This window comes from Flavobacterium celericrescens (genome assembly GCF_011392075.1).
Classification (GTDB): Bacteria; Bacteroidota; Bacteroidia; order Flavobacteriales; family Flavobacteriaceae; genus Flavobacterium; species Flavobacterium celericrescens.
In genome coordinates, this window is sequence record NZ_JAAJBV010000009.1 from 1 (window position 1) to 88,467 (window position 88,467).

Sequence of the window (88,467 nt, forward strand, 5' to 3'; positions counted from 1 at the left end):
TTACACTTGCATTTCCTGTTGCATCTAATGTTATCGTTTGGTTCGCTCCTGAATCAACCGTATACGTTACAACTGCATTTGCTGTTCCTGTGAAACTAATCACTGCTGTTGAACCTGAACAAATTGTTGTTGAACCTGAAATTGATGCTGTTGGTAATGCCGTTACTGTTACTGTAGCACTAGCTGTTAACGGAGTCGTAGTTGTTCCATCAAAAACACTTACCAATGTATAAGTTGAATTCGCAGTTAATACTGGCGTAGTTAGCACATATTGTCCTGCAGCATCCAAAGTTATCGTTTGATTAGCTCCGCCATCAACCGTATACGTTACAACTGCATTTGGTGTTCCTGTGAAAGTCACAGTTCCTGTATTACCCGAACAAATTGTGTTTGCTGTTACTGAAGCAGTGGGAGAAGCTGTACAATCATATATTAAAGTAACATATTCGTCTGTATTATTACAACTTGGATTTCCTAAATTTTCTACTCTTATATATACATCAGTTGTAACTGTTGGAGAAAAAGCCGTAGGAGTTGCAATAAAGTTTGAGTTTCCATCCCAACAATCAACAATATCTGTATAAAAATAAACCACAAAATCTGCCGGAAGCTCTGGAGCTACCATTGCAGGAATAAGAGATGTTAAATCATATGGTCCACAACCTATATTGATTGGTGATGGAGGTGAATTCAACACAGGTGGAGAATCAAAACGAATTTCAACACTATCTGTTGCAGTATCCGAACATCCGGGACGAACCACTTCAACCGACCATGTACCACTTTGGTTTACCAAGTATGTATTTGTAGTAGTTGTACCTTGTAAAACTCCTCCTAAAAACCATGAATATGTAGGTGTTCCCGCAGCTGTTGGAGCCTGATTAAAAGTAGCTGTTAAAAGATGTGTCGTAATAGTCGTTGAGCAATATAATTGATCTGGACCTAAATCAACCCCACAAACTATATCACAATCCGTATTACCAGCCCCTGCATTACCCAAGTTAGTTTGATTCATTTCGATAAAACCTGGATCATTGGAATAATTTGTTACCAATAACATATATATTTGACCTGCAACAGCTCCGGGAACTGATACTGTTTCCACAGCTGCACCACTAAAACTACAATCTACAATGTTGTTAACAGTAGCTCCAGCATTAAAATCAAATAAATCTGTACAATTTGGTGCATTAAACGGACCCCATAGAATAAAATCAACATCTTGATTATTGTATAATGGTGCATTATCCCCTTGATTTAATGTGAATTCAAGATTTCCAGACAAACCCACTTGAAAATAAAACCATGCAGGATTTGGCGCAGACCCTAAACACCCTGGAGAACCAATACTTGCAACCCCTGTTGTATTTGGAAAAGGAGCAACACTACCTGAACAAATAGCAGAAGCCCCAGCACACGTTGGGGATTGAGAATATGATATTCCAACAATAAGTAATAAAAATAGTTGTATAATTTTTTTCATAGCTTATTTATTTTTGGCTTAAAAATGAAGAATATTTCCAATCTGTTGTTTCAACACATGACGTTTTCTCATTTGTTATAACAACTCGCCATTTAAAACATTTTGACATCAAATCTATATGATTTAAAGACTTAGTTCCTTTAACTGCAAAATTTTCATCTTTGCTTGAAACAACTATAGCATCTTTAAACTTAATTGCATTTAATTCATTAACACAGTCTTTTATAGGGATAATTTCAATAACACAGGTTGTGTTTTTTAAATTTAACTTACTAAAATCCCATTGAATTTCAGCTTTGTAAATTGATCTTACTTCATCTTCTAAAATCATATTAGAAGACACTTTGAAATTAAATTCACAATCTTTTCCTTTATCTTGCGCATTAACAATTGCAAAAGAAATAAATGCAAATAAGAGTAGTATTTTTTTCATTTTATAGTTAAATAAATTATATAATAGAACACAAATTTAACAAAAAATTAAACTTGACAATTATTTTTCTAATAATTAACATATTCAAATTATTTTTAGAAGTTTATTATTTATCTTTGCATTCTTTAAAAATTGCTATTAAACTAATAACTGATAATGATACAAAACGAGGATTTTCAGGACGAAATTGGGAATAATCATATTGCAACAAATGCAGAAACACCTTTGAGAGATGATGCTTTTGCTATTTCTGATGACGAAAAAATTGAATTGATTAAAAAAGATGTTGAACACATTTTAAATACACTTGGATTAGATTTAACCGATGATAGTTTAAAAGGAACTCCCAATCGTGTTGCTAAAATGTTTGTAAAAGAAATTTTTGGTGGATTAAATCCTGTAAAAAAACCAAGTTCTTCAACTTTCGACAATAAATACAAATACAACGAAATGCTTGTTGAGAAAAACATTGTAGTTTATTCTACTTGTGAGCATCATTTACTTCCAATTGTAGGTCGTGCGCATGTTGCATATATTTCAAATGGTACTGTTGTAGGATTGTCTAAAATGAATCGTATTGTAGATTATTTTTCAAAAAGACCTCAAGTTCAAGAACGATTAACGATTCAAATAGTTCAGGAATTACAAAAAGTTTTAGGCACTTCAGATGTTGCTTGTGTTATTGATGCTAAACACTTGTGTGTCAATTCAAGAGGAATTCGCGACATCGAAAGCAGTACTGTAACTGCCGAATTTGGAGGAAAATTCAAAGAAGAAAAAACAAGAAGAGAATTTTTAGATTATATCAAATTAGAAACTCAATTCTAAATTAATTATTGAGCATTACCAACAATGGAATTATATAAAAATCAATCACTTAAAATATACAATACCCTTTCGGGTGAAAAAGAAACCTTCACTCCTATCCATGATGGAAATATAGGAATGTATGTTTGTGGGCCTACAGTATACAGCAATGTTCACCTAGGTAACGTTAGAACTTTTATGAGTTTTGATGTGATTTTTAGATATCTATTACATTTAGACTACAAAGTTAGATATGTAAGAAACATAACAGATGCGGGGCATTTAACTGATGATGGTGATATAGATAATGATCGATTTGTAAAACAATCTCGCTTAGAAAAGCTTGAACCAATGGAAATTGTACAAAAATATTCTGTTGATTTCCACAAGGTTTTAGACAGCTTTAATTTTTTACCTCCCACTATTGAACCAACTGCTACTGGACATATACTTGAACAAATTGAATTAACTCAAAAGTTAATTGATTTAGGTTTTGCATATGAGAGCAATGGTTCTGTATATTTTGACGTATTTGCATACAATCAAAAAGGGTTAAATTATGGTGAATTAAGCAACAGAAATATTGATGAACTATTTGCCAATACAAGAGATTTAGACGGACAAAGCGAGAAAAAGAACCCACAAGATTTTGCTCTTTGGAAAAATGCATCTCCAGCACATATCATGCGATGGAATTCTCCTTGGGGAGAAGGTTTTCCAGGCTGGCACCTAGAGTGTACAGCAATGAGTACAAAATATTTAGGTGAAACATTTGATATACATGGCGGTGGAATGGATTTAAAATTTCCACATCATGAATGTGAAGTTGCACAAGGAAAAGCATGTAACGGACATTCGCCTGTTAATTTTTGGATGCACACCAATATGCTTACAATGAATGGTTTACGAATGAGTAAATCAACTGGAAATTATATCCTACCTATGGAATTGGTTTCTGGAGAAAATTCTTTTTTTGAAAAACCTTTTGAGCCAAATATTGTTCGTTTTTGTTTTTTACAAGCTCATTATCGCAGTGTTTTAGATATTTCTAACGATGCTATGGTTGCTAGCGAAAAAGGATACAATCGTTTGATGGAATCATACAAACTTATACCTTCTTTAAAAGCAAGTGCTACATCTTCATTGGATATTGTATCGTGGAAACAAAGTTGTTATGACGCAATGAATGATGACTTCAACACCCCAATCTTAATTGCACAACTATTTGAAGGAGCACGTTTTATAAATTTAATAAATGATGGAACTGCGACTTTAACCACAGAAGATATCCAATTATTAGCATCAACTCTTTCAAATTTCTTATTTGATGTTTTAGGAATTAATAATTCTGCGGCGGGCAATTCAAATACTTCCGAAAAATTAAAAGGTGTAGTCGAGATGTTAATTGAAATGAGAAACGAAGCCAGAGCAAATAAAAACTGGGCGCTTTCGGATGAAATTAGAGACAAACTTTTAGCTTTAGGAATTATTATTAAAGACGGAAAAGAAGGAACTACATTCTCAGTATAAAATTACTTTATAAAAAATAAAAAAGCACAACTGATATGTTGTGCTTTTTTATTAAAAGAAATAGAGCCGTCTTATTCAGACAGCTCTACTTACTATTTAAACTAACCAATACTCTAACTAAATGTTAGAATAAGAATTTTACCCCTACTCTTAATCCTCCAACTTTTCTGTCACCAGGATTTAAATCAAATGGGTTTGCGTTAAAGCTAAAGCTGTTAGTGCTATCTCCTGAATCTGGTTTAATTGTAGTAGAAGTCATGTTTACTAATGAAAATGAAGTTTCAACTGTCATCCATTTGTTAACTACGAAATCAAAACCTGGAGCTAAATCAACACCAATAGAAGTTGTTTTGTCATCAGTAATTTTATCTTTTCCAAAAGTCATTGGTAAAGATGCTTGTCCGAAGAAGAAAAATTTACCTCCTAATCCCCAGTATTTTCTTACTAATGGCTGAACAATAAAAGTATTTGACTCAGCAACTGTAGTCGAACCAGAATCTGTAGTTGAGTTAATTACACCTATTCCTAAACCTACTGTTGTAGTTGGAGCAATGAAGTACCCAGCGATTGGCACGATAGTGTTTGATTTAGTCTCTGTAGTTCCATTGTCTGTTGAAGAAAATGCAACTTGTCCAGCTACCCACCAAGTTCCTTGTAAACCTTTGTTCTCTTCTTGTGCGTTTGCGTTAAATCCTAATAATGCAATACCTGCTAATAATAATTTTTTCATTTTATGTTTTAGTTTAAAATTATGAGACAAATTTATAGGCTATAAATCATAAAAAAACTGATATAAATCATAGTTTGATTTTTTTTTTAGTTGTAAAATTTCGGGACTAATTTTTTTATATTGTATTTTTACGTCTTAATATATCTGATATGTGCAGCAATCATAGTACTTTGAAAACAAACGGATTAAGAAGAATATTAATTTTTCCATTCATTATATTAGTACGTATTTATCAGGTAGCGATTTCTCCTTTTACACCTGCAACGTGTAGATTTGAACCTACATGTTCAAATTATACCTTACAAGCATTGAGAAAACATGGCTTATTTAAAGGTGGCTGGCTAGCAACAAAAAGAATTTTTAGTTGTCATCCGTGGGGAAAAAGCGGTTATGATCCTGTTCCTTAATTTTTATATTGTTTTCCTACAATTTCTTTGGACAATTTTAACAAGATTCACAATTATAATATTTATTTTTACCTCATAAACTAAGAACAATTATGATTTACGCATTAAACATGATTTGGAATCCAGCAGAAGGAATTGATTTAGGTTTTTTTATGTTACGTTTCTATAGTCTTTCATGGGTATTAGCCTTTGGTTTAGGTTGGTATGTAATGAAACCAATATTCATTAGAGAAAATGAGTCCGTAGATTCTTTAGACAAACTATTTGTTTATACATTAATCGCAACAATGCTTGGCGCAAGATTAGGTCATGTTATTTTTTATCAACCCGAATTATTCAATGATGACCCTTGGAGTATATTATTGCCAATAAGCACAAAACCTTCATTGCATTTTACTGGTTTTGCAGGATTAGCAAGTCATGGTGCAGCTATTGCTATTATAATAACAATGTTTTATATCCAAAAAAGAGTAATCAAACGTTCTTTTTTATGGATTTTAGATCGAATTGTAATTCCAGTTTCACTTGGTGCTATTTTTATTCGTTTAGGGAATTTTATGAATTCAGAAATTGTAGGAACTCAAACAAATTCTGCTTTAGGAATTAAATTTTTAAGAGATAAATATACTGCTAATGAAGCCATGCAGTTAACTCAAATGAATACGCCGAATGAGGCTTATAAAGCAATCGAAACCAATCCACAATTTGCAGAATTATTAGCAAATGTATATCCAAAACATCCAGCGCAATTATATGAAGCAATTTGTTATGTTTTTGTTTTTGCAATTTTGTTATTTTTATATTGGAAAACAAATGCAAGAAATAAATCAGGTTATTTATTTGGGCTATTTTTGATTTTACTATGGTCAATTCGTTTTGTGGTTGAATTTGTAAAAGAAAGTCAAGGTGGCTTTGAAGAGTACACTTTATTCAATGCCTTATCAACTGGGCAATGGCTAAGTATTCCATTTATCATTATAGGATTCTACTTTGTTTTAAAAGCTAAAGAAGTTAAAGCATAAAAAAAGCGGTTAGAAATTCTAACCGCTTTTTTTATGATATTTTTCAAGCTTTTCAACTACTACTCCAACACCCAAAACATTAGGCAAATATGCTCCCGGAAAATTACTTTTAACTTTAATTGTATAAATTCCTTTTTGTAATTTAACATTTGATTTTATTGGGCTATAAACATCACAAATATCACCTGTGCAATCTCCAATGTCTTTTCCTGAAGCATCTTTTAATTTTAAATCTATTAAAAGCACTTCCTTTGTTCCATTTGGAGCAATTAATTCAACTTCTATCGGTATCTCTGCAAAATCAAAATCATAAATATGTGATAACTGCAATTTAATTACATGTAAGCCATCGGATGCTACATTTTCAAACTCGAATACCTTTACATCATTTGAAATCCAACGATTATCCTCAAAATCGCTATTAAATTCATTAAAAACTTGATTTTTATTACATGATTGTAATATTGTAAATAAAAGCAAAAAAGTTAGTTTCAATTTCATAATTAAATATTTAGAAATTATAACGTTAATCTTAAAATTATAGTATAAAAAAAGCTGCTTTCAATGAAAGCAGCTTCAAATTTTATGAACTAACTGAATTATTCAGCGTGTCTTTTTTCAATTTCATCTACATCACTTTTCTTCATTGTGTCAACTAATACTGGAGTTGCAATAAATAATGATGAATAAGTTCCGATAATAATACCAATTAACATTGCAAAGATAAATCCTCTAATAGATTCACCGCCAAAGATGAACATAATTAAAAGTACCATAATCATAGTTAATGAAGTATTTAATGTTCTTGAAAGTGTAGTATTAATAGATGCATTTACTACCTCTTTAAATGTTCCTTTACGTTTACCATCTAAAAATTCTCTAATTCTATCAAATACAATTACTGTATCATTCATAGAATATCCAATTACTGTTAAAATAGCAGCGATGAAATGTTGGTCCATTTCCATATGGAATGGCATAAACTTATAACATAATGAATAAACTCCTAATACAAAGATTACGTCATGCGCAACTGCAGCAACCGCTCCAATTGAATATCCATACTTTCTAAAAGATACTACTAAATATAAAGCCACTACAAGCATAGCTCCAATAACTGCCCAGAAAGAGTTTGTTTTAATATCGGCAGAAATAGTAGGACTCACTTTTGAACCATATAATACTCCGATTTTCTTTCCTTCATATAGATTAATGAATTTTTCATAAGAAACACCTTCATTAAAATATTTTTTAAGAGCGTGGTATAATTTTTCGTTAACTTCTTTATCGATAGCTACACCTTCTTCTTTAATCTTGTATTTTGTAGTAATTTTTAATTGATCAGCATCACCAAAAACTTTTGCCTCAACTGGCATTCCAAATTCTTTAGAAAGCTCTTCTGAAACAACATTTGATTCTACTGGTTTTTCAAATTTAACTTGGTAAGTTCTACCTCCTACAAAATCAACACCTTCATCTAAACCATTCACAAAAAATGAAACACAACTTACAACTACTACAACAGAAGAAAACAAGTAAGACCATTTTTTAATTTTAATAAAATCAAAATGGAATCCTGTGAACCAATTTTTAGTAATTGGAGTAGAGAATGTTAATGCTCTATTATTAGCGATATCTTTATCAATGAAAATTCTAGCAATAAAGATAGAAGTAAATAATGATGTAAAAATACCAATCAATAATGTTAATGCAAATCCTTGAATAGGTCCTGTTCCAAAAACAAATAAGATGATACCAGTTAAGATGTGAGTAACGTTTGCATCTACAATAGAACGCATAGCGCCTTTCCATCCATAAGAAGCTTCAACTACTTCTGCTAAAGACTTACCTTCACGTAATTCTTCTTTTGCTCTTTCATATATAATGATGTTAGCATCAACTGCAGTACCTAATGTTAATACGATACCTGCAATACCTGGCAATGTTAAAACAAAACCAAAACTTGCCATTACACCAAATAAGAATAATACGTTTAATAACAACGCAGCATTTGCGTACCAACCAGCTCTACCATAGTAAAATACCATCCATACACACACTAAGAAGAATCCAACTAATGAAGATAAAATACCTGCATCAATTGCTTTTTGTCCTAATGAAGGTCCAACTTCAGCTGATTGAATAATTTCTGCAGCAGCTGGTAATTTACCTGCTCTTAATACGTTTGCTAAATCCTTAGTTTCTTCGATTGTAAAGCTTCCAGAAATTTCAGATTGACCACCTGTAATTGCTCCTTTACTTACTCCAGGCGCAGAATATACAGTATTATCTAAAACAATTGCAATTGCATTTCCTTGTTGAGAAACTGCACCTGTAATTTTTTCCCATAATCTTGAACCATTAGCATTCATTTGCATAGAAACTGCTGGTTTTCCAAACTGGTCAAATGTATCTTTTGCGTCAACAATTACACCACCGCTTAAAGGAGCAACATTATCTCTTGTTCCTTTTAACACATATAGTTCAGTTGCATCTGGCATTTTAGGATTTACTTTACCCCAAGCAAATCTAATATTTGTTAAATTAGCTGGTAATAAAGCTTTAATATCAGCTCTTTTTAAGTAACCATTAATTACTGCAGTATCTTTAACATTAAAGAAACCTACTCCTTGTTGTCCAGGAGCAACCATTTTACCTAAAAATGGGCTTGATTTAGCAGCAGCTGTTGTATCAGCTTTATCAGTCAATAAAGAATCAATACCAGCCGTTTTAACTGGTGCAGCTTTTACAGCTACTTCTGTTTTCTTCAATGCTTCTTCAGCAGCCATTATAAAACCTGAAACTTCTTCTACTTTAAAAGTTTCCCAAAATTCAAGTTGAGCAGTTCCTTGTAATAAATTTTTAATACGATCAACGTCTTTTGCACCAGGTAATTCTACTAAAATTCTACCTGAATTTCCTAACATTTGAATATTAGGCTGAGTAACTCCAAATTGGTCAATACGTTTTCTTAATACGTTGAATGCACTTTCTACAGATTCTTGTACTTTCTTTTTAACAATTGGTTCAACTTGTTTATTAGTCATCCCATTTTTAATCTCAGCTTCTAAGTTTCTGTTTCCAAAAATATCTGCAGCAGCTAAGTTTATGTTTGCATTATTTGCTTCCACAAAAAACGCATCGATATAATCTTGATTTCCTTGTTGATTAGTTTTAGCATCTGCTAAAGCTTTATTGAAGGCTGCATTTTTAGAATCATTAGCTAATCCTTTTAAAACATCTTTAACAGATATTTGAAGAATTACGTTGATTCCTCCCTCTAAGTCAAGACCTTTATTTAATTGTTTTTGTCTAACTTCGTTGAATGTGTATCCTAATAATGGATATACTTCTACTTTACCTATTGAATCTAAATAAGCTAATTCTTTTTTTGAATCCCCTTTTGCAAAAGCTTTAGCATCTTTTTCGATACCACTTGCAACAAAAGTAAAAGAAAGCTGGTATAAACATACCAAGGCAAAGATAATTGCGAAAAATTTAATTAGTCCTCTATTCTGCATTACTCTAAAATTTATTTATTCTATTTTATAAAAACGGACAAATATATAATTTACAATAGGATTAAGCAATTTTATTTTAGATTAAAATGCTGTTTTTATACAAGTTTCATCATAAAATCATTTTATTCTCTAATAATGAACCACTTGAACAATCAAAAACTTATCCCAATAATAGATTTTATTCTAAAAATTTATGTTTTTTTACTCCTAAAAACATCCAAACTATTTCTTTTTCCATTTTGTATCGAACAAAAAAAACTGCCAATTTCTTGACAGTTTTTTATAATTATTTTGATATTGAATTACAATACTGATTTCAAATCTGCATTCATTGCACGAACTGCATCAGCAGATTTAGCAAAAGCAGCTTTTTCAGCATCATTCAATTGAACATCAACAATTTGTTCTATACCATTTTTTCCGATAATACATGGAACTCCCATACAAATATCCTCTTGTCCATACTCACCTTCTAATAAAACAGAACAAGGAATCATTCGTTTTTGATTGTTCAAAATACTATCTACTAAATAAGCTACAGAAGCACCTGGCGCATACCAAGCAGAAGTTCCTAATAATCCTGTTAATGTTGCTCCTCCAACCATTGTATCAGCCGCAACTTTATCTAAAACTTCTTGAGATAAAAAATTAGAAACTGGTGCTCCGTTATATGAAGCTAAACGTGTTAATGGAATCATAGTTGTATCTCCATGACCTCCAATAACCATCCCTTGTACATCATTAGCTGGTTTATCTAATGCTTTTGACAAGAAATATTTGAAACGAGAACTATCTAAAGCTCCACCCATTCCAATTACTCTGTTTTTTGGCAATCCTGTTGCTTTCAAAGTCAAATAAGTCATTGTATCCATTGGATTAGACACTACCACAATGATTGCATTAGGCGAATGTGTTAAAACATTATCAGCTACCGATTTTACAATTCCTGCATTAATTCCAATTAATTCTTCACGAGTCATTCCTGGCTTTCTTGGAATTCCTGATGTAATTACAACTACATCACTTCCTGCTGTTTTAGAATAATCACCTGTTGTACCACTTAATTGTGTGTTAAAAACTGTTGTTGTAGCACATTGCATAATATCCATTGCTTTACCTTCTGCAAAACCTTCTTTGATATCAACTAGCACTACTTCACTAGCAATTCCTCTGTACGAAATAACATCTGCACATGTTGCACCTACGTTACCCGCACCTACTATAGTTACTTTCATTTTGTTGTGTATATTAAATATTTATAAAATTAAAATTGATATTGAACACCAATATTTCCGTTTACAAATTTACCAAAAGCAATTGAACTTTGCACATAAAATTTGCTTATTTGGTATCTACCAGAAACTTCACCTAAAACATTGGTTTTATCTTTTGAAATTTGAGTCAACAAATCATTTATAACTTGCTGAATTGGAATCACTTCCTCAATTGAACCCGTTTCTCCACTTACGATATATTGAAAAGAACTTCTATTAATAATAAAATTTGTTATTAATTCAAATTTTTTAAATTCCTTAGAAGCACTTAGCTGAAAATGATAAGTATCAACCAACCCATTCAATTGATTGATTCCTAAATTTCCATAAGCAGTATTGATATCTAAAAAATCAAAACTAACATCTTCTTTTGAATAAATAGCACTTGCTGAAAAATAGATATTTTTTGCTTCAATTTTTGGAAAATATTGGCTAAAATTATGTTTTAACCCAAAGCCATAAACTTGATAATCACCTTTTTTTAATTTTGTTTTGGTCGAATATCTGGCTAAAAATTCAAAACCATAAGGTAATTCAATTGCTCCACTTAAATAAGGATAAACAACGGTTTCTTGATCAATTCCTTTTGGTGTTTTTAAACGAATTTGTTCACCTCCCAAATCACCTACTAAATAAACTTGATTGCCATTTCCTAAAGCCGTTGGAACTGTTGCCGAAGTAGCTCCTTCAATTTCAAAAAACTGAAAATCAGAATTTTGAATACTGAATTTTCTATCACTTTTAGGAACAAAAAAAACATTTGTATGCAACCCTAAAGTCACTTCCCATTTACTTTTCTTCTTAGGTGAATTTACCCAAGAAGTTGATGCTTGATACACTGCTGCATCAGTTGCTGGAATTATATATTGCTCAGAATACAAAAGGGCATCTGAAAGCAGATACCCTATTTGTTCTAATTCTGTAGCTGTTTGCGCTTCACTTTTTTGTGTAAAAAAGAAAGTCGCAAACAATCCTATGATTACTCCCGATTTACGCATCAATTTTTGCGTAAGCGGCATTTTTCTCAATAAATTCTCTACGAGGTGGCACCTCATCTCCCATCAACATAGAAAAAACTCTATCTGCCTCTGTTAAACTATCAATTGTTACTTGACGTAATGTTCTGTATTCAGGATTCAGAGTTGTTTCCCATAATTGCTCAGCATTCATCTCTCCAAGACCTTTATAACGTTGAATAGCTGCACTTCCACCCATTCTTTCGTTAGCTAAATCACGTTGATCGTCATTCCAAGCATATTCTTTTTTATTTCCTTTTTTAACCAAATATAAAGGTGGTGTTGCAATATAAACATGCCCACCTTCAATTAATTCTTTCATAAATCTAAAGAAAAATGTAAGAATCAATGTTGAAATGTGAGAACCATCAACATCGGCATCACACATGATTACAACTTTATGATAACGTAATTTTTCTAAGTTCAATGCCTTACTATCTTCGGCGGTTCCAACAGTTACCCCTAAAGCGGTGAAAATATTACGAATTTCCTCGTTTTCAAAGACTTTATGTTGCATTGCTTTTTCCACATTCAAAATCTTACCACGTAAAGGCAAAATAGCTTGAAATGCTCTATCACGACCTTGTTTTGCAGTTCCACCCGCAGAATCTCCCTCTACAAGGAAAATTTCACATCTTGCTGGATCTTGTTCAGAACAATCTGATAATTTACCTGGCAATCCACCGCCACCCATTACGGTTTTGCGTTGCACCATTTCACGGGCCTTTTTAGCTGCATGACGAGCTTGGGCTGCTAAAATAACTTTTTGAACAATGATCTTGGCATCATTTGGATTTTCTTCCAAATAATTTTCTAACATTTCTGAAACGGCTTGAGAAACCGGAGAAACTACTTCTCTATTTCCTAATTTTGTTTTAGTTTGTCCTTCAAACTGAGGCTCTGCAACTTTTACAGAAATAATAGCTGTCAATCCTTCACGAAAATCGTCCCCAGAAATTTCAAATTTTAATTTATCTAATAATCCTGAAGAATCTGCATATTTTTTCAATGTACGAGTTAATCCCATACGGAAACCTTGCAAGTGTGTTCCTCCTTCGTGAGTGTTAATATTATTTACATAAGAAAAAATATTTTCTGAATAACTGTCGTTATAAATCAAAGCAACTTCAACAGGAATTTCTCCTTTTTCATGCTCCATCGAAATTACGTGACCAATAATAGGCACACGATTTCCATCCAAAAACTTAACGAATTCTTTCAAACCTTCTTGAGAATGAAAGGTTTCAACTGGTTGACTTCCGTCTTCAGCTAAGTGTCTTTTATCTGTTAATGTGATTGTAATTCCTTTATTCAAGAATGAAAGCTCACGCAAACGAGAAGCTAATGTATCATAAGAATATTCTAAGGTTTGTGTGAAAATTGAAGCATCTGGTTTAAACGTAACCATTGTACCTCTTTTTTCTGTAGTTCCAATTTGTTTAACTGGATATAACGCTTTTCCTCTTTCATATTCTTGCTCGTAAACTTTACCTTCACGGAATACTGTTGCTTTTAAATGGTCAGAAAGCGCATTAACACATGAAACCCCAACACCATGTAAACCTCCAGATACTTTATACGAATCTTTATCAAATTTACCTCCGGCTCCAATTTTTGTCATTACCACCTCAAGTGCAGAAACACCTTCTTTTTTGTGTAAATCCACTGGAATACCACGCCCATTATCTTCAACTGTAATGGAATTATCTTCGTTTATAGCTACATAAATTGTATCACAATGACCCGCTAGAGCTTCATCGATAGAGTTATCTACTACTTCATACACCAAGTGATGCAAACCTCTTACTCCAGTATCTCCAATATACATGGAAGGGCGCATTCTTACGTGCTCCATCCCTTCTAACGCCTGAATACTGTCTGCCGAATAATTGTTTTTCTTAACTTCTTCGCTCATATAATTATATCTTAAATATTCGATTTTTAATTAACAGACAAATATAACCATTCCGCAAAAAAATCAACTACAAATAAGCATAAAAACCCATTAAGTTATTAACATTTGTTAAAAACAAAAACGCCAGCTATTTCTAACTGACGCTTTCCTAACAACAAACCATATTTATGAAATACTACACTAATTCTTGATTTGACGCAATTGCCACATCTGCTTTTACGTGAGCGGCATTTGCTCTACCACTTGGGTCTTGATTTTCTTGCCATTTTGGTATCCATTTTCGTACTGTTTGTGCAGCACTATCTTGTGGAAAATGTTTATAAAAAATTTGGCGATAAAAAAATGCTTCTTTAGTAGCCGGAGTATTGTATGGAAACAATTCCTTTGCTCTAGAGAACTCTAAATCTGACACTTGACTTGAACAATATTCAATTAAAGTATCTATCCAATTATAACCTACTCCATCAGAAAATTGTTCTTTTTGACGCCATAAAATTTCTTCAGGCAAGTAGGGTTTTTCTGGAGTATCAAAAGCCTTTCTTACAATATATTTTTCAATCCCTTCGTACGTTTTTGGCATTTTCTCATCGGGTTGAATTTTAATTGCTAATTCTAAAAAAGCTTTATCTAAAAACGGAACTCTAGCCTCCAATCCATGTGCCATGGTTGATTTATCGGCACGAAGTAAATCAGCGGTAAATAACTTTTGCACACGTTCTATAGTTTCTTTTTGGAAATCTAATACTGATGGTGCGTTTCGGAAATATAAATAACCTCCAAAAATTTCATCCGCTCCTTCGCCTGACAGCACCATTTTGATTCCTTTTTCGGTAATCGCTTTTGACAAGAAATACATCGGCGTACTAGCACGAATTGATGTTACATCATAGGTTTCCAAATGCCAAATCAACTTATCTAAAATTTCTATTCCTTGTTCGACTGTGAAATGAATTTCGTGATGCGTTGTTCCAATGAAATCCGCAACTTTTCTTGCTGCCACTAAATCCGGAGCTGAAGCATCTAATCCAATAGAAAACGAATGCAATTCTTGACCAGTTTCTTCCAACAACCTTGACGTAATTGATGCAATTAAAGACGAATCCAATCCTCCAGAAAGCAATACTCCAAAAGGCACGTCGCACATTAAACGCTTTTCTACAGCTTGCGTTAAACTTTTATTTAAAGCTTGTAAATCTAATTTTTCAACTGCTTTTTCATACGCTTCCCATTCTGGTTTGTAATATTTTACGAAACCTGTTTTTTCGGTATAATAATGTCCTGGAGGAAAAGTTGAAAATGATTTACATTGATCGGTAATCGCTTTCATTTCGGATGCAAAATATAAGCGGCCTCTTTCGTCCATTCCATAATACAAAGGCTTAACTCCAAGTGGGTCGCGAGCTACAATATAATCATCGCCATCGATAACAACTAGCGCGAAAATTCCGTCTAACATATCGCAGAAATCATAACCAAATTCTTCATACAAATGCACAATGACCTCTGAATCCGATGTAGTTCTAAACGTGTGATGTTTTAAAGTAGTTTCTCTTAATTTTTTGTGATTGTATATTTCGCCATTATGCACCATCCAAGCCGAATCCGTTCCTTGAATGGGTTGTTTTCCGGTGTGTAAATCGACAATTGATAAACGCTCGTGCGCCAAAATATGTCCTTTCTCTGTTATATGAATATCACTTTCATCTGGACCACGATGGCTCATTCTTTTAGACAATTGTTGTACCAATGCTTCTTCTTTTCCTTTTCCTATAATGGCTAATATCCCGCACATAATTTTAAGTTTAATCGTTGAAATGTTAATTGTTTAAGTGAAAGATTAATTCACTTAGTTTGATGAAGCAAAATTGAATATATAAGTTTAAATAATAAACCATAAATTTAATTTTAGTTATAATTTAAAACTAAAAAATGATTTTTTAATTAAATTATAAACATAAAAAGCGAATTTGGATTTACTTTGGTTACAAATCATAAAAAAACCACTCGATTGAGTGGTTTAAATTATTAGTAGTAGCAATTATAGTATTTCATGTATAGTGAATGAATTTCCATTTACAACAACTATATCATGTTGCTTTTTACCTATTAATTGACTTCCTAAAGGCGATTGTGGTGAAACTGATAAAATAGTTACACCATCTACACTAGTCTTAGGTAAAGCAGCGCTAATGAACAACTGCATTGCATTCACTTTTACATAGCTTCCTAAAGTAATAGTTGGAGTTGTTTTTGAAACATCTATTTTTTCAAGAATTTCCTTTAAGACAATCGCTTCTTTGAGTTTATTGGTTAACTTTTCTTGTTCTAAATGCATCATCGATAAAGCGGTTTCATGCTTATCGCCAGCCGAACCTTTGGCATCATTTTGTGCATCATCAGACAAACCCGAAATCATATCTTGATACACATCGATTTTGTCTTGTAATAATTGTAAATGTTGTTGTTTTATTTTTTTTTTGAATGTCATGGTAAAAAAGATTAACCGCAAAGTTCGCAATGAAGGTGCTAAGGGCGCAAGGATTATTGTTTTTCTTTTAAAATTTTATATAACTTACCATAACCTCCACAATCACCAAAAAAACTCGCATCTTTTTTTGCTCCCAAGACATCACTTTTCCCACATTCAAAACAAATTTTCGCAATTCCAACTACCTTTTCTTCTTTGTAGAAAACTAAAATATCTCTGTAAACTGGAGCACATGCAAGACCATAATCATCTTGACAATTTAAAAAACTAAAAAGTTTATTCAATTCATTATAAAATTTATCTTCAATTTGAACTTTTGAAAATTTAAACTTAATCAAGTTGTCAATAAATTTTTCGTCATTAACATCTTTAGGATAATCATAGCCAATCAAATTAAGATAATTATGTTCTTCAGATTTCTTATCTATATTTTCTAATCTTTGCATCTCAACTAAAATATCACCAGCTTCGATATCTTTATAATAATGTTCTACTTTATCAAAATCAAAAAAATTCAAATCATTAGATTTTATCTCAGTTGTATTCACAATTTTAGCTTCTGAATTCTTACAATTCAAAAAACTAAAACAAAAAATAAGAATTAGAAAAATATATTTATTCATAATTAGGTATTTCAAGGATGCTTTAACTTCGTTGAATCTTCAATTTCAGTATGACAAGCGCAGTATAAAACTTTGCGAACCTTGCGAAAAAATTTGCGTCTTTGCGATTAAAAATTAGAAATCAAACTTATAATTCGCTCCTAACAACACCTGAATTCCTTGTACTGGGAAATTTGCCCAACGGTTGTATTGTTGGTTTGCCAAGTTGTTTCCTTTTAAGAAAGCGGTTAATCTTGCGTTGTATTTGTAACCTACGTGTGCATTCAAATCAAAATAGCTATCTAAAGTCACTGTTTCTTGAACAAAAGAAGGTACTGGAAATATTAATTCTTGTTTAGTTATTAAATCTTTTCTTTCACCTACAAAAAACACATTTGCGCCAGCATACCATTTTTCATTGATATCAAAATCTACTGTCGTTCCAACTTTTAATTGTGGTAAATTCCATGCTTCTGCTTGTGTGTCTGAAGAATAGTTATTGTAAGTTCCGTTAATTCCGAATGTTACGTTTTTAGAAAAGTCGGCTTTTAATTCACCAAAAAGGCTCAAAGTTGTAATATTGTCATATACTACACCAAAAGAATTTCCGTAAGCATAACCTTCTGTATTAGCAAATGTTGGATTGTATTCATTGCTTACAAAAAGTGCTTTATCATCTTGGTTCAAATAGGAAGCTCTAACATTAAAAGCAACCGAATTCGCTAATTTACCTTTTAAACCAGCATAAATATCATATTTATTATCCGTTGGAGCAACTAGTAATGTTGGTGATACAAACGCATTTTCTTCTACAAAATCGGCATATGAATTTTGTTGTAAATTACCTTCAGCACCAGCATAAGCTACTAAAATATCGCCTACTAATTTATAAGACGCTTTTACGTTTGGATAAATAAATATCTTACCATCACTTTCACCGTTAATTTTTGCAGTTGCATAAAAAACTCCCGCTCCTATTTGTACTGATAAATCATCTTGTTGGTACAAAATACTTGGTTTCATTCCAGCAATTATTGTACTGTATTTTAATTCCGAATCAATGTTTAACATTCTTTCAAAGCTACCGCCAACATAATCAACTACAAAATCAGCTTTGATTTTTTGATTCATAACCTCAAAGTCAAAATTTGGCTTGATAAAAAAACGATTTTCTCCTGAATTCAATCCGTCAGAAAAACGCTTGAATTGCATACTTGCTTCATTAAAAAGCCCGTCTTTTAATGTCATTTTTCCGCCAAGGGCAATTGTATTATAACTTTGTTTTGAATCGATGCTGTTAATTGTTGCATCATCAAAAACGATTGTTTCAGTAGGCAATCCGTACCAATTATAAATTTGGTTTTTCACACCTAAATCTACATTCCAACTCAAATCGCGCTCACGCACGCCATAAGTTACATCTAAACTGGTGTTGTAATATTTATCATCTAAAACCAAATCTTTAATACCGCCTTGAGAAGACAAATGACGTAACATTCCACCCACATAATTACTTCTGCTTAAGTTTTGTGTAATGAATAATTCCGCATTGATGGTTGGATAATTTCCAAAACCTAATGTTGCGTAATTATTGTATAATTTTTCTTTTTCGGTTTTATCCACTCCAGCTGCTTTTCCTTTTGCTGGTGTGAATGTTGAAGCTACCGGAAACGAAAAAATATTATATTGAATAGGTTCTTTTTTTTGTTCTTCTTCATCTTCTAAAACTGGTGTTTCTTTTACTTTAAAAGCATCAGAAATAGTTGGCGTATATGGTTTTACAATGTTTACCACTTCTGAACCAATGTTTTCATCCTTTACTTGAGAAAATGAAAATTGAATTCCGATTATTACTAAAACGATTGTGATTATATTTGATTTCTTCATATTAAAATTATTTAGATGCTAAACTGAATCAGCATGACAATGAAATAAAATTATTAATTTGTAATTGATGAATTGCGTTTAGCTTCTTCAGCTTTTATAAAATCTAATTCTTTTTGAGCTTCAGCAGTAACATCTTCAAACTCGGTAAAATTATCAATTACACTTTGCAAAATTTCTGTAGCCTGAAAACTATCTTCTAAGCTAAAATAATTTTTCGCCATAATGATTAATGCTTTGGAACCAAAATATTTATATCCCGAATAATCCACCGCAATTTTTTCCACTACTTTGTTTGAAGCATCAAATTTTCCTTCTTTATTTTTGAAATAAGCATCATAATATAACGCTTCTGCTTTTAATTCTCCTTTTGCTATTTTATTTAATTTATCATAAGCTTCTTTTGCTTTTGCTTCGTCGTTTGTTTTTATAGCTGAACGTGCAACAATGATTTGCGCATCACTTTTTATTCTGTCTTCAATCTTATCATTTTTCAAAACCTTATCAGCATAAACCACTGCGTTTGCAAAATCTTCTTTTTCATAATATGATTTCATCAAATTAGACTGTGCATAAGTAGTATTTTGAGGAAACTCTGCTTCTGTTTCTAAACGTTGTAAAACAGGAATGGCACTGTCATAATTTTTAGCTTTTAAATGTACTTGACACAATCGTGCTAAAGCTTGTTCTGTAAATTCATTACGTGGTTTTGAAATTACAAATTCATAGTGTTTTATGGCATTGTTTTCTAAATTATCTGCAAAATACAATTGCGCCAAATAGAAATTAGCTTTTAGTGCGTGTAATCCATTTGGAAACTTACTCACATAACTTGTAAAACCAGAAATAGCTTGTTTGGCATTGTTTTGTAAATATTGTTTTTCGGCTGATTCGTAGGTATCGTTATCCAAATCTGCGTTTGAAACCTCAACAAAAGAAAGAGTTTTTACCCAATCAGCATATTCATCTACTTTTCCATTATCAACATAAATTAAACGAGCTGTTGAAACTGCTTCTAAAGATTCTGGAGAGTTTGGATATTCAGCCACAACTTTTTTAAATTTCACTAACGCTTGTTCTTCTTTATTACCGTTATAATAAATCAATCCTTGCTTTAAAATTGCCTTAGCAACATATGAACTTGATTTATAGTTATTAATCAATTTATCATAGGTTATAATCGCATTACTATCTTGGTTTTGATTCACATAAGTATTTCCTAATTCGTACAAAGCATCATCGGCATATTGTGAAGTTGCGTATGCTTTTGCAAATTTTTCTAAATCTTCAATTTTCTTGTCTGGTTTATTCACAAAACCATAACTAATTCCTTTTTGAAACGCTGCATAATCTGAATCTACGCTTTTCATGTCGATAACTTTATTATAAGCATCCATTGCTGGCCAATATTTTGCAGAAATAAAATTACAATCAGCCAAACGCAAATACGCATCGGTCAGACGAATTCTATCCTCTTTTTGTGAAGTGGTAAAATCTCCAAAATATTTAATTGCATTATCATATTCTTTTAATTTAAAATACGCATACGCTAAGTTGTAATTTGCGTTTTTGTATTCGGGTGTGGTTGCCGCTTCTGTAGCATTTAAAAATTGTAAAAAACTTAATTTTGCTTCTTCAAATTGGTCTAAATTATATTCTGTTTCGCCTTTCCAAAATATAGCTCTTGCTGAAAATTTTGCATCTTTATTTTCAGCGATTGATTTTTTAAATAACGAATATGCTCCTTTAAAATCACCATCGGTGTATAATTCTAAACCTCTGTAAAAAGTTACTTTTTGATACGCTAATTTGTTTTCTGGTGATTTATTTTTTTCTAATAATGATAATGCTTCTTTATAGTTTTTTGATGTGATGTACGAACTAATCAATAACGTATTAATCTCTTGTTTATAAGAACTATTTGGATATTTTGCTAAATAAGCATTCATGATTTCAGGAACCGATTGGTATGGGTTTCCAATTTCATAACTCAATTTTGCATAATTCAAATACGCATCTTCTTGAATTTTTGCATCAAACTCCATTTCTGAAGCTGTTTTAAATGCATTTAAAGCTTGTTGTTTTTTATCAGTTTTTAAATAACTTTCCGCCAAGTGATAATATGCATTTTGAGCTACAGCATCATTTCCTTCAATGATTTTGTTGAATTGAGCTATTGCATTTTCATAATCTTTTTGTTGGTAATACGCATAACCCAATTGGTAAAAATCTGTATTATTCCATTTGCCTTTTTTTCCTTTATAGTCTAATAAATAAGGTAATGCCTTGTCGTATTTTTTTAAATTGAAATAACTTTCTCCAATAATTTTAGACAATTCACTTTTTTCATCTGCTCTTGATTTTGGCATTTGCGCTTCACCTAAATCAATTGCTTTTTGAAAATTACCCAATTTAAAGTTCATATCAGCTTGAAAATAACCCATTTTTTCTTTGTATTTGTCTTGATCTGATACTTGCTCAAAATATTCATTAGCACTTTTATAATCATCGGTTTCATAAGACATATAACCTAAATAGTATTTTGCCTGACTTCCAAAAGTTTTGGAATTTACTACCATATTGAAATATTTGGTAGCTTCTTTATTGTTTTTAGCAGTAAAATAAGCATACCCTTTTTGAAAATTATATTTTTCTTTATCTGCTTGAGACATTGAATTTGAATCGGCTTTATCAAACCATTCTAACGATTTTGGGTAATTTCCTTCGTCAAAATAATAATGTGCCACTTCGATATAAGCTTGATTTGTTTTAGTACTTGTTGGGTAGTCTTCAACAAATGCTTCTACCAAAACGTCGGCTCCCATTTGGTTTAAACGAATAGCGCAATTTGCAATATAATAAGCACAATCAGCTTCCACCTCTTGATTGTGTGTTTTGGTTTTTACTTTATCAAACAATATTTGTGCTGCTTGATATTGTTTATCTTTATACAATTCAATTGCACGATTAAATTCGCTTAAATCATGCGTGTAAACAGAAGATTGCTGTGCTAAAAGTGTTCCTGAAAAGAAAACTACTAGAAAAGAAAGTTTTAAATACTTTATCATTTGATGCGCTATTTATAAGTTTCAAATATAAGGCTTATTACAAGTATAAACGAAGCTTCTTAACATATTATTGTACTATTTTTGAACATAGTTTTTAACCAAACACACTATTTTTTACCGAAAAGCAATTAAAATTTTGAAACCGAACCATAAGTTATTACTTTTACATTTTAAAATCTAAATTAACTATGTCAGAAGCAGTTCTATCTTTAAAAAACGCAACTATTTATCAAGATAAAAATCCAGTATTAACCGATGTAAATATCGAAGTTAAGCATGGTGAATTTCTATATTTAATTGGTAGAACAGGTTCCGGAAAAAGTAGCTTCCTTAAAACACTTTATGCTGATTTAGCCTTGACTGAAGGAGAAGGTAGTGTGGTAGACTATGATTTAGCAACACTTAAAGAAAGTGATATTCCTTATTTAAGAAGAAAATTAGGTGTAGTTTTTCAAGATTTTAAATTATTGCCAGACCGCAGCGTTAAAGACAATCTATTATTTGTTTTGAAAGCAACGGGTTGGTCTGAAAAAGAAGAAATGGATACTAAAATTGAAGAAGTTTTAGATAAAGTGGGTATGAAAGGTTTTGCACCAAAAATGCCACATCAATTATCTGGTGGGGAACAGCAAAGAGTAGGAATTGCTAGAGCACTACTAAACGACCCTGAATTAATTTTAGCTGACGAACCAACAGGAAACCTTGACCCACAAACTAGTGTGGAAGTTATGGAAGTGCTTAGAAAAATTAATGCTAACGGAAAAACCATTTTAATGGCCACACACGATTATGCATTAGTATTGAAATATCCTTCAAAAACATTAAAATTTGAAGGCGGAAAAATGTTTGAAGTAGTCCAAAGAACGGTGTAAATGCTGTCGATTTTAATTCCAATATATGATTATAATGCTTTTCCTTTAGTTGAAGAACTTTATAAACAATGTATTGAATGTAAAATAACCTTCGAAATTCTATGTCAAGATGATGCTTCTAGATCTCCATTAAATAAATTAAATGATGAGATAAATTCTATTCCAAATTGTTCTTTTATTGCTTTAGAAAAAAATCTTGCTCATAGAGAAAATAGAAACTTATTAGCCAAAAGAGCTCAATATCCCTATTTGCTTTTTCTTGATGGAGATTCAGTAATTATAAACCCTAATTACATAAAAACCTATTTATCAAACTTAGGCAATTATGATGTGATATATGGTGGTAGATTGCATCCCGAAAATTGCCCATCAGAACAACAAACTTTGCGATGGAAATACGGAAAATTTATTGAAGACAAATTAGCCGTAGAAAGAAAAAAAGAACCTTTTAAATGTTTACTTTTTAACAATACCATCATTTCAAAAGAATGTTTTAACCAAGTTAAATTTGATTCAGAGATTACGCTTTACGGCCATGATGACACACAATTATCATATCAATTAAGCTTGCTGAAACCATCTGTAAACCATATCGATAACCAAGTTGAGCACGGAGATATCGACACGAATGAAGCTTATGTGGGTAAAACAAAAAACAGTATAAAAAGCTTGATGTTATTAGTAGGCTCGAAAAAAATTGAAGCAAAGTATGTTAGGTTATTACAACTTTACAACTTCTTAAATAAAACAAAGCTTAACACAATTGCCGCATTATTTTATCGCATTTTCAAAACAGTAATGATAAAAAATCTGGTTTCAAAAAATCCATCACTATTAATTTACAACCTATTTCGGGTAACTTATATGTGTTCAATCAAACAATAGTATGCCATTTCTATCAGTAATTATACCACTCTATAACAAAGAGTTATACATTCAAAACACATTAACAAGTGTTTTGAATCAAACTTTTACTGACTTTGAAATTATTATTGTTAATGACGGATCAACAGACAATAGTCTTGAAATTGTTTCCCGTTTCAAAGATGAGCGAATTATTATAATTAATCAGCAAAATTCGGGAGCTTCTTCAACAAGAAACAAAGCCATTCAACATGCTCAAACGGATTATATAGCTTTTTTGGATGCTGATGATTTTTGGTTCCCGAATCATTTAGAAGAATTGGTTAAACTTATCCAAGCTTTTCCAAATTGTGGTATGTATTGCAGTCGATACCAAACTGTTATTGCAAAAAATCACACAATCAATAATAGTTTTTCATACAGTTTTCCAGACTCTTTTAGCGGAATTATACCTGATTTTTTTAAAGCTAGTTTAGTGAATAGAGTTGCTACCTCATCTTCGATAATTGTTCCAAAACATATTATTTTAGAAAACGACGGATTTAATACCGCAATTTCTAGTGGGCAAGATTTAGAACTTTGGACAAAAATTGGTATCAAACATAAAGTAGCTATTAATAACACAATTTCTGCTATTTATCATTTTGAAACACCAAATTCATTAGCAAAGACAGCAATTACAAAAAAAACATTGATGGATTTTTCTCAGTTTTTAACTGCTGAAAAAGAAAATAAAAGCTTGAAAGAATTTTTAGATATTCATCGTTTAGAATATGCCTTACAATATAGAATTGCTGGTGATATTGAAAATTCCAAAAACTTTTTAAAAAATATTACTTCAAATATTCCTCTGAAGACAAAAATTTTACTTTCAATACCAAGTTTTGTTTTGCGTTTACTATTAAAAACAAAACATCTATTAAAAAAATATGGTGTTGATTTTACAGTCTATCACTAAGATTTGGACTCTTGAAATTCTTGAAATTCTCTGATATAATCCTCTTCAGAAAACACATCAGAAGCAATTACCAAACAAACCGCACCTGAAGAAAAGTTTTTTAATTCGCGCCAAATGCCGTTAGTAATCAATAACCCCTGAAAAGGTTTGTTTAACGTAACTACATTTTCTTTTTGACCATCATTCAAAATAACATCAAAACTTCCTGAAAGCGCAATTAAAAATTCTTGTTGCTCAATATGTGAATGCCCACCTCGCTCGGCACCACTAGGTACATCATACAAATAATAAACGCGTTTAATTTCAAAAGGAACTACATTATTTTCAATAACCGAAAGATTGCCTCTTGGATCTTCGATTTTTGGAATGGATAATAATTTACAATTTTGTAGCGTTGACATAAGCTTTTTTACCTTTTTGTGCTTGTTTAAATAAATGAACAACTTCTGTAAAATTAATTTTACTTTGTTTTAAATCAAAAATCAATTTCAAAGCTATCCAAAATAAATACATTTTACCAAAAATTCGATAAAAAACTGCACTTTGAGCAAAATAAATTTTCGAAATAGCGGTTTTATGCCCTGTAGTTACTTGCGAATGTGACAAAATTTGTTCTGGAACAAATCCAACTTTTAAACCACTTTTTATTACATCAGAAACAAAGATTGCTTCCTCGCCCATGTAGAAATTTGTTCCCAACCCAAAATTTTCATCAAATTTTATTGCTACTCTTTTTAAACTATTATTTTTAAAAACTAATTCAACAGAAGAAGTATTCAAAATTTCAAATTGCGATAATTTAGATTGAAATGTCGTAGGATATTTCTTAGCCAAATTACCTTTCCTGTTTAAAAATTGAAATCGAAAACCATCGAAATTTGTATGGGTATTAAACGAATCTAAAATATTAGCCTCAAAATTTTGTTTAAAAATAATATCATCATCTGTAAAAATCAATAAATCTTTTGTTGCATTTTGAAGTGCTAAATTTCGACTTTTCGATAAGCCCTTTTCAAACACATTAAAAACCTTTATCTTCTCATTATCAGAAACTAAAAATTTATTTTCATCCGTTTGATTAACGATTAAAATATTGAATTGTGAAAAATCAGAAAACAAAAACATTGCTTCCAAAAAATCAAAATTGCTTTGATTCATGGTTGCAACTAATATTTCTATGTCTGATTTTTGATACATTTTTAGCAATTATACTATATTTACACAAAGATAGGAAATTAGAAATCAGAATTTAGAATTTAGGACTATTACATGAAAATACTTTTGATAGGCGAATATAGTCGTTTACATAATTCTTTAAAAGAAGGATTGATGGCGCTTGGCCATGAAGTAACAATTGTGGGTTGTGGCGATAAATTCAAACAATTTCCAGTAGATTTTTCTATTTATGCTCGAATTTGTAACGATAATAAAATTGCTAACTTTCTATTTAAAAGCATTCGAAAAGTAATTGGTTTTAACCTTGAAAAAATTGAAAAAGCTATTCGTTTTTATTTGCTTTTATCAAAATTGAACCATTATCAACATGTGCAATTAATCAATTCTGATGCACTAGAAACGTATCCGATTTTATCTCGTTTTTTGTATAAAAAATTATTCCAAAACATACAAAGTAGAAGTTTACTCGTTTGTGGTGATGAAACTCCTATCATAGATTATTTATTTAAAAAAGAGTTTAAATATTCCGTTTTAACACCTTATTTTGAAGACAATTCAATTGAAAAAGAATTTCAATTTCCGCTGAAATATAGGAATAAAAATTACAGAAAAACCTTCAATTGGCTTGTCAAAAATTGTCAAAACTTAATTACTTCTGACTTAGATTATGAAATTCCGATGCAAAAAATGGGGTTTCAAACCACGTTTATTCCCAATCCAATAAATACTGATAAAATTACTTTTCAAAATATTGGAATTACTGATAAAATTGTAATTTTCCTGGGAATAAATCGCTTAAGTTATTCTAAAAAAGGAATTATTTACTTTGAAAAAGCGTTGGAAATTATTCGAGAAAAATATGCCGATAAAATAGAAATTATTGTTTCCGAAAATCTACCGTACAGCGAATATATATCGACATACAATAGAGCACATATTTTATTAGATCAAGTATTTGCTTATGATCAAGGCTATAATGCACTGGAAGCTATGGCAAAAGGAAAAGTGGTTTTTACAGGTGCAGAAACAGAATTCTTGAATCAATATCAGTTACAAGCAGACGATGTTTGCATCAATGCTAAGCCAAATGAAAATGAAATAGCTAAAAAACTTTCGTTCTTAATCGAAGACCCAGAAAAAATCAACAAAATTTCTAAAAACGCTCGAAAATTTATAGAAAAAGAGCACGCTTATAAAATTATTGCTGAAAAGTATTTTACGAGTTGGAATTAAATTCATTTAACATATTGATTAGGTTTATTTAACAATATTCCTCAAAATTTGATGAATAGTAGTGTTAAAAAGAAAAAAAATTTGGTTAATAACCGTTTTTATCATACTTTTAACTTGTTATAAAACTTATAAGCCTATGAAGTTGAATTGTATTGTTGTAGATGATAGTGCTATCCAAAGAATTACTATCACAAAGCTAGTAAACGAATCAACCTTATTGAACTTGATTGGTGATTTCGCAAATGCTTTAGAAGCTAAAAATTGTATTAATAATAATACGATTGATTTGATATTTCTAGACATTGAAATGCCTTTAATCAACGGATTTGACTTATTAGATGGATTAAAAACTAAACCTCAAATTATATTTATTACTTCAAAAGCTGATTATGCTGTTAAAGCTTTCGATTATGAAGCTACAGATTTTCTTCAAAAACCAATTTCAAAAGAACGTTTTACTAAAGCAGTAAAAAAAGCCACTGAATTACACGCACTTCGCTATGAAAATCATGAAGAACAAGGTGAAAGTATTGTAATTAAAAGCAATCTAAAAAAGCTAAAAGTTTATGTTTCAAGAATTAAATGGATTGAAGCTTATGGCGATTATATCAAAGTAGTTACTGATGATGAAAGTCATTTAGTTTTATCAACTATGAAAGGTTTTGAAAAAGAACTTCCACCAGGTAAATTCATTCGAGTACATAAATCATACATTATCAACTTGGATCGAGTTGAAAAATTCAATAGCAAATTTGCTGAAATTGGAACTACAAAAATTCCATTGAGCAGAAATAAGAAAGAAGAAATTGTAAAAGCAATTGAAAATTCTTAATACACATCTACATTTATTGTAACCTTAATAGAACGATACTGCGGAATAGCCTCAAAACTGTTTCGCATTTTGTTTATGATTGTTTTTGTTTGTCCTAAATTTGAATTCACAGGAATTTTCACCATAATTGTTCTTATATATTCATTACGAATTCTATTAATTGCTGGTTCTTCCGGACCTAAAACAGGGATTGGTAAATTTTGGGTCAATACGTTGTAAAACCAAAGCGAACCTTCTTTCAACTTATCAAAATCACGATGTTTTAAAGTCAACTTTATCAAACGATAGAAAGGCGGATATTTAAAATTCTGGCGCTCATAAATTTGCTCTTTATACATTCCTGCATAATCATTACCTAAAACCTGCTGAATGGTGTTATGAAAAGGATTAAATGTTTGAATTAACACTTTTCCTTTCTTTTCTGAACGTCCTGCCCTACCCGAAACTTGTGTCATCATTTGAAAAGCTCTTTCGTAAGCTCTAAAATTAGGCTGATTTAACAAATTATCAGCATTTAGAATTCCAACTAAGGTTACATTGTCAAAATCCAAGCCTTTGGCAAGCATTTGAGTTCCTACCAAAACATCAATTTCACTATTTTTAAACGAATCAATTATTTTTTCAAAACCAAATTTACCTCGAGTGGTATCTTGATCCATTCGTCCAATGTTTTTCTCAGGAAAAAGCGTCTTCAATTCCATTTCGATTTGCTCAGTTCCAAAACCTTTGGTAGTTAAATCAACTGATTGACAACTATGACAATGCGTAGGATTTGCAATTGAATAACCACAATAATGACAACGCAATTGATTTTTGAATTTGTAATACGTCAAACTCACATCGCAACTTGGACAATGTGGCACATGACCACACGTCATACATTCCACATAAGGTGAAAATCCTCTACGGTTTTGAAACAAAATAACTTGCTCACCATTAGACAACGTTTCGGTAATTGCTTCCAGAAGTTCGTCTGAAAAATGCCCGGTCATTCTTTTTCTAAAATACTTATCTTTTATATCAATTAACAAGATTTCAGGCAAAACCACATTTCGAAAACGTACTTTTAATTCGGTTAAACCGTATTTTTTGGATTGTACATTATAAAAAGATTCTAAACTTGGAGTCGCACTTCCTAAAAGCACTTTGGCGTTATGTTGCTTTGCTAAAACGATAGCTGCATCACGTGCATGATAGCGTGGAGCTGGATCGTGTTGTTTATAGGTTTGCTCATGTTCCTCATCTACAATTATACACCCTAAATTTGAAAACGGCAAAAACAAAGCACTTCTAACACCAATAACCACTTTAGCTTTTGGCGAATTTTCTAATACTTGATTCCAAACTTCAATACGTTCATTATTGGAATATTTTGAATGAAAAACAGCAACTTCGTTTCCAAAATAAGCTGTTAATCTTTGGACTAACTGTGTAGTTAAAGCAATTTCAGGCAGCAGAAATAAAACTTGTTTATCTTGTTGCACATATTGTTCTAAAAGTTTGATGTAAATTTCTGTTTTTCCAGAAGCTGTAACGCCTTGTAATAAATTTACATCAAAATTCTTAAAATTAGTTTGAATACTATCAAAAGCTTTTTGCTGTGGTGCACTCAACTTGAAATGACTATCATCTTCTTTATCGAAAGTGACTCTATCTTGTGCGATATAATATTCTTCGAAAATGGTTTTGTCTACTAAAGATTTTACAATTGCAGCTGAGCTTCCAGAAGTTTCGATTAGTTTTTTTACTGAAATGGGTGCTTTCTCTCGTGCTTGTAATTGGAAATAATGTAATACCAATTCGCGTTGCTTTTTTGCTTTGGATAATACTTCTAATAATTCGGCTAATTTATCTTGTTGTAGAAATTCATCCTGTAATTTGATGTAGCGAACTAATTTCGGTTTGTATTGTTCCGAAATTTCTTCTTGCAACACTAAAGCTCCTTTTGCTAACAATCGATTGATGATTGGGAAAACCGTTTTCTTTCCCAAAATTTTAATCACATCTTGAACTGTAATTGATGATTGACTTTTTAAGGCTTCCAAAATCAAATATTCGTCATCTTTTAAGTCATTTGCATCGATTTCAAGGTTTTCTTTAGCCGAAATAATGGTTTCGCTTTCTAAAATATACCCAGAAGGCAACGCACTTCTAAATACTTCTCCCAACGAACACATATAATAAGAAGCAATCCATTTCCAATGTTCTATTTGGAATGAATTAACTACTGGTTTTTCATCTAAAATCTGATGAATTTCTTTGGCTTGATATAATTGTGGTGGCGTATTATTTTTTTCTAGAACTAATGCGGTATAAATCTTAGTTTTTCCAAACGGCACAGCTACTCGCATTCCCACTTGAATGTAGTTAAATTCTGCTTCCGAAACCTGATAAGTAAAGGTTTTTGAAACCGCCAATGGCAAAACGACTTCGATAAAATACAACATAGAACAAATATAGTTTGAAAAAGAGAATAGAGAAAAGAAAATAGAAAAAAGATGCCTAGTTTCATTCAATAAAAAAAGCGCCCTCAATGAGAACGCTTTTACTATTATTTATGTGTATGGAATTATTTTCCTAACATTTCGTTTTTCAAATCTGCATCTGCTGGTTTATCACATAACCAAATTCCGAATAACGCTTTTTTGAAATCGTGTCCTTCGATAGTTCCTTTTTTAACACCATTTTTATACACTACAATTCCTTCATTTGGAACATTAATGATAATAAAAATATCGCCTTTTTTAATTTCTTCTTTAAAGAAACCTTTGAATTTATCAATTTTAGCTTTTAAAGGTGCCGTTTTTTTGTTAGTCGAATTTTCAAAACCTTCATTAATAGCAGAAACCATTTTATCTGAAGTAATCATTCCTGAAATAATATTTAATTTTATTGCTCCAGCTTCTTTACTATCTATGATGTCTTTTGCACTTGAACTCTTTTTTGGTAAATATAAAGAACCGACATACAAATCAATCCACATTTTTTCTCTTGTACCCGCTCCGTTTAAAACCAAATTTTGCCCTTCTAAAGACATTTTACCATCCACTTTAACTCCTGAAACAGTTTCTTGTGCATTAACCGAAAATGTGGTTGCAATAAGAACTAAAAATGTAATAATTTGTTTTCTCATAATAATTTGTTTTAAATTTTGTTAAATATATAAATTTTTTCTTTTTAATTTAGAAATAGTTGCATTTAGTTCGAAACCTAATAATAAAACCATGCAGTTAATCCAGATGTAAAACATTAATACAAGAAGTGTACCAATTGAACCATACAATTCGTTATAACGGGCAAACTTTTCGACATAGACACCAAAAATATAAGAAGAAATAATGATTAAAATGGTCGTAAAAACCGCACCATAACTAATAAATGACATTTTTGAAGTTTCTTTGGTTCCAAATTTATACAAAATGGCTGTCGTTATTAAAATCATTAAAACAACGAAACCATACCTACTCCATTCAACCAAATAAACATCGTTTACATAACCGCTAACATTGATTTTATGAATGATAATTTCAGAAATTACGATAGCAGAAACGGTAATAATTAAAATCAAAGAAAGTGAAAGTGCTATTGCTAATGATATAAAATACTGTCTAAAAAATCCTCGTGTTAATGTAATGTGCTCAGACATTTCAAAACCACCTAAAATAGCATTGATTCCATTAGTCATTAATAATATTGACAACACAAAACCTGACGACAACAATCCTTGATGACTATTATTCATAATATCACTAATAATTTGAGCAATTGCATCATATGTATTAGGCGGAACTCCTTCTTCTACGAATTGTAAAAAATCTTTTTGAAAATTTTCTAACGGAATATAGGGAATTAAATTCAAAATAAATAAAGCGAATGGAAACAAAGCCATAAAGAAACTAAATGCTACCGCACTGGCTCTGTATGAAAATGCTCCTTTAAAAATTCCAATTACATACAATTCCAAAATATCGTACAAAGAAAGTCCTTCAAACGATTTTGGTTTTATAGTTTTCCCAAAAGCAACTAATTGCTTAACAACTGGAATTTTATTGAGTTTATTTTCAATTTCTTCTGACATCTAATCAATTGCTTTTAAACTTAAATCCATATTATACACCGAATGCGTTAAAGCTCCCGAAGAAATATAATCAACACCACACTCCGCATAGTTACGAATAGTTTTTTCGTTAATATTTCCCGAAGATTCTGTCAATGATTGATTTCCAATCATTTCCACTGCTTTTTTAGTAGTTTCGTAATCAAAGTTATCTAATAAAATACGATAAACTCCTCCACTACTTAAAATTTGCGCTACCTCATCTAAATTTCTGGCTTCAACAATAATTTTCAAATCCTTGTTCTGATCAACTAAATATTGTTTTGTTTTAGCAATAGCTTGCGGAATACCACCTGCAAAATCAATATGATTGTCTTTTAACATAATCATATCATATAAAGCAAATCTATGATTTTCGCCACCTCCAATTTTTACTGCCCATTTCTCAATAGCACGAATTCCTGGCGTAGTTTTACGAGTATCTAATATTTTTGTTTGAGTTCCTGCTAATAAATCAACAAACATTTTAGTCTTTGTTGCAATAGCACTCATTCGTTGCATCGAATTTAAAACCAAACGTTCTGCTTTCAGTATAGACTGCGAACTTCCAGAAACGTGAAAAACTACATCTCCATATTTTACTGTTTCGCCATCATTGATAAATGTTTCTACTACCATGCCTTTATCTACATAATCGAATATCATTTTGGCAAATGCTACACCGGCAATAATTCCATTGTCTTTAACTAACAACTTTGCCTTACCTTCTGCTGTTACTGGAATACATGCTAACGAACTATGATCGCCATCGCCAACATCCTCACGAATAGCGTTGCTTATAATGAGTTCTAATTCTTTTTGAAACTGTGCTTCTGAAATCATATGCTATAATTGAACTGCTAATGTAAGAATTCCTTTGTTGTTTTAAAAATTTATAAAATGATAAATCACTCATTATACCAAGATAATTTCAGTTTAGTATATTCAAAAAAAACATATTTTTAAATAAAAACGATTTTACCCCCTAAAAAAATAGGGTATAATTTATTATTTGACTAAATATTATTATATTTGCATAACTTTTCAAGGGTTTAACTTTTAAAAACACAACTTTATGTCAACATTTCGCTTTCAAGCTTTAAGAAAAGCAACAGACAGAAAACCAGTTCATGTAGAAGAATTGGACAGAAAATCAGCTATTTTTGGTAGTAATGTTTTTAACGACAAAGCAATGCGACAATTTTTAACACCAGAAGCTTACAAAGCCGTTAAAGCAGCAGCAGAAGGTGTAAAAATTGATAGAAAAATAGCAGACTATATTGCTTTAGGAATGAAAGAATGGGCTTTATCAAAAGGTGTAACACATTATACACACTGGTTTCAGCCATTAACAGGAACTACTGCTGAAAAACACGATGCTTTTTTTGAAACTTTTCCTGATGGAAGCGATCCTGTTGAAAAATTTGGAGGAAGTCAATTAGTACAACAAGAACCAGATGCATCATCTTTTCCAAATGGAGGAATACGTAACACATTTGAAGCTAGAGGATATACTGCTTGGGATCCAACATCACCAGCTTTTATTTTCGGAACTACATTATGTATTCCAACGGTTTTTGTATCATATACTGGAGAAGCACTAGATAACAAAACACCTTTATTAAGAGCGCTACATGCTATCGATTCTGCAGCTATTGATGTGGCTAAGTATTTTGACAAAAATGTAAAAAGAGTAACACCAACTTTAGGTTGGGAACAAGAATATTTCTTAGTAGACACAGCTCTAGCAAATTCAAGACCTGACTTATTAGCAACTGGAAGAACTTTATTAGGACACACTGCCGCTAAAGGTCAACAATTAGATGACCACTATTTTGGTTCAATTCCTACACGAGTTTTAACGTATATGCGTGATTTAGAAAACGAGTGTATGTTATTAGGAATTCCTGTTAAAACCCGTCACAACGAGGTAGCGCCAAATCAATTTGAATTAGCACCTATCTTTGAAGAAATCAACTTAGCAGTAGACCACAATTCATTATTAATGGATGTAATGCAAAAAGTTGGTGAACGTCATGATTTTAAAGTATTATTCCACGAAAAACCTTTCAAAGGAGTAAATGGTTCGGGTAAACACAATAACTGGTCTTTAGCTACAGACACAGGAATTAACCTATTAAGTCCTGGCAAAACACCAATGAGCAACTTACAATTCTTAACATTCTTCATTAACACAATTAAAGCGGTTCATGATCACGAAGAATTATTAAGAGCTTCAATTGCTTCAGCAAGTAACGACCACCGTTTAGGAGCTAACGAAGCGCCACCAGCAATTATTTCGGTTTTCATCGGACAACAATTGACAAAAGTTTTAGCAGAACTAGAAGGTGTTTCTAAAGGAAAATTATCTCCAGAAGAAAAAACAGATTTAAAATTAAACGTAGTAGGAAAATTACCAGACGTTTTATTAGACAATACAGACAGAAACAGAACATCTCCATTTGCTTTCACAGGAAACAAATTTGAATTCAGAGCGGTTGGTTCTTCTGCAAACTGTGCGGTTTCTATGACGACTTTAAATACAATTGTCGCAAAGCAGTTAAAAGATTTCAAAAAAGAAGTTGATACTTTAATTGAGAAAAAAGATTTAAAGAAAGACGAAGCTATTTTCAATGTCTTAAGAGAATATATCAAACAAACTAAAGCTATTCTTTTTGAAGGAGACGGTTATAGCGAAGCTTGGGAAAAAGAAGCTAAAAAACGTGGTTTAAGCAACCACAAAACAACACCTCAAGCATTAAAAGCAAAAGTTTCTAAAAAAGCAATTGAATTGTTTGGCGAAATGGGCGTAATGAACCATGTTGAAGTGGAAGCGCGTTACGAAATTGAGTTAGAAGAATACGTGAAAAAAATCCAAATTGAAGGAAGAATTTTAGGTGATATAGCTCGTAATCATGTGGTTCCAACAGCTATTCGCTACCAAAACGTATTAATTGAAAACGTAAAAGGTTTAAAAGAAATTTTCGGAAAAGACTTCGAGAAAATTGCTAAAGAACAAATCTCGTTAATCAAAGAAATTTCAGAACATATCGAAGGCATTAACACGAAAGTGGAAAAAATGACCGAAGAACGTAAAAAAGCAAACGCCTTAAACAGCACAGAAAAAATGGCCGATGCATATTGCGATAAAGTAAAACCATACTTCGAAGAAATTCGTTACCATGCTGACAAATTAGAATTGTTAGTAGACGACGAACTTTGGACACTAACAAAATACAGAGAATTGTTATTTACGAAGTAATTTCATTTAAATATTTCTTAAAACCTGTTCTATTGAGCAGGTTTTTTTTATTTTAGATAAAAATTTACAACGATGAGAAATATTGTCTTCCTTTTTATATTAATACACTCAATATCATTTAGCCAAAACAAGTTTACGGTGTATTTTGATACGGATTCACACCAATTACAACTTTCGGAATTAAATAAATTAGATAATTTCTTAAAAAATAAAGATGCAAAAATCCTTAAACTTATTGGCTACTGCGATTATCGTGCATCAAATGGTTACAACGACACTTTGGCGTCCAATAGAGCTAAATTTGTAAAAGGAATTATTGAAAAAGTTACTGACCAAAAACAAATCGAAATCGAAAGTAAAGGTGAAAATTTCAAACAAAATTCCAATTTAACCTTAAACCGAAAAGTTGAAATTTATTACGAAGAAATTCCAAAAAAAGAAATCGAAGCAGCCGCAACAAATGACTTGAACAACCAAGTTATTACTGCAAAAGTGGGTGATAAATTGGTATTAAAAAACTTGTATTTTTATAATCGCTCTGGAGTTTTCAGACCTGAATCTAGACCAGTTCTTGAAGAGTTATTAGCAGTTATGAAAAAACATCCAAAACTAAAAATTGAAATCCAAGGTCATATTTGTTGTCAAGAAGGAACCGATATTGAAAACACATCAGAAGTTAGAGCTCTTGCCGTTTATAATTACCTAAAAGCCAACAATATTGACCCTAACAGACTTAGTTACAAAAGTTTTGGAAGTACAAAACCAATCCATAAAATTCCAGAAAAAAACGAAGAAGAAAGAAATGAAAATCGCAGAGTAGAAATTCAAATTATTGAAAATTAACTTTGGCATACTTTTATATGTATTAAATTTGTTGTTAATTCGTAAAAAAGTTAAAAATGAAGATTGCCTTTTCAATTCTATTTTTCTGCTATGGTTTTTGTGTTTTTGCACAAGAAAAATTTACGGTGTACTTTGATTCCGACAAGTTTGATTTAACCCAAAAAGAAAATAAACGATTGCAAGAGTGGATTACACTAAATCCAACCTCAAAAATACTTACAATGGAAGGCTTTACAGATGAAGTAGGTTCGAATGGATATAACGACACTTTATCTAAAAAAAGAGTAGATTTTATATATAATTTAGTTCAAAACAAAGTTGCTATTCGTGAAGATTTTAAAAGTAGAAGTTTTGGTGAAACACAACAAGTTTCAAAAATAAAAGCAGAAAATAGAAAAGTAATCATTTACTATTTATTGGAAAAAGATTTATCTAAAGAAAATGAAATTTTAGGCATCAAAGAGGAAATCATAGAAGAAGTCATTATTCCGGAAAATGCTACACTTGAAGAAAAAGTAAAACTGGCAAAAGTGGGTACAAAAATTGTCTTAAAAAATATTAATTTTTATCAAAACACCTTTGCAACGGTTCCAGAATCACAAGGCGCTATGTACGATTTATTATATGTGATGCAAAACAATGAAGGACTTAAAATCGAAATTCAAGGGCACATTTGTTGTATTGATAAAGATTACCGAAATTTATCGGCTGATAGAGCCAAACAAATTAAACGTTTTTTAGTATATAATGGCATTCCACAACACCGCATTCAAACTAAAGGTTTTGGTGTTTCGCAACCAATTTACCCTATCCCAGAAGCAAGTGAAGCCCAAGCTGCTGCAAACAGAAGAGTAGAAATTGAAATTTTAAGTAAATAAGAATATGAGAAAATATTTTCCTTTTTTAGTCATTATTATTGCATTTTTAAATACCAATTGTGACAAATGTGTTGAAGGTGATCTTGTAGCGCCTGCTTCCATTTTTGTAGAAATTCTTGATGAAACTTCTTCTGAAAATGTATTTGAAAATGAAACATTTACTGCTACACAAATTTCAATAAAAGATGCAGAAGATGTAGCCGTTCCTTTTAATTTTATTCCGAATACCAATCAAATTCAAATATTTCCAAACACTGAAAATTTAACTGGAAATACATTCATTATCACTTTAAACAACGAAACTACATCAACTATTGAGGAAATTACAATTACTCATGATGTAACAGCTAAAGAGCAAGAATGCTATACCACCTATAAAATTGAAAATGTTCAAGTCCCAAATAATACTTCTGAGTTAATTGATGGTATTTATGTAATAAAAATTTAAGAATTTCTAAATTCAAACTTCTAAATTCTAAATTTTAAAACTATCTTTGCGGCACAACAACAACACACGACATTCATGAGTTCTGATACGAGCAAACGCTACAATTTAAGAGGAGTTTCGGCTTCTAAAGAAGATGTGCACCAAGCTATCAAAAACATCGACAAAGGCTTATTTCCACAAGCATTTTGTAAAATTATCCCTGATTATTTAACAAACGACGACCAATATTGCATCATTATGCACGCTGATGGCGCAGGAACAAAGTCTTCCTTAGCCTATATGTATTGGAAAGAAACAGGCGATATTTCAGTTTGGAAAGGAATTGCTCAAGACGCTTTAATCATGAATATTGATGATTTATTATGTGTTGGAGCAACGGATAATATTTTGCTTTCATCAACTATCGGAAGAAACAAAAATTTAATTCCTGGCGAAGTTATTTCTGCTATCATCAACGGAACGGAAGAATTAATATCGGAATTAAAAAATCACGGAGTTACTATTCATTCAACAGGAGGTGAAACTGCTGATGTAGGTGATTTAGTTCGAACAATTATTGTAGATTCAACAGTAACAGCTCGCATGAAACGTGCAGATGTGATTGATAATGCGAATATTCAAGCTGGTGATGTAATTGTAGGTTTGGCTTCTTTCGGTCAAGCTACTTACGAAAAAGAATATAATGGCGGAATGGGAAGCAACGGCCTAACTTCGGCTCGTCATGATGTTTTTGCCAAATATTTAGCTGAGAAATATCCAGAAAGTTTTGATGCTTCAGTTCCAAATGAATTGGTGTATTCAGGTCAAACTAAATTAACTGATGCTGTTGGAAATAGTCCAATTGACGCTGGAAAATTAGTGCTTTCTCCAACAAGAACATACGCTCCTGTTATCAAAAAGATTTTATCAAAATACAATTCAAATCAAATTCACGGAATGGTACATTGTAGTGGAGGAGCACAAACAAAAGTGCTTCACTTCGTAGACAATGTTCACGTGATTAAAGATAATTTATTTCCAGTGCCACCTTTGTTCCAATTAATTCAAGAACAATCAAAAACTGATTGGAAAGAAATGTATCAAGTGTTCAATTGTGGTCACCGCATGGAATTATACGTTCCTGCAGAAGTAGCACAAGATATCATCGAGATTTCAAAATCATTCAACATCGACACACAGATAGTAGGAAGAGTAGAGAAATCTGATAGCAAGAAATTAACAATTACATCCGAATACGGAACATTTGAATATTAATCTGTAGAGACAAGTCATGACTTGTCTTTCTGCTTTTAATGAAATTAAAATTTACAACACAACAACAATAAAATGCAACACAACGTATTAATTTTAGATTTCGGTTCGCAATACACCCAATTAATTGCCCGAAGAGTAAGAGAATTAAACATTTTCTGCGAGATTTTTCCATTCGATAAAATTCCTTCAGATTTATCATCATACAAAGCTGTAATCTTAGGTGGAAGTCCATGTTCTGTTCGTTCTGAAGAAGCGCTTCACCCAGATTTATCTCAAATTCGAGGTAAAATGCCATTGTTAGCCGTTTGTTACGGAGCACAATATTTAGCGCATTTTTCAGGTGGAGAAGTTGCGGCTTCTAACACAAGAGAATACGGAAGAGCGAATCTTTCTTATATCAAAGAAAACGAAGTGTTTTTAGAAGGTGTTTCTGAAAATAGTCAAGTTTGGATGTCACATTCGGATTCTATCAAGAAATTACCAACTAATGGGGTAATGATTGCAAGTACAAAAGACGTAGCAAACGCAGCTTATAAAATCGAAGGCGAAACGACTTATGCGATTCAATTCCACCCAGAAGTATACCATTCAACAGATGGAAAACAAATGTTGGAAAACTTCTTAGTGAAAATTGCTCAAGTGCCACAAAATTTCACACCAAATGCTTTCGTTGAAGAAGTTGTTGCCGAAATGAAAGCTAAAATCGGAAATGATAAAGTAGTTTTAGGACTTTCTGGTGGTGTAGATTCTACTGTAGCGGCGGTTTTATTAAACAAAGCTATCGGTGAAAACTTATATTGTATTTTCGTAAACAACGGATTATTACGTAAAAACGAATTCCAAAATGTACTAAATCAGTACAAAGGAATGGGATTAAATGTAAAAGGCGTTGATGCTTCGGCACGCTTTTTGGATGCGTTAGCTGGGTTAGATGATCCAGAAGCAAAACGAAAAGCTATTGGAAAAGCGTTCATTGAAGTTTTTGATGATGAAGCACACCAATTAACCGATGTAAAATGGTTAGGTCAAGGTACGATCTATCCAGATGTTATTGAATCTGTTTCAGCTACTGGCGGACCTTCAGCAACTATTAAATCGCATCATAACGTAGGCGGATTACCTGATTTTATGAAATTGCAAGTAGTAGAACCTTTACGAATGTTATTCAAAGATGAAGTTCGTAGAGTTGGAAGAAGTTTAGGAATTGATGAAGAATTATTAGGACGTCATCCATTCCCTGGACCAGGATTAGCGATTCGTATTTTAGGAGATATTACACCAGAAAAAGTAGCTATTTTACAAGAAGTAGATGCAGTTTTTATCAACGGATTGAAAGAGCACGGTTTATACGATAAAGTTTGGCAAGCTGGAGCAATTTTATTGCCAGTGAATAGCGTGGGCGTTATGGGAGATGAACGCACATATGAAAAAGTAGTAGCATTACGTGCTGTAGAATCAACCGATGGAATGACCGCAGATTGGGTACATTTGCCGTATGAGTTTTTAATGAAAATTTCTAACGAAATCATAAACAATGTTAGAGGTGTGAATAGAGTTGTATATGACATCAGCTCAAAACCACCAGCAACTATTGAGTGGGAATAGATTAAAGTTAATAACAATATGATGGCAATTACAAGTTTCGATTCAGATTTTTAGTACATTTGAATTGAATTTTGAAATTGCCATTTTTTATTTTTTTACAATGAAGAAAGTATTTTTTATTTATAGTTTTTTATTTGCTTTTGCAGTACAAGCACAAATCAAACATGTGGTCGCAAAAGGAGAATCTGTATATCAAATCGCAAAAAAATATCAAGTCACACCTTATGATATTTACCGATTGAATCCAGATGCTGAGAATGGAATTCAAGAAAATACCACTTTATTAATTCCAAAGGCAGGCTCAAATTCATCAGGCATTACACATAAAGTAGTTGCAAAAGAGACGCTTTTTAGTATTTCAAAAAAATACAATGTTGCTGTTTCAGATATTGAAAATTGGAACAAAGAAGCTTTAAAAGAAGGATTAAAAATAGACCAAGAAATTTATGTTTCAAAACCTTCTGCTACAAACAAAACTATTGCTAGCAAAGAGATAAAACCAGTTGATGTTGTTAAAGAAGAAAAAGTAAAAACTTCAACTTCAACTTTTTCACATACAGTTGTTGCACAAGAAACCAAATACGGTATAGCTACAAAATACGGACTTTCTGTTGAGGAATTGGAAAAATTAAATCCGCAAATAGTGGAAGGATTGAAAGTAGGCGAAATTTTAAAAATCAAAACTACTCAAGAAAAGAAAGTTTCAATTGTAGGAAAAGGACAATACGAAGTACAACCCAAGGAAACATTGTTTAGCTTGTCTAAAAAACTAAATGTTTCGCAAGAAGATTTATTGGATTTGAATCCAGAATTAAAAGAAGGTCTTAAAGAAGGAATGGTTTTAAATATCCCTTCTAGAAAAATCACAAGAGATTCTATTTTTTCTGCAAAATCAAAAGTTGATTTATTAAAAACAGTTGATAAAACCTCTCAAAAAGAGTTGGTTTTATTTCTTCCTTTCAACATTAATAAAATAGAAAACGATTCATTAAAAACTAAAACAGAGCATTTAAAAACGAATAAATTTTTAAACTTAACTTTAGATTTTTACGCTGGAGCATTAATGGCAATAGACTCTGCAAAAGTATTAGGATTACCCGTTAATATAAAAATCTATGATGTTGAAAGTTCAAAATATTCATCTAATGTAGCTTCGATAATTACAAAAAACGATTTTTCAAAAGTAGATGCTGTTATTGGCCCATTTCAAAATTCACATGTTGAAAATACGGCACAATTACTTTCAAAATATAATATTCCAGTTATTTCTCCTCTTTCAAAAGAAAAAGGATTAGCACTGCCAAATTTATATTATGCAATTCCTTCAGAAGAAAAATTAAAAGCCAACTTATTTACTCATTTCAAAGAAAAAAACGGTAATGTAGTAGCAATTATTAGCACCAAAAAAACCGCTTCTAGAGATTATTTAACTTCTAATTTCCCAGAAACTAAATTGGCAACTTTTAATGACAAAGGTGCTTTAGATATTGCTAATCTTAAAACTCAATTAGTAAAAGGGAAACCAAATTTTGTAATACTAGAAATTGAGAAAGCTGGAACAATTCTGAGTATTACCAATACATTAAAGAACTTACAAAAAGAATATGAAATTCAATTAGTGGTTTTTGAAGTGTATGATGCGCTAAATTTTGAAGAAATTCCAATTAAAAATTTAACCGCTTTAAAAATGATGTATCCTTCGGCAAACAAAGTAATTACAACACCCGAAGAATTTATCTTTGCAAAAGAATTTAAAAAAGACAATAACATTTCACCAAATACTGCTGCAATAAAGGGTTTCGACATAACTTTTGACACTATTTTACGTATTTGTCAAGAAGAAGGTTTTGTGGATTCCGTTTCAAAATACAAAACAGAATATGTTGAAAATAGTTTTGACTATTCGAACGAAAACGGAGCAAACAATAACAATGGATGTTATTTATTATATTATGACAACGATTTAACGATAAAACAAGTACAATAATGGCAACTTCAAAAGTGACATATTTAGGTGATTTACGCACCTCTTCGATACATTTACAATCAGGTTCAGAAATTATTTCAGATGCACCGCTAGACAACAACGGAAAGGGAGAAGCCTTCTCTCCAACCGATACCGTAGCCAACGGATTAGCTAGTTGCATGTTCACTGTTATGGGAATCAAAGCACGAGATTTAGATGTAGATTTTTCAGGTTCCACCGCAGAAGTAACCAAAATCATGGGAACCGAACCAAGAAGAATCACAGAAATTCACGTAACTTTCCACTTCTCCATTAATCCCGATGAAAAAACAAAAACCATCTTGGAAAGAACTGCTATGACTTGCCCTGTTTTTTATAGTTTGCATCCTGAGATTAAAAAGGAAATAGTTTTTAATTGGAAGTAAATAGATAAAAGAACAAAGATGAAAGAGAAAAGAATATAGACCATTTTAAAAGTCTTTCTTCTTTTCTCTTTTTTCTTTCCTCACAAAAACAAAAAATGACCAACCACGAACTCCTCATCAAACTCGCACACACCAAAATGCCTTTTGGTAAATACGAAGGCTATTATTTAATCGACCTTCCGGAGTATTATGTGGTTTGGTATGCCAATAAAGGTTTCCCTAAAGGACAATTAGGCGAACAATTAAAATTGGTACACGAACTCAAGCTAAACGGCTTAGAAGAACTAGTTAGAAATATCCGCAGAAACTTTCCAAGACAAAAATAAATTGTTTACAATTTAATTACAAAATTGATACATCGACTAATTGGCACATTGACTAATTAGTATTATCTTTGCACGTTTTTAAACTACAACAACGCACAAACAACAACAACACAATGAACCAAACTAAGTATATTTTTGTTACCGGAGGTGTGACTTCTTCTTTAGGAAAAGGAATTATCGCAGCTTCGTTAGCTAAATTATTGCAAGCCAGAGGATACCGAACAACCATTCAAAAGTTTGATCCATACATCAACGTAGATCCAGGAACATTAAATCCTTACGAACACGGAGAATGTTATGTAACAGACGATGGAGCCGAAACAGATTTGGATTTAGGTCACTACGAGCGTTTTTTAAATGTTCCTACATCTCAAGCGAACAACGTAACTACAGGAAGAGTCTATCTTTCGGTTATTGAAAAAGAGCGTAGAGGAGAATTTTTAGGAAAAACGGTTCAGGTGGTGCCTCATATCACAAACGAAATTAAGGAACGCATGCAGTTGCTTGGAAAATCGGGTGATTATGACATTGTGATTACAGAGATTGGTGGAACTGTTGGAGATATTGAATCATTACCTTACATAGAGTCAGTTAGACAATTGATTTGGGAATTAGGTGAAAATAACGGAATCGTTGTTCATTTAACGTTAGTGCCTTATTTGGCTGCTGCCGGAGAATTGAAAACGAAACCAACCCAACATTCAGTAAAAACCTTAATGGAAAGCGGAATCAAAGCCGATATTTTAGTGTGTCGTACCGAGCACGAATTGTCGCAAGATTTACGTCAGAAGTTAGCGTTGTTCTGTAATGTGAAAAAAGAAGCGGTAATTCAATCGATTGATGCATCGACTATTTATGAAGTTCCCAATTTAATGTTGGAAGAAGGATTAGATAGAGTTGCGCTAAAGAAATTAGATTTACCAGAAAAAAATACACCAGATTTAAACAACTGGAACGACTTCTTATTTAGATTGAAAAATCCGAAGTACGAAGTAAATATTGGTTTAGTAGGAAAATATGTGGAATTACAAGATTCTTACAAATCAATTTTAGAAGCATTTATTCATGCTGGAGCGGCAAATGAGACAAAAGTGAATGTAATTTCAATTCATTCTGAACATTTAGATGCCAATTCGGCAGAAAGTCAGTTGAAAGATTTAGATGGCATACTAGTTGCTCCTGGATTTGGCGGACGAGGAATTGAAGGTAAAATCGACACCGTTCGTTTTGCAAGAGAGAATAATATTCCGTTTTTCGGAATTTGTTTGGGAATGCAAATGGCGGTTATCGAATATTCGCGTAACATTTTAGGTTATACAGATGCGAATTCAACCGAAATGAATGAAAACACCGCTCATCCAGTAATCAACTTAATGGAAGAGCAAAAAAATATTGAAAACAAAGGAGGAACTATGCGTTTGGGCGCATGGAAATGTAGCATAAAAGAAAACACGTTGGCACAAAAAATCTATGGCAAAACCGAGATTATGGAACGTCACCGTCACCGTTATGAGTTCAATGGTGCGTATTTAAACGAATTAGAGAAAGCAGGATTAGTAGCTTCGGGAGTAAATCCAGATACGAAGTTGGTAGAAATTGTTGAAATTCCTACACATCCTTTCTTTATAGGCGTTCAATACCATCCTGAATATAAAAGTACAGTCGCTAATCCGCATCCACTTTTTGTGAGTTTTGTAGCTGCTGCTGTGCAACATAAAAATAAATAAACTGTTCATTTAATACTGAACACTGAACACTAATAAGTAGATGGAAGAAAAAAAATTAGACATAAATTCGATTATCGGATTTGTATTGATTTCGGGGATTTTATTATGGATGTTATATGCTAACACTCCTACCGCTGAAGAATTAAAGGAAAAAGAGAAAAAAGAACAAGTTGAAAAACAGGCAAAAGAAGCAAAACAAGCTAAAACTGTAACTCCAACTACAGTTACTACACCAACTGATTCTACTCAAAATATTGCTGCACAAGCAAAATTAGGCTCTTTTGGTTATTCTGCAACACTTCCATCAGCAACAGACACTGTAACAGAAATTAAAAATGACGTTTTATCGCTTAAAATTTCTAATAAAGGAGGTTATATCGTAGATGCAACCATTTTAGGATTTGATCAGTTTGAGAAAAACTCAAAAAAAGCAGTTCAAATTATTAAAGACAATAATGCATCTTTAGACATCACGTTAAACACTACTGACAACAGATCATTACATACCAAAGATTTATATTTTGAACCTAAATTAACCACAGAAGGAAAAAATCAAGTTTTAACTTTACAATTAAAAGCAGGTCCTGATCAGTTTTTAGAATATCGTTATGTTTTAAAACCTAACGAGTATATGTTGGATTTTGCAATTCGTTCTCAAGGATTAGAAAAAGTTGTGAATACATCAAAACCTTTAGATTTAGAGTGGCAATTAAAAACATTTAGAAATGAAAAAAGTATAAGTTATGAAAACCGTTATACTGAATTAGTATATGAATATGAAGATGGTAAAGATGATTATTTAAGTGCTGCAAAAGACTCTGAAGGTGAAGCTGCTGATGTTACTTACGTAGCCTTTAAACAACATTTGTTTACATCTATTTTATTGACTGATACAAAGTTTAAAAATGTAAAATTCAAATCAGACAATTTAGTTGATGACGAAGAAAAAGATACTGTTTTTACTAAAAATTTCTCGGCACAAATCCCTTTAGAGTTTAAAAATGGAGCTTTAAACTATAATATGAATTTGTATTATGGTCCAGCAAAATATGAAATCCTAAACAAATATGACAAAAATCTAGATGAAATAATGCCATTAGGTTGGGGAATTTTTGGCTGGATTAACCGCTATGTTTTTATCCCTGTTTTTGGATTTATTTCTGCATTAGGTATTAGTTATGGTATCGGAATTATTTTATTGACAATTTTTGTAAAACTTATTTTATCTCCAGTAACATATAAATCATTTTTATCGCAAGCAAAAATGAGAGTTTTACGTCCTGAAATTACTGAATTAAATGAGAAATTTAAGGATAATCCGATGAAGAAACAGCAAGAAACAATGAAATTGTATTCTAAAGCTGGAGTAAATCCAATGGCGGGTTGTTTACCAGCATTATTGCAAATGCCTGTTTTATATGCCTTAATCTATTTTTTCCCTTCTGTATTTGATTTAAGACAAAAATCATTCTTATGGGCAGATGATTTATCGTCTTATGATAGCATTTACGAATTACCGTTCAGAATTCCTCTTTATGGAAATCACATAAGCTTATTCCCTATTTTGGCTTCTATTGCAATTTTCTTTTATATGAAAATGACAACTGGAGATCAAGCTATGAGCACACCTCCACAAGAAGGTATGCCTGATATGGGGAAAATAATGAAAGTGATGATATACATTTCTCCAATCATGATGCTATTCTTCTTCAATAGTTATGCGTCTGGAATGAGTTTATATTATTTTATTTCTAATTTTATTGCCATTGGAATCATGTATGTAATAAAAAATTACATCGTGGACGAAAATAAAATTCACGCTCAAATCCAGGAGAATAAAACGAAAGAGAAAAAGGAAAGTAAATTCCAGAAAAAAATGCGCGAAATGATGGAGCAAGCAGAAGCTCAAAAAGCCGCACAAAAGAAAAAATAATTTTTATCTTTATATAAACCCTGTCTGCACCGACAGGGTTTCTTTTTTTATATTATGAAAATAACAATCATTGGATATGGTAATATGGGGCAAACCTATGCTAATAGCTTTATTAGTTCGGGATTTGTAAGTAATGCTGATATTTTTGTTTTAAACAGAAGCGAAATCGAAAAAAAGAAAGCTTTTGGAATTAAGAAAGAAAATTTATTTACCAAGTCCTCTCCTATTTTATTTGAAGCAGATATTTTAATTATAGCAGTAAAACCACAAGATTTTAAATCGCTTTCAAGTGAAATAAAATCATTTTTAAAACCTGACCATGTAGTATTATCAGTTATGGCTGGAATTACAATTCAAACTATGCAAGAAACACTGGGAATTAACAAAATTGTGCGTTCTATGCCAAATATTCCAACTCAAATAGGTGAAGGAATGACTGTGTTTTGTGCTTCTCAAGCAGTTGATAGAAAAGAATTATTTATTATCCAAAATTTAATAAACACTACTGGAAAGTCAATTTATATTGAACGTGAAGAAATGCTCAATGCTGCTACAGCTGTTTCAGGAAGTGGTCCTGCTTATGTATTTTATTTTATGCAATCAATGATAGATGCGGCTGTTTCAATAGGTTTTACACCTTCTGAAGCTGAATTTTTAGTAAGTCAAACATTTTCTGGCTCAGTACAATTACAAAATAGAAGTAAATTATCAAATGACGAATGGATTGAAAAAGTTGCATCAAAAGGAGGAACAACTGAAGCAGCATTAAAAATATTTAGTACTTTTAACCTCTCAAAAATCACTAATGATGCAATTTTGGCAGCAAATAATCGTTCTGAAGAACTTGGCAAGTTATTTGATAAAATAAACTAAAAAACACTTATGAAAAAGTATATCATCATATTATTCTTAACTATTTCTGCTTTTGCACAAGACAAAATTAATCAATTAGACGATCAAGGAAATCGCCATGGATTATGGAAAGGAACACACAAAGAAACAAATCGTCCAAGATATGAAGGTACATTTAATCATGGAAAAGAAATAGGTGTATTCAAATATTTTGATGATACTAAAGCTGGAACTGTAATAGCAACCCGAGATTTTTCTAAAGGAGATGGTTCTTGCTATGCAATTTTTTATGATCAAAAAGGGAATAAAGTTAGCGAAGGTAAATTAGTCAATAAAACACCTGATGGCGAATGGAAATATTATCATTTTGAATCTAAAACCATCATGTCTATTGAATTCTATAAAGACGGAAAATTAGAAGGAAATAGAAAAGTATTCTATAAAGATGGTACAATTGCAGAAGATACTAATTACAAAGCCGGAATTAAAGAAGGAACATCCAAAACCTATTCAGATAAAGGAAAATTAATTGATGAACACATTTACAAAAATGGTCAATATGAAGGATTAGCATCTTATTATGATGGCAACGGAAGTAAAATGTATGAAGGAAATTATGTGAATGGAAAACGTGTTGGAAACTGGAAATTTTTTGAAAATAACAAAGTAATCAAAGAAGTAAAAGCCGCAAAATTCAGTAAAGAATTAATCAAATACGAACAACGATACACTGAAAAAGTCACAAAAACATTTGAGCAAGTAAAAAAAGAACAAGAGAAAGGAAAATAATTATGAAACGAGTTGTTGTAGGGCTTTCTGGTGGTGTAGATTCGAGTGTTGCTGCCTATTTATTAAAAGAACAAGGTTATGAAGTCATCGGTCTTTTTATGAAAAATTGGCACGATGATTCAGTAACTATTTCAAACGAATGCCCTTGGTTAGAAGATAGTAATGATGCACTTTTAGTCGCCGAAAAATTAGGAATTCCTTTCCAAACGGTTGATTTATCAGAACAATACAAAGAAAAAATCGTTGATTATATGTTCAACGAATATGAAAAAGGTAGAACTCCAAATCCTGATGTATTATGCAATAGAGAAATCAAATTTGATGTTTTTATGAAAATTGCAATGTCACTAGGTGCAGATTATGTAGCTACAGGGCATTATTGCCGTAAAGGAACTCTTGAAAAAGACGGAAAAGAAATTTTTCAATTATTAGCCGGAAAAGACGATAACAAAGATCAATCCTATTTTTTATGTCAATTATCACAAGAACAATTGGCAAAAGCTTTATTTCCAATTGGCGAATTAACAAAACCCGAAGTTCGAGAAATTGCAACAAAATTAGATTTAATAACAGCTGAGAAGAAAGATTCACAAGGACTTTGCTTCATCGGAAAAGTGCGCTTACCTGAATTTTTACAACAAAAATTACAACCAAAAGACGGAATCATTGTAGAAATTCCAGCTGATGCTACCATATACTCAGAAGAAAAACCAAGTTTTAACTCAGAAGAAGAATCTTTTGCTTTTGAATCGCAACGCATTAACTATTTAAAAGTTCCTGGAAAAGTCGTAGGTAAACACCAAGGCGCTCATTACTTTACAAAAGGACAACGTAAAGGTTTAAATGTAGGAGGAACTAAAGAACCTCTTTTTATCATTGAAACTGACGTTGAAAAAAATATTATTTACACTGGTCAAGGCAATAATCATCCAGGATTATTCAAAAAAGCATTATTTATTGCAAATGAAGAAATTCACTGGATTAGAGAAGATTTAGCATTAAAAGATGGAGAAAAATTAGCTGTTTTAGCAAGAATTCGCTACCGCCAACCACTGCAAAAAGCTACTTTACACCAATATAAAAATGGAATGTATGTTGTTTTTGAAAAACCACAATCTGCTATTACTGAAGGACAATTTGTAGCATGGCATCATAACGACGAAGTATTAGGAAGCGGTGTAATTGCTTAATGTTTTGCTAGTTAACTACTTTAAATAAAATTTCTTATTTTTGATAAAACTAACCTTAAGCCCATGAAAAAAACGATACTCTTATTTTTATTGATTTTTAACTTAGGTTTTTCTCAAGAAGATGCTTGGGTTTATTTTTCAGGTAAACCAAATGCCGCAACTTATCTAGCAAATCCTTTGACAATGCTTACGCAAAGAGCTTTAGATAGACGAACAGCGCAAGGAATTGCATTAGATAATCTTGATGTACCAATTGCTCAAACCTATATAGATCAAATTACTGCATCTACTGGAATCACTGTAAAAGCTAAATCAAAATGGCTAAATGCGTTACATGTTAGAGGAACACAAGCTGATATTCAAGCATTAACAAGTTTGCCATTCGTGAGCTCAATAGAATTTGCAAATCAGACATTAAATACAAGAATGACCGCTATAAATACTAGTAATAGTATTAACAAAAACATGAATGTAGAAGTTACGTTTAATTATGGAACTTCAGCAAATCAAATTCAAATGTTAAACGGACATTTATTGCACCAACAAGATTATACTGGTGTAGGAAAAATAATTGCTGTTTTAGATTCTGGCTTTCAAAATGTAAATGTAGCTGCACCTTTTCAGCGTTTATTTACAAATAATTTAATATTAGGCGGATACAATTATGTGAATCAAAGCACTAATGTTTATGCACTTCATAATCATGGCACAATGGTTCTTTCTTGTATGGGAGGATTTGTTGATGGTCAATTAGTTGGAACAGCTCCTGATGCTCAATATTATTTATTTGTTACAGAAGATGTTGCCTCAGAAAATCCAGTTGAAGAAAGTTATTGGGTTGAAGCAGCTGAAGAAGCCGATAGATTAGGTGTTGATGTAATAACTTCTTCTTTAGGTTATTTTGGTTATGATAATCCAAATTATAGTCACACTTATAGTCAAATGACAGGTAATCAAGCATTTGCTTCAAGAGGTGCAAATATTGCTTTTACGCGAGGAATTGTTGTAATTGCAAGTGCAGGAAATTCTGGTGCAACCGCAGATCCTTATGTTGGTGTGCCTGGTGAAGCTACAAATGTTTTGGCTATTGGTGCTGTAAAAACTGACGAAACTTATGCAACTTTTAGCTCCATTGGTCCTTCTTTTGATGGCAGAGTTAAACCAGATATTATGGCTCAAGGCCAAGCAGCAGTCGTATCAAATACAAGTGGAGCAATTGTAACTGCAAACGGAACTTCTTTTTCTGGTCCAATTATGGCGGGAATGATAACTAGCTTTTGGTCTGCTGTTCCAAATTTAACAGCGGCAGAAGTGGTTCAATTTGTGAAACAATCTGCTGATAGATACACTGTACCTACAAATCAATTCGGATATGGAATTCCTGATTTTCAATTGGCATTGACCAATGCATTAAATGCACAAACTTTTGATAATGAGGTGTTTTCAATTTATCCTAACCCGATTAAAAATGTAATAACAATTACTATCCCAGACGAATCGGTAAATGCTACTTTATATTTATATAATAATTTAGGACAAAGAGTAAATGAAATTCTTTTAACAGCATCCAATCAAACCATAAATGTTGAAAATTTAGCTTCTGGAATCTATTTCTTTGAACTTTCAGCAAAAAACAAATTAATTCAAGGGAAATTAGTAAAACAATAATGAATAAAATTACCCAACTTTTCAATATTAAATATCCAATTATTCAAGGTGGAATGATTTGGAATAGTGGTTACAAATTAGCAAGTGCAGTAAGTAATGCTGGAGGTTTAGGATTAATTGGCGCTGGTTCCATGTATCCAGAAGTATTGCGCGAACATATTCAAAAATGTAAAAAAGCAACAGACAAGCCTTTTGGGGTAAATGTGCCTATGCTCTACCCAAATATTGAAGAAATCATGCAGATTTTAAAAGAAGAAGGTGTAAAAATCGTTTTTACCTCTGCTGGAAATCCAAAAACTTGGACTCCGTTTTTAAAAGAAAATGGAATTACCGTAGTACATGTGGTTAGTAGCTCAAAATTTGCCTTAAAAGCACAAGAAGCCGGAGTCGATGCAGTAGTTGCAGAAGGTTTTGAAGCAGGTGGTCACAATGGAAGAGAAGAAACCACTACCCTAACCTTAATTCCAATGGTGCGTGAACAAATTGATATTCCATTAATTGCTGCGGGAGGAATTGCAACTGGACGAGGAATGCTTGCCGCTATGACATTAGGTGCCGATGGTGTGCAAATGGGAAGTCGATTTGCTGCATCAACCGAAAGTTCAGCTCATGATGCATTTAAAAAAACAATCATTGAAACAGGTGAAGGTGATACACAATTAACTTTGAAAGAATTAGCACCTGTCCGATTAATTAAAAATAAATTCTACAATGATGTTCAAGAATTATATACAAAATGTCCTTCAAAAGAAGATTTAATAGATTTACTAGGCAAACGCAGAGCAAAAAGAGGTATGTTTGAAGGCGATTTAATCGAGGGGGAATTAGAAATTGGACAAATTGCGGGGTTAATTCACGACATATTACCTGTTGAAACTATTGTTGATAATATAATTACAGAATTTAACGTTGCTAAAAAAGAGCTTACTACCTTTGAATTTTAATTCTTTATACTAATGAAATTTTTTAAATACCTTTTATTTTTCCTTTTTCTAACCTCTTTTTCAAATTATGCACAACAATTTCGTTTTAAAACAACGAGCTTGTCTGTTTTAGAAAAAGATAGTAAAGACAACTGGGGAAAATGGTCAAAACCAGAAGCTACAGAAATGTTTGTAACTTTAGACTATGACAAGAATAAGATTGTAATCTATTCAAGAGAAATTCAACACTATACAATTGTTGAATATCTAGAGAAAGAAGTTACTAAAGCTGATGAAATTAACTCTTATTTGTGTAAAAATCAAGAAGGAACAGCGGTTAAAATTTCATTTTTCACAAGAGTAGATTTAGGAAATAAACCTCAACTATATGTCTATTTTAAAGATTTTATCTTTTGCTATGACATTGTAGAGGAAGTAAAATAATTTTCAGAAAACAAAAAATGACTCTTTACTTGAATTATCTCAATAAAGAGTCATTTTTATATTTAGTTAACACACTGTTGCGCTCAAAACTGTACTTTTGTATAAATATTAGTCTCTTATGAAAAAAGCTTTTTTATTTTTTACCCTAATTCTTACAACTGCAAATTTTGCTCAAGATAAGCCTAAATTAGTGGTTGGAATTGTAGTAGACCAAATGAAAATGGAATACTTATATCGTTTTTCAAATGATTTTTCAGAAAATGGTTTCAAACGATTGATGAAAGAAGGCTACACTTTTCACAATATGCACTACAATTACATGCCAACCTACACTGCTCCAGGACACGCTTCAGTTTACACTGGGACTACACCTGCTGTTCACGGAATTGTAGGGAACGAATGGTTTAACAAAGCCACAGGTAAAGAAATGTACTGTACTGATGATGCAACCGTTTCAACTATCGGAGATGACTCTGAAAAAGAAGGAAAAATGTCGCCAAGAAATTTACAAAGTTCTACCATGACTGATGAATTGAAACTATCAACAAATTTCAAAGGAAAAGTTATTGGAATCAGTATTAAAGATAGAGGTGCAATTCTTCCTGCTGGACATTTTGCTGATTGGGCATTTTGGTACAGCAAAACAGGAGCGTTTATTTCAAGTACGTATTACGGAGAAAAACTTCCTGATTGGGCAACGCAATTCAATGCTGAAAAAAATTATTTAAAATATGTTACAAAAGGTTGGGATTTATTAAAACCAAAAGAAACCTATAACGAAAGCTTAACTGATAATAATCCATACGAAGGAAAATTATACAAAAAAGCACCGTTTATGCCTTACAATTTACAAGACATGTATGATGCAAACGATGCTGGAATTCTACGTTCAACGCCTTTTGGAAATAATTTATTAGCTGATTTTGCTAAAAAAGCTATTGAAAGCGAAAATTTAGGAAAAGACAATGTTACCGATTTCTTAGCCGTAAGTTTCTCATCAACAGATTATATTGGACACGTTTTAGGGCCACGTTCTATAGAATTACAAGACACTTATTTAAGATTAGATGAAACTATTGCTGATTTCTTAGCATACTTAGATAAAACTGTTGGAAAAGGAAATTACTTGGTTTTCTTAACGGCTGATCATGCTGGAGCAGAAAATGTAACGTATTTGAAAGACAACAAATACAAAGTTGACAACATTAATTTTAAAAATATAGAAACGTCTTTAAAAGAATTTTCAGAAACTACTTTTGGCGAAAATGTATTATTAGATTATTCAAATTACAATGTTTTTATCGATAAAAATAAAGTAAAATCAAAAGGATTGAATTTACAAGATGTGAAACAAAGCTTTAAAGATTATTTGCAAAAACAAGACTACATAAAAAGAGCATACACTGAAGAAGAAGTAGCCAATGCAAATGCTAGTGATTACTACTTAAACTTTATTTCAAAAGGATATGACCCAACACAAAACGGAGAATTAGTATTGATTTTCAAACCTGGTTATGTAGAATATTCTTCAACTGGTACAACACATGGTTCACCATATTCTTACGATACACATGTACCTTTAATTTTCTTTGGCTGGAATATCCAAAAAGGACAAACCCACGACAGAAAAGAAATCACACAAATTGCTCCAACAGTTACCCATTTACTAAAAATTACCATGCCAAATAGTTCTGATGGCAAGGTTTTATTGGAGGTTTTGAATAAATAACAAAAAAGCATCAAACTAAAATTTGATGCTTTTTTATTCGTACTAATTCTTGAAATTCGAAGTTTACACCTCAATCATCACTTGATTTTTCAAAATATCATCAAACGTTTCGCGTTCTCTGATTAAGTGTCCTTTACCGTCTTTCCAAAGTACTTCTGCTGGTTTTAGTCGTGAGTTGTAGTTAGAGGCCATTGAAAAGCAATATGCGCCTGCATTTCGGAAACATAAAATATCACCTTCGTGAATTTCATTTATTCTTCGGTTACTACCAAAAGTATCCGTTTCGCAGATATAACCTACAACTGAATAATAACGTTCTTTGCCTTTTGAATTAGAAATATTCTCAATATGATGTTGCGCTCCATATAACATTGGACGAATTAAATGATTGAATCCAGAATCAATTCCAGCAAAAACAGTTGAAGTGGTTTGTTTTACCACATTTACTTTCGCTAAAAAATAACCTGCTTCACTTACCAAAAATTTTCCAGGCTCAAAGGCTAAAGTTAATGGACGACCATATTCTCTTTCGAAGGCTAAAAATCGTTTGGTTAATTTTCTTCCAAATTCTTCTACATTAGTCTCAATATCGCCTTTTTTGTAGGGCACTTTGAATCCACTACCAAAATCGATAAAATCTAATTCAGGGAAATACTTAGCGGTTTCGAATAAGATTTCGGCTGCATACAAAAAAACTTCTACATCTAAAATATCCGAACCTGTATGCATGTGAATTCCATTAATGTGCATTTTCGTATTTTCGATAATTCTTAAAATATGAGGCAATTGATGAATTGAAATTCCAAACTTACTATCAATATGACCCACAGAAATATTTGCATTCCCACCTGCCATCACATGTGGATTAATACGAATACAAACCGGAACATTTGGGTGTTTTGTGCCAAATTGTTCTAAAATTGATAAATTATCAATATTGATTTGAACTCCTAATGCTGCTACAGTTTCTATTTCTTCCATTGAAACACCATTTGGCGTATAAATAATATCATGAGGTTGAAAACCAGCATGTAAACCCAATTGTACTTCTTGAATAGAAACTGTATCTAAAGCCGAACCCAAACTTTTTAAATATTTTAATATGGAAACATTTGAAAGTGCCTTTACTGCATAATGCACCTTAAACTTTTCAACTTTGCTAAAAGCATTGGTTAATCGGTTATATTGAGAAGCAATTTTTGCTGCATCATAAACATACAGCGGACTTCCAAATTCATGGGCTAATTGAAGTAATTCATCTTGTTTCATGCTATTATTTTTTTTGCAAAAGTAGTTTTAAAAACTTCTTTTACAATTTTTAAAACAATAAATAACAAATTATAACATTTTGTTTTATTTGTAACATTATTATTATTTACTGGTGAAAAAAAATAATCAATTCATGTATATCAAATTCCCAAATTAAAGCGAAAAAAGTTAGTCAATTAAAAATTACTTTGCTATTTTTGTGGCACTTTTTTAAAACAAGATAAACGCATAACAATTATGAACATACACGAATATCAAGGTAAAGAAATCTTAGCAAGTTATGGTGTACGCGTACAACGTGGAATTGTAGCTAACAATCCAGTTGAAGCGGTTGCTGCTGCTAAACAATTAACTGCTGAAACAGGCACAAGTTGGTACGTAGTAAAAGCACAAATTCACGCAGGTGGTAGAGGAAAAGGTGGAGGAGTTAAGTTAGCTAAAAACTTAGACCAAGTAACTGAACTTTCTGAACAAATCATCGGAATGCAGTTAATTACACCACAAACGCCACCAGAAGGTAAAACAGTTCACAAAGTGTTAATTGCTGAGGATGTATATTACCCAGGTGAAAGTGAAACTTCAGAATTTTATGTATCTGTTTTATTAAATAGAGCTACAGGTCGTAATATGATTATGTATTCTACTGAAGGTGGAATGGATATCGAAGAAGTAGCAGAACACACACCTCATTTAATCTTTACAGAAGAAATTGATCCTGCTGTAGGATTACAAGGTTTCCAAGCAAGAAGAGTTGCTTTCAACTTAGGTCTTTCTGGAAATGCTTTCAAAGAAATGGTTAAATTTATTGATGCTTTATACAATGCATACATTGGTTCAGATGCTTCAATGTTTGAAATTAACCCAGTTCTTAAAACTTCAGACAATAAAATATTAGCTGTTGATGCTAAAGTAAATATCGACGACAACGCTTTATACAGACAACCTAAATATGCTGAAATGCGCGACGTTAGAGAGGAAAACCCTATTGAAGTTGAAGCTAAAGAAGCAGGTCTAAACTATGTTGACCTTGATGGTACAGTTGGATGTATGGTAAACGGTGCTGGTTTAGCAATGGCTACTATGGATTTAATTAAATATGCAGGTTTTGAACCAGCTAACTTCTTAGACGTAGGTGGAACTGCTGATGCAAAACGTGTTGAATTAGCTTTTAGAATTATCTTAAAAGATCCAAACGTTAAAGCGATTTTAATTAACATTTTTGGAGGAATCGTTCGTTGTGACCGTGTTGCTCAAGGTGTTGTTGATGCATACAAAAACATGGGTGATGATATTAAAGTACCTATCATTGTGCGTTTACAAGGTACAAATGCTGAAATTGCAAAAGAATTAATTGATAATTCAGGAATGCCAATCTTATCTGCTGTTCAATTCCAAGAAGCAGCTGACCAAGTAAAAGCAGCCTTATCATAATTCAAAAAACATACAAATAAAAAATCCCGATTCGGTTGAATCGGGATTTTTTTATATAAAAAGCGCTCTATTTTTTAATCATTTTAGTTTCATCAATATGAAATGCTTTTACCACAGCATTATAATCTTTGAAATCGACTTGATTTACAGATTTATTTCCAAGATATGCTGGAATAACAACTACTCTAAACACTTGATCTAATTTATAACCATTACCTAAACCTGCTAAGTCATAACCATGTAAGCTAACTTGTGCATCATATTGTGTAAAATCATAATCATAACCAAAATCTAAAGTTCCATCATTAAAATAATAGGTTTCTGGCATCAATTTCCAAACATCTCCAGCAGAACCATAATCTGCTAATCGGTAAACCAATACCATATCAGAAGAATAAATTGTGTGAGGAAAATCTAATAACGCTGTATATCCATTTCCTGAAACCAAATCCACATTAGAGTATTCAAAAACTTCGCTAATTGTATCGTTATCATAATCGTCACGAACTTCATTAACTGTACAACTTTGTAGTGTTATCATCCCGATAAAAGCAAACAATAAAGTAATTTTCTTCATAATCTTTAATTTTTAAATGTTTTCCTATATACATATAACCAATTGTTGTGCCAAACTTTTAAATCTTAAAATTTTGTATCTTCGTGAAATGAAAAATCAAGCTAGTTTATACATGATAATGCTTGGCTGTAAACCAAAAGGGCGTTTTACAGAGCAGCATGATATTTTTTTTGGTATTGCAAATTCTTTAGTTGATTTAGTTGAAGATTTAAAACTTTTTTGGCCCGAAGCAAAAGGTCAAATCCATATTGATGCTTGGCAAAAAGTAACTCAAGTAGATGGATATACAATAGAAATTATTTCTAAAATTGAAAAAACCGCTACAAATCAACAACAATTATTTTTTATCAATTTAGGAGGTTACAAAGAAAATGAATTTGAAGAATATCATTACAAAGTACTAACTGTAGCCCAAAACAAAGCGGAAGCAATAAAAAAAGCAAAACAAACTTCTTTCTATAAACATTATGGATTCAAAGGAGCAACTTCACATATTGATGATAAATATGGCATTGATGTAGATGATTTATATGATATTCAAGAAATTTTAGCAAAACAATACAAACAGAAGTATCAGTTGCATTTTAAACCTAGTACATCCATTTACAAAGATGAATTGCACATAGGATATTTAAAAATTGATAAAATAACATCTACAATGTAAATTATGGGAAGAAATAATCCAAAAAATATAAAAGCACATAACGACAAATTGCACAAAGAGCAAGCAAAAGAAAAAGCTAAAAAGAATGCTCGCGCCGAAAAATTGAAAGAGATTACTAGAAAATTCAACGAATCTAAACAATAATTTATGTCGAATTGTTATTGCGGAAATTCCATTCCTTTTCAAGATTGTTGCGAACCTTATATTAAAGGAATTGCTAATGCTCCAACTGCCGAAAAATTAATGCGTTCTCGTTACAGCGCTTTTGCAACCGGTGCCGCTGATTATTTGGTAAACACTACTCACATTTCTAAAAGACGCTACCACAACAAAAAAGATATATTAGCTTGGAGTCAAGCCAACAAATGGTTAAAATTAGAAGTTTTGGCTTCAACTGAAACCACGGTAACTTTCAAAGCCTATTATTTAGATGAAAATTTAAAAGCGCAAGTACATTATGAACATTCTACTTTTAAATTCGAAAATAATAGATGGTTTTATGTAGATGGAGAATATTAAATTCTCTTTTTGATTGGAATCCAAATTTCCTCTTCAGAATCAGGAGCATTATTTTTATATTTTTCTCCTAACATTTCAAATTGAGGACGATTGTCTAATTCATATTCGGAATTTGGCAACCAAACACCAAAAATATAACCAAATGTTTCTCTTGCTTTTGAAACATCTCCAATATGATTGAAAACTGCATACAAACCTTCCTCAATAATTAATGACTGCATTCCTTCGGGTATAAAATCAAAATCTGACACAGGAACCACAGCCCATTTTACAAATTTGGTTTGTGGATTGAAATCAAAATTTTCAGGATTGATTTGAATGTTGAATAAATCTGTGCCTAAAGCATTTTGAATTTCATTTCGTCTTGGCATAAAACTACTCCATAACTCAAAAGCACGATAATCAGTATAACTAAATGAAAGATTTTTACCTATAAATTTTGTCTCGGGAAATATTTTAATGGTTGGTTTCATTTAATATTGTACTGATAAATCAAAAATGAATTATTATCTGTCAATTCTTTATTCTTTAAACTTATAACAAATCCCTCATAACAATCTAACAATGATGTCTTATGCCTAATCGAAATATTTACTAATTCTTGTTTAGGCATTACATCATGAAATCCATCAGTTGATATTAGAATCCTATCATTATCTTCTAAATCAAATGTAAAATCATCAATTGATAAATTTTCAATACCAACTGCATTCTCTAAAATATTCTTAAATTTCAGCGATTTATAATCTTCAATAGAAATGATTCCTGCTTTTAAAGCTCTGTAAGCTGAAGTATGAGGTTTTGTAAGCTGTTTAATACCATTTCTACGCAAAATACATAACCTACTGTCTCCTATATGAAATCCATAAAGTTTAGAATCTTTAACTAAAAAAACAGTAAATGTAGTTGCCATGTCTGAAAATTCAGGTTGTTTCTGTAATTCTAAAACTTTTAGATTAATTAAAATTATATTATTTTTAATTTCGTTCAAATTACTCAAATTTTCATACTTCAAAAATTCGTCAACTACAAATTTTGAAACAAATCCCCCATTTTTATTACCTCCGACTCCGTCAGCTATACAAGCAATAAAAAAATCAGGCATAACTTTATACCCTAAATAATCTTGATTCTCCTTTCTTGGACCAATATCAGAATATTTAAAAACTAAACTCATTGTATTTTCTTATAAGCTTCTATTAATAGTGGATGCAATTCATTAACATTTAAACCAATTGAATACTCTAAATGCTCAATAGCTCTCTTTGTTTTATACCTATTAAACTTAAATTCTAATGCTAATCTTTTTGCTAAGTTATCATTTAATCCATCATAAGTAACATAATTTGCAAACATTCTTTCAACATAAAATCTATTGTGAGATGTTCCTAAAAACAATAATGTTATTAAACATTGTACTTTTGATGTCATATTCATTTGATTAAGTGGTGTTGATTCATAAAGCAACTTAACTTTATAAGCAAGAATATCACAATAATTAAAATTAAAACCTGATTTATCATCAATCCATTTACTATGAACATTAGCTAATTCATCTAATTTATGGTAATTTATAGAAATTAAATATTGAATATGTCTTGAACTTAAAGCAAAATGTAATGAATCTGAATATTCATTTTGCAAAATCATTTTCGATAATAGTAAGTCCCAATCTTCAATTTTAGTACTTTCAAAATCATTATTCTCAAGAAAATCAAAGTCACCATCTTCAAAACTTATAATGTGATTATCATTAAAATTTAAATTAAAAATATCATTTCTTAATTCATCTACAGAAATGTATCTATCTTCTTTTTTATCTTTTGTACAATTCGACAAAATTTGACTCCATATACTATTTTTAACAATAATCTCTCTCATAGGAGGTCTTGGATCATCAGGAAAGAATAAATCATGAATTACACAACCAACTGAATAAATATCACTTTGTAAAGTTGCATTTTTAAAATCTATATGTAATTCTAAAGCTGTGTAATGATCATCCGATTTTTGAGTACCTGTTAAGGTTAATGACGTTGAAGAATTATTCTGTTTAGAGATTAATCCAAAATCACTAATTGCATAATAAAATGTATCACCATCTTTTAACTTTAATATGTTACTTGGTTTAATATCTCTATGACATAATCCTAAATCATGAATTGATTCAAGCCCGTTTAATACATCATATATAATATTGATTTTTTGAGCATTTGTTAATGATTTCAAATCTAACTCTTCTTTCAAAGTACATTCAGCTAAAGGCATTATGTAAAACATTGGTTCATTGTCAAAATCATATGAAATAATTTGCACTATGTTTCTTGACTGAAAATCTTCTTGAGTTAGTGTTTCTCTAATAAATCTTTTTTTGAAGTGACCAATTTCTTCATCACTTGGAATATAATCTTGATTTATTGAAAATATTTTTAATGCATATGTGTCTCCTAATTCATCAACAACTTTAAATACAGTGCCATATCCACCTTTTCCTTTTTCTTCAACAACTTCATAATTTTTATATTTCATAAAATTCTTTTACATATTTCTTCTATACTGACCACCAACCTCAAACAATGCGCTGGTAATTTGCCCTAACGAACACACCTTGGTTGCATCCATTAATTTTTCAAAAATGTTTTGGTTGTTAATGGCTGCTTCTTGAATTACATTCAATTGCTCAGCTACTTTTTCTGCACTTGTTTTGTGAAGATTGCTCAACATATCAATTTGATATTGTTTTTCTTCTTCTGTTGCACGAATAACCTCAGCTGGAATAACTGTTGGCGAACCTTTTGAACTCAAGAACGTGTTTACACCAATAATTGGGAATTCTCCTGTGTGTTTTAAAGTTTCGTAATACAATGATTCTTCTTGGATTTTTGAACGTTGGTACATCGTTTCCATTGCACCTAAAACACCACCACGTTCTGTGATTCTGTCGAATTCTTGTAAAACAGCTTCTTCTACTAAATCGGTTAATTCTTCAATGATGAACGAACCTTGAATTGGATTTTCGTTTTTCGCTAAACCTAATTCTTTATTAATAATTAACTGAATTGCCATTGCTCTACGCACTGATTCTTCTGTTGGTGTTGTAATTGCTTCGTCGTATGCATTCGTGTGTAACGAGTTACAGTTATCGTAAATCGCATACAACGCTTGTAAAGTCGTACGGATATCATTGAAATCAATCTCTTGTGCGTGTAATGAACGTCCAGAAGTTTGAATGTGGTATTTCAACATTTGTGCTCTTTCGTTGGCTCCGTATTTATTTTTCAAAGCTTTCGCCCAAATTTTACGTGCTACTCTACCAATTACTGCATATTCCGGATCAATTCCGTTTGAGAAGAAGAACGATAAATTCGGACCGAAATCATTGATGTTCATTCCTCTACTTAAATAATATTCCACGTAAGTGAAACCATTTGCTAATGTGAAAGCTAACTGCGTAATTGGGTTCGCACCAGCTTCAGCAATATGATATCCAGAAATTGAAACCGAATAGAAATTACGAACATTTTGCTTAATGAAATATTCTTGAACATCACCCATCAAACGTAAAGCAAATTCCGTAGAGAAAATACAAGTATTTTGGGCTTGATCTTCTTTTAAAATATCCGCTTGAACCGTTCCACGAACTTGTGCTAACGTTTTTACTTTAATATCTTGGTAAACATCTAAAGGTAAAATTTGGTCACCTGTTACTCCTAAAAGCATCAAACCTAAACCATTATTTCCTTCTGGTAAAGCACCTTGATATCTTGGACGCTCTACTCCTTTTTTCTTGTAAATTTCATTGATTTTAGCTTCAACTTCATCTTGTAAACCGTTTTCAATGATGTATTTTTCACAGTTTTGATCGATGGCAGCATTCATGAAGAATCCTAACAACATTGGTGCTGGACCATTGATTGTCATCGAAACCGAAGTCAACGGATGACTTAAATCAAAACCTGAATATAATTTCTTAGCATCGTCTAAACAACAAATCGAAACTCCTGCATTTCCAATTTTTCCATAAATATCTGGTCGAACATGTGGATCATTTCCGTATAAGGTTACCGAGTCAAAAGCTGTTGATAAACGTTTAGCTGGTAATCCCGCAGAAACATAATGGAAACGTTTGTTGGTTCTTTCTGGTCCTCCTTCTCCTGCAAACATTCTACTTGGATCTTCTCCTTCGCGTTTGAATGGATATAATCCTGATGCGAATGGGAATTCTCCTGGTACGTTTTCTTGTAAATTCCATTTTAAAATATCGCCCCAAGCTTGGTATTTTGGTAACGCTACTTTTGGAATTTGAGAATGTGATAACGATTCGGTATGTGTTGCGATTTTGATTTCTTTATCACGAACTTTGAAACTGTAAACCGGATTTTTGTATTTGTTTACTTTTTCGTCCCAAGTTAAAATGATTTCCCAATTGTATGGGTCAAGGTTCATTTTTACTCTATCAAATTCTTTAGTCAATAGCGAAACGAAATCTTTGTTATCAGCAGTAATTTTTAAAGAACTTTCAACAATTCCAGCTTTGTCTAATTGCGGTACATTTCCGTTAACCGATTCAACAGTTTTGAAAATTCCATATAATTTTTGAGCTACTTCTACTTGAGAAAGTGCTGTTTCGTCATATTTTCTATTGTTTTCTGCAATCTCAGATAAGTAACGTGTTCTGTGAGGTGGAATTACGAAAATCTTCTCGCTCATTTCACGGGTAATTTCAAAAGTCGATTGTAAATCCGCTCCTGTTTTCTCCACAATCTTATCCATGATAGATTTGTAAAGCGTATTCATTCCAGGGTCGTTGAATTGCGAAGCGATAGTTCCAAAAATTGGCATTTTATCAGTATCTACATCCCACAAATTATGATTACGTTGGTATTGTTTTTTTACATCACGAATTGCATCTAATGCACCACGTTTGTCGAATTTATTCAATGCTACTAAATCAGCAAAATCCAACATATCGATTTTTTCCAACTGAGTTGCAGCACCAAACTCTGGTGTCATTACATATAATGAAACATCAGAATGATCCATAATTTCGGTATCCGATTGTCCAATTCCTGAAGTTTCTAAAACAATCAAATCGTATTTCGCTGCTTTCAAGACTTGAATTGCTTCTGCTACATATTTCGATAAAGCTAAATTCGATTGACGAGTTGCTAACGAACGCATATAAACACGAGAATTGTTAATCGCATTCATACGAATTCTATCGCCTAACAAAGCACCTCCCGTTTTACGTTTTGATGGGTCAACCGAAATTAATCCGATTGTCTTTTCAGGGAAATCTATTAAAAACCTTCTAACCAATTCATCAACTAAAGATGATTTTCCAGCACCACCCGTTCCTGTAATTCCTAAAACTGGTATTTTTGATGTCTCATTCTTTTGGTGAATTTCATCAAAAACAGATTTTGCAATTTCTGGAAAATTCTCAGCTGCCGAAATTAATCTTGCAATTGCTGTTGGATTTTTCTCTTCGATATGCGATAATTCGCCCGTAAGTTTATCACCAATTGGACAATCTGAACGTTGCACTAAATCGTTAATCATACCTTGTAATCCCATAGCACGACCATCATCTGGAGAATAAATTCTTTCTATTCCGTATTCGTGTAATTCTGAGATTTCAGAAGGTAAGATAACTCCTCCACCTCCACCAAATATTTTGATGTGACCTGCTCCTTTTTCCTTAAGCAAATCATACATGTATTTGAAATATTCGTTATGACCTCCTTGGTAAGACGTCATTGCAATTGCATTTGCATCTTCTTGAATGGCTGTATTTACAACTTCTTCCACACTTCTATCATGCCCAAGGTGAATTACCTCAACACCGGTAGCTTGAATAATTCTACGCATGATATTAATAGCGGCATCGTGACCATCAAAAAGTGATGCTGCGGTCACAATTCTTACTTTATTTTTAGGAATATAAGGAGTTTGTAGTTCCATCTGTAATTTTTATTCGTTTTAAAGGGTGCAATTTACGAATTTAATAATTTTTTCCTTTGAAAAAATTAAAATTATTCTTCCATAAAAAAGGCACTATATTTGCTTAGATATTCCCTAAAAATCGATAAAAATGAAGAAAATAGTATTTACGTTCGTTGCCTTTGGTTTATTGAGTTGTGCCGAAATGCAGCAAGTTATGGCACAATTACCACAAGGAACTAGTGTTTTAAGTCAAGGAGAAATTGGTAATGGATTAAAAGAAGCGCTGAATAATGGCATCTCCAAACAAGTTTCAAAATTAACGGCTACCGATGGATTTTTCAAAAATGAAGCGGTAAAAATTTTACTTCCAGACGAACTAAAAGTGGTTGATAAAAAGTTACGCCAGATAGGTATGGGCAAATTAGCCGATGAAGGTTTAAAAGTAATCAATCGTGCAGCGGAAGATGCTGTAAAAGAAGCAACACCTATTTTTGTAGATGCTGTAAAGCAAATGACCTTTACTGATGCTAAAAACATTTTGATGGGTAATGAAAGTTCGGCAACAACCTATTTGCAAAACACCACTTCAACTGCTTTGTATGCCAAATTTAATCCCGTGATTAAAAATTCGTTTACCAAAGTAGGTGCCGATAAAGTTTGGAAAGAAATTATTACTAAATACAATAGCATTCCATTGGTAAAGAAAGTAAATCCTGATTTAACAGATTATACAACGAACAAAGCAATGGAAGGTGTTTTCAAAATGATTGCGGTGGAAGAAAAAGACATCAGAACTAATTTAGCCTCAAGAAGTTCAGATTTATTAAAGAAAGTTTTTGCCTTACAAGACAAAAAATAGTTTTTGTAATTGAATTTTTACAGAAAAAACGTTTTCGTAAAAATTTAGTAATCAATAACATAAGTATAACATATCCTTAACATTACGATTAAAAAAAACATCGGATATTTGCAGAGTAATAAATTTGAGTTTTTCTCATTTGGTTAGGGTTAGTTTAAAAAATCACCACGCTTTAGGGCGTGGTTTTTTGTTTTATGATTTAACCTCGCTGTCTCAAATACCCAATCACCGTTTCATTAAAAACAACCGGTTGTTCAACATTTACAACGTGTCCGCAGTTTTGAATTACAAATAATTCGGCCGTTTTTACGTGGTTAGCCACAACTTGTCTTACAGCTGGCAAAAACATATAATCTTCTTCTCCCATGACATAAAGTGTAGGAATATCTAATTCCACTTGGCGAAACCAACGTAATACAGGATTAATTTCTGCTGTTAGTTTGAACCATTTGATAAATTCCTTTTGGTAGAGTTTTTTGGCTTCATTAATAAATAACAAGCGAGAATTTTTGTGATTTTTTTTAGGCATAATCACAAAGGCAAAAAATTTGTATAAAACCAAATATGGCAATACATATTTAAACATATTTCCTAATCGCATCAAAATTTGAGAGCGAAAGTTCATTTTTAAAATAGCACCGCCTAAAATCATGCTTTTAACTCGTGTAGGATACATTTCTGCTAATTGGCGAATAACAATTGAACCTAACGAAATACCTACAAAATGTGAGCTTTTAATTTGAAGATAATCTATCACTTCGATTACGTCATTAGCGATTGACTTGAACGTATATTTTTGTTTGAAAGCTGTTTTTATTTGTTCATTTGAATTGCCATGACCACGCAAATCGAGCAACAAGACATTGAAATGCTTTTGGAAATCACGAATCTGCTTGAACCAAATAGAAGAACTTCCTCCTGCTCCATGAACAAAAGTAACCCATTCGGCACTAGCTTCGTTTTTATAAATAGTGTATGAAATCAATGTTTAATATTTTTCCAAATGTAGCTTTTTATGATGAAAGAGAAAAGAAAATACAAAAAAGAGCCACTTGCTATATTTTTGAATGCAATAATTTAAAATAATCAAATGCTTTTAATAAGCGACTTCCATACCATGAAAACATTTCGCCATCTACAAAAACGGTTTTGGCATGATGAGTAAAACGTCCAATTTCAAACGCATGTTCATCTTTAAAAGGAAAAGGTTCTGAAGACAAAAACACATAATCTGGATCGCCTTCTAATCGGATTTTCTTCAATTCGATTTCTGGATAACGACCTTCTTTTTCTTTGTAAATATTCTCGAAATGATTCAATTGTAATAATTCATTGATAAACGTATCATTCCCAGCAACCATGTGCGGATTTGCCCAAATGAAATAAGCTACTTTTTTAATTGGTTTTTCTTTGATAAATTGCTGAAAATCATAATAAATAAAATTAATTTTGTCAATCCATTTTTGTGCCTCTGTGCGTTTATTGAATAATTGACCAAAATCGTGAATCATTTGTAAATTATCGGCGATTGTATGAATATCGGTTACCCAAACTGGACAAACTTGACTCAATTCGGCTACAATTTCTTGAGTATTTTCTTCTTTGTTACAAATGATAATATCCGGCTGAAGCGCTTTAATTTTATCAATTCTTACATTTTTTGTTCCACCAACAATTGCTTTAGTAGGCTTAAAATGAATAGGATGCACACAGAATTTAGTTATACCAACAATAGCATCTTCTAAACCTAAATCACATAACAACTCGGTTTGTGAAGGTACTAACGAGACAATTCTTTTGGGAGTTGCTTCAAAAATATGTTGGGTTCCTATTTGGTCTGTGAATTGCATTGTTTCAAAATTTAACCCAAAATTTCAGCCATTTCTTGTTGCAATTTTAGTGCTTCAGTTCTTGCTTTTTCAGCAAAATCAGTTCCGTTTGAAGCGTAAATAATCCCTCTTGAAGAATTAATAAGCAAGCCTACATTATCACTCATACCATATTTGCAAACATCGGCTAAGCTTCCACCTTGTGCTCCTACTCCAGGAACTAATAGAAAGCTATTGGGAACAATTTTTCTGATTTCGGTAAAATATTCCGCTTTTGTTGCACCTACAACATACATCAAATTTTCAGCATTTTTCCATGATTTTGACGTTTCTAAAACCACTTTGTACAATTCTTGTCCATCAATGTTTTTTGTTTGAAAATCAAATGCACCTTCGTTGGATGTCAAAGCAAGCATAATTGTATGTTTATTTTCAAAAGCTAAAAACGGTTCTACCGAATCTTTGCCCATATAAGGAGCTACTGTGACCGAATCGAAATTCAAATCTTCAAAAAAAGCTTTTGCATACATTGAAGAAGTATTACCAATATCGCCACGTTTTGCATCGGCAATGGTAAAAATTTCAGGATAGTTTGAATTGATATAATTAATCGTCTTTTGAAGCGATTGCCAACCTTTTATTCCATAAGCTTCATAAAATGCTGTATTGGGTTTATAGGAAACACACAAATCATGTGTGGCATCTATAATAGCTTTGTTAAATTCAAAAATTGGATCTTCTGAAACGAGTAAATGTTGTGGAATTTTAGTTAAATCTACATCCAAGCCAATACAAAGAAAAGATTTTTTGGAATGAATTTGAGTTGTTAGTTGTTGTGTTGTCATTATGTTGTTGTGTTATTTAAACGCAAAGTTCGCAAAGTTTTTCGCAAAGTTGGCAAGGATTTAAAAAAAATGCCAAACAAATTATTGTTTAGCATCTTTTCTCTTTATTCTATCTTCTATTTTCTTTTATTTTAGAAAACTTCGCTTTCTTTCAGTTTTTCTGTGTTGGCTACTAATTGCAATTCATCAATCATTTTATGAAGATTTCCATTCATAAAACCATCCAAATCAAAGATACTCAAACCAATTCTATGATCAGTAATTCTTCCTTGTGCATAGTTATATGTTCTAATTTTAGCCGAACGGTCACCACTACTTACTTGCGAATTACGTTTTTTAGCATCTTCTTCTTGTTTTTTTGCTAATTCCATTTCATACAAACGAGAACGCAAAACCGTTAACGCTTTATCCTTATTTTTGTGTTGCGATTTTTCATCCTGACATTGCGCCACTAATCCTGTTGGAATGTGTGTCATACGAACCGCTGATTTTGTTGTATTTACCGATTGTCCTCCAGGACCAGATGAACAGAAAAAATCGATGCGAACATCATTCATATCTATTTGTACATCAAATTCTTCCGCTTCAGGCAAAACCATTACTGTAGCTGCCGATGTGTGAACACGACCTTGTGTTTCAGTTTGAGGAACACGTTGTACACGGTGTACTCCTGCTTCAAATTTTAAAGTACCGTAAACATCTTCTCCGGTTACTTCAAAAATCACCTCTTTAAATCCTCCAGAAGTACCTTCACTTACATCAACAACAGAAGTTCTCCAGCCTTTAGAATCGCAATATTTAGTGTACATACGGTATAAATCTCCTGCAAAAATTGAGGCCTCATCACCTCCAGTACCTGCACGAATTTCCACCATAACGTTTTTCGCATCTTCAGGGTCTTTAGGAATCAACATAAATTTGATTTCTTCTTCTAATTGCGGTAAACGTTCTTTTGCTTCTTCCAATTGCATTTTGGCCATTTCAACCATTTCGGCATCAGAACCATCTGCTATAATTTCGTTAGCTTCTTTGATGTTTCCATCCAAAATGATATACTCATCTCTTTTATCAACTAAAGCTTTTAAATCTTTATATTCTTTATTTAATTGTACATAACGCTTTTGATCGGCTATCACATCAGGTTGAATAATCAAATCTGAAATTTCGTCGAAACGTTGTTTTACATATTGTAATCTATCTAACATAGTAGTCCTTTATTTTGGAGTGCAAAGTTACAATTTTAGTTGAAAGTTTAAAAGCATAAATGTTTAAAAGTTTTTCAATTGAAAATCAATACTTTAAAATTTTTATTTAAAATAAGTCTAAATAAGTTTTGCTATCTTATTAACTCTGTATATTTTTGTATTATTATTTTAATTAAATCTAAATAAAATGAATAAAATTATTTTTGCAGTAACTTTAATTGCAACTACATTTAGTGCTTATAGTCAAGAAGAAACTGATTCTACAAAAGTGTTGAAAGACATAAAAATTGAAATCAAAAACAAATACAAAAAGGAAAGTAGCACAACTGTATCAAAAATGCCTTTAAAAGACATTGAAAATCCACAAGTTTATAATTCAATTCCAGCTACATTATTAAAAGAACAAGTAGTTACAAACTTAAACGATGCATTAAAAAATGCAACTGGTGTAACAAGACTATGGGAATCAACTGGACGTAATGGAGATGGAGCAGAATACTATTCGATGAGAGGTTTTGCTGTACAGCCTACAATGGTAAACGGATTACCTGCTTTAACAAACACAACAATTGACCCAATTAACATAGACAATATAGAAGCTATAAAAGGTCCTTCTGGAACGCTTTTTGGAAGTAGCGTAATATCTTATGGAGGTTTGATAAACATTGTTACAAAAAAGCCTACAAATAACTTTGGAGGAGAAATTAGCTACAATACTGGAACATATGGAAGCAATAGAGTAACAGCTGATATTAATATTCCTGTAAAAGACAAATTAGCTGTTAGAGTTAATTCAGCCTATACAACTGAAGAATCATTTCAAGATGCTGGATTTTCAAATTCATTTTTTATTGCTCCATCATTAAAATATGAAGTTAGTGACAAATTAACCTTCTTAGTAAATACTGAATTTTATAAAAGTACCTCAGCAAAAGCAAGTATGCTTTTTTTGAGTCGTTATTCATCTCTATCATTTGATTCAATGGAGTTATTTGATAAAAACTACAAAAAATCTTTCACATCGAATGAGTTAACCATGAATAACAATTCATTCAACATGCAAATGCAAGCTTTGTATAAACTTTCTAATAATTGGACTTCACAAACAGTTTTATCTAAAAGTTCAACCAAAACAAACGGCTACTATCAATATTTATGGGATTCTGCTAATGGAGATGAATTCACAAGATATATTTCAAAAGCCAATGGAACTTTCTATACAACCGATATTCAACAAAACTTTATAGGTGATTTCAAAATAGGTAACATGAGAAATCGTGTAATTGCTGGTTTAGACTATTATAATTCGAGATTAACTAATGGCGGTCCAGGTTGGGTTGCAAACGGAATAGTTTCATTAATTGACGGAACTGACACAGGAGATTTAACACAAGCTGGAACAGATGCTTTATTGACTGGAACTTATACTGGAAACACAGAAGCAAATCAAGAAATCATGAGTGCTTATGTTTCAGATGTTTTGAATATTACGGATAAACTATCAGTAATGGCAAGTTTACGTTTAGACCACTTTGATGGAAAAGCATCACAATGGGATAGTGAAGAAACAAAAGGACAAACAGCATTATCTCCAAAATTTGGAGCAGTTTATCAAATTATTGAAAACAAAGTTTCTGTTTTTGGTAACTATATGAATGGTTTTAAAAATGTCGCTCCTACAACAGTAGCAGATGTTGACGGTAGTAATCCAAGAATAAAAGAGTTTGACCCAGAACAAGCGAATCAATATGAATTTGGATTAAAAACAAACTTATATAAAGATATAGTTTCTGCATCTATAAGTTATTATAATATTGATGTGAAAAATAGAGTAATGACAGATCCAAACAATATAAACAACTCAATTCAAGGTGGAGAAGTTGAAAGCAAAGGAGTTGAAATTAGCATAGTAGCAAGTCCGTTTAAAGGATTCAATGTAATTACAGGATTTAGTCATAATGAATCAGAAGTAACAAAAGAAACACCTGGAGACGGTTACCTAGGATTACGACCTGAAGAAGCTGGTCCTGAAAATTTATTCAATTTATGGGCAAATTATACAATAACATCTGGAAAGTTAAAAGGTTTTGGTCTTGGTTTTGGAGGAAATTATGCAAGTGAATACAAAACATTAAATAGAGCCAATATTGGAACATTTGAGTTACCTGCTTACACCGTTTTAAATTCGTCTTTGTCTTATGATAATAATAAATTTAATGTGTCTTTAAAATTAAATAATCTGTTAAACGAAAAATATTATTCAGGTTGGTCTACTGTTACGCCTCAACGCTTAAGAAGTATAACAGCTGGGGTAACTTATAAATTTTAGTTTGTTTTCTGTTTAGTTTAAATTAAGCTCCTCATTTCGGTGGGGAGTTTTTAACTTTTTTATCCTAATTTTCATGAAAAAATCAATCAGAAAAATACATCTTTGGCTTGGGCTAACCTCTGGAATTATTATATTTATAGTAGCAATTACAGGATGTTTTTATGCATTTCAAGAAGAAATTCAAAACATAACTGAAGAGTATCGCTTTGTTAAAAAGCAAAATATTCCTTTTCTGCTTCCATCAAAATTAGAAACTATTGCTCAAAATGAACTCCCTAATAAATCACTTCATGCTATCCATTATAAAGGAAGAGAAAAATCGGCAGAGGCTATTTTCTTTCATTATGATGAAAAAATAGAGGACAATAATTATTACAAAATTGTGCATATCAATCCATATACAGGAGAAGTTTTAAAAGTTAACGATATGTATTCTGGTTTTTTTCGATGGATTCTAGATGGTCATTTTTATCTATGGTTACCGCATGAAATTGGGCAAACAGTAATTGCCTCAGCAACATTAATCTTTGTAATAATGATTATCAGCGGATTTATTTTATGGCTTCCAAAAAATAAAAAAGCGGCAAAACAACGCTTTTGGTTTCGATGGAAAGACGGAATTAAATGGAAACGCAAAAACTATGATTTACACAATATAACAGGCTTTTATGTTATGTCAATTGCTTTGATATTTGCAATTACAGGATTAGTTTGGGGCTTTCCTTGGTTTGCCTACGGTTATTATACTTTAATTGGTGGAGAAAAATCGTTGATTTATGAAGATCCAATTTCTATACAGATAGCAAATAGTAAAGTTGAAAATCCTTTAGATAAAGCTTACCTTTTAATGACTAAAGAATATCCAAATGCTGTTTCCATTGAAGTTCATCCACCAGAAACTAAAACATCCCCGATTGCTGCAAATGCTAATCTTGAAGAAGGAACATATTGGAAAACAGATTATCGTTACTTCAATCAATACACTTTAGAAGAACAAGAAGTCAATCATATTTATGGAAGATTGGATAATGCATCAAATTCAGATAAAATAATGCGAATGAATTATGATATTCACACTGGCGCTATTTTTGGATTAGCTGGTAAAATATTTGCCTTTTTAATTAGTTTATTGATTGCAAGTTTACCAATTACAGGTTTCATGATTTGGTATGGAAGACACAATAAATCAAAAAAACAATAGACAATGTGCTGCAATTTTTCTATCTTAAAACAAACAGAAAACAGAATGTTAATTCTATTGAAAGGCTGTGGAAATTATCAACTAACATTCAAAAATTTGAATTTTAATCTTTCCGAAGAAGAACTAATTGCATTTAAGAATTATTTAAAAAAAATTAATATTGACTATTGGGAAAAAGAGTACGAACATTCAATTTATGATAAAAAAATTCCTATTCCTACCCTACAAACTAATTTTATTATTTTAATAAATCGCTTTGAACTATATGAGCTAACATTACTACTAAACATTGATAAAAAAAATGATTATTTGGACTATCAGTATTTAAAATCTGGAATTAATTGGAATTAAAAGTTTGCTTAGGCAAACTTTTTTTAAACTTCCACTATTCAAAATCAATTGCTTATATTTTTTTATTTAAAATAAGTCTAAATAAGTTTTGTAAATTCATTTTCTCTCTATACTTTTGCATCATTATTTTAATTAAATCTAAATAAGATGTGTAAAAACATATTTAAAACTATAGCCCTACTGCTTTCGCTTCAAGCAGCCTCTCAAGAAAAAACAAATGAAGAATTTGAAAATTACTTTACCGAAAATGACACTGTAAAAAACTTAAAAGAAGTCGCTATCCTTGGAAAAAACGACAAAGGTAAATCGTCAGTTAATAGAGCTGGTATCAAACCTTTAGATATGCCACAAGCAATCCAAGTTATTGGAAACGAAATTATTTTTCAACAACAGTCTGTCCGATTAAGTGATGTTATTAAAAACGCTAACGGTGTATATGTAGGTTCGGCTCGTGGTGGCGCTCAAGAATCATTTTGGTCTAGAGGTTATGATATGTCTTCCAATAATATGTTCAAAAATGGTTTCCGTTTTAATAGTGGTTCAATTCCCGAAGTTGCTTCATTAGAAAAAGTAGAAATTTTAAAAGGTAGTGCAGCACTTTTATATGGAAATGTGGCACCTGGAGGAATTTTAAACATGGTAACGAAAATGCCTACATTTAAAAAAGGTGGCGAATTTACAATGCAAACAGGAAGTTACAATTTTTACAAGCCTTCAATTGATATTTATGGGCCATTAAATAATGCTATTGCATACCGTTTTAGTGGTTCCTATGAAAATTCTGAAAGTTTTAGAGATTTTGTAACCAAAGAACGTTATTATGTAAATCCTTCTTTCTTATTTAAAATAAACAACAAAACCGACATAACGCTGCAAGGTGATTATTTAAGCGACGATTGGACACCTGACTTTGGAACAGGTTCTATCGGAAAAGAAATTGCTGACGTACCAAGAAACGCCTATTTAGGTGCAAAATGGTCAAACGGAAATACCAAACAAGCTACTGCTTCGATTTTAGTAAACCATCAGTTCAACTCGAATTGGAAATTAAACTTTAATTCTTCATTCCAAGATTACGACAGAGAATCTATTGGAACAGAACGTATTCAACCAAATACAGACGGTAGTGGCGATTGGAATCGTCCGTATGGAAGAAATAAAGCAGTAGAACAAATTTTTGCTAACCAAGTAAGTTTACAAGGAAACTTTAAAACAGGAAAAATCAAACACCAATTGTTCACAGGAATCGATACTGAAATTTCGTATGCCGATGCGTACACGTTTAGATTTTTCAATCCTGATGTGTTAGATGTGAATGGCGATCCAGTAACTGTAACTATTTATGGAGATCCAACTAATCCTGTAAACATCTTTGATCCTGCTTTATATGATGCAACTTACGATGGTCCAATTATGCCATCTGAAGTAACAAGAATCGTAAAAACAGAAACTACTCGCTTTGGAGTTTATGCTCAAGATTTGATTTCTTTCTCTAACAAATTCAAAGCATTATTAGGTATTCGTTATTCGTACCAAGAAGCAAAACCAGAAACTCATAATAAAGTTAACAACACAATTACCGAAGAAAAAATTCGTAACGACAGAGCTTTTTCTCCTAAAGTAGGATTGATTTACCAACCTACAAAAAATACTTCAATTTTTGCAAGTTATTCGAATTCGTTTACGCCAAATACTGGGGTTGATATTTATAACAATGCCATAGAGCCATCAATTATTGACCAATATGAAGCTGGAATAAAAAAGGAATTTTGGAAAGGTGTTTTAACAACAAATGTAACTTTATACCAAATAGTAAACAGCAATTTAGCTCAAACTGCCGAATTTGATGCCAATGGTAACGTAAATACAAATACCAACGTAAAATCGCTAAGTGGCGAAACTACAAGTAAAGGAGTTGAAGTAGATATTACCTATAAACCAATAGAAGCTTTAAACATCATCGCAGGCTATAGCTATAACGATATGCGTTATACCGAAACCACAGGCGCAACCGGAAGTTTTATTGAAGGTGACCGATTAGTGAGAACACCAGCAAATACAGCTAATTTAAGTTTCTTTTACACCGTACAGTCTGGTGTATTAAAAGATGTTTCTTTTGGAGCAATTGGAAATTATATTGGAAACCGAAAAGGTGGATGGAACAATCAAGTAAACCCAACGCAACCTAATGGCATTTTAGACCGTGAAATTCCTCTAGATGGCTACACTACGATTGATGTGTCTTTAGGGTATAATTGGAAACAGTTTTCATTACTATGTAAATTGTCTAATATTACAAACGAATTGAATTATACCGTTCACGAGAATTATAGCGTGAATCCAATTGCGCCAAGACAAATAATGACCTCTTTGCGATATAAATTTTAAACCATACCTTAGCTTTTTATTTTTTAAACATGAAACAACAAAAATTAGTTAGAGATCTACACCGTGATTTTGGTTACTTCTACGTAGGATTAATTATTTCGTTTGCTTTTTCAGGCATTTTAATGAACCATAGAGAACATTGGCATCCTGAAAAATACACAGTTGAAACAAAAAACATCAAAGTACAATTACCCGAAGAAAGTCAAATTACTGAAGCTTATGCTGAAAATTTAGGAAAACAATTGGGCATCGATGATAAAATGCGTCGTCACAATGTAAAAAAAGGCACGTTTAAAATTTCGTTTGAAAAACACGATGTAGAAATCGACATGAAAACGGGGAAAGGGGAAATTATAGCCTTCAACAAAACCCCAATTATCAGTCAAACAATGAAGTTGCACAAAAACACTTCGAACTGGTGGATTTACTATTCTGATATTTTTGGAATTTCTTTAATATTAATTGCCGTAACAGGAACAATGATGCTCACTCACGGTAAATACACCTTTAAACAACGCGGCTGGAAACTAGCTCTAGCAGGAATTATTTTTCCAATACTTGTTTTAATTATTTTGAGTTAATCATAGAAAGGTTCACGAAAGTGAGCCTTTTTTGTTTTAAAATTGTAACTATTTTATTATATTTGATTTCGTTAAAAAATAATACGCAACTTCTTTTAGCTACAAAACGTTGGCGGTAATATTAAAACTACATCATCCAAAAAATGACAAAACAAAATAAAATTATTGCTGAATTAATAAAGGAAAGTGACCTGTATAGTTTTAACAACAACAAGAAGTATTCAACTGACCAATATTATAGTTATGCAACCCCTGATTTTCTAGCTTGGGTTTCTAAAGTTGAAAATTTTATTAGAACTAATTACGATGAAAATAGTGGTCCGCACAGAATGTTGGATAGTGTTAATCAGAAAAAGTTCAGCGGATACTATCAAAGTGAATTTGAAACTGAATTTACAAAATTGAAAGGTGCTATAAAATCTTGTGAAAATTTGAAAGCAAATAAGAAAATTAATGAAAATAATTATATATTATCTCTAATAAAAAACCCATTTTTTTGGACTGTAATTGTAGTTTTGATAAGTGCTTCGTACAAATTAGGTTTCGACAACGGAAACTCAAGATTTGACAATGAGAAAAACGAATTGAATAAACAAAATTTAGAGTTGAATGACAGTATTCAAAAACTAAATAATTTAATAAAAAAACAAGATTCAATTAGTAAGCCTAAAACACAATAGAAATACTACTATCCTATGCTAGCTCAAACGTCACGTTCATTCTCACAAAGCAAAGCATAAATATATTACGCCAACATAAAAAAAATCCCGATTTTCATCGGGATTTCTTCTTTATTCTATATTCTTATTTCTTCACTGGAATATTCTCTAAAATTTCCAAAACAAACTTCCAAAACTTCTGAGACGATTTAATCGATGCTCTTTCATCTGGGCTGTGTGCTCCGTGAATAGTTGGTCCAAAAGAAATCATGTCCATATTTGGATAATTTGTTCCTAAAATACCACATTCTAATCCAGCATGACATGCTACTACTTTTGGTTTTTCACCGTTTTGTTTTTCGTAAATTGAAGTCAAAACGTCTAAAATTTCAGATTTTACATTTGGTGTCCAACCTGGGTAACTTCCTGCAAAATCAACTTCGCAACCAAACAATTCGTAAGCCGAACGTAAAGCATTCGCTAAATCCATTTTAGAACTTTCCACAGAAGAACGCGTTAAATTCTGAATCGAAATTTGTCCGTCTTTTACGATTACTCTTGCAATATTATTTGAAGTTTCTACCAAGTCTTCCATATCAGCCGACATTCTGTAAACGCCATTGTGTGCTGCATAAATCGCTCGTAACAAACCTTCTTGCACGCCTAAATCCATTACTTTAGCAGGAACTGTATCATTTTTAACAATTTCAATTGTTAAATTCGGTTCCATCGTTTTGAATTCGGTTTTGATATCGCCAATTACTTCTTGCATGTCAAAAACAAACGCTTCGTCATACATTTCAGCGATAATTACTTTCGCAACACTTTCTCTTGGAATCGCATTACGCAAACTTCCTCCTGAAATTTCAGCAATTTGCAATCCAAAATTCTCAAATCCGTCAAATAATAAACGGTTCATGATTTTGTTTGCATTTCCTAAACCTTTATGAATATCCATTCCTGAGTGTCCACCTTGTAAACCTTTCACAGTAATGGTGTAACCCACAGAACCTTCTGGCGTTTCTTCTTCGTTGTAACCTCTTGTAGCCGTTACGTCAATTCCACCTGCACAACCGATGTCTATTTCATCGTCTTCTTCGGTATCTAAATTCAATAAAATTTCACCTTGTAACACACCGCCTTTTAAGTTTAAAGCGCCTGTCATTCCAGTTTCTTCATCGATTGTAAACAAAGCCTCAATTGCAGGATGTTTGATATCTGTAGATTCTAAAATTGCCATAATCATCGCTACTCCTAGCCCATTGTCAGCTCCAAGTGTAGTTCCTTTAGCACGAACCCAGTCACCATCAACATACATATCGATTCCTTGCGTATCGAAATCAAAGTTGGTATCGTTGTTTTTTTGGTGTACCATATCCAAATGTCCTTGTAAAACAATTGGTTTGCGGTTTTCCATTCCTGGTGTCGCAGGTTTTCTGATGATAACGTTTCTGATTTCGTCTTCAAACGTTTCTAATCCTAAACTGGTTCCGAAGTTTTTCATGAATTCAATCACACGCTCTTCTTTTTTAGACGGACGTGGCACGGCATTCAAATCGGCAAATTTGTTCCAAAGTGGCTTTGGTTCCAGATTTCTAATTTCTTGGCTCATTATATTTTTGTAGTTTTTAAGTATCTAAGCAACAAAGTTACAAAGTTTAATTTCTTTACAAATTGATTTGTGATTATATTTACGTTTTAAAAATATGTTGTGAAAAGAAAATTCATCCTTCCTTTATTTTTGGTCATTCAAATCATCGTAGTGAAAACGATTGGTTTATTTCCTGATTTTGTTGAAAATTGGTATAGTAAAGGTTTTTATCCGAAATTGGCTTTCTTGTCGAGAAAAGCATTGGGTTGGTTGCCGTTTTCTTTTGGCGATGTGATTTATTTCATTCTAATTTTACTCTTATTCCAATGGATTTGGAAACACCACATTGGCTTTTTTAAAGAATGGAAGAATAATGGATTAGCGATATTGAGTTGGGTTTCGGTGTTTTATTTTTTCTTTCATATCCTTTGGGGAATGAACTATTACCGTATTCCGTTGCATGATAAATTACAGATTGAAAAAGAATATTCGAAAGAACAATTGGAAGCTTTCATTGAAAAAATGCTGCTAAAAACCAATGAATTGCAATTGCAAATCACTAAAAATGATTCGGTTGTGGTTGTGATTCCGTATTCGCATGACGAAATTTACAGTTTGGCTTTGAAAGGCTATGAAAACATCCCTAACGATTTAAAAGAATTCCGTTACGAAGTAAAAAGTATCAAATCGTCGTTGTTTAGTTATCCTTTGAGTTATATGGGATTTGGTGGGTATTTGAATCCGTTTACTAATGAAGCACAAGTCAATTATTTGAAACCGAAATACACGTCACCGTTAACCACTTGCCACGAAATGGCGCATCAAACAGGAATTGGTAGCGAAAGCGAATGCAACTTCATCGGATTTGTAACCGCTGCTAAAAATGAGGATTTGTATTTCCAATATTCGGCTTATAGTTTTGCTTTACGTTATGCGTTGCATAATTTGGAAATGATGCAAGAAGGAAGTTCAAAAGTTTACATAAAAAAAATCAACAAAGGCGTTTTGAAAAACTTTGAGGAAAACGAAATCTTTTGGAAGGAATACCAAACGCCCATCAATACCTTTTTCGAGTATTTCTACGATAATTTCCTAAAAGCCAACCAACAAAAAGACGGCATGGAAGGCTATAGTAAGTTTGTGGGTTTAGCGATTGGATATGAAAAAGTGTTCAGTGTTCAGTAATAAGTTGGCAGTAACTGAACACTAAAAACTGAACACTGAATACTTATAATTCATCACTCGTAAAACTCACATTACTTCTCTTCTTATACGGACGCATAATCAAACGTGCTTCTCTGTCGAAACGAACGTAATTGTACACCCAGTTTAGGAAAACTACTGCTTTATTTTTGAATCCGATTAGCGAAAACAAATGCACAAACATCCAAACAAACCAAGCAAAAACACCACTGAATTTGAATTTTGGTAAATCGACAACGGCTTTGTTTCTTCCTATGGTTGCCATCGAACCTTTGTCTTTGTATTCGAATGGTTTTGGTTCTTTTTTATTGATGATTTTAATTAAATTATCAGCTAATAATCTTCCTTGTTGCATAGCTGGTTGCGCCATCATCGGATGTCCTAGTGGAAATTTTTCTGAAGACATAACCGCAATATCTCCAATGGCAAATAAATGCTCATAACCTTCTACTTGATTGAATTGGTTCACCTTGATTCGGTTTACATTTTTGATAAAACTATCGCCTTTTAAACCATGAGGCAAAGCGCCTTGAACTCCAGCTGTCCAAATCACCGTTGCAGAATCAAACGATAAATCAGAATTTGTAGTAACCGTTTTGCCATCGTAACCCGTTACACGAACTTTTTTCCAAACACTTACTCCTAAATCCAACAGAAATTTTTCTGCTTTTTCAGAAGCATTTTCGCTCATAGAATCTAAAACTCTGTCACTTCCTTGAATTAGATTAATTTCCATTTTTCGAACATCCAAATCGGGGTAATCTTTTGGCAAAATGGCTTTTTTCATTTCGGCTAAAGCTCCAGCCAACTCCACTCCTGTTGGACCACCGCCTACCAAAACGAAGTTCATCAAACTATGACGTTCGTCGATATCATTTGTTAGCAACGCTTGTTCGAAATTCTCTAAAATCAAACTACGAATATTCAACGATTGCGGAATCGTTTTCATCGCCATACTATTACGCTCGATTTCTTTGTTACCAAAATAATTGGTTTTCGAACCCGTAGCAATGACTAAATAATCAAATTTTAATTCGCCAATATCAGCATATAGGATATTGTTTTCGGCATCGATTTCACGTACTTCTGCTAATCGGAAATAGAAATCTTTATATTCCTGAACAATTTTCCGAATAGGATAAGCAATCGAATCGGGTTCTAAACCGCCCGTTGCCACTTGGTACATTAAAGGTTGGAAATTATGGTAATTGTGTTTATCCAATAAAACAACTTGTACATTTTTATTGCGAAGTCTTTTCGCTAAAGATATTCCAGCAAAACCACCACCAATGATGACGATTCTTGGAAAACTACTACGTGGAATGTTCATTTATCATCGTAAATTTATCACCTCAAAGATAAGAAGAAAAAGAATTGAATGTTTCTTTAAATAGTTAATGATTATTTAAATTTGAAATAGTAAACTTGTAACAAATTAGCTCAAACAGCTACTTATTAAATATGAAATCAGAATCGGAAGCACTTTTCGTAAAGCAACTTAAAGAGAATCAGAATATAATCCACAAAATTTGTCGATTATATACTACTGATGCTGACGCGCATAAAGATTTGTTTCAGGAAATTACGATTCAATTATGGAAGGCTTTTCCAAATTTTAGGGGCGATTCCAAATTTACAACTTGGGCCTACCGAGTGGGCTTAAACACCGCAATTACACTTTATCGAAAAAAGAAAAGAACCATTGATACTATTGAGTTTGACAGCACTTTTCATAAGGTAACACAAGACGATTATAACTTCGAGGAAGAAGAAAAATTAAAATTATTATACAGCGCTATAAGTGAATTAAATGATATTGAAAAAGCGCTCGTTTTCTTGTATTTAGAAGACAAAGATTACACTGAAATATCTGAAACATTAGGTATTAGTGAAGTAAATGCACGGGTAAAAATGAACCGTGTAAAAGGAAAATTAAAAAAAATATTAAATCCGTAATTATGGATGAATTAGAAATATTAAAAAAAGACTGGAAGAAAAACGAAAATACTTTCGACCAAGTTACCGAAAAAGAAATTTATGGTATGCTGCACAAAAGATCATCCTCTATTGTGAAGTGGATTTTGATTATAAGTGTTTTGGAACTTTTACTATGGAGCGGAATTTCGTTTTTAACCGCTGATGAAGAATATTTCAAAACATTAGAAATATATCATTTAGACACAGTTATGCCTATAATTTCTGTAATTAATTATGGTATCATTTTATTCTTTATTTATCTATTTTTTAAAAATTATAAAACTATCAATACTACTGATACTGTAAAGCAATTAATGCAAAGCATTTTAAAAACTAGAAAAACAGTCAAATATTATGTTTGGTACAACTTAGGAATGACCGCTTTTTCATTCATTTTGGTTTTTATTTTCCAATTTATGTATGACCCAAATATTCAAAAATTGGTTGAAAAAATGTCTAAAAGTTTGTCCTTAAATACATTTTATTGCATAATGATTTTAGTGTACATAATTGTAATAGTAGTGTTTATAGGTCTAATTTGGCTATTCTATAGAATTTTGTACGGAATATTAATGCGAAGACTACAAAAAAACTTTAACGAATTACAAAAAATAGATTTTTAATGAAATACCTACTTTTAGTTGCTGGACTTCTAACTTCTTTATATGGAAATTCACAAGAATTAGAAAAAAGTTTATTGTGGAAAATTTCAGGCAATGGATTACAAGAACCTTCATACATATTTGGAACCATTCACGCAACTTGTGACGCTAGTTTAGATGAAAATACAATCAAAGCATTACAAGAAACAAAACAACTATATCTAGAGCTTGATATGGATGACAAAGCGATGCAAATGCAGATGCTCAAATACATGAAAATGAATAATGATGTAAAACTTTCTACATTATTAAGTGCCGAAGATTTTAAAATTGTAGACGAATTTCTAAAAAAGCACATGAATATGTCAGCAAAAATGTTTGACACGTTCAAACCTTTTGTGGTTAGTAGTATGTTATTACCCAAAATGCTAGACTGCAAATTTCAATCTGTTGAATCAGAATTGATAAAAGTAACTGAAAAACAAGGTGAAGAAATTTATGGTTTAGAAGACATCAAAGATCAAATGAAAGTATTTGATGCTATTCCGTATCAAGTTCAAGCTGATGAATTATTAAAAACAGCCAAAAGTGATTTAAAACAAGACAAAGAAGAATTTATCAAACTTTTAGAAATATACAAAGACAAAGACATCGAAGGAATGCTAAAAGCAATGGATGAATCTGAAAATAAAATTTCATCAGAAAACCAAGATCTTCTATTAAACAATAGAAATAAAAATTGGATTCCAATCATTTCAGAAACTGCATCAAAAATTCCAACTTTTTTTGGTGTAGGTGCAGGTCATTTAGCGGGTGAAGAAGGTGTCATTAAATTATTACGAAAAGAAGGATTCATTGTTGAACCTGTTCAATAATAAAAAAGAGGCTATAGCCTCTTTTTTATTAATATTTCCACATTCTTTCTTTGTCTAATTTTTCTTTTTCTTCCAATTCTTCTGCTGGAATAACTTTTAATAAAGATGGGTGTTGCTCAATTGCAAATTCAATCATTTCAACAATTTTATCTACAGAATCATTTTCATAATCAATTTGCAAAGGTTCTTTAATAACCATCGATTGCAAAATTCCTTTCTTTTTTATCATTAAACCTTTTCGGTCAAACGAACGACGGAAACCATCAATTACAATAGGAACCACGATAGGCTTGTGTTGCAAAATAATATGTGCAGTACCTTTTCTAACAGGTTTAAAAGAACGAGTTGTCCCTTGTGGAAAAGTAATTACCCAACCGTCTTGTAGCGCAATTTTTATATTTTCAGTATCATTTGGATTGACTTCTTTCTTTTCAGTAACATCTTTTCCTTTTGCTCTCCAAGTTCTTTCAACAGTAATTGCACCTGCATAGGCTAAAATTCTTGGCAACAAACCTTCTTGCATCGTTTCTTTAGCAGCAACATAATACATATTAAGTTTTGGATTCCACAAATAAAAAACATTCTTAATATTATTTTCTCTTCCTTTCAAACTAGCATTAAAAACATGAAACATTGCTACAACATCAGCAAAATAAGTTTGATGATTAGAAATAAACAACACATTTGTATCAGGCAAACTTCTAATAATTTCAGAACCTTCAATATGCAATCTATTAAAACTTTTATAGCGTCTGTGTGTTAAGAATCCCGCAATGCGAATTAACCACGTTTTTAAAAATAATATATGTCCAAAAGGATTTCTCTTAAATAATCCCATACTAATTCCTTTTTTTAACAAAACAAGAAAGCAAATGTAGTAAAATAGAATATTTTTAAAAGAAAAAAAGAATAAAATCACATAATGAAAATATAATTTTGGAGGAGTTCAAAAGAGTTTACAACAAAACATTTTTGATGGTTTCTTTTAACTCGCTCATCATCATTGCAGTAGCACCCCAAACCACATATTTATCTACCATAAAAGCAGGCACTTCAATATCTGTTGCATAGGAAGTTGACATTTTTACTTTAGTGATACTCTTCTCGTCTAAAAAATCTACAATAGAAAATTCAAGTACTCGCTTAACTTCATCTAAATCAGGAACAAAAGTTAGTTCTTCGTGCGAAATTCCCATAAATGGAGCAACTAAAAAATTGCTTGGTGGAATATATATTTCACTAAATGTTTTGATGATTTTTATTTTATCTGGATGAATACCAACTTCTTCATGCGTTTCTCTTAGTGCTGTTTCTTCTAAATTTAAATCCGATTCTTCAACTTTACCACCAGGAAATCCTATTTGAGACGAATGCACGCCTGGATAAGAATTTCTAACAATTAAAGCCAAATGCGTAATTTCATTTTTAGGATAAAACAACATCAATACTGCTGCTTTTTTTGGGTTTCTATCTAAGTAATTCTCTTCTTTCAAATACGAAATACGTTCCAAAGGCGCCATTTTTACATGCGCATCAGTAGAAAGCAATTTTTCTTTTTCTATCTTTGGAATATATTTTATAAAATCATTAAAAAGCATACCTATAAAAAATTTTAGTAATCTTAAAGATAACTAAATTTTCAAAGAAAATAACTTTTCCTAAAAAAATAATATGTTTAGTAAAGAAGAAGCACTTCAAATTAAAAAAGATTTTTGGATCGCATTTGCTGCCGAATATCCTCGTAAATGGTTGTTATACAACACAAAAATCAAAGATGTTACATTTAAGTTTTATGTTGATAATAAAAAAGCACAAGTTTTATTAGATATAGAACCAAAAGACGAAAATAAACGTATTATATATTATGAAAAGGTAGAATCATTGAAGACTATACTTTTGGAAGACTATTTAGAAGACGCCATTTTTGAACGTAATTTTTATTTAGAAAACGGAAAAGTAATTAGTCGCATTTGGGTAGAAAAAACAGGAATTAGTATCAATAATAAAAACACCTGGAACGAAGTTTTTGATTTTTTTAATGAAAAAATGGATGCTTTCGAACGCTTTTTCTATGAAAATGAAGATTATATCAAAGATTTAGAAATCAATACATAATTCGAATATTTTGTAAATTAGTTAACATTTTATTTGAATGATAAGCATTAAATTTGAAAAAATGTCATCTATGAAAAACTTGGTTTTATTACTTTTAGTAATTTCGTTTCAATCCTGTCAATCACAAACCAAACCCGAAACTTCGGAAAAAACTAGCGCTATGAATACAACTGTTAAAAAAACCGATGCAGAATGGAAAGCCCAACTTTCGGAAATGGAATATGAAGTATTGAGAAACAAAGGCACAGAACGCGCTTTTACTGGAGAATATTATGATCATTTTGAAAAAGGAAAATACGTTTGTGCAGCCTGCGGAAATGATTTATTTACTTCTGACACTAAATTTGATTCACATTGCGGTTGGCCTTCATTTGATGAAGCAATCAAAGGTGCTGTTATTTATAAAAAAGATTTAAGTTTTGGAATGGTGAGAACTGAAGTGATGTGTGCTAAATGTGAAGGACACTTAGGTCATGTATTTGATGACGGCCCGGAAGAAACTACTGGCCAACGCTATTGTACCAATTCAGTATCTATAAAATTTGTTCCTGAAACCGAGTAAAATATGCTAGTCCGTTTTGTTAAAGATAATTTAAATGAAAACATCGAATTACTTCGACAACTTTCGAACGAAGAATTCTGTAAAAAAAATCCTGAGTTAAGCCATGCAACTATTGGCGAACACATGCGTCATATCATAGAGTTATTTGATTGTTTGCTTGTAAATTATAATCAAGGGATAATAAATTATGACAAACGCGATAGAGATATAAAAATTCAATCTGATGTCAATTTTGCTATAACAATCATTGAAAAACATCTTTCTACTATTGACAAACCAAACAAGGAACTTTCTTTGCAGCACAATTGTTTTAGTGTTGAAGAATTGCTTCCTACAAATTATTTTCGCGAATTATTATACAATTTAGAGCATAGTATTCATCATCAAGCTTTAATAAAAGTTGCGCTGTACAATTTTCCGCATATTAAAATTTCAAATTCATTTGGAGTAGCTCCATCAACACTTGAATACAGAAAAAAATGTGTACTGTAACCTTTATTCCAACTACAAATGGCTGCATAATCACATCCAATCGTGATGAAAAAATAGCGCGTGAAAAAGCAATTCCACCGCAATCTTATGAAATAAATGGTAAGCAAATCATTTTTCCAAAAGATCAAAAAGCTGGTGGTACGTGGATAGCACAAACTGAAAATAAAATTGTAGTGCTATTAAATGGAGCCCAAGAAAAACACATTAAAAAATCTTTTTACCGAAAAAGTAGAGGCTTAATCGTTCTTGAAATAGCAAGTTCAAACAACAGTTTAGAACACTGGAAAACGATTGACTTAACTAATATTGAGCCTTTCACAATTGTACTCTTTGAAAATAACAAATTGTTTCAATTGCAATGGAATGAAGTTAAGAAAAGTCAAGAAGAATTAGCTATTTCAGAGCATTACATTTGGTCTTCCTCTACCCTATATGCAAAAGAAATTAGAATTGAAAGAGCAAAATGGTTTGCCAATTTTATGCATAAAAACACTAACCCAACTGCACAAGATATTTTAGATTTTCACCAATTTACAGAATCTAAAAATGAAGAATTTGGCTTACAAATCAACCGAAATAATCTTTTAAAAACTATCTGTATTACACAATGTTGTGTTTCTGAAAACAAAATACAAATGTCTTATTTAGACTTAATGGAAAGCTATGACCAAGTTTAAACTCTTCTATCACAAACTTACCCATTGGGAATATTGGCCCTATCAAGTACTTTATTTTCCGGTATATTTTCAGTATTTGTATTATGTAATTCGTACACAATCATTCTTCTTTTTCAATGCTTCAAATCCTACAATTAAAAATGGAGGTTTTTTTATGGAATCAAAAAAAGAAATTTACGATTTAATTCCACAAGAATATTATCCAAAAACAATAATCGTAACTCCTGATGAAAGTTTAGAAACCATTTTACAAAAATTAACTTCCGAAAATATTAATTTCCCTTTAATAGCAAAGCCAGACATTGGTTTAAGAGGAACCGCTGTAAAAAAAATACATACAACTGAAGAATTAATAACATATCATAAAAAAGCAAAATTCAATATTCTATTCCAAGAATTAATTCCCTATGAAAACGAAATCGGACTTTTCTATGTGAAATTACCCAATCAAAGTGGAAAAATAACAGGAATAGTATCGAAAGAATTCATGATCATAACCGGAAACGGAAAAAACACCATTCGTGAACTTTTAAACCAAGATATTCGTTATGTATTTCAAATTAAAGCACTTGAAAAAGAATATAACGACAAACTAAATACGGTTTTAAAAGACAGAGAAACGATTAACTTAGTTCCTTATGGAAATCATTGCCGTGGTACAAAATTTGTTGATGCCAGTCATGAAATCACACCTAGAATGGTTGAAAGTTTTAATACAATTTGTAATCAAATCGACGGTTTTCATTTTGGTCGAATGGACATCATGTACAATTCATATGAAGATTTAGCAAAAGGAAAAAACTTCCAAATTGTTGAAATCAATGGAGCTATCAGCGAACCTACACATATGTACGACCCAAAACATACGCTCTTATTTGGATGGAAAGAACTCACGCGTCATTTTCATTATATGTACCTAATCAGTAAGCATAACCATAAAAATGGTGCAAAATACCTTACTTTTAAGCAAGGTATTCAAGAATTTAAAAATCATCACAAGCATTATGATCGGATTTTAGAGTTTTAAAATAGCTTTAATTGATTTAACTTTATTTCAATAGATCTAAACGTTTCAAAATAAATTGGCTACTATTCTTTAAATTTTCTATCCGTAAAACTATAAAAACAAAAAAGCCTGTCTAAATTATAGACAGGCTTTTCAAAAGAAAGGCGGCGACATACTCTCCCACATAACTGCAGTACCATCTGCGCAGTCGGGCTTAACTTCTCTGTTCGGAATGGGAAGA

Annotated in this window: 79 protein-coding genes, 1 rRNA gene and 1 pseudogene; 47 read left to right on the forward strand and 34 right to left on the reverse strand. The window is 31.8% G+C overall.

The genetic code is table 11. The annotated features are described in order from the left end of the window. A pseudogene (locus G4L40_RS11140) lies at positions 1–1,483 on the reverse strand (T9SS type B sorting domain-containing protein); the annotation flags it as partial. Between the two features lie 7 nt (positions 1,484–1,490). After that, positions 1,491–1,916: a hypothetical protein gene (locus tag G4L40_RS11145; protein ID WP_166237277.1), complete on the reverse strand. Its 426-nt coding sequence runs from the start codon at positions 1,914–1,916 to the stop codon at positions 1,491–1,493. A gap of 156 nt (positions 1,917–2,072) precedes the next feature. Between G4L40_RS11145 and folE the strand changes: the two genes are divergently transcribed. Together folE and cysS are read left to right on the forward strand one after the other, a co-directional pair. Next, positions 2,073–2,744, forward strand: coding sequence for a GTP cyclohydrolase I FolE (gene folE / locus G4L40_RS11150; protein WP_166237278.1), 672 nt, complete (start codon positions 2,073–2,075; stop codon positions 2,742–2,744). 24 nt (positions 2,745–2,768) lie between these two features. Continuing rightward, on the forward strand, positions 2,769–4,253 hold the full coding sequence (gene cysS, locus G4L40_RS11155; RefSeq protein ID WP_166237279.1) for a cysteine--tRNA ligase: 1,485 nt from the start codon (positions 2,769–2,771) through the stop codon (positions 4,251–4,253). A 124-nt stretch (positions 4,254–4,377) separates the two neighbouring features. Here the strand turns inward: cysS and G4L40_RS11160 are convergent, their stop codons facing one another. After that, on the reverse strand, positions 4,378–4,983 hold the full coding sequence (locus G4L40_RS11160) for a hypothetical protein (protein ID WP_166237280.1): 606 nt from the start codon (positions 4,981–4,983) through the stop codon (positions 4,378–4,380). 149 nt (positions 4,984–5,132) lie between these two features. On the opposite strand from G4L40_RS11160, the gene yidD reads away from it, so the two are divergent. Continuing rightward, positions 5,133–5,390: a membrane protein insertion efficiency factor YidD gene (gene yidD / locus G4L40_RS11165; RefSeq protein WP_166237281.1), complete on the forward strand. Its 258-nt coding sequence runs from the start codon at positions 5,133–5,135 to the stop codon at positions 5,388–5,390. A 92-nt stretch (positions 5,391–5,482) separates the two neighbouring features. Further along, complete coding sequence (lgt, locus tag G4L40_RS11170) at positions 5,483–6,412, forward strand: prolipoprotein diacylglyceryl transferase (RefSeq protein WP_166237282.1); 930 nt, start codon at positions 5,483–5,485, stop codon at positions 6,410–6,412. Between the two features lie 18 nt (positions 6,413–6,430). Here lgt and G4L40_RS11175 read toward each other — a convergent pair whose 3' ends face one another. The 10 genes from G4L40_RS11175 to G4L40_RS11220 all read right to left on the reverse strand — a co-directional run bounded on the left by G4L40_RS11175 (position 6,431) and on the right by G4L40_RS11220 (position 22,180). Continuing rightward, positions 6,431–6,913, reverse strand: coding sequence for a gliding motility lipoprotein GldH (locus G4L40_RS11175; RefSeq protein ID WP_166237283.1), 483 nt, complete (start codon positions 6,911–6,913; stop codon positions 6,431–6,433). A gap of 98 nt (positions 6,914–7,011) precedes the next feature. Beyond that, positions 7,012–9,933, reverse strand: coding sequence for a protein translocase subunit SecDF (gene secDF / locus G4L40_RS11180; RefSeq protein WP_166237284.1), 2,922 nt, complete (start codon positions 9,931–9,933; stop codon positions 7,012–7,014). 302 nt (positions 9,934–10,235) lie between these two features. Beyond that, positions 10,236–11,168 carry a malate dehydrogenase gene (locus G4L40_RS11185; RefSeq protein ID WP_166237285.1) on the reverse strand — a complete coding sequence of 311 codons (933 nt, stop codon included), beginning with the start codon at positions 11,166–11,168 and terminating at the stop codon, positions 10,236–10,238. Between the two features lie 29 nt (positions 11,169–11,197). Then, positions 11,198–12,226, reverse strand: a complete 1,029-nt coding sequence (locus tag G4L40_RS11190) for a DUF6588 family protein (protein ID WP_235922640.1) — start codon at positions 12,224–12,226, stop codon at positions 11,198–11,200. Continuing rightward, complete coding sequence (gene gyrB, locus G4L40_RS11195; RefSeq protein ID WP_166237286.1) at positions 12,198–14,138, reverse strand: DNA topoisomerase (ATP-hydrolyzing) subunit B; 1,941 nt, start codon at positions 14,136–14,138, stop codon at positions 12,198–12,200. Before gyrB ends, G4L40_RS11190 begins: the two co-directional genes overlap by 29 nt. A gap of 175 nt (positions 14,139–14,313) precedes the next feature. Further along, positions 14,314–15,930, reverse strand: a complete 1,617-nt coding sequence (gene asnB, locus G4L40_RS11200; protein WP_166237287.1) for an asparagine synthase B — start codon at positions 15,928–15,930, stop codon at positions 14,314–14,316. Between the two features lie 246 nt (positions 15,931–16,176). Then, positions 16,177–16,626: a hypothetical protein gene (locus tag G4L40_RS11205; protein WP_166237288.1), complete on the reverse strand. Its 450-nt coding sequence runs from the start codon at positions 16,624–16,626 to the stop codon at positions 16,177–16,179. Positions 16,627–16,679: 53 nt separating this feature from the next. Further along, positions 16,680–17,249 (reverse strand): hypothetical protein, encoded by a 570-nt coding sequence (locus G4L40_RS11210; protein WP_166237289.1) that lies wholly within the window; start codon positions 17,247–17,249, stop codon positions 16,680–16,682. A 114-nt stretch (positions 17,250–17,363) separates the two neighbouring features. Next, entirely contained in the window at positions 17,364–19,115 is a 1,752-nt protein-coding gene (locus G4L40_RS11215) for a porin family protein (RefSeq protein WP_166237290.1), read from the reverse strand. A 53-nt stretch (positions 19,116–19,168) separates the two neighbouring features. Further along, entirely contained in the window at positions 19,169–22,180 is a 3,012-nt protein-coding gene (locus G4L40_RS11220; protein ID WP_166237291.1) for a tetratricopeptide repeat protein, read from the reverse strand. A gap of 188 nt (positions 22,181–22,368) precedes the next feature. Between G4L40_RS11220 and G4L40_RS11225 the strand changes: the two genes are divergently transcribed. Genes G4L40_RS11225 through G4L40_RS11235 form a run of 3 tightly spaced genes read left to right on the forward strand, consistent with a single transcriptional unit; the run spans position 22,369 to position 24,874 of the window. Beyond that, complete coding sequence (locus G4L40_RS11225; protein ID WP_166237292.1) at positions 22,369–23,052, forward strand: cell division ATP-binding protein FtsE; 684 nt, start codon at positions 22,369–22,371, stop codon at positions 23,050–23,052. Continuing rightward, positions 23,053–23,937, forward strand: coding sequence for a glycosyltransferase family 2 protein (locus tag G4L40_RS11230; protein WP_166237293.1), 885 nt, complete (start codon positions 23,053–23,055; stop codon positions 23,935–23,937). It begins immediately after the preceding gene. Position 23,938: 1 nt separating this feature from the next. Beyond that, a complete protein-coding gene (locus G4L40_RS11235) occupies positions 23,939–24,874 on the forward strand; it encodes a glycosyltransferase family 2 protein (RefSeq protein WP_166237294.1) in 936 nt (311 codons plus the stop codon). Here the strand turns inward: G4L40_RS11235 and G4L40_RS11240 are convergent. Together G4L40_RS11240 and G4L40_RS11245 are read right to left on the reverse strand one after the other, a co-directional pair. Further along, entirely contained in the window at positions 24,871–25,275 is a 405-nt protein-coding gene (locus G4L40_RS11240; RefSeq protein WP_166237295.1) for a sugar 3,4-ketoisomerase, read from the reverse strand. The genes G4L40_RS11235 and G4L40_RS11240 overlap by 4 nt on opposite strands. Continuing rightward, a complete protein-coding gene (locus tag G4L40_RS11245; RefSeq protein WP_166237296.1) occupies positions 25,253–26,071 on the reverse strand; it encodes a glycosyltransferase family 2 protein in 819 nt (272 codons plus the stop codon). Before G4L40_RS11245 ends, G4L40_RS11240 begins: the two co-directional genes overlap by 23 nt. A 72-nt stretch (positions 26,072–26,143) precedes the next feature. Between G4L40_RS11245 and G4L40_RS11250 the strand changes: the two genes are divergently transcribed. Together G4L40_RS11250 and G4L40_RS11255 are read left to right on the forward strand one after the other, a co-directional pair. After that, positions 26,144–27,283, forward strand: coding sequence for a glycosyltransferase family protein (locus G4L40_RS11250; RefSeq protein WP_166237297.1), 1,140 nt, complete (start codon positions 26,144–26,146; stop codon positions 27,281–27,283). Positions 27,284–27,419: 136 nt separating this feature from the next. Beyond that, complete coding sequence (locus tag G4L40_RS11255) at positions 27,420–28,115, forward strand: LytR/AlgR family response regulator transcription factor (protein ID WP_166237298.1); 696 nt, start codon at positions 27,420–27,422, stop codon at positions 28,113–28,115. Here G4L40_RS11255 and priA read toward each other — a convergent pair. The 4 genes from priA to nadC form a co-directional block, all read right to left on the reverse strand. After that, a complete protein-coding gene (gene priA, locus G4L40_RS11260; RefSeq protein ID WP_166237299.1) occupies positions 28,112–30,562 on the reverse strand; it encodes a replication restart helicase PriA in 2,451 nt (816 codons plus the stop codon). The two genes, G4L40_RS11255 and priA, sit on opposite strands and share 4 nt — an antisense overlap. 122 nt (positions 30,563–30,684) lie before the next feature. Continuing rightward, positions 30,685–31,248, reverse strand: a complete 564-nt coding sequence (locus G4L40_RS11265) for a chalcone isomerase family protein (RefSeq protein WP_166237300.1) — start codon at positions 31,246–31,248, stop codon at positions 30,685–30,687. Positions 31,249–31,269: 21 nt separating this feature from the next. Further along, positions 31,270–32,193, reverse strand: coding sequence for a YihY/virulence factor BrkB family protein (locus tag G4L40_RS11270; RefSeq protein WP_166237301.1), 924 nt, complete (start codon positions 32,191–32,193; stop codon positions 31,270–31,272). Further along, on the reverse strand, positions 32,194–33,054 hold the full coding sequence (gene nadC, locus G4L40_RS11275) for a carboxylating nicotinate-nucleotide diphosphorylase (RefSeq protein WP_166237302.1): 861 nt from the start codon (positions 33,052–33,054) through the stop codon (positions 32,194–32,196). Between the two features lie 232 nt (positions 33,055–33,286). Between nadC and G4L40_RS11280 the strand changes: the two genes are divergently transcribed. The 18 genes from G4L40_RS11280 (at position 33,287) to pafA (ending at position 54,473) form a co-directional block, all read left to right on the forward strand. Continuing rightward, positions 33,287–35,473, forward strand: a complete 2,187-nt coding sequence (locus G4L40_RS11280; RefSeq protein WP_166237303.1) for a glutamine synthetase III family protein — start codon at positions 33,287–33,289, stop codon at positions 35,471–35,473. A gap of 72 nt (positions 35,474–35,545) precedes the next feature. After that, positions 35,546–36,316: an OmpA family protein gene (locus G4L40_RS11285; RefSeq protein ID WP_166237304.1), complete on the forward strand. Its 771-nt coding sequence runs from the start codon at positions 35,546–35,548 to the stop codon at positions 36,314–36,316. A 56-nt stretch (positions 36,317–36,372) separates the two neighbouring features. Next, a complete protein-coding gene (locus G4L40_RS11290; RefSeq protein WP_166237305.1) occupies positions 36,373–37,194 on the forward strand; it encodes an OmpA family protein in 822 nt (273 codons plus the stop codon). A 4-nt stretch (positions 37,195–37,198) separates the two neighbouring features. Beyond that, positions 37,199–37,642: a hypothetical protein gene (locus G4L40_RS11295; RefSeq protein WP_166237306.1), complete on the forward strand. Its 444-nt coding sequence runs from the start codon at positions 37,199–37,201 to the stop codon at positions 37,640–37,642. A 75-nt stretch (positions 37,643–37,717) separates the two neighbouring features. Next, positions 37,718–38,896: an AIR synthase related protein gene (locus G4L40_RS11300; protein ID WP_166237307.1), complete on the forward strand. Its 1,179-nt coding sequence runs from the start codon at positions 37,718–37,720 to the stop codon at positions 38,894–38,896. 72 nt (positions 38,897–38,968) lie between these two features. Next, entirely contained in the window at positions 38,969–40,501 is a 1,533-nt protein-coding gene (gene guaA / locus G4L40_RS11305; protein WP_166237308.1) for a glutamine-hydrolyzing GMP synthase, read from the forward strand. A gap of 100 nt (positions 40,502–40,601) precedes the next feature. Further along, positions 40,602–42,488, forward strand: a complete 1,887-nt coding sequence (locus G4L40_RS11310) for a LysM peptidoglycan-binding domain-containing protein (RefSeq protein WP_166237309.1) — start codon at positions 40,602–40,604, stop codon at positions 42,486–42,488. Then, the gene (locus G4L40_RS11315) at positions 42,488–42,892 is read left to right on the forward strand and encodes an OsmC family protein (protein WP_166237310.1); all 405 of its coding nucleotides are present in this window, start codon (positions 42,488–42,490) and stop codon (positions 42,890–42,892) included. The genes G4L40_RS11310 and G4L40_RS11315 overlap by 1 nt, the downstream gene beginning before the upstream one ends. Before the next feature lie 95 nt (positions 42,893–42,987). Then, positions 42,988–43,218: a DUF3820 family protein gene (locus tag G4L40_RS11320; RefSeq protein ID WP_166237311.1), complete on the forward strand. Its 231-nt coding sequence runs from the start codon at positions 42,988–42,990 to the stop codon at positions 43,216–43,218. 113 nt (positions 43,219–43,331) lie between these two features. Next, entirely contained in the window at positions 43,332–44,945 is a 1,614-nt protein-coding gene (locus tag G4L40_RS11325; RefSeq protein ID WP_166237312.1) for a CTP synthase, read from the forward strand. 40 nt (positions 44,946–44,985) lie between these two features. Continuing rightward, positions 44,986–46,878 carry a membrane protein insertase YidC gene (yidC, locus tag G4L40_RS11330; protein ID WP_166237313.1) on the forward strand — a complete coding sequence of 631 codons (1,893 nt, stop codon included), beginning with the start codon at positions 44,986–44,988 and terminating at the stop codon, positions 46,876–46,878. Between the two features lie 54 nt (positions 46,879–46,932). Continuing rightward, positions 46,933–47,751, forward strand: coding sequence for a pyrroline-5-carboxylate reductase (gene proC, locus G4L40_RS11335; protein ID WP_166237314.1), 819 nt, complete (start codon positions 46,933–46,935; stop codon positions 47,749–47,751). Between the two features lie 9 nt (positions 47,752–47,760). Continuing rightward, positions 47,761–48,519 carry a toxin-antitoxin system YwqK family antitoxin gene (locus G4L40_RS11340; protein WP_166237315.1) on the forward strand — a complete coding sequence of 253 codons (759 nt, stop codon included), beginning with the start codon at positions 47,761–47,763 and terminating at the stop codon, positions 48,517–48,519. Between the two features lie 2 nt (positions 48,520–48,521). Then, positions 48,522–49,709 carry a tRNA 2-thiouridine(34) synthase MnmA gene (gene mnmA, locus G4L40_RS11345; protein WP_166237316.1) on the forward strand — a complete coding sequence of 396 codons (1,188 nt, stop codon included), beginning with the start codon at positions 48,522–48,524 and terminating at the stop codon, positions 49,707–49,709. A 63-nt stretch (positions 49,710–49,772) separates the two neighbouring features. After that, entirely contained in the window at positions 49,773–51,377 is a 1,605-nt protein-coding gene (locus tag G4L40_RS11350) for a S8 family serine peptidase (RefSeq protein WP_166237317.1), read from the forward strand. Next, on the forward strand, positions 51,377–52,321 hold the full coding sequence (locus G4L40_RS11355; RefSeq protein WP_166237318.1) for an NAD(P)H-dependent flavin oxidoreductase: 945 nt from the start codon (positions 51,377–51,379) through the stop codon (positions 52,319–52,321). The genes G4L40_RS11350 and G4L40_RS11355 overlap by 1 nt, the downstream gene beginning before the upstream one ends. Positions 52,322–52,420: 99 nt before the next feature. Further along, positions 52,421–52,744, forward strand: coding sequence for a hypothetical protein (locus tag G4L40_RS11360; protein ID WP_166237319.1), 324 nt, complete (start codon positions 52,421–52,423; stop codon positions 52,742–52,744). A 118-nt stretch (positions 52,745–52,862) separates the two neighbouring features. Next, positions 52,863–54,473: an alkaline phosphatase PafA gene (gene pafA, locus G4L40_RS11365; RefSeq protein ID WP_166237320.1), complete on the forward strand. Its 1,611-nt coding sequence runs from the start codon at positions 52,863–52,865 to the stop codon at positions 54,471–54,473. 63 nt (positions 54,474–54,536) lie between these two features. On the opposite strand, the gene lysA is transcribed toward pafA, so the two are convergent. Then, positions 54,537–55,742, reverse strand: coding sequence for a diaminopimelate decarboxylase (gene lysA / locus G4L40_RS11370; RefSeq protein WP_166237321.1), 1,206 nt, complete (start codon positions 55,740–55,742; stop codon positions 54,537–54,539). A gap of 237 nt (positions 55,743–55,979) precedes the next feature. On the opposite strand from lysA, the gene sucC reads away from it, so the two are divergent. Next, positions 55,980–57,173 (forward strand): ADP-forming succinate--CoA ligase subunit beta, encoded by a 1,194-nt coding sequence (gene sucC / locus G4L40_RS11375; protein ID WP_166237322.1) that lies wholly within the window; start codon positions 55,980–55,982, stop codon positions 57,171–57,173. Positions 57,174–57,240: 67 nt separating this feature from the next. Here the strand turns inward: sucC and G4L40_RS11380 are convergent, their stop codons facing one another. Beyond that, positions 57,241–57,750: a hypothetical protein gene (locus G4L40_RS11380; protein WP_166237323.1), complete on the reverse strand. Its 510-nt coding sequence runs from the start codon at positions 57,748–57,750 to the stop codon at positions 57,241–57,243. Between the two features lie 88 nt (positions 57,751–57,838). Here G4L40_RS11380 and G4L40_RS11385 point away from each other — a divergent pair, with 88 nt between their 5' ends. From G4L40_RS11385 to G4L40_RS11395, 3 genes are read left to right on the forward strand one after another with little or no spacing between them, the layout of a single operon-like run. Next, entirely contained in the window at positions 57,839–58,414 is a 576-nt protein-coding gene (locus G4L40_RS11385; protein ID WP_166237324.1) for a DUF1543 domain-containing protein, read from the forward strand. Between the two features lie 3 nt (positions 58,415–58,417). After that, positions 58,418–58,558: a hypothetical protein gene (locus G4L40_RS11390; protein WP_162833735.1), complete on the forward strand. Its 141-nt coding sequence runs from the start codon at positions 58,418–58,420 to the stop codon at positions 58,556–58,558. Positions 58,559–58,561: 3 nt separating this feature from the next. Then, positions 58,562–58,933 carry a YchJ family protein gene (locus G4L40_RS11395; RefSeq protein ID WP_166237325.1) on the forward strand — a complete coding sequence of 124 codons (372 nt, stop codon included), beginning with the start codon at positions 58,562–58,564 and terminating at the stop codon, positions 58,931–58,933. On the opposite strand, the gene G4L40_RS11400 is transcribed toward G4L40_RS11395, so the two are convergent. From G4L40_RS11400 to G4L40_RS11415, 4 genes are read right to left on the reverse strand one after another with little or no spacing between them, the layout of a single operon-like run. Next, entirely contained in the window at positions 58,930–59,406 is a 477-nt protein-coding gene (locus G4L40_RS11400) for a GyrI-like domain-containing protein (RefSeq protein WP_166237326.1), read from the reverse strand. The two genes, G4L40_RS11395 and G4L40_RS11400, sit on opposite strands and share 4 nt — an antisense overlap. Continuing rightward, positions 59,403–60,110: a PP2C family protein-serine/threonine phosphatase gene (locus tag G4L40_RS11405; protein ID WP_166237327.1), complete on the reverse strand. Its 708-nt coding sequence runs from the start codon at positions 60,108–60,110 to the stop codon at positions 59,403–59,405. The genes G4L40_RS11400 and G4L40_RS11405 overlap by 4 nt, the downstream gene beginning before the upstream one ends. Then, on the reverse strand, positions 60,107–61,462 hold the full coding sequence (locus tag G4L40_RS11410; protein ID WP_166237328.1) for a serine/threonine-protein kinase: 1,356 nt from the start codon (positions 61,460–61,462) through the stop codon (positions 60,107–60,109). Before G4L40_RS11410 ends, G4L40_RS11405 begins: the two co-directional genes overlap by 4 nt. 9 nt (positions 61,463–61,471) lie before the next feature. Beyond that, positions 61,472–64,897 (reverse strand): methylmalonyl-CoA mutase family protein, encoded by a 3,426-nt coding sequence (locus G4L40_RS11415; RefSeq protein ID WP_166237329.1) that lies wholly within the window; start codon positions 64,895–64,897, stop codon positions 61,472–61,474. Between the two features lie 130 nt (positions 64,898–65,027). Here G4L40_RS11415 and G4L40_RS11420 point away from each other — a divergent pair, with 130 nt between their 5' ends. Then, positions 65,028–65,738: a DUF4197 domain-containing protein gene (locus G4L40_RS11420; RefSeq protein ID WP_166237330.1), complete on the forward strand. Its 711-nt coding sequence runs from the start codon at positions 65,028–65,030 to the stop codon at positions 65,736–65,738. Between the two features lie 199 nt (positions 65,739–65,937). Here the strand turns inward: G4L40_RS11420 and G4L40_RS11425 are convergent, their stop codons facing one another. From G4L40_RS11425 to prfA, 4 genes are all read right to left on the reverse strand, one after another. Continuing rightward, the gene (locus G4L40_RS11425) at positions 65,938–66,723 is read right to left on the reverse strand and encodes an alpha/beta fold hydrolase (RefSeq protein WP_166237331.1); all 786 of its coding nucleotides are present in this window, start codon (positions 66,721–66,723) and stop codon (positions 65,938–65,940) included. A gap of 70 nt (positions 66,724–66,793) precedes the next feature. Further along, on the reverse strand, positions 66,794–67,588 hold the full coding sequence (locus G4L40_RS11430) for an ABC transporter substrate-binding protein (RefSeq protein ID WP_166237332.1): 795 nt from the start codon (positions 67,586–67,588) through the stop codon (positions 66,794–66,796). Positions 67,589–67,599: 11 nt separating this feature from the next. After that, positions 67,600–68,412 (reverse strand): orotidine-5'-phosphate decarboxylase, encoded by an 813-nt coding sequence (pyrF, locus tag G4L40_RS11435; protein ID WP_166237333.1) that lies wholly within the window; start codon positions 68,410–68,412, stop codon positions 67,600–67,602. 131 nt (positions 68,413–68,543) lie between these two features. Further along, complete coding sequence (gene prfA, locus G4L40_RS11440; protein WP_166237334.1) at positions 68,544–69,617, reverse strand: peptide chain release factor 1; 1,074 nt, start codon at positions 69,615–69,617, stop codon at positions 68,544–68,546. Between the two features lie 187 nt (positions 69,618–69,804). Between prfA and G4L40_RS11445 the strand changes: the two genes are divergently transcribed. From G4L40_RS11445 to G4L40_RS11470, 6 genes are all read left to right on the forward strand, one after another. Further along, positions 69,805–71,946, forward strand: a complete 2,142-nt coding sequence (locus G4L40_RS11445; protein ID WP_166237335.1) for a TonB-dependent siderophore receptor — start codon at positions 69,805–69,807, stop codon at positions 71,944–71,946. A gap of 73 nt (positions 71,947–72,019) precedes the next feature. After that, entirely contained in the window at positions 72,020–73,147 is a 1,128-nt protein-coding gene (locus G4L40_RS11450) for a PepSY-associated TM helix domain-containing protein (protein ID WP_207785380.1), read from the forward strand. A gap of 3 nt (positions 73,148–73,150) precedes the next feature. Further along, on the forward strand, positions 73,151–73,498 hold the full coding sequence (locus G4L40_RS11455; RefSeq protein ID WP_166237336.1) for a DUF6686 family protein: 348 nt from the start codon (positions 73,151–73,153) through the stop codon (positions 73,496–73,498). 147 nt (positions 73,499–73,645) lie between these two features. Continuing rightward, positions 73,646–75,886, forward strand: coding sequence for a TonB-dependent siderophore receptor (locus tag G4L40_RS11460; RefSeq protein WP_166237337.1), 2,241 nt, complete (start codon positions 73,646–73,648; stop codon positions 75,884–75,886). A gap of 29 nt (positions 75,887–75,915) precedes the next feature. Then, entirely contained in the window at positions 75,916–76,467 is a 552-nt protein-coding gene (locus G4L40_RS11465; protein WP_166237338.1) for a PepSY-associated TM helix domain-containing protein, read from the forward strand. A gap of 143 nt (positions 76,468–76,610) precedes the next feature. Next, positions 76,611–77,147: a hypothetical protein gene (locus G4L40_RS11470; protein WP_166237339.1), complete on the forward strand. Its 537-nt coding sequence runs from the start codon at positions 76,611–76,613 to the stop codon at positions 77,145–77,147. Positions 77,148–77,271: 124 nt separating this feature from the next. Here G4L40_RS11470 and G4L40_RS11475 read toward each other — a convergent pair whose 3' ends face one another. Then, complete coding sequence (locus tag G4L40_RS11475; RefSeq protein WP_166237340.1) at positions 77,272–78,738, reverse strand: aminoacyl-histidine dipeptidase; 1,467 nt, start codon at positions 78,736–78,738, stop codon at positions 77,272–77,274. Positions 78,739–78,837: 99 nt separating this feature from the next. Here G4L40_RS11475 and G4L40_RS11480 point away from each other — a divergent pair, with 99 nt between their 5' ends. Further along, a complete protein-coding gene (locus G4L40_RS11480; RefSeq protein WP_317163960.1) occupies positions 78,838–79,902 on the forward strand; it encodes a DUF3810 domain-containing protein in 1,065 nt (354 codons plus the stop codon). A 43-nt stretch (positions 79,903–79,945) separates the two neighbouring features. Here G4L40_RS11480 and G4L40_RS11485 read toward each other — a convergent pair whose 3' ends face one another. After that, complete coding sequence (locus G4L40_RS11485; RefSeq protein WP_166237341.1) at positions 79,946–81,250, reverse strand: NAD(P)/FAD-dependent oxidoreductase; 1,305 nt, start codon at positions 81,248–81,250, stop codon at positions 79,946–79,948. A 131-nt stretch (positions 81,251–81,381) separates the two neighbouring features. On the opposite strand from G4L40_RS11485, the gene G4L40_RS11490 reads away from it, so the two are divergent. Genes G4L40_RS11490 through G4L40_RS11500 form a run of 3 tightly spaced genes read left to right on the forward strand, consistent with a single transcriptional unit; the run spans position 81,382 to position 83,374 of the window. Then, positions 81,382–81,876 (forward strand): RNA polymerase sigma factor, encoded by a 495-nt coding sequence (locus G4L40_RS11490; RefSeq protein ID WP_166237342.1) that lies wholly within the window; start codon positions 81,382–81,384, stop codon positions 81,874–81,876. Positions 81,877–81,878: 2 nt separating this feature from the next. Next, positions 81,879–82,520 (forward strand): hypothetical protein, encoded by a 642-nt coding sequence (locus tag G4L40_RS11495; protein WP_166237343.1) that lies wholly within the window; start codon positions 81,879–81,881, stop codon positions 82,518–82,520. Further along, a complete protein-coding gene (locus tag G4L40_RS11500) occupies positions 82,520–83,374 on the forward strand; it encodes a TraB/GumN family protein (RefSeq protein WP_166237344.1) in 855 nt (284 codons plus the stop codon). The genes G4L40_RS11495 and G4L40_RS11500 overlap by 1 nt, the downstream gene beginning before the upstream one ends. A gap of 28 nt (positions 83,375–83,402) precedes the next feature. On the opposite strand, the gene G4L40_RS11505 is transcribed toward G4L40_RS11500, so the two are convergent. Then, positions 83,403–84,212 carry a lysophospholipid acyltransferase family protein gene (locus G4L40_RS11505; RefSeq protein WP_166237345.1) on the reverse strand — a complete coding sequence of 270 codons (810 nt, stop codon included), beginning with the start codon at positions 84,210–84,212 and terminating at the stop codon, positions 83,403–83,405. Positions 84,213–84,330: 118 nt separating this feature from the next. Further along, positions 84,331–84,972 carry an NUDIX hydrolase gene (locus G4L40_RS11510; protein ID WP_166237346.1) on the reverse strand — a complete coding sequence of 214 codons (642 nt, stop codon included), beginning with the start codon at positions 84,970–84,972 and terminating at the stop codon, positions 84,331–84,333. A gap of 73 nt (positions 84,973–85,045) precedes the next feature. Here G4L40_RS11510 and G4L40_RS11515 point away from each other — a divergent pair, with 73 nt between their 5' ends. From G4L40_RS11515 to G4L40_RS11535, 5 genes are all read left to right on the forward strand, one after another. Next, positions 85,046–85,489: a DUF4268 domain-containing protein gene (locus G4L40_RS11515; RefSeq protein ID WP_166237347.1), complete on the forward strand. Its 444-nt coding sequence runs from the start codon at positions 85,046–85,048 to the stop codon at positions 85,487–85,489. Positions 85,490–85,649: 160 nt separating this feature from the next. Then, positions 85,650–86,051, forward strand: coding sequence for a peptide-methionine (R)-S-oxide reductase MsrB (gene msrB / locus G4L40_RS11520; RefSeq protein ID WP_394367771.1), 402 nt, complete (start codon positions 85,650–85,652; stop codon positions 86,049–86,051). A gap of 3 nt (positions 86,052–86,054) precedes the next feature. Then, positions 86,055–86,543 carry a DinB family protein gene (locus tag G4L40_RS11525; protein WP_166237348.1) on the forward strand — a complete coding sequence of 163 codons (489 nt, stop codon included), beginning with the start codon at positions 86,055–86,057 and terminating at the stop codon, positions 86,541–86,543. Further along, complete coding sequence (locus G4L40_RS11530) at positions 86,531–87,220, forward strand: NRDE family protein (protein ID WP_166237349.1); 690 nt, start codon at positions 86,531–86,533, stop codon at positions 87,218–87,220. The genes G4L40_RS11525 and G4L40_RS11530 overlap by 13 nt, the downstream gene beginning before the upstream one ends. Continuing rightward, the gene (locus G4L40_RS11535) at positions 87,207–88,247 is read left to right on the forward strand and encodes an ATP-grasp domain-containing protein (RefSeq protein WP_166237350.1); all 1,041 of its coding nucleotides are present in this window, start codon (positions 87,207–87,209) and stop codon (positions 88,245–88,247) included. The genes G4L40_RS11530 and G4L40_RS11535 overlap by 14 nt, the downstream gene beginning before the upstream one ends. Positions 88,248–88,385: 138 nt before the next feature. Here the strand turns inward: G4L40_RS11535 and rrf are convergent. Then, positions 88,386–88,467: ribosomal RNA gene (rrf, locus tag G4L40_RS11540) — 5S ribosomal RNA — on the reverse strand; the annotation flags it as partial.

Bases quoted from the DNA above. Each gene is read 5' to 3' on its own strand.
- G4L40_RS11145 (WP_166237277.1), bottom strand. From the start codon at position 1,916: ATGAAAAAAATACTACTCTTATTTGCATTTATTTCTTTTGCAATTGTT.
- folE (WP_166237278.1), top strand. From the start codon at position 2,073: ATGATACAAAACGAGGATTTTCAGGACGAAATTGGGAATAATCATATT.
- cysS (WP_166237279.1), top strand. From the start codon at position 2,769: ATGGAATTATATAAAAATCAATCACTTAAAATATACAATACCCTTTCG.
- G4L40_RS11160 (WP_166237280.1), bottom strand. From the start codon at position 4,983: ATGAAAAAATTATTATTAGCAGGTATTGCATTATTAGGATTTAACGCA.
- yidD (WP_166237281.1), top strand. From the start codon at position 5,133: ATGTGCAGCAATCATAGTACTTTGAAAACAAACGGATTAAGAAGAATA.
- lgt (WP_166237282.1), top strand. From the start codon at position 5,483: ATGATTTACGCATTAAACATGATTTGGAATCCAGCAGAAGGAATTGAT.
- G4L40_RS11175 (WP_166237283.1), bottom strand. From the start codon at position 6,913: ATGAAATTGAAACTAACTTTTTTGCTTTTATTTACAATATTACAATCA.
- secDF (WP_166237284.1), bottom strand. From the start codon at position 9,933: ATGCAGAATAGAGGACTAATTAAATTTTTCGCAATTATCTTTGCCTTG.
- G4L40_RS11185 (WP_166237285.1), bottom strand. From the start codon at position 11,168: ATGAAAGTAACTATAGTAGGTGCGGGTAACGTAGGTGCAACATGTGCA.
- G4L40_RS11190 (WP_235922640.1), bottom strand. From the start codon at position 12,226: ATGCCGCTTACGCAAAAATTGATGCGTAAATCGGGAGTAATCATAGGA.
- gyrB (WP_166237286.1), bottom strand. From the start codon at position 14,138: ATGAGCGAAGAAGTTAAGAAAAACAATTATTCGGCAGACAGTATTCAG.
- asnB (WP_166237287.1), bottom strand. From the start codon at position 15,930: ATGTGCGGGATATTAGCCATTATAGGAAAAGGAAAAGAAGAAGCATTG.
- G4L40_RS11205 (WP_166237288.1), bottom strand. From the start codon at position 16,626: ATGACATTCAAAAAAAAAATAAAACAACAACATTTACAATTATTACAA.
- G4L40_RS11210 (WP_166237289.1), bottom strand. From the start codon at position 17,249: ATGAATAAATATATTTTTCTAATTCTTATTTTTTGTTTTAGTTTTTTG.
- G4L40_RS11215 (WP_166237290.1), bottom strand. From the start codon at position 19,115: ATGAAGAAATCAAATATAATCACAATCGTTTTAGTAATAATCGGAATT.
- G4L40_RS11220 (WP_166237291.1), bottom strand. From the start codon at position 22,180: ATGATAAAGTATTTAAAACTTTCTTTTCTAGTAGTTTTCTTTTCAGGA.
- G4L40_RS11225 (WP_166237292.1), top strand. From the start codon at position 22,369: ATGTCAGAAGCAGTTCTATCTTTAAAAAACGCAACTATTTATCAAGAT.
- G4L40_RS11230 (WP_166237293.1), top strand. From the start codon at position 23,053: ATGCTGTCGATTTTAATTCCAATATATGATTATAATGCTTTTCCTTTA.
- G4L40_RS11235 (WP_166237294.1), top strand. From the start codon at position 23,939: ATGCCATTTCTATCAGTAATTATACCACTCTATAACAAAGAGTTATAC.
- G4L40_RS11240 (WP_166237295.1), bottom strand. From the start codon at position 25,275: ATGTCAACGCTACAAAATTGTAAATTATTATCCATTCCAAAAATCGAA.
- G4L40_RS11245 (WP_166237296.1), bottom strand. From the start codon at position 26,071: ATGTATCAAAAATCAGACATAGAAATATTAGTTGCAACCATGAATCAA.
- G4L40_RS11250 (WP_166237297.1), top strand. From the start codon at position 26,144: ATGAAAATACTTTTGATAGGCGAATATAGTCGTTTACATAATTCTTTA.
- G4L40_RS11255 (WP_166237298.1), top strand. From the start codon at position 27,420: ATGAAGTTGAATTGTATTGTTGTAGATGATAGTGCTATCCAAAGAATT.
- priA (WP_166237299.1), bottom strand. From the start codon at position 30,562: ATGTTGTATTTTATCGAAGTCGTTTTGCCATTGGCGGTTTCAAAAACC.
- G4L40_RS11265 (WP_166237300.1), bottom strand. From the start codon at position 31,248: ATGAGAAAACAAATTATTACATTTTTAGTTCTTATTGCAACCACATTT.
- G4L40_RS11270 (WP_166237301.1), bottom strand. From the start codon at position 32,193: ATGTCAGAAGAAATTGAAAATAAACTCAATAAAATTCCAGTTGTTAAG.
- nadC (WP_166237302.1), bottom strand. From the start codon at position 33,054: ATGATTTCAGAAGCACAGTTTCAAAAAGAATTAGAACTCATTATAAGC.
- G4L40_RS11280 (WP_166237303.1), top strand. From the start codon at position 33,287: ATGTCAACATTTCGCTTTCAAGCTTTAAGAAAAGCAACAGACAGAAAA.
- G4L40_RS11285 (WP_166237304.1), top strand. From the start codon at position 35,546: ATGAGAAATATTGTCTTCCTTTTTATATTAATACACTCAATATCATTT.
- G4L40_RS11290 (WP_166237305.1), top strand. From the start codon at position 36,373: ATGAAGATTGCCTTTTCAATTCTATTTTTCTGCTATGGTTTTTGTGTT.
- G4L40_RS11295 (WP_166237306.1), top strand. From the start codon at position 37,199: ATGAGAAAATATTTTCCTTTTTTAGTCATTATTATTGCATTTTTAAAT.
- G4L40_RS11300 (WP_166237307.1), top strand. From the start codon at position 37,718: ATGAGTTCTGATACGAGCAAACGCTACAATTTAAGAGGAGTTTCGGCT.
- guaA (WP_166237308.1), top strand. From the start codon at position 38,969: ATGCAACACAACGTATTAATTTTAGATTTCGGTTCGCAATACACCCAA.
- G4L40_RS11310 (WP_166237309.1), top strand. From the start codon at position 40,602: ATGAAGAAAGTATTTTTTATTTATAGTTTTTTATTTGCTTTTGCAGTA.
- G4L40_RS11315 (WP_166237310.1), top strand. From the start codon at position 42,488: ATGGCAACTTCAAAAGTGACATATTTAGGTGATTTACGCACCTCTTCG.
- G4L40_RS11320 (WP_166237311.1), top strand. From the start codon at position 42,988: ATGACCAACCACGAACTCCTCATCAAACTCGCACACACCAAAATGCCT.
- G4L40_RS11325 (WP_166237312.1), top strand. From the start codon at position 43,332: ATGAACCAAACTAAGTATATTTTTGTTACCGGAGGTGTGACTTCTTCT.
- yidC (WP_166237313.1), top strand. From the start codon at position 44,986: ATGGAAGAAAAAAAATTAGACATAAATTCGATTATCGGATTTGTATTG.
- proC (WP_166237314.1), top strand. From the start codon at position 46,933: ATGAAAATAACAATCATTGGATATGGTAATATGGGGCAAACCTATGCT.
- G4L40_RS11340 (WP_166237315.1), top strand. From the start codon at position 47,761: ATGAAAAAGTATATCATCATATTATTCTTAACTATTTCTGCTTTTGCA.
- mnmA (WP_166237316.1), top strand. From the start codon at position 48,522: ATGAAACGAGTTGTTGTAGGGCTTTCTGGTGGTGTAGATTCGAGTGTT.
- G4L40_RS11350 (WP_166237317.1), top strand. From the start codon at position 49,773: ATGAAAAAAACGATACTCTTATTTTTATTGATTTTTAACTTAGGTTTT.
- G4L40_RS11355 (WP_166237318.1), top strand. From the start codon at position 51,377: ATGAATAAAATTACCCAACTTTTCAATATTAAATATCCAATTATTCAA.
- pafA (WP_166237320.1), top strand. From the start codon at position 52,863: ATGAAAAAAGCTTTTTTATTTTTTACCCTAATTCTTACAACTGCAAAT.
- lysA (WP_166237321.1), bottom strand. From the start codon at position 55,742: ATGAAACAAGATGAATTACTTCAATTAGCCCATGAATTTGGAAGTCCG.
- sucC (WP_166237322.1), top strand. From the start codon at position 55,980: ATGAACATACACGAATATCAAGGTAAAGAAATCTTAGCAAGTTATGGT.
- G4L40_RS11380 (WP_166237323.1), bottom strand. From the start codon at position 57,750: ATGAAGAAAATTACTTTATTGTTTGCTTTTATCGGGATGATAACACTA.
- G4L40_RS11385 (WP_166237324.1), top strand. From the start codon at position 57,839: ATGAAAAATCAAGCTAGTTTATACATGATAATGCTTGGCTGTAAACCA.
- G4L40_RS11390 (WP_162833735.1), top strand. From the start codon at position 58,418: ATGGGAAGAAATAATCCAAAAAATATAAAAGCACATAACGACAAATTG.
- G4L40_RS11395 (WP_166237325.1), top strand. From the start codon at position 58,562: ATGTCGAATTGTTATTGCGGAAATTCCATTCCTTTTCAAGATTGTTGC.
- G4L40_RS11400 (WP_166237326.1), bottom strand. From the start codon at position 59,406: ATGAAACCAACCATTAAAATATTTCCCGAGACAAAATTTATAGGTAAA.
- G4L40_RS11405 (WP_166237327.1), bottom strand. From the start codon at position 60,110: ATGAGTTTAGTTTTTAAATATTCTGATATTGGTCCAAGAAAGGAGAAT.
- G4L40_RS11410 (WP_166237328.1), bottom strand. From the start codon at position 61,462: ATGAAATATAAAAATTATGAAGTTGTTGAAGAAAAAGGAAAAGGTGGA.
- G4L40_RS11415 (WP_166237329.1), bottom strand. From the start codon at position 64,897: ATGGAACTACAAACTCCTTATATTCCTAAAAATAAAGTAAGAATTGTG.
- G4L40_RS11420 (WP_166237330.1), top strand. From the start codon at position 65,028: ATGAAGAAAATAGTATTTACGTTCGTTGCCTTTGGTTTATTGAGTTGT.
- G4L40_RS11430 (WP_166237332.1), bottom strand. From the start codon at position 67,588: ATGCAATTCACAGACCAAATAGGAACCCAACATATTTTTGAAGCAACT.
- pyrF (WP_166237333.1), bottom strand. From the start codon at position 68,412: ATGACAACACAACAACTAACAACTCAAATTCATTCCAAAAAATCTTTT.
- prfA (WP_166237334.1), bottom strand. From the start codon at position 69,617: ATGTTAGATAGATTACAATATGTAAAACAACGTTTCGACGAAATTTCA.
- G4L40_RS11445 (WP_166237335.1), top strand. From the start codon at position 69,805: ATGAATAAAATTATTTTTGCAGTAACTTTAATTGCAACTACATTTAGT.
- G4L40_RS11450 (WP_207785380.1), top strand. From the start codon at position 72,020: ATGAAAAAATCAATCAGAAAAATACATCTTTGGCTTGGGCTAACCTCT.
- G4L40_RS11455 (WP_166237336.1), top strand. From the start codon at position 73,151: ATGTGCTGCAATTTTTCTATCTTAAAACAAACAGAAAACAGAATGTTA.
- G4L40_RS11460 (WP_166237337.1), top strand. From the start codon at position 73,646: ATGTGTAAAAACATATTTAAAACTATAGCCCTACTGCTTTCGCTTCAA.
- G4L40_RS11465 (WP_166237338.1), top strand. From the start codon at position 75,916: ATGAAACAACAAAAATTAGTTAGAGATCTACACCGTGATTTTGGTTAC.
- G4L40_RS11470 (WP_166237339.1), top strand. From the start codon at position 76,611: ATGACAAAACAAAATAAAATTATTGCTGAATTAATAAAGGAAAGTGAC.
- G4L40_RS11475 (WP_166237340.1), bottom strand. From the start codon at position 78,738: ATGAGCCAAGAAATTAGAAATCTGGAACCAAAGCCACTTTGGAACAAA.
- G4L40_RS11485 (WP_166237341.1), bottom strand. From the start codon at position 81,250: ATGAACATTCCACGTAGTAGTTTTCCAAGAATCGTCATCATTGGTGGT.
- G4L40_RS11490 (WP_166237342.1), top strand. From the start codon at position 81,382: ATGAAATCAGAATCGGAAGCACTTTTCGTAAAGCAACTTAAAGAGAAT.
- G4L40_RS11495 (WP_166237343.1), top strand. From the start codon at position 81,879: ATGGATGAATTAGAAATATTAAAAAAAGACTGGAAGAAAAACGAAAAT.
- G4L40_RS11500 (WP_166237344.1), top strand. From the start codon at position 82,520: ATGAAATACCTACTTTTAGTTGCTGGACTTCTAACTTCTTTATATGGA.
- G4L40_RS11505 (WP_166237345.1), bottom strand. From the start codon at position 84,212: ATGGGATTATTTAAGAGAAATCCTTTTGGACATATATTATTTTTAAAA.
- G4L40_RS11510 (WP_166237346.1), bottom strand. From the start codon at position 84,972: ATGCTTTTTAATGATTTTATAAAATATATTCCAAAGATAGAAAAAGAA.
- G4L40_RS11515 (WP_166237347.1), top strand. From the start codon at position 85,046: ATGTTTAGTAAAGAAGAAGCACTTCAAATTAAAAAAGATTTTTGGATC.
- msrB (WP_394367771.1), top strand. From the start codon at position 85,650: ATGAATACAACTGTTAAAAAAACCGATGCAGAATGGAAAGCCCAACTT.
- G4L40_RS11525 (WP_166237348.1), top strand. From the start codon at position 86,055: ATGCTAGTCCGTTTTGTTAAAGATAATTTAAATGAAAACATCGAATTA.
- G4L40_RS11530 (WP_166237349.1), top strand. From the start codon at position 86,531: ATGTGTACTGTAACCTTTATTCCAACTACAAATGGCTGCATAATCACA.
- G4L40_RS11535 (WP_166237350.1), top strand. From the start codon at position 87,207: ATGACCAAGTTTAAACTCTTCTATCACAAACTTACCCATTGGGAATAT.